At 59.4% G+C, this 86,484-nt stretch carries 73 protein-coding genes and 2 pseudogenes; 36 read left to right on the forward strand and 39 right to left on the reverse strand.

The features are described 5' to 3' along the window. Positions 1 to 410: 410 nt before the first annotated feature. Positions 411 to 1,415: a nucleoid-associated protein YejK gene (gene yejK, locus ACIOWA_RS05030; protein ID WP_339432095.1), complete on the forward strand. Its 1,005-nt coding sequence runs from the start codon at positions 411 to 413 to the stop codon at positions 1,413 to 1,415. Then, entirely contained in the window at positions 1,415 to 1,765 is a 351-nt protein-coding gene (locus ACIOWA_RS05035) for a glutaredoxin family protein (protein WP_339432094.1), read from the forward strand. The genes yejK and ACIOWA_RS05035 overlap by 1 nt, the downstream gene beginning before the upstream one ends. A gap of 48 nt (positions 1,766 to 1,813) precedes the next feature. On the opposite strand, the gene ACIOWA_RS05040 is transcribed toward ACIOWA_RS05035, so the two are convergent. The 5 genes from ACIOWA_RS05040 to ACIOWA_RS05060 all read right to left on the reverse strand — a co-directional run bounded on the left by ACIOWA_RS05040 (position 1,814) and on the right by ACIOWA_RS05060 (position 5,725). Further along, complete coding sequence (locus tag ACIOWA_RS05040) at positions 1,814 to 2,749, reverse strand: glutathione S-transferase family protein (RefSeq protein WP_401158545.1); 936 nt, start codon at positions 2,747 to 2,749, stop codon at positions 1,814 to 1,816. Positions 2,750 to 2,833: 84 nt separating this feature from the next. Next, positions 2,834 to 3,136 (reverse strand): GIY-YIG nuclease family protein, encoded by a 303-nt coding sequence (locus tag ACIOWA_RS05045; protein WP_401158547.1) that lies wholly within the window; start codon positions 3,134 to 3,136, stop codon positions 2,834 to 2,836. Between the two features lie 39 nt (positions 3,137 to 3,175). After that, a complete protein-coding gene (locus ACIOWA_RS05050) occupies positions 3,176 to 3,646 on the reverse strand; it encodes a nuclear transport factor 2 family protein (RefSeq protein WP_339432090.1) in 471 nt (156 codons plus the stop codon). 143 nt (positions 3,647 to 3,789) lie between these two features. After that, a complete protein-coding gene (locus ACIOWA_RS05055; protein WP_401158549.1) occupies positions 3,790 to 5,076 on the reverse strand; it encodes a CynX/NimT family MFS transporter in 1,287 nt (428 codons plus the stop codon). Next, positions 5,066 to 5,725 carry a FadR/GntR family transcriptional regulator gene (locus ACIOWA_RS05060; RefSeq protein ID WP_339432088.1) on the reverse strand — a complete coding sequence of 220 codons (660 nt, stop codon included), beginning with the start codon at positions 5,723 to 5,725 and terminating at the stop codon, positions 5,066 to 5,068. Before ACIOWA_RS05060 ends, ACIOWA_RS05055 begins: the two co-directional genes overlap by 11 nt. A gap of 166 nt (positions 5,726 to 5,891) precedes the next feature. Here ACIOWA_RS05060 and ACIOWA_RS05065 point away from each other — a divergent pair, with 166 nt between their 5' ends. Beyond that, positions 5,892 to 6,197, forward strand: a complete 306-nt coding sequence (locus ACIOWA_RS05065; protein ID WP_339432087.1) for a type II toxin-antitoxin system MqsR family toxin — start codon at positions 5,892 to 5,894, stop codon at positions 6,195 to 6,197. Next, positions 6,194 to 6,682, forward strand: coding sequence for a type II toxin-antitoxin system MqsA family antitoxin (locus ACIOWA_RS05070; RefSeq protein ID WP_401158552.1), 489 nt, complete (start codon positions 6,194 to 6,196; stop codon positions 6,680 to 6,682). Before ACIOWA_RS05065 ends, ACIOWA_RS05070 begins: the two co-directional genes overlap by 4 nt. Positions 6,683 to 6,739: 57 nt before the next feature. On the opposite strand, the gene ACIOWA_RS05075 is transcribed toward ACIOWA_RS05070, so the two are convergent. The 4 genes from ACIOWA_RS05075 to ACIOWA_RS05090 all read right to left on the reverse strand — a co-directional run bounded on the left by ACIOWA_RS05075 (position 6,740) and on the right by ACIOWA_RS05090 (position 10,901). Further along, complete coding sequence (locus ACIOWA_RS05075) at positions 6,740 to 7,504, reverse strand: amino acid ABC transporter ATP-binding protein (protein WP_401158554.1); 765 nt, start codon at positions 7,502 to 7,504, stop codon at positions 6,740 to 6,742. A gap of 10 nt (positions 7,505 to 7,514) precedes the next feature. Continuing rightward, positions 7,515 to 8,612, reverse strand: coding sequence for an amino acid ABC transporter permease (locus ACIOWA_RS05080; protein ID WP_339432085.1), 1,098 nt, complete (start codon positions 8,610 to 8,612; stop codon positions 7,515 to 7,517). Positions 8,613 to 8,622: 10 nt separating this feature from the next. Then, positions 8,623 to 9,804 carry an amino acid ABC transporter permease gene (locus ACIOWA_RS05085; protein ID WP_339432084.1) on the reverse strand — a complete coding sequence of 394 codons (1,182 nt, stop codon included), beginning with the start codon at positions 9,802 to 9,804 and terminating at the stop codon, positions 8,623 to 8,625. Between the two features lie 65 nt (positions 9,805 to 9,869). Continuing rightward, positions 9,870 to 10,901: an amino acid ABC transporter substrate-binding protein gene (locus ACIOWA_RS05090; protein WP_221729935.1), complete on the reverse strand. Its 1,032-nt coding sequence runs from the start codon at positions 10,899 to 10,901 to the stop codon at positions 9,870 to 9,872. A 466-nt stretch (positions 10,902 to 11,367) separates the two neighbouring features. On the opposite strand from ACIOWA_RS05090, the gene ACIOWA_RS05095 reads away from it, so the two are divergent. From ACIOWA_RS05095 to ACIOWA_RS05115, 5 genes are all read left to right on the forward strand, one after another. Beyond that, positions 11,368 to 12,024 (forward strand): alpha/beta fold hydrolase, encoded by a 657-nt coding sequence (locus tag ACIOWA_RS05095; protein ID WP_339432083.1) that lies wholly within the window; start codon positions 11,368 to 11,370, stop codon positions 12,022 to 12,024. A 96-nt stretch (positions 12,025 to 12,120) separates the two neighbouring features. Then, the gene (gene rhlB, locus ACIOWA_RS05100; protein WP_339465861.1) at positions 12,121 to 13,599 is read left to right on the forward strand and encodes an ATP-dependent RNA helicase RhlB; all 1,479 of its coding nucleotides are present in this window, start codon (positions 12,121 to 12,123) and stop codon (positions 13,597 to 13,599) included. Positions 13,600 to 13,736: 137 nt separating this feature from the next. Next, positions 13,737 to 14,681: an ornithine cyclodeaminase family protein gene (locus ACIOWA_RS05105; RefSeq protein WP_339465860.1), complete on the forward strand. Its 945-nt coding sequence runs from the start codon at positions 13,737 to 13,739 to the stop codon at positions 14,679 to 14,681. A 149-nt stretch (positions 14,682 to 14,830) separates the two neighbouring features. After that, positions 14,831 to 15,973: an FAD-binding oxidoreductase gene (locus ACIOWA_RS05110; protein ID WP_339465859.1), complete on the forward strand. Its 1,143-nt coding sequence runs from the start codon at positions 14,831 to 14,833 to the stop codon at positions 15,971 to 15,973. A gap of 77 nt (positions 15,974 to 16,050) precedes the next feature. Continuing rightward, on the forward strand, positions 16,051 to 16,677 hold the full coding sequence (locus tag ACIOWA_RS05115; RefSeq protein WP_339432079.1) for a PAS domain-containing protein: 627 nt from the start codon (positions 16,051 to 16,053) through the stop codon (positions 16,675 to 16,677). Positions 16,678 to 16,801: 124 nt separating this feature from the next. On the opposite strand, the gene ACIOWA_RS05120 is transcribed toward ACIOWA_RS05115, so the two are convergent. The 6 genes from ACIOWA_RS05120 to ACIOWA_RS05145 all read right to left on the reverse strand — a co-directional run bounded on the left by ACIOWA_RS05120 (position 16,802) and on the right by ACIOWA_RS05145 (position 22,128). After that, positions 16,802 to 17,578 (reverse strand): ABC transporter substrate-binding protein, encoded by a 777-nt coding sequence (locus ACIOWA_RS05120; RefSeq protein WP_339432078.1) that lies wholly within the window; start codon positions 17,576 to 17,578, stop codon positions 16,802 to 16,804. A gap of 278 nt (positions 17,579 to 17,856) precedes the next feature. Next, positions 17,857 to 18,309, reverse strand: a complete 453-nt coding sequence (gene moaE / locus ACIOWA_RS05125; protein ID WP_339432077.1) for a molybdopterin synthase catalytic subunit MoaE — start codon at positions 18,307 to 18,309, stop codon at positions 17,857 to 17,859. 3 nt (positions 18,310 to 18,312) lie between these two features. Continuing rightward, positions 18,313 to 18,555, reverse strand: a complete 243-nt coding sequence (locus ACIOWA_RS05130; protein ID WP_339432076.1) for a MoaD/ThiS family protein — start codon at positions 18,553 to 18,555, stop codon at positions 18,313 to 18,315. After that, on the reverse strand, positions 18,552 to 19,025 hold the full coding sequence (gene moaC / locus ACIOWA_RS05135; protein WP_221729944.1) for a cyclic pyranopterin monophosphate synthase MoaC: 474 nt from the start codon (positions 19,023 to 19,025) through the stop codon (positions 18,552 to 18,554). Before moaC ends, ACIOWA_RS05130 begins: the two co-directional genes overlap by 4 nt. Positions 19,026 to 19,260: 235 nt before the next feature. Further along, positions 19,261 to 20,655 carry a PhoH family protein gene (locus tag ACIOWA_RS05140; protein ID WP_339432075.1) on the reverse strand — a complete coding sequence of 465 codons (1,395 nt, stop codon included), beginning with the start codon at positions 20,653 to 20,655 and terminating at the stop codon, positions 19,261 to 19,263. A gap of 348 nt (positions 20,656 to 21,003) precedes the next feature. Next, the gene (locus tag ACIOWA_RS05145) at positions 21,004 to 22,128 is read right to left on the reverse strand and encodes a polysaccharide deacetylase family protein (protein ID WP_339432074.1); all 1,125 of its coding nucleotides are present in this window, start codon (positions 22,126 to 22,128) and stop codon (positions 21,004 to 21,006) included. Between the two features lie 198 nt (positions 22,129 to 22,326). On the opposite strand from ACIOWA_RS05145, the gene yaaA reads away from it, so the two are divergent. From yaaA to ACIOWA_RS05210, 13 genes are all read left to right on the forward strand, one after another. Further along, a complete protein-coding gene (gene yaaA, locus ACIOWA_RS05150; protein WP_339432073.1) occupies positions 22,327 to 23,106 on the forward strand; it encodes a peroxide stress protein YaaA in 780 nt (259 codons plus the stop codon). An 811-nt stretch (positions 23,107 to 23,917) separates the two neighbouring features. Further along, positions 23,918 to 25,234: a UDP-glucose/GDP-mannose dehydrogenase family protein gene (locus ACIOWA_RS05155; protein WP_339432072.1), complete on the forward strand. Its 1,317-nt coding sequence runs from the start codon at positions 23,918 to 23,920 to the stop codon at positions 25,232 to 25,234. Positions 25,235 to 25,360: 126 nt separating this feature from the next. Continuing rightward, on the forward strand, positions 25,361 to 26,842 hold the full coding sequence (alg8, locus tag ACIOWA_RS05160; RefSeq protein WP_339432071.1) for a mannuronan synthase: 1,482 nt from the start codon (positions 25,361 to 25,363) through the stop codon (positions 26,840 to 26,842). A 35-nt stretch (positions 26,843 to 26,877) separates the two neighbouring features. Beyond that, positions 26,878 to 28,047: a PilZ domain-containing protein gene (locus ACIOWA_RS05165; protein WP_401158561.1), complete on the forward strand. Its 1,170-nt coding sequence runs from the start codon at positions 26,878 to 26,880 to the stop codon at positions 28,045 to 28,047. A gap of 15 nt (positions 28,048 to 28,062) precedes the next feature. Next, on the forward strand, positions 28,063 to 29,568 hold the full coding sequence (gene algK, locus ACIOWA_RS05170; RefSeq protein WP_401158563.1) for an alginate biosynthesis TPR repeat lipoprotein AlgK: 1,506 nt from the start codon (positions 28,063 to 28,065) through the stop codon (positions 29,566 to 29,568). Beyond that, complete coding sequence (locus tag ACIOWA_RS05175) at positions 29,565 to 31,052, forward strand: alginate export family protein (protein WP_339494793.1); 1,488 nt, start codon at positions 29,565 to 29,567, stop codon at positions 31,050 to 31,052. Before algK ends, ACIOWA_RS05175 begins: the two co-directional genes overlap by 4 nt. 26 nt (positions 31,053 to 31,078) lie before the next feature. Further along, positions 31,079 to 32,650 carry a mannuronan 5-epimerase AlgG gene (algG, locus tag ACIOWA_RS05180; protein ID WP_339432067.1) on the forward strand — a complete coding sequence of 524 codons (1,572 nt, stop codon included), beginning with the start codon at positions 31,079 to 31,081 and terminating at the stop codon, positions 32,648 to 32,650. A 10-nt stretch (positions 32,651 to 32,660) separates the two neighbouring features. Continuing rightward, the gene (locus tag ACIOWA_RS05185) at positions 32,661 to 34,121 is read left to right on the forward strand and encodes an alginate O-acetyltransferase (protein WP_401158566.1); all 1,461 of its coding nucleotides are present in this window, start codon (positions 32,661 to 32,663) and stop codon (positions 34,119 to 34,121) included. An 8-nt stretch (positions 34,122 to 34,129) separates the two neighbouring features. Then, on the forward strand, positions 34,130 to 35,254 hold the full coding sequence (locus tag ACIOWA_RS05190) for a mannuronate-specific alginate lyase (RefSeq protein WP_401158568.1): 1,125 nt from the start codon (positions 34,130 to 34,132) through the stop codon (positions 35,252 to 35,254). Positions 35,255 to 35,386: 132 nt separating this feature from the next. Beyond that, complete coding sequence (locus tag ACIOWA_RS05195; RefSeq protein ID WP_221729956.1) at positions 35,387 to 36,952, forward strand: MBOAT family protein; 1,566 nt, start codon at positions 35,387 to 35,389, stop codon at positions 36,950 to 36,952. A gap of 10 nt (positions 36,953 to 36,962) precedes the next feature. Beyond that, positions 36,963 to 38,138: an alginate O-acetyltransferase gene (locus ACIOWA_RS05200; protein ID WP_401158570.1), complete on the forward strand. Its 1,176-nt coding sequence runs from the start codon at positions 36,963 to 36,965 to the stop codon at positions 38,136 to 38,138. Positions 38,139 to 38,152: 14 nt separating this feature from the next. Then, positions 38,153 to 38,809, forward strand: a complete 657-nt coding sequence (locus ACIOWA_RS05205) for an alginate O-acetyltransferase AlgF (RefSeq protein WP_339432063.1) — start codon at positions 38,153 to 38,155, stop codon at positions 38,807 to 38,809. 215 nt (positions 38,810 to 39,024) lie between these two features. Continuing rightward, complete coding sequence (locus ACIOWA_RS05210; RefSeq protein ID WP_401158572.1) at positions 39,025 to 40,476, forward strand: mannose-1-phosphate guanylyltransferase/mannose-6-phosphate isomerase; 1,452 nt, start codon at positions 39,025 to 39,027, stop codon at positions 40,474 to 40,476. A gap of 100 nt (positions 40,477 to 40,576) precedes the next feature. Here the strand turns inward: ACIOWA_RS05210 and ACIOWA_RS05215 are convergent, their stop codons facing one another. Both ACIOWA_RS05215 and ACIOWA_RS05220 read right to left on the reverse strand, forming a co-directional pair. Continuing rightward, positions 40,577 to 43,294, reverse strand: a complete 2,718-nt coding sequence (locus tag ACIOWA_RS05215; RefSeq protein WP_401158574.1) for an RHS repeat-associated core domain-containing protein — start codon at positions 43,292 to 43,294, stop codon at positions 40,577 to 40,579. Positions 43,295 to 43,319: 25 nt separating this feature from the next. Further along, positions 43,320 to 46,052 carry an RHS repeat domain-containing protein gene (locus ACIOWA_RS05220; RefSeq protein WP_401158576.1) on the reverse strand — a complete coding sequence of 911 codons (2,733 nt, stop codon included), beginning with the start codon at positions 46,050 to 46,052 and terminating at the stop codon, positions 43,320 to 43,322. Positions 46,053 to 46,230: 178 nt separating this feature from the next. Here ACIOWA_RS05220 and ACIOWA_RS05225 point away from each other — a divergent pair, with 178 nt between their 5' ends. The 3 genes from ACIOWA_RS05225 to ACIOWA_RS05235 all read left to right on the forward strand — a co-directional run bounded on the left by ACIOWA_RS05225 (position 46,231) and on the right by ACIOWA_RS05235 (position 48,804). Beyond that, the gene (locus ACIOWA_RS05225; protein WP_339432061.1) at positions 46,231 to 46,695 is read left to right on the forward strand and encodes a multidrug transporter; all 465 of its coding nucleotides are present in this window, start codon (positions 46,231 to 46,233) and stop codon (positions 46,693 to 46,695) included. A gap of 35 nt (positions 46,696 to 46,730) precedes the next feature. Next, positions 46,731 to 47,555 (forward strand): SDR family oxidoreductase, encoded by an 825-nt coding sequence (locus ACIOWA_RS05230; RefSeq protein ID WP_401158578.1) that lies wholly within the window; start codon positions 46,731 to 46,733, stop codon positions 47,553 to 47,555. Between the two features lie 247 nt (positions 47,556 to 47,802). Then, on the forward strand, positions 47,803 to 48,804 hold the full coding sequence (locus tag ACIOWA_RS05235) for a sel1 repeat family protein (RefSeq protein WP_339432059.1): 1,002 nt from the start codon (positions 47,803 to 47,805) through the stop codon (positions 48,802 to 48,804). A 90-nt stretch (positions 48,805 to 48,894) separates the two neighbouring features. On the opposite strand, the gene ACIOWA_RS05240 is transcribed toward ACIOWA_RS05235, so the two are convergent. From ACIOWA_RS05240 to ACIOWA_RS05255, 4 genes are all read right to left on the reverse strand, one after another. After that, positions 48,895 to 49,764, reverse strand: a complete 870-nt coding sequence (locus ACIOWA_RS05240; RefSeq protein ID WP_401158580.1) for an efflux RND transporter periplasmic adaptor subunit — start codon at positions 49,762 to 49,764, stop codon at positions 48,895 to 48,897. 10 nt (positions 49,765 to 49,774) lie between these two features. After that, on the reverse strand, positions 49,775 to 49,975 hold the full coding sequence (locus ACIOWA_RS05245; protein ID WP_007896379.1) for a DUF1656 domain-containing protein: 201 nt from the start codon (positions 49,973 to 49,975) through the stop codon (positions 49,775 to 49,777). Further along, entirely contained in the window at positions 49,965 to 52,157 is a 2,193-nt protein-coding gene (locus tag ACIOWA_RS05250; protein WP_401158583.1) for an FUSC family protein, read from the reverse strand. Before ACIOWA_RS05250 ends, ACIOWA_RS05245 begins: the two co-directional genes overlap by 11 nt. 138 nt (positions 52,158 to 52,295) lie before the next feature. Beyond that, a complete protein-coding gene (locus ACIOWA_RS05255; RefSeq protein WP_339465850.1) occupies positions 52,296 to 53,795 on the reverse strand; it encodes an efflux transporter outer membrane subunit in 1,500 nt (499 codons plus the stop codon). 194 nt (positions 53,796 to 53,989) lie between these two features. Between ACIOWA_RS05255 and ACIOWA_RS05260 the strand changes: the two genes are divergently transcribed. The 4 genes from ACIOWA_RS05260 (at position 53,990) to ACIOWA_RS05275 (ending at position 57,804) form a co-directional block, all read left to right on the forward strand. Continuing rightward, positions 53,990 to 54,958 carry a LysR family transcriptional regulator gene (locus ACIOWA_RS05260; protein ID WP_339432055.1) on the forward strand — a complete coding sequence of 323 codons (969 nt, stop codon included), beginning with the start codon at positions 53,990 to 53,992 and terminating at the stop codon, positions 54,956 to 54,958. Between the two features lie 380 nt (positions 54,959 to 55,338). Continuing rightward, positions 55,339 to 55,707 carry a DUF6124 family protein gene (locus tag ACIOWA_RS05265; protein ID WP_401158586.1) on the forward strand — a complete coding sequence of 123 codons (369 nt, stop codon included), beginning with the start codon at positions 55,339 to 55,341 and terminating at the stop codon, positions 55,705 to 55,707. A gap of 468 nt (positions 55,708 to 56,175) precedes the next feature. After that, complete coding sequence (locus ACIOWA_RS05270) at positions 56,176 to 57,150, forward strand: 2-hydroxyacid dehydrogenase (protein ID WP_401158588.1); 975 nt, start codon at positions 56,176 to 56,178, stop codon at positions 57,148 to 57,150. A 144-nt stretch (positions 57,151 to 57,294) separates the two neighbouring features. Continuing rightward, on the forward strand, positions 57,295 to 57,804 hold the full coding sequence (locus tag ACIOWA_RS05275; protein WP_401158590.1) for a DUF2165 family protein: 510 nt from the start codon (positions 57,295 to 57,297) through the stop codon (positions 57,802 to 57,804). A 20-nt stretch (positions 57,805 to 57,824) separates the two neighbouring features. Here ACIOWA_RS05275 and ACIOWA_RS05280 read toward each other — a convergent pair whose 3' ends face one another. Continuing rightward, positions 57,825 to 58,727 carry a DMT family transporter gene (locus tag ACIOWA_RS05280; protein WP_339465843.1) on the reverse strand — a complete coding sequence of 301 codons (903 nt, stop codon included), beginning with the start codon at positions 58,725 to 58,727 and terminating at the stop codon, positions 57,825 to 57,827. Positions 58,728 to 58,866: 139 nt separating this feature from the next. Here ACIOWA_RS05280 and ACIOWA_RS05285 point away from each other — a divergent pair, with 139 nt between their 5' ends. Beyond that, a complete protein-coding gene (locus ACIOWA_RS05285) occupies positions 58,867 to 59,742 on the forward strand; it encodes an AraC family transcriptional regulator (protein ID WP_339432050.1) in 876 nt (291 codons plus the stop codon). Positions 59,743 to 59,862: 120 nt separating this feature from the next. Here ACIOWA_RS05285 and ACIOWA_RS05290 read toward each other — a convergent pair whose 3' ends face one another. The 8 genes from ACIOWA_RS05290 to ACIOWA_RS05325 form a co-directional block, all read right to left on the reverse strand. Next, positions 59,863 to 62,292: a TonB-dependent siderophore receptor gene (locus ACIOWA_RS05290; RefSeq protein WP_401158593.1), complete on the reverse strand. Its 2,430-nt coding sequence runs from the start codon at positions 62,290 to 62,292 to the stop codon at positions 59,863 to 59,865. A gap of 202 nt (positions 62,293 to 62,494) precedes the next feature. Continuing rightward, complete coding sequence (locus ACIOWA_RS05295) at positions 62,495 to 63,484, reverse strand: FecR family protein (protein WP_401158595.1); 990 nt, start codon at positions 63,482 to 63,484, stop codon at positions 62,495 to 62,497. Further along, positions 63,481 to 64,047 carry an RNA polymerase sigma factor gene (locus ACIOWA_RS05300; protein WP_401158597.1) on the reverse strand — a complete coding sequence of 189 codons (567 nt, stop codon included), beginning with the start codon at positions 64,045 to 64,047 and terminating at the stop codon, positions 63,481 to 63,483. The genes ACIOWA_RS05295 and ACIOWA_RS05300 overlap by 4 nt, the downstream gene beginning before the upstream one ends. A gap of 1 nt (position 64,048) precedes the next feature. Further along, the gene (locus tag ACIOWA_RS05305; RefSeq protein ID WP_401158599.1) at positions 64,049 to 64,375 is read right to left on the reverse strand and encodes a DUF3325 domain-containing protein; all 327 of its coding nucleotides are present in this window, start codon (positions 64,373 to 64,375) and stop codon (positions 64,049 to 64,051) included. Continuing rightward, positions 64,375 to 65,961 (reverse strand): PepSY-associated TM helix domain-containing protein, encoded by a 1,587-nt coding sequence (locus tag ACIOWA_RS05310; RefSeq protein WP_401158601.1) that lies wholly within the window; start codon positions 65,959 to 65,961, stop codon positions 64,375 to 64,377. The genes ACIOWA_RS05305 and ACIOWA_RS05310 overlap by 1 nt, the downstream gene beginning before the upstream one ends. Then, complete coding sequence (locus tag ACIOWA_RS05315; RefSeq protein WP_401158603.1) at positions 65,958 to 66,263, reverse strand: DUF3649 domain-containing protein; 306 nt, start codon at positions 66,261 to 66,263, stop codon at positions 65,958 to 65,960. Before ACIOWA_RS05315 ends, ACIOWA_RS05310 begins: the two co-directional genes overlap by 4 nt. A gap of 226 nt (positions 66,264 to 66,489) precedes the next feature. After that, complete coding sequence (locus ACIOWA_RS05320; protein WP_401158605.1) at positions 66,490 to 66,897, reverse strand: HPF/RaiA family ribosome-associated protein; 408 nt, start codon at positions 66,895 to 66,897, stop codon at positions 66,490 to 66,492. A gap of 196 nt (positions 66,898 to 67,093) precedes the next feature. Then, positions 67,094 to 68,044 carry a LysR substrate-binding domain-containing protein gene (locus tag ACIOWA_RS05325; protein ID WP_401158607.1) on the reverse strand — a complete coding sequence of 317 codons (951 nt, stop codon included), beginning with the start codon at positions 68,042 to 68,044 and terminating at the stop codon, positions 67,094 to 67,096. Positions 68,045 to 68,179: 135 nt separating this feature from the next. On the opposite strand from ACIOWA_RS05325, the gene ACIOWA_RS05330 reads away from it, so the two are divergent. Next, positions 68,180 to 69,556, forward strand: a complete 1,377-nt coding sequence (locus ACIOWA_RS05330; RefSeq protein ID WP_339432044.1) for an L-serine ammonia-lyase — start codon at positions 68,180 to 68,182, stop codon at positions 69,554 to 69,556. A gap of 258 nt (positions 69,557 to 69,814) precedes the next feature. Continuing rightward, positions 69,815 to 70,132, forward strand: coding sequence for a DUF3509 domain-containing protein (locus ACIOWA_RS05335; protein ID WP_221729982.1), 318 nt, complete (start codon positions 69,815 to 69,817; stop codon positions 70,130 to 70,132). Here the strand turns inward: ACIOWA_RS05335 and ACIOWA_RS05340 are convergent. Beyond that, a complete protein-coding gene (locus ACIOWA_RS05340; protein ID WP_339432043.1) occupies positions 70,129 to 70,629 on the reverse strand; it encodes a phosphate-starvation-inducible PsiE family protein in 501 nt (166 codons plus the stop codon). The two genes, ACIOWA_RS05335 and ACIOWA_RS05340, sit on opposite strands and share 4 nt — an antisense overlap. A 286-nt stretch (positions 70,630 to 70,915) precedes the next feature. Between ACIOWA_RS05340 and ACIOWA_RS05345 the strand changes: the two are divergent. After that, positions 70,916 to 71,170, forward strand: a pseudogene (locus ACIOWA_RS05345) (YebG family protein); the annotation flags it as partial. Positions 71,171 to 71,315: 145 nt separating this feature from the next. Here ACIOWA_RS05345 and ACIOWA_RS05350 read toward each other — a convergent pair. Continuing rightward, positions 71,316 to 72,335 carry a Glu/Leu/Phe/Val dehydrogenase dimerization domain-containing protein gene (locus ACIOWA_RS05350; RefSeq protein WP_401158610.1) on the reverse strand — a complete coding sequence of 340 codons (1,020 nt, stop codon included), beginning with the start codon at positions 72,333 to 72,335 and terminating at the stop codon, positions 71,316 to 71,318. A 185-nt stretch (positions 72,336 to 72,520) separates the two neighbouring features. Between ACIOWA_RS05350 and ACIOWA_RS05355 the strand changes: the two genes are divergently transcribed. Further along, complete coding sequence (locus tag ACIOWA_RS05355) at positions 72,521 to 73,324, forward strand: SirB1 family protein (protein ID WP_401158612.1); 804 nt, start codon at positions 72,521 to 72,523, stop codon at positions 73,322 to 73,324. Between the two features lie 99 nt (positions 73,325 to 73,423). Here the strand turns inward: ACIOWA_RS05355 and maiA are convergent, their stop codons facing one another. Genes maiA through hmgA form a run of 3 tightly spaced genes read right to left on the reverse strand, consistent with a single transcriptional unit; the run spans position 73,424 to position 76,684 of the window. Beyond that, complete coding sequence (gene maiA, locus ACIOWA_RS05360) at positions 73,424 to 74,059, reverse strand: maleylacetoacetate isomerase (protein ID WP_339432040.1); 636 nt, start codon at positions 74,057 to 74,059, stop codon at positions 73,424 to 73,426. A 12-nt stretch (positions 74,060 to 74,071) separates the two neighbouring features. After that, positions 74,072 to 75,376 (reverse strand): fumarylacetoacetase, encoded by a 1,305-nt coding sequence (gene fahA / locus ACIOWA_RS05365; protein ID WP_339507927.1) that lies wholly within the window; start codon positions 75,374 to 75,376, stop codon positions 74,072 to 74,074. A 3-nt stretch (positions 75,377 to 75,379) separates the two neighbouring features. Next, positions 75,380 to 76,684 (reverse strand): homogentisate 1,2-dioxygenase, encoded by a 1,305-nt coding sequence (gene hmgA, locus ACIOWA_RS05370; protein ID WP_401158616.1) that lies wholly within the window; start codon positions 76,682 to 76,684, stop codon positions 75,380 to 75,382. 163 nt (positions 76,685 to 76,847) lie between these two features. On the opposite strand from hmgA, the gene ACIOWA_RS05375 reads away from it, so the two are divergent. Next, complete coding sequence (locus tag ACIOWA_RS05375; protein ID WP_339432037.1) at positions 76,848 to 77,645, forward strand: IclR family transcriptional regulator; 798 nt, start codon at positions 76,848 to 76,850, stop codon at positions 77,643 to 77,645. A 7-nt stretch (positions 77,646 to 77,652) separates the two neighbouring features. On the opposite strand, the gene ACIOWA_RS05380 is transcribed toward ACIOWA_RS05375, so the two are convergent. The 4 genes from ACIOWA_RS05380 to ACIOWA_RS05395 form a co-directional block, all read right to left on the reverse strand. Continuing rightward, positions 77,653 to 80,046 carry a dermonecrotic toxin domain-containing protein gene (locus ACIOWA_RS05380; RefSeq protein ID WP_401158618.1) on the reverse strand — a complete coding sequence of 798 codons (2,394 nt, stop codon included), beginning with the start codon at positions 80,044 to 80,046 and terminating at the stop codon, positions 77,653 to 77,655. Positions 80,047 to 80,221: 175 nt separating this feature from the next. Then, positions 80,222 to 82,780 carry a LuxR C-terminal-related transcriptional regulator gene (locus ACIOWA_RS05385; RefSeq protein ID WP_401158620.1) on the reverse strand — a complete coding sequence of 853 codons (2,559 nt, stop codon included), beginning with the start codon at positions 82,778 to 82,780 and terminating at the stop codon, positions 80,222 to 80,224. A 139-nt stretch (positions 82,781 to 82,919) separates the two neighbouring features. Then, positions 82,920 to 84,287 (reverse strand): DUF1329 domain-containing protein, encoded by a 1,368-nt coding sequence (locus ACIOWA_RS05390; protein WP_339494763.1) that lies wholly within the window; start codon positions 84,285 to 84,287, stop codon positions 82,920 to 82,922. A gap of 23 nt (positions 84,288 to 84,310) precedes the next feature. Next, positions 84,311 to 86,104 carry a DUF1302 domain-containing protein gene (locus ACIOWA_RS05395; RefSeq protein WP_339465826.1) on the reverse strand — a complete coding sequence of 598 codons (1,794 nt, stop codon included), beginning with the start codon at positions 86,102 to 86,104 and terminating at the stop codon, positions 84,311 to 84,313. Between the two features lie 246 nt (positions 86,105 to 86,350). On the opposite strand from ACIOWA_RS05395, the pseudogene ACIOWA_RS05400 reads away from it, so the two are divergent. Next, positions 86,351 to 86,484, forward strand: a pseudogene (locus ACIOWA_RS05400) (IS256 family transposase); the annotation flags it as partial.

Here is an 86,484-nt window from a genome sequence, read left to right on the forward strand (position 1 = left end):
TAAGAAAGAGCCATGTACTGTTCCATCCCGATCAAATTCATATGGATTGCAGAGTGCAGTGTCAGCCATCGAGCCCGATCTTCTGGATCTGGCACCCTCGGCGATAACCACGACGAGTCGGGGTTATAGATACCGAAATCAGGGTTTGGTTCGACCTGACAAATGCTGAATGCACGCTTAACGCAGTGACTTCGCGTAAGACCGGGCAAAACTAGCACAGAGGCGGGGAAATATCCGCTTCTAGCTACCCATTTGGTCAGCTTTATTGCTCTAAATCGGCAAAAAACTGCATAACCACCTTCGAGCCCCCCGGTTTTGCCCTTCAGCCCGCGCCAAAACCAGTGGTTGCGGTACACTGGGCGCTTTTTCGGGGGAGCCTGCCCTCCTCCCTTCCAACAGCCGAGAAGCCCATGCCGATCCGTCATTGCATCGTCCACCTGATCGACAAAAAACCCGACGGCACGCCCGCAGTTCTGCACGCCCGTGACTCTGAACTGGCTGAGTCCGCGGCCATCGAGAACATGCTCGCCGACCTCAACGAGAGCTATAACGCCAAACAGGGCAAAGCCTGGGGCCTGTTCCATCCGGAATCCGGTGCATTCCCGTTCAGCGGCTGGCTGAAGGAATACATGGAGGGCGCTCACGACTTCACCGCGTTCAGCAAAGTCGCGGTCGAACATCTGCAAAAGCTGATGGAAGAGTCGAACCTGTCAGTCGGCGGCCACGTGCTGTTCGCCCACTACCAGCAAGGCATGACCGACTACCTGGCCATCGCCCTGCTGCACCACAGCGAAGGCGTGGCGGTGACCGATGAGCTGGACGTGACGCCGTCGCGCCACCTCGACCTCGGTCAACTGCACCTGGCGGCGCGGATCAACGTCTCCGAGTGGCAGAACAACAAACAGTCCAAGCAGTACATCTCGTTCATCAAAGGCAAAAACGGCAAGAAGGTCTCGGAATACTTCCGCGACTTCATTGGCTGCCAGGAGGGCGTCGATGGCCCGGGCGAAACCCGCACCCTGCTCAAGGCGTTCAGCGACTTCGTCGAGAGCGAAGACCTGCCGGAAGATTCGGCCCGAGAGAAAACCAAGACACTAGTGGATTACGCCAGCAGCCAGGCCAAGCTCGGCGAACCGATGGGCCTGGAAGAGCTGTCGGAGTTGATCGACGAAGAACGTCCGAAGGCCTTCTACGATCACATCCGCAACAAGGACTACGGCCTCTCGCCGGAGATTCCGGCAGACAAACGCACCTTGAATCAATTCCGCCGTTTCACCGGCCGCGCCGAGGGCCTGTCGATCAGTTTCGAAGCGCACTTGCTGGGCTCCAAGATCGAGTACGACGAAGAGGCCGGCACCCTGGTCATCAAGGGCCTGCCGACGTCGCTCACCGATCAGCTCAAGCGCCGCAACTGATGCTCGCCAATGTACTGAAGAAGGTCGCGCTGGTTCTGCTCGTGGTGGTGGTCTATCAGAACTGGGGCAAGATCGAGCGGGTTTTCAATCCGTCACAAATGGTTTCCGAGCAGACCCGTGCCAGTGCCCATGTCGTGCTGTATGCGACCGACTGGTGCGGCTACTGCAAGCAGACCAAACGCTTTCTCGACAGCAAGGGCATTGCGTTCAAGGAATTCGATATCGAGAAGGATGCCGAGGCGCGCAAGGCGTATGAGGCATTGGGTGGGCGCGGGATTCCGCTGATTGATGTGAACGGCACGTTGATTCGCGGATTCGACCCGGACGAAATCCTCGCCGCCCTGAAATGAATGTGGGAGCAAACGCACTCCCACGGGGTTGGCAGATGACGGGGTGAATCAGCGCGCTTCGATACGGAAACCCAAGCGTGGGAAGTGCACATGCACCACACCAGCGCGTGGGTCTTCGCGACGAAGGATCAACTCTTCACTGCCTGCAAACAACAACTCCCCAACCACCGGATCAACCCCGTAATCCGTCGCGGCAATTGCCACTGGCTGCCCGGCCTTGAAGCCGTTCGGGTCTTCGAATTGCTCACTTGGCAGCGCTTGTGGCGTCGAGTTACGTGCCACCTCCAGCGCCTCCTCGGCCGTCATCTCGCTCGCGGCGCCATGGCCAAAGCCCAAGACGCGGCCCACCCATGCTGACACCGCCGGATACTCATCCACCAGCGGCGCGGTGACAGGCGTCGCCTTGAGGAACCACATCGGGTGCACCAGGGCGAAGTCAGCAATCGATGGCTCACCAAACAGATAGTCACCCTGCTCGCGCAGCAACTGCTGCTCCAGGCGCGCCATGATCGTCGGCCATTGGTGTTTGGCCAGTTCGGTAGACAAACGCGTAGCGCTGCCACCGCTGAACAACCCGGCACGGTCTGCCAGAAAGGCCTTGATGGCTTCCGGCGGCAGTTTGCCGAAACGCACCGCCACCGATTCAGGTTGAAACACCAGGCTGACCGCATGTTGGAATACCACCGAATCCGCCCATGCAGCGAAACTGGCGGTAATCATTTCCTGACCTTCAGGGAAAAATGCCGGCAGGGCTTTCTCCTGCTCCAGACGACGGGCGATCAGCGAAGTGTCGCAGTAGATGTCAGCGCCAATCTGCAGCACCGGCGTTTTACGGTAACCACCGGTCAGGGCCGTCAGGTCAGGCTTGGGCATCACCGGCGAAATATGCACCGAGCGCCACGACAAGCCTTTGAACCCCAACAGCAGGCGGGCCTTTTCGGCAAATGGGGAGGTCGGGTAATGATGCAGAATCAACTCGGGCATGCTCGGCTCCGCCGCTCAGATAGTGAGTCGGCAGCTTAGCGCGCATTGGCTTGGCAGCCTACAGGTCTGGCTGATGGGAACCAATCAGTCGGATTGATAAGACGCCACCAGGCATTCCTTGGCGCTTTTTTTGAGCTTTTTGATCAACCGCTCCTGGCGCAACGCATCGCTTTTATCGCGGCACAGCTCGGTATAAACCAGCGCCATGGCCGGGCTGGAGAGGAAGAATCGCGCGCCTTTGCCACTCTGATGCTTGGCAAAACGGCGCACGGGATCATCGCTGATCCCGCAATACAACGAACCGTTGGCGGCGCGCACGAGGTAGACGAACCAGGACTTGCTCACCGGCTCGCCAACATCGACAGATTTTTCGCTAAGGCTGGTCACTTTGGGATTTAGGCGTGTAGAAAACAGGCGGCGATCTTATCAGCGACCAGCCTGAAATGCCTTCAGTCCCTTCAGCGCCTGGGCGCGCACGGCGTTGCGCACCAGCGGCGTCCAGCCCAGCAGCAAGCCTTTGAAGCCCAGCGCCTGACGTGACCAGCGCCACAGGTCGAAGTGGTCGTGGTGTTCGCAGATCTTGCCGTCGCGAAATACGAAGCGCGCCTGGATATCGTTGACCACGACATTGCCGGTCTGGCTGAACAGGTAGGTCGCGACCCAGTGCGCGCCACCGCTGCGCTCATCGGCGCGAACGTTGTCGAAGGTCAGGGAGAAGTCTTTGGCCCGCGTGGTGAGCATGCGCCACATGTCGCCGGCATCGCGCCCGCGCAGTTCGCCGAAGGCCGGATCGCTGAACACGACGTCATCGGTGTAACACGCGGCCATGGCGTCGGCATCGAGGTTCTCAAAGGCCTGGTAGAACCGGGTGATCAGCGCGGCGTGGGCTTCACTCATGGGCAAACTCCAAAATATGGACAGATTGCCAGTACGATAATCCGCAAAGTGCGCAAACACTATCGGCATTCGTAAACCGAATACCCGCAGCACACAAAACCTATGTGCGAGCCTGCTCGGTTCCACATTTGAAATCAGCGCATTCAGATTTTTTCGCTTGTGACCTGAACGTACAACGCACGACCGGCCCCCAGGCCGGCGAGGATCGCGCCACAGCCAATGATGCCGAAGATCCAGCCCAACGCATTCCAGCCGCCGGTCCAGTCATGCACCACACCGACCGCGAACGGCCCCATCGACGCCAGCGTGTAGCCGAAGCCCTGGGACATGCTCGACAGATTCGCCGCTACATGAGCATCCCGCGAGCGCAACACAATCAACGTCAACGCCAGACTGAACGTACCGCCCTGCCCCAGCCCCAGTAGAATCGCCCAGCCCCACAGGCCTTCGATCGGTGCATACAGGCAACCGAACAAACCGCCGAGGGTCAGCGCCATCACCACCACGATGGCCAGACGCTGATCCTTGCCACGGGTCGCCAGCCAGGGCGCGGCCAGCGAACTGGCGAGCTGGATGATCACCGAGCCGGACAGCACCAAGCCGGCCTGAGTCGGTGTCAGCCCACGACCGATGAGGATCGAGGGCAACCAGCCGAAAACGATGTAGGCCAGCGACGATTGCAGGCCCATGTACAAAGTCACCTGCCAGGCCAGCGGGTCACGCAGCAAACCACGCACGCGGTAGGCGACGTTATGCGCACCGTGTTTGCGCCCGACTTGCGGCAACCAGAAGACCGCGGCGACCAGCGTCGGAATGACCCAAAAACCCAGGCCCATGGTCCAGCTGTGACCGAAGTGTTCGCTCAGCGGCACGCTCGAACCTGCCGCCATTGCTGCGCCCAGGCACAAGGCCATGGTGTAGACACCGGTCATGGTGCCGGCGTGTTTGGCGAAGTCGCGTTTGACGATGCCCGGCAGCAAAACACCGATGATGCCGATGCTGGCGCCGCCCAATACGCTGCCGGCGAACAAGCCGATCTCGCCAAAGTTGCTGCGCAAAATGATCCCGCCAGCCAGTGTCAGCAGAATCCCCAGCACAACCCGTTCAGCACCAAAACGCCGCGCCAGAATCGGTGCCAGCGGTGCAAACAATCCGAGGCAGAGCACCGGCAACGTGGTCAGCAAACCCGCCTGCGCCGCCGACAGCCCGAGGCTTTTGGAAACATCGCTGAGCAACGGTGCCATGCTCGACAGCGCCGGACGCAGGTTCAGCGCGACCAGAATCAAGCCCAGCAGCAACAGCCACGGCCGACGTACCAGGGGGTGGCTTTGTTGCACCTGCTCGTCATCGGCCTCGGCGTCGATCAACAGCTCTTCAAGTTCGGCTGTTCGCTTTGGAGCGGACAGGTTTATTTCGCTTTCAAGATTCATTGATCAACTGCCTCGATATGGCTTTGGCCCGCTCCGGGTCACGTCGCTCGACCGCATCGAGCAATTCGATGTGCAGATCGAACACTTCCTGACGACGCGGGGAGATGTTCAGGGTCTGGCGCAATTGCGCGCCGACGATGCTGGAAAAATAGCGATACAGCTCGCTGAGGGTCGGGTTGTGCGCGGCGTCCACCAGCCGACGATGGAACACCAGATCGCAGGCAATGTAGGTATCGAGATCGCCGTGGTAATGGCTGCCGCTGGTGCCAAGCGCCTCGCGCAATGCGACGAGGTCTTCGTCGCTGCGGCGCAACGCCGCCAGACCAATGGCCTCGACCTCAAGGATGTGCCGGGTTTCCCGGGCCTGCTCCAGTGAGCAGCGCGACAGCGCCTTGAGCGTGTCCATCGGGTCGACCACCGCGCGCAAATAACTGCCGTCGCCCTGACGGATTTCGATCAGCCCGGAAAACGCCAGCACGCGCATGGCTTCACGCACGGTGTTACGACTGATGCCCAGTTCGGCGCACAGCTCAGGTTCGGTGGGCAGACGCTCACCGACCTGCCAGACGCCGCTATTGATGCGCTGACGCAACTGATCCAAGGCCTGATCAACCAGGGATCGTTTAATGAGTGGAGAAATGTCTGACATAGGATTCGCCCTTTCATCCAATCATGGGATGAATTTTCTGACATGTTAGTCAGACTCATGTAGGACGGCAACCGCCTAGGGTCAATCGGAGACACATGAAGCGGTATTTTCGATTGGTGAAAATTACCCTTTAAGGGTAATTTTAGGGACAGGGTTTTGCTTTCTTATGGAAAAGAACACACCCCATTACGACGTGGCGGTGATTAAGGCGGATGTCGTGCGACGCGGCAAAGAAGCCTTCACCCGACGCGCGCTGGAGACTGGCAGGGAAATGGGCATGTCATATGAATCAATGACGCATATCGTCTGCTCGCTTGAGCGGCGCATGCTTTACAAATCCATGACGTCCTACGCCAACCATCGCAACTGGCACGATCACACCTCGTTTCGTGGTTTGGAGATTTACATCAAAGTGACTTACTGCTCTGGCGGTGGGCCCCCGGGAATCTCCTTCAAGGAGAAAAACACATGAGCAAAAGACCGTGCATCAGTTGCGGCACCGAAGACGGAATGAGTCATTTTCGAAATCGCAGTCTCACCGTCAATTACAAACAGTTTTCGCGGCTCGTGCACACTCTTGCCGGTTGGGAGTGCAGGGCTTGCGGTGAAGTCATTTTTGACAACGACACCGACAGCGCTGAACGCTACGTGGATGCCGGGGATCGTTTGCTCGAAGACTCCCTTCGACTTATTGGCGCCGAGATGAAACGCATCCGACTTAAGCTTCATCTCACCCAAAGGAACGCGGTGAAGTTGTTATCGGGTGGAGGACACAATGCATTTTCACGCTACGAGCGGGGCGAGCTTTCTCCTCCTCAACCGCTGCTCACCTTGATGCAACTACTGGATCGCCACCCGCATTTGTTGGCCGACGTACAGGCAGTCAATCAAGGTAACGATCTCAAGCAGCTAATGGCTGCGCGTTACCCAGAACACGAACCTGTATTGACCTCCTGACCCCGGACAAAATAAACCCGGAACTCAATCCGGGTTTAATTCAATGCCTGGACTCGATCAATGCAAAATCTGACTCAAGAACAGCTTCGTCCGCTCATTCTGCGGATTACCGAAGAAGTCGTTCGGCGCAGCCTGCTCTACGATCTCGCCCTTGTCCATGAAGATCACGCGATTGGCCACGGTACGGGCGAAGCCCATTTCATGGGTCACGCAGAGCATGGTCATGCCGTCTTCGGCGAGGCCGATCATGGTATCCAGAACTTCTTTCACCATCTCTGGATCGAGCGCCGAGGTCGGTTCGTCGAACAGCATGATTTTCGGCTTCATGCACAGGGCGCGGGCGATCGCCACACGCTGCTGCTGACCGCCGGACAATTGCCCCGGAAATTTATGCGCCTGTTCCGGAATGCGTACGCGCTCCAGATAATGCATGGCGATTTCTTCGGCCTTGCGCTTGGGCATCTTGCGTACCCACATCGGCGCCAGGGTGCAGTTCTGCAAAATGGTCAGGTGCGGGAACAGGTTGAAGTGCTGAAACACCATGCCGACTTCACGGCGGATCGCTTCGATTTGCTTGAGGTCGTTGGTCAGCTCTACGCCATCGACAACAATGCGGCCCTGCTGGTGTTCTTCCAGGCGATTGAGGCAACGAATGGTGGTCGACTTGCCGGAACCCGACGGGCCGCACAGGACGATACGCTCGCCCTGCTTGACGTTGAGGTTGATGTCCTTGAGCACGTGGAACTGGCCGTACCACTTGTTGACGCCCTGCATCTGAATGATGCCTTCAGGGCTCACAGGCTTTTTGCTTGCTTCAGTCATTACACAACTCCTAACGCTTGTGGCCAGTGTCGAGCTTGCGTTCCAGGTGCATGGAATAGCGCGACATACCAAAACAGAAAATCCAGAACACCAGGGCGGCGAACACGTAGCCTTCGGTGGCCATGCCCAGCCATTTTGGATCGGCAGCGGCTTGCTTGACGCTGTTGAGCAGGTCAAAGAGGCCGATGATGATCACAAGGCTGGTGTCCTTGAACAGCGCGATGAAGGTGTTGACGATCCCGGGAATCACCATTTTCAGGGCTTGGGGCAGGATCACCAGGCCCATCGCTCGCCAATAACCGAGGCCCATCGCCGAAGCGGCTTCGTACTGACCTTTGGGGATCGCTTGCAGACCGCCGCGCACCACTTCAGCGACATAGGCTGACTGGAACAGGATCACGCCGATCAGCGCCCGCAGCAGCTTGTCGAAGTTCATGCCTTCAGGCAGGAACAGCGGCAGCATCACCGAAGACATGAACAGCACCGTGATCAACGGCACGCCGCGCCAGAACTCGATGAAGGTCACGCAGACCACACGAATCGCCGGCATGTTCGAACGACGGCCCAGTGCCAGAATGATCCCCAGCGGCAACGCACCGGCAATACCGACGGTGGCGATCACCAACGTCAGCATCAGACCACCCCATTTAGGCGTCGGGACGTTGATCAGGCCGAAGAGTCCGCCGTGCAGCAGAAAGTAGGCAATGATCGGGTACAACACCAGAAAGCTCAGCCCGTACACCGCTTTACGCGGAAAACGCGAGATGAACAGCGGTGCCGCGCCAATGACCGCCAGCCATACGGTCAGATCCACCCGCCAGCGCAAGGCCGTCGGGTAATAGCCATACATGAACTGGCCAAAACGCTGCTGAATGAACACCCAGCAGGCGCCGTCCTTGGTGCAATCGGCGCGAGTGGTGCCGACCCAATTGGCATCGAGAATCGCCCAACTGAGAATCGGAGGAACCACCAGATAGATCAGATAGAACGCAAACAGGGTCAGCAGGGTGTTGAGCCAGCTGGAGAACATGTTCGCGCGCATCCATGCAATCACACCGATGCTACTGCTCGGTGGAGGCATGTCGGGTTTGAAAGTATGAGTACTCATGCGCTTTTCCTTACCGCTCGATCAGCGCAATGCGCTTGTTGTACCAGTTCATCAGCAGGGAAATGCTGATACTGATCGCCAGGTACACGCTCATGGTGATGGCAATGACTTCGATCGCCTGACCGGTCTGGTTGAGCACGGTGCCGGCGAACAGCGAAACCATTTCCGGATAACCGATACCGGCCGCCAGCGAGGAGTTCTTCGCCAGGTTCAGGTATTGGCTGGTCAGCGGTGGAATGATCACGCGCAAAGCCTGCGGGATAATCACCTTGCGCAGGGTTGGGCCGTTTCGCAAACCCAGAGAGTGCGCCGCTTCGGTTTGCCCGTGGCTGACAGACGCGATACCCGACCGCACGATCTCGGCAATAAAGGCCGCCGTGTAGACCGTCAGGGCCAGGGTCAAGGCCAGCAGTTCCGGAATAAGCACCCAGCCATCGACAAAGTTGAAACCTTGCAGGTGGGGGAATTCCCAACGCAGCGGCGCGCCGAAGATCAGTGCACACAACGCAGGAATCACAAAGAACAGCGCCACCCCGGCCCAGAACTTGTGGAACGGCACACCGGTTGCTTCAAAGCGCTTGTTGGCCCAGCGGCACATCAGCACAACAGCAACGATGGCCACGACGACGCTGACCACAAACGGCCAGAACCCGTCCGCCGCCAACGCCGCGGGCATATTCAAGCCGCGACTGCTGACAAAGAAGGTGTCACCGAAGTTATGACTGTTGCGCGGCCCTGGCATGGTCAGAAACACCGCGAAGTACCAGAACAGGATTTGCAGCAGCGGTGGGATGTTACGGAAAACCTCAACGTAAACTGTCGCCAGCTTGTTGATGATCCAGTTCTTGGACAGCCGCGACACACCGATGATGAAGCCCAGGATTGTCGCCAGGATCACGCCGATGATGGTCACCAGCAAGGTGTTGAGCAGGCCGATGACAAAGACCCGGGCATAGCTGTCCGATTCTGTGTAGTCAATCAGGTGTTGTGCGATGCCGAACCCGGCACTGCGTTCCAGAAAGCTGAAACCGGAAGTAATGCCCCGGTGTTGAAGGTTGGTTTGCGTGTTATCGAACAGATACCAACCCATACTGACCACCGCGATAACCGTGATGATCTGAAACAGCCACGCACGCACACGTGGATCGCTGAGGCTGAACCTCTGCTTTGGTGCGCCGATTGAATTTTGCATGAAGTGCCCCGCAAAGAATGGAACAGAACATCACCCGGTGGTTGGCCCACCGGGTGATAGAACCATCAGCGCACTGGTGGTGCGTATTGAATGCCGCCGTTGGTCCACAGGGCGTTCAGGCCGCGGTCGATTTCCAGCGGAGTGCTCTTGCCGAGGTTTTTCTCGAAGATCTCGCCGTAGTTACCGACTTGCTTGACGATTTGCACGACCCAGTCTTTGGGCAGTTTCAGGTCTTTGCCGTATTCACCGTCAGCGCCCAGCAGACGGGCAACGTCCGGGTTCTTGGTGGATTTGGCTTCGGCTTCAACGTTTTTCGAAGTGATGCCGGCCTCTTCAGCGTTGAGCATTGCATAGCCAACCCAACGAACGATGGCCAGCCACTCGTCGTCGCCGTTACGCACGACCGGACCCAGAGGCTCTTTGGAAATGGTTTCCGGCAGAACTACGTAATCCTTCGGCGAGGCCAGCTTGGTGCGTTGTGCATACAGCTGCGACTTGTCGGAAGTCAGCACGTCGCAACGACCGGATTCCAGCGATTTGGCGCTTTCATCGGAGGTGTCGAAAGTGATCGGGGTGTACTTCAGGCCATTGCCACGGAAGTAATCGGAAACGTTCAATTCGGTGGTGGTACCGGCTTGAATACAGATGGTCGCACCGTCCAGTTCCTTGGCACTTTTCACGCCCAGCTTCTTGTTAACCAGGAAGCCGACACCGTCGTAATAAGTGATGAAACCAGGAAACTTCAAGCCCATGCCGGCATCACGCGAGCTGGTCATGGTGGTGTTGCGCGACAGAACGTCGATCTCGCCGGATTGCAGCGCGGTGAAGCGCTCCTTGGCATTCAACTGGCTGAACTTGACCTTGGTCGCGTCGCCGAAAACAGCAGCGGCCACAGCGCGGCAGACGTCAGCGTCGATCCCGAGGATCTTGCCGGTAGAGTCCGGCACCGAGAAGCCCGGCAGACCGTCACTCACGCCACACTGCACGAAACCTTTCTTCTGCACGGCATCCAGCGTTGCACCCGCCTGAGCGAACCCGCTGACGCCGAGAACCGTTGCTGCAGTCACGATCGCCAGAGTGGATTTCAACATCTTCATTCAAACCTCCAGTTTTGCTCTTGTTGTGTCGGAGCTTGAGTCCTGTCGCACCCTTTTGAGGCGTTGTTGACCCGTGTTGGCTTTTTTGGGGTCAACCGACGTATGACCTTCGCTATGAGTCTAGTAGGAGAAAATCCACATCATGGACAACTCACTTCTCACCAGTCGGCCGAACGGGCTGTAGCCCTTTCACGTTCGCTAAGCCCGAAGCGGCCATTGGCGAACATCCATCACCGGATTCTTTGCTATCCCGTCATCAGGCGTTCACTGATAGTGTTACCGCCAGGCGCGAGATCGATTGCACGACTACCTCAAAGCAAAGCCCGTACCACACCGGCCGCTGAAGCGATTGAGCGACAGGTCAATAGCAAAACTTGCAGCCTTGCGACATATTCTTAACAGATAAACCGGGCGCGCACGCAAATCGCGCACTCAATGAGAGCGCCCGCACACAATTGGAGCAGCCATGACCGAGCCCTTGATTCTTCAGCCTGTTAAGCCCGCAGACGCCTGCGTGATCTGGCTGCACGGCCTCGGCGCCGATCGCTATGACTTCCTGCCGGTGGCTGAAGCGTTGCAGGAAAGCCTCTTGAGCACGCGTTTCGTGCTGCCTCAGGCGCCGACCCGGCCCGTTACCATTAATGGTGGATATGCCATGCCGAGCTGGTACGACATCAAAGCCATGAGCCCGGCGCGAGCGATCGACCGCGATGAACTGGAAGCCTCTGCCGAAGACATTATCGAGTTGATAGAAAGCGAGCGAGCCAGCGGAATAGACGCCTCGCGAATTTTTCTTGCCGGTTTTTCCCAGGGCGGCGCCGTGGTTTTACACACCGCGTTTTTGAAATGGCAGGGCCCATTGGGCGGGGTGCTGGCGCTGTCGACGTATGCGCCAACGTTCAGCGATGCACTGGAGTTGTCCGCCAGCCAGCAGCGCATCCCGGCGCTTTGCCTGCACGGTCAATTCGACGGTGTGGTGCAGAACTCGATGGGGCGTAGCGCATTTGAGTATTTAAAGCAGCATGGTGTCACCGTGACATGGCAGGAATACCCAATGGAGCACGAAGTGTTACCCGAAGAAATTCGCGACATCGGCGTCTGGTTGAGCGAACGCCTGCGCTGATTTTGCGCGCAAGCCCTGCCCTTTGATCATCCCGCTACGCCGCGCCCGATTCTTGCATTACACTGGCCGGCGTACATTCCTTAACCAATTGATGAGATGACCGTGCTCAAAGCACTCAAGAAAATGTTCGGTAAAAGCGAGGCTGAGCAGCTCGCGCCAGTTCCTAGTGCGCCCTCGAGCGCCCCCGGTCATCGCACCGATGTGCCTGCGGTCGACCGCCAGGCTTTTGTAGCGCCACCCAAGCAAGTGCCAAAACCTGCCCCGACCGTACCCGTTGTCGCAACGCCGGCAATGAGCGAAGCGCCAAAACCGGCCAGAGCGCGTCGCGAGCCCAAGCCCAAGGCACCGGTCATCCCTTGGAAACTCGAAGACTTCGTCGTCGAGCCTCAGGAAGGCAAAACCCGCTTCCACGATTTCAAGCTGTCCCCGGAACTGATGCACGCCATCCAGGACCTGGGCTTCCCGTATTGCACGCCGATCCAGGCGCAAGTGCTGGGCTTCACCCTCGCCGGCAAAGACGCCATCGGTCGCGCGCAGACCGGCACTGGCAAGACGGCCGCGTTTTTGATCTCGATCATCACTCAACTGTTGCAGACGCCGCCGCCCAAAGAGCGCTACATGGGCGAACCCCGCGCGCTGATCATCGCGCCGACCCGCGAACTGGTGGTGCAGATCGCCAAGGACGCCGCCGACCTGACCAAGTACACCGGCCTGAACGTGATGACGTTTGTGGGCGGCATGGATTTCGACAAGCAACTCAAACACCTCGAAGCACGCCATTGCGACATCCTCGTCGCCACACCGGGCCGTCTGCTTGACTTCAACCAGCGCGGCGACGTGCATCTGGACATGGTCGAAGTGATGGTGCTGGACGAAGCCGACCGCATGCTCGACATGGGCTTCATCCCGCAAGTACGCCAGATCATTCGCCAGACGCCACCGAAAAGCGAACGCCAGACGCTGCTGTTCTCCGCGACCTTCACCGAAGACGTGATGAACCTGGCCAAGCAGTGGACCACCGACCCGTCCATCGTCGAGATCGAGTCGCAGAACGTCGCCAACGAAAACGTCGAACAGCACATTTATGCCGTGGCCGGCGCCGACAAGTACAAACTGCTCTTCAACCTGGTCAACGATAACGGCTGGGAACGCGTGATCGTGTTCGCCAACCGCAAGGACGAAGTACGCCGCATCGAAGAACGCCTGGTGCGTGATGGCATCAACGCCGCGCAACTGTCCGGCGACGTGCCGCAGCACAAACGCATCAAGACGCTGGAAGGCTTTCGCGAAGGCAAGATTCGCGTGCTGGTGGCCACCGATGTTGCCGGTCGCGGCATCCACATCGACGGTATCAGCCATGTGATCAACTTCACCCTGCCGGAAGTGCCGGACGACTACGTGCACCGCATCGGCCGTACCGGTCGTGCTGGCGCCGATGGTGTGTCGATCAGCTTCGCCGGCGAGGACGACTCCTATCAATTGCCGTCCATCGAAGAAAAACTGGGCCGCAAGATCAGTTGTGAAACGCCGCCAACGCATCTGTTGCGCGCCGTTGAGCGCAAGCGTCCACAGTAAGCGACGCCATAAAAGAAGCGCAGCCGGTAACGGACTGCGCTTTTTTTTCGCCTGATTTTTTTCAACAGGCGCTTGCTAGGCAGAACTAAAAGTCCATAATGGACAAATTAGTTTAACTCTTGTCTCCGGAGCCAGATATGTCCAGTACGCCTTACGTGATCGACCAAGCCCAGGCTCAGGAACTGCTGGCCCGCATCGATGTACCGCAGATTCTGCGCAAGCTGTTCCGCGATCTCGCTGCTGGCCATGCGGTGCAACCGGCCCAGCAACGGGTGGAATTCGCGCAGGGCGCCGGAGACTTCATCAACTATCTGGGCGTGCTGGCCGAGGACGGTGTGTACGGCGTGAAGACGTCGCCGTACATCGTCCACGAGCAAGGGCCGCTGGTCACGGCGTGGACGCTGCTGATGTCGATGAAAACCGGTCAACCGTTGCTGCTTTGCGATGCCGGTCAACTGACCACCGCACGCACGGCCGCGACCACCGCTGTCGCCGTCGATGCGCTCGCCCCGCTGGATGCGCGGCGTCTGGCGATTATCGGCAGCGGTAAGGTCGCCCAGGCGCATCTGCATGACGTCAAATCGTTGCGCGACTGGCAGAGTATCAGCCTTTACTCGCCGAGCCTGCGTGAAGATCCTGAAACACAGGCCGTGTTGAAAGCCCTTGCCCCAAGCCTGAAGATCGCCGACAACCGTGAAGCCGCCATCGCCGATGCGGACGTGATCATGCTGTGCACCTCGTCCGCAGGCCCCGTGATCGACCCGGCAACCTTGAGCAAACCGGCGCTGATCACCTCGATCAGCACCAACGCCCCGCGCGCCCATGAAATACCGCCGCAGAGCCTCAACGACATGCAGGTGTTCTGCGACTATCGACTGACCACGCCAGACTCGGCGGGTGAGATGTTGATTGCCGCTGAACAGCATGGCTGGGACAAGGATTCGATCATCGGCGATCTGGCAGATCTGCTGAGTGGAAAAGTGCAGCGCCCCGGTTACGAACGTCACGTATTTTTCCGTTCAATCGGCCTGGGTCTGGAAGATATCGCCGTGGCCAATGCGGTTTACCACCTGCAGCACTGACACCTCGCCTCTCCGTGGGAGCGGGCTTGCTCGCGAAGAGGGAGTGTCAGGCACCGTTGGTGTCGTCTGACACACCGCTTTCGCGAGCAAGCCCGCGCCCACAGGGAAATCGTCGAACTTCCCGATATTGCGCCTTACTGGAGACATTCATGAGCCAGGCAGATTTCATCATCATCGGCGGCGGGATTGCCGGCGCCTCCACCGGTTTCTGGCTATCGCCGCATGCCAAAGTGATTGTGCTGGAACGTGAATCGCACCCGGCCTATCACTCCACCGGACGCTCCGCGGCGCTGTTCACCGCCGCTTACGGCACGCCGCAAGTACGCGCTCTGACGCAAGCCAGCCGCGCATTCTTCGACCACCCGCCCGCCGGTTTCTGCGAGCACCCATTGCTCACGCCACGCGGCGAAATGACCGTGGATTTCACCGGTGACGCCGCCGAACTGAGCAACCAGTACCTGAGCGCAAAAGCGACAGTGCCGCAGATGCAACTGCTCAGCGCCGACGAAGCGTGTGCACGGCTGCCGATCCTGCGCCGAGAAAAAGTCCACGGCGCGATCTACGATCCGAGCGCCAGCGACATTGATACTGACGCATTGCATCAGGGCTATCTGCGCGGTATCCGCCGGAACAATGGCGAAGTGCACACCGATTGCGAAGTGCTCAGTCTGAACCGCGATGCCGATGGCCTCTGGCAAGTGCAAACCCAGGATCAGACGTTCAGTGCGCCAGTGATCATCAACGCCGCCGGTGCCTGGGCCGACAAGATCGGCGAACTGGCCGGGGCAAAACCGCTGGGCCTGCAACCGAAGCGCCGCGCCGCGTTCATCTTTGCCGGTCCCGAAGGCGTCGACATTCATCACTGGCCCATGCTGGTCAGCCTCGACGAATCCTTCTACATGAAACCCGACGCCGGGATGTTTCTCGGCTCGCCAGCCAATGCCGACCCGGTCGAACCCCACGATGTACAGCCGGAAGAACTGGACATTGCCATGGGCATCTACCAGATCGAAGAAGCGACCACCCTGACCATCCGCCGACCGACCCGCACCTGGGCCGGACTGCGCAGCTTCGTCGCCGACGGCGACCTGATCAGTGGCTTCGATCAGCAAGTACCGGGGCTGTTCTGGGTCGCGGCGCAAGGCGGTTACGGCATTCAGACTTCACCGGCGATGGGTCAGGCCAGTGCGGCGCTGGTGCGCGGTCAGCCACTGCCTGAGCATCTGCACCAGTTCGGTCTGAGCAGCGCCATGCTCTCCCCTGCCCGGCTGTCTGAGCAACACCCCGGATGACGCGCTCCACCGATTGCGGCAAACTCGCAGCGCCTCCTGTTTACGGGGGCGCTGACGCTGCCTGGAGCTCCACTGTCATGACCGCCAACGAACTCGATCCGGCACTGGATAACTTCCGCGCCATCGCCGACGCCATCGCCACCCTGTTCTTCCCGCACGCCGAAGTGGTGCTGCACGACCTGCGCACGCAGAAAGTCGACTACATCGCCAACAACCTGTCGAAACGGGAAATCGGCGACGATTCATCACTGGAGGACATGCTCAGCGAGGAGGTCAGCGAGCGCAATATCGGCCCGTACGAAAAGTTGAATTGGGACGGTCAGAAAATTCGCAGCCTGAGTACCGTGCTGCGTGACAGCGAAGGCCATCCGCAGGCGGTGCTGTGCATCAATCTGAATATTTCGTTGTTCGAGAACGCCAAGGCCGCGCTGGACCTGTTTCTGTCGCCGAGCAAACTGATCCCGCAACCAGACTCATTGTTTCGCGATGACTGGCAGGAGCGCATCAACACCTTCCTGCACGCCTGGCTGCGCGAACGGCAACTGAGCCTGAATCTGCTGACCCGCGATCACAAGCGAGAACTGGTGCTGGCACTGCACGCCGAAGGCGCGTTCAAGGGCAAGAGCGCCTCGAACTACGTGGCCAATGTGCTGAACATGGGGCGGGCGACGGTGTACAAGCATTTGAAGGAATTGAAGGGCTAAAGATTTGCAGAGACCGTAGCGGCCTTTTCGCGAGCAAGCTTGCCCCCACAGTGACCGAGCCGTACACAGGTTTCATGTACGACGCCATCACTGTGGGAGGCGGCTTGCTCCCGAAGGCGGATGATCAGTCGCCGTAGATATCGGACTTGAAATACTTCTCGGAAATCTTCTGATATTCGCCACTGGCGCGAATCCCGTCGATCGCGCTGTTCAACTCGCTGACCAATTCCTTATTGCCCTTGCGCACCGCAATCCCCGCGCCTTCGCCGACGTACTTCGGATCCTTCAACTCAGGCCCGACAAACGCATACCCCTTGCCACGCGGCATCGACAGAAAGTCATTCAGTGGAATGGTGTCAGCAAAAATCGCATCGAGGCGCCCGGCCGCCAGGTCCATGTAGATTTCTTCGTTGTTGCTGTAGCGCTTGACGTTGATGCCCTTGGGTTCAAACACCTCGGTCGCGTAACGGTCGGTGGTGGTTGCGCGCTGCACGCCGACGTTTTTGCCCTTGAGGCTGGCGTACTGGTCATCGACCGTGGCGCCTTCCTTCATCACCAGACGCGATGACGTGAAGTAGTACTTGTGGCTGAAATCCACCGATTTTTTGCGATCTTCGTTAATGGTCATGGACGACAGCGCCATGTCGATTTTCTTCACCTTCAGGGAAGGAATCAGACCGTCGAACTCACCTTCGACCCACACGCACTTGGCCTTCATCTGCGCACACAGGGCGTTACCGATGTCGTAGTCGAAACCAACGATTTCACCTTTGTCGGTTTTCGAGGCGAAGGGCGGGTAAGCGGCTTCGATGCCGATGCGCAGGGTTTTCTCGGCAGCGAATACGTTGCTGCACGCCAGCAGGCTGAACGCCAGACCGGTGATGAGGGGGAGCTTCTTCATATTCGTTCTCTCGCGGGTTGTTGTTGGTTTGGCAAGACAGAAGAAAGAATTGAAACAGGGGAATGCCTTTTTTGTACTTATAATTCCATACTGGACTTTAATGTATACATCGTCAATCGGGTGTGCGCAGATCGTAGCGGCCGGTGGTCGGGTGATTCAGGATGTTTATACGGTGAGACTGAGGGCCTTTTCGCGAGCAAGCCCGCTCCCACAAAGGAACGCATTCCAATGTGGGAGCGGGCTTGCTCGCGAAGACTGACTTGAGGGTGACGCCGGTTTTAAACCTTCCAGCGATCTGCGGCGGCATGATCGCTGTCACGCCCCTCAACCCAACGTGGTCCGTCGCTGGTGTTTTCTTTCTTCCAGAACGGCGCACGGGTTTTGAGGTAGTCCATGACAAAGGCGCAAGCATCGAACGCGGCTTCACGGTGGGCGCTGGCGGCGCCGACGAACACAATCGGTTCACCCGGCTCCAGAGCACCAATGCGGTGCAGCACCTCCAGCTTCAACAACGGCCAGCGCTGTTCGGCTTCGACGGCAATTTTGCCAAGGGCCTTTTCGGTCATGCCCGGATAGTGTTCGAGGAACATCCCCGCTACATCCAGCCCATCATTGAAGTCGCGCACGTAGCCGACAAAACTCACCACGGCGCCGACCCCGACATTGGCCGCGTGCATCGCATTGACTTCAGCGCCCGGATCGAACGGCGTGGCCTGCACGCGAATCGCCATGGTTCAGCCTCCGGTCACGGTGGGAAAGAACGCCACTTCGTCACCCTCGGCCACCGGTTCGTCGAGCTGGCAGAGGTCTTCGTTGCGCGCACACATGAGGTTCTGCTCGCCCAGCACGTCGGCACCGTCACGCTGGACCAACAACGCACGCACGTCATCGACCGTGGCGAAATCACCTTCGACCTGCAGTGAGTCCATACCCAGCGCTTCACGGTATCGGGCAAAAAATTTTACGGTCAGGTTCATGGCTGCTCCGCCTGGAAATGCCCGCTCTTGCCGCCGACTTTCTCCAGCAAGCGCACGCTTTCGATGGTCATGCCGCGATCCACGGCTTTGCACATGTCGTAGATGGTCAGGGCGGCGACGCTGGCAGCGGTCAGCGCTTCCATCTCCACACCGGTCTGGCCCGAGAGCTTGCATCGGGCAACGATACGCACGGCGTCATCGCCCTCAGCGCTGAGCTCGACTTTGACGCCGGTCAGCATCAGCGGGTGGCAAAGGGGAATCAGATCGCTGGTCTTCTTCGCTGCCTGAATGCCGGCAATACGCGCCACGGCGAACACATCACCCTTGGGATGGCCGCCGCTGACGATCATTTGCAGGGTTTCGGGGAGCATGCGCACCAGCGCCTGGGCCGTCGCTTCACGGAACGTCACGGCTTTTTCGGTGACGTCGACCATGTTGGCGCGACCTTGGGAATCGAGATGAGTCAGCACGGGATTACTCCTGATCAGGAGCGGGGATTGTAAACCTGCGAGTCAAATTTCCGCGAGTTTGATTACAGCCACACCGCAAATCTACTGAGGGAGCGGGCTTGCTCGCGAAAGCGCAGTGTCAGTCACCAGTAATATGGCCTGAGACACTGCCTTCGCGAGCAAGCCCCACATTTGGTTTTGTGTTTACCCATAAAAAACCGGGCGGCTGTTGGGCCGCCCGGTTTTGTTTGCGGGGTTACAGGTGCGATTCGGCGTATTCGGCCAGGATCGAGCGAGGCACCCCTTGCAGGGTGATGTGCACTCCGTTGGGGAAGTCTTTGAAGCGTTCGGTCAGGTACGTCAGCCCGGAGCTGGTCGCGGACAGGTAAGGGGTGTCGATCTGCGCCAGGTTGCCCAGGCACACCACTTTGGAGCCGGCGCCAGCCCGGGTGATGATGGTTTTCATCTGGTGCGGCGTGAGGTTCTGGCATTCGTCGATCAGGATCAGGCTTTGCTGGAAGCTGCGACCGCGAATGTAGTTAAGCGATTTGAATTGCAGCGGCACTTTGCTGAGGATGTAGTCGACGCTGCCATGGGTGTTTTCGTCATCCATGTGCAAGGCTTCGAGGTTGTCGGTGATGGCACCCAGCCAAGGCTCCATTTTTTCCGCTTCGGTGCCGGGCAGGAAGCCGATTTCCTGATCCAGCCCTTGTACGCTGCGGGTCGCGATAATGCGGCGATAGCGCTTGCTGACCATGGTCTGCTCGATCGCAGCCGCCAGCGCCAGAATGGTTTTACCCGAACCGGCAGCCCCGGACAGGTTGACCAGATGGATGTCCGGGTCCAGCAGCGCGTACAGCGCCAGACTCTGATAGATGTCCCGTGGCTTGAGCCCCCAAGCCTCTTGATGGAGCAGCGGTTCCTGATGCAGGTCGAGGATCAGCAGCTTGTCTTCTTCGATCTCCTTGATCCAGCCGACAAAGCCCTGTTCGTCAATGATGAACTCGTTGATGTGGACCGCCGGCAGGTTGTCGATCAGTTGCACCTGGTGCCAGGTGCGGCCGTGGTCCTGGCGGGTGTCGACCTTGCTCACGCGGTCCCAGAAAGAGCCGGTCATGTTGTGATAGCCGTTGGGCAGCAGGGAGACGTCATCGACCAGTTGGTCGGTGCTGTAGTCTTCGGCGGCAATCCCGCAGGCGCGCGCCTTGAGGCGCATGTTGATGTCTTTGGTGACCAGCACCACAGGTTTTTTCGGATCGCGCGCGTGCAGGTCGATCAACTGGTTGATGATTTTGTTGTCGTTCAGGTGCTCGGGCAGAATCAGATGCGGCTCGGCGTGCTTGCTCATCAAAATTGACAGCAAGCCCTTCGGCCCGCCCTTGCCGCGCTGGATCGGCACACCCAGTTCAACGTCTTCAGGGGACGCATCGCCCAAGGTCTTGTCGATCAGCCGGATGGCCTGACGGCATTCGGCGGCCACGCTGTGATGCCCGCTCTTGAGCTTGTCGAGCTCTTCCAGCACGGTCATCGGGATGGCGACGTGATGTTCTTCAAAGTTAAGCAGGGCGTTTGGATCGTGAATCAATACGTTGGTATCGAGTACATAAAGGATTGGCTGGTTGGAAGAAGGGCTACGTCCGTGATCATCCATACTCGGTCACCTTTGTGGGAGCCATTCGACGCAATACCTGGGCGGTGCTGCGCCTCGAAGTGACTACCGAATTCACCTGCGAAGCTCTCGGTGAGGAGCAGATGAACTGCACACAAAATGGGTCTTGGAAGACGCCACCTGTGTTGCAGGTTTCGGCGGTCTGTCTTCGTAATACTCCAAAACCCATGACATAAAAAAGCACTTTGACGGTTTTTTTAAGTTTATTTTGCAAAGTGACGAAAAGCCCTTGGCGGACTCTGTCGACACCGTTAGAGTCGGAAGTCCGCCTGCATCGATTCCTCGAAAAAAACCACCTCTAGCCCAATGTTTCCGGGCTTTTTCCGTTTTTCAGCGAAACCCGTCCTGGCAGTCTTCCCAACCAATGCCGCTTTGCGCGGTTTGCGTGATCAGCCACGGTAGCGAGGTCTTCACCGCATCCTGTTTCATGTTGAAATTGATCACCCCGTGCCGCCACAACAACATCAGGGTCAGCACTCGCTGCGCGCTTGGGTTGCCCTTGAGCTTGCCCGCACCGTCCTGGGCATCGATGTCCCACAGCGCCACGTGCAGGCCCTGGGTATTGAAGAACCCTTGTGCATCGCTGCGGCGCTGACCTTCCGGTGGACGGAACAGCGGCACGTAGTTTTCCGGCAACTTGTTCCTCACCAGATCGGCGCTGCGGCGCACCGAATCCTGCCAGTCCTGCCAGTAGCTATGGGAGCGGAACTCCCAACCCTGCACGCCTACGCACTGTTGAGAGAACGCCGCTTGCAGGCTGCTCACCGAACGATCGGCCAGCCGCGCCTGGATATCCTTGCCGAGCATGAAGAAAGTACCGCTCAAGTTTGCCTTGCGCAGGTACTCGGTGAGCCAGTCGGTGTTGTCCGGTTGCACATTGGCAGCGCTGTCGAACGTCAGCAGAAACAGCCGGTCGTGCATCTCGTCGCCATTACGCTCGTAGTCGCCAAAACGATCGAATTCATTGCTGGTCTGCGGTGACAGCGCAGCCTTGCGCATCAGCTCGTCCAGATACTGCAAATGGAAGATCCGGCTCGGCTCTGCCCACTGGGTGTAAAAACTGTCGTCACTGACCACAAACTTGGCGGCCTGCTCGCGCAACGTCGGCAAGTCCTCAACGAGGAAGCAGAACGAGGCATCCTGATCGCAGCTTTGCTGGGCGTAGTTATAGCTGCTCAGCAAGCGCTGCCAGAGACGCTGGCGCAGGCTGTTGATCGCGTCGATATTGACTGTACGCAGCCCCAGGCGCTGAGCCAGTGCAGCTTCGCCCATGGACTCGGTGCCGAGCAAACCGCGAGCGAACATAAGGATTTCCGCACGCGAAGCGACATCGAACAGGGTCGGGCTGGTCAGTTGCTCAGGCCAAGTGCTGCGATCCAGCGTCGCCACATCGCCCGGCGCCGCGACGGCACCGAAGCTCAATAGCCACGCGGTGAATAAAAGAACAATGCGCAAAGAGGTGTCTCCATAACAAAACCCGCGCGGCACTATAGCTGATCCCGCCCGACTTCCCGCACTCCCCCATCCCCTTCGCAAGCAAGCCCGCTCCCACCGGGGTTACGCAGCAGGCCGTCGATCACCTATGGACTTGATAGCTGGAGTCATCCGCTCCAACCCCCTAGAATCGCCCCCACGATTAAAGGAGACGACTTCATGCTGATGGTGATTTCCCCCGCCAAGACCCTCGACTACGAAACACCGCCGGCGACCCAGCGCTTTACCCAGCCGCAATACCTCGACCACTCCCAGGAGCTGATCCAGCAGTTGCGCGAACTGAGCCCGGCGCAGATCAGCGAACTGATGCACGTTTCCGACAAGATCGGCGGCCTCAACGCCGCGCGTTTCGGCAGCTGGACGCCCGCCTTCACGGCGGAAAACGCCAAGCAAGCCCTGCTCGCGTTCAAGGGTGACGTGTACACCGGTCTCGACGCGCAGTCCTTCAGCGAAGCCCAGTTCGACTACGCGCAAAAGCACCTGCGCATGCTCTCCGGCCTTTATGGCCTGCTGCGTCCACTGGACCTGATGCAACCGTATCGCCTGGAAATGGGCACCAAACTGGCCAACGCCCGTGGCAAGGATCTGTACGCCTTTTGGGGCACGCGCATCAGCGAATGGCTGAACCAGGCGCTCGCAGATCAGGGCGACGACGTGCTGCTCAACCTGGCCTCCAACGAGTACTTCTCGGCGGTCAAACGCAGCGCCCTGAACGCGCGGATCATCAACACCGAGTTCAAGGACCAGAAGAACGGCCAGTACAAGATCATCAGTTTCTACGCGAAAAAGGCCCGAGGCCTGATGAGCCGTTTCGTGATCCAGGAAAAAATCAACGACCCAGCCCTGCTCAAGCAATTCGATGTGCAGGGTTATCGCTACAGTACCGAGCAATCGAAACCGGACACGCTGGTGTTCTTGCGCGACCACGCCCCCGAATAAAGCATGCTCAATGCACGACGCTTTCTATAAAGAGTCGTGCATTGAGCACGATGTCAAAAATCCCTCCCTCCATATCGCCATTTTAATGGCGCCATAAAATCAACACCCTCTTTTCTAATATTAGTTTCACTCGACACTCTTCATTTTTTTCAGTAGTGGCACCTGAATTTCTTCACGGTAGTGGCACAAAACTATCTAACGTGATTATTCGCCTGTTAATAAAGGTCGAAAACGAAAGTGCTATCAAATTGAGATTAGTGCCATCTTTGACAATATTTCAAGAAATTTCAGATTTCGCGATGAGCGGGCTGGAACTATGTCCAAATGCATAGCTCATACCACCGGTAACGATTCTCGCCGAGTTTGTACGAGATAACTTACGCTAGGCAGATAGCCATGTAACCAAGTTGTCACAGCAACTTGCCTAGATGACTAACTAGTCTGAAAGCAACTTGATGGACAGGAGATAAGCACCATTAACATCCCCTGCAAGGCCATGGCCGCGCCCCTGTAAACGTGCTCGTCTGAGCACCCAACCGCTTGATACGCAAGGCTTAAACCTGAGATCAAGCGCGTAAAAACGACTGTACCAAGATCTTCAAACATGAAGATTGGCTGCAAAACAGGGCACGTCATAACAACAAGGCCTGGTTGCGCACATCTTGAGTGCACTTATTTAGACACTCGAAACTTAGTATGCCTGCACACGGCATTGTGGCGCCTGTATGCCGCACTTTCGAGTGCACTAATGAACGCTGAACACCATTAACTCCGGCCCTCTAACGGCCTGATATATACAGAGGTAATTGCGATGCGCATCAGCATATTTGGTTTGGGTTACGTTGGCGCAGTGTGTGCCGGTTGCCTGTCTGCACGGGGCCATGACGTGGTTGGCGTCGATGTTGCCAAAGACAAGATCGACATGATCAACGCCGGCAAATCGCCGATTGTTGAACCGGGCCTGGGCGAACTTCTGGCACAGGGTGTCCAGACCGGTCGTCTGCGTGGCACGACCAACTTCGCCGAGGCGATTCGTGACACCGATCTGTCGATGATTTGCGTCGGCACGCCGAGCAAGAAGAACGGCGATCTGGAACTGAACTACATCGAAGCGGTGTGCCGCGAGATCGGTTTTGTCCTGCGAGAAAAAACCACCCGCCACACCATCGTCGTTCGCAGCACCGTACTGCCGGGCACCGTTGCCAACGTGGTGATCCCGATCCTGGAAGACTGCTCCGGCAAGAAGGCCGGCGTTGATTTCGGCGTCGCGGTCAACCCGGAATTCCTGCGTGAATCCACCGCCATCGCCGACTACGACCTGCCACCGATGACCGTCATCGGCGAGTTCGACAAGGCTTCGGGCGACGTTCTGCAAGCGCTGTATGAAGAACTCGACGCGCCAATCATCCGCAAGGACATCGCCGTCGCCGAGATGATCAAGTACACCTGCAACGTCTGGCACGCGACCAAAGTGACCTTCGCCAACGAGATCGGCAACATCGCCAAAGCCGTCGGCGTCGATGGCCGTGAAGTGATGGAGGTGGTCTGCCAGGACAAGACCCTCAACCTGTCCCAGTACTACATGCGTCCGGGCTTCGCGTTCGGCGGCTCGTGCCTGCCCAAAGACGTGCGTGCCCTGACCTACCGCGCCGGCTCCCTGGACGTCGAAGCGCCGCTGCTCAACTCGCTGATGCGCAGCAACGAATCGCAAGTGCAGAACGCCTTCGACATCGTTGAAAGCCATGACAAACGCAAAGTCGCTCTCCTCGGTTTGAGCTTCAAGGCCGGCACCGACGACCTGCGCGAAAGCCCGCTGGTTGAGCTGGCTGAAATGCTGATCGGCAAGGGTTACGACCTGAGCATCTACGACAGCAACGTCGAGTACGCCCGTGTTCACGGCGCGAACAAGGACTACATCGAATCGAAGATTCCGCATGTGTCGTCCCTGCTCAACGCGGACTTCGACTCGGTCATCGATAACTCCGACGTGATCATCCTCGGCAACCGCGACGAGAAATTCCGTTCGCTGGCCCAGCAAGCACCGCACGGCAAACAGGTCATCGACCTGGTCGGCTTCATGGCCAAAGCCACCGACGCCGGTACGCGCACCGAAGGCATTTGCTGGTAACGCAGCCCTAAGCGAAAAGCCTCGAGCTGCGGCTTACAGCTCGAGGCTTGCAGCTCGAAGCCTCGAGCTGCGGCTTACAGCTCGAGGCTTGCAGCTCGAAGCCTCCAATACCTTCGGATGACGTTGATGACCAAGCTCAAACATTTTTTTCTGCAATCCGCCGGCTGGCTTTTCTATTTGAGTCTGCTGATGGGCCTGGCCTTGATGCTGCCCGCGTCCACATTCGACTCCGAGTCGAAGGACTTCATTTTCCTGATTGGCGCCGTGGGTATCTGGCGCTACTCGATGGGTGCAACGCACTTTGTGCGCGGCATGATTTTTCTCTACATCGTCTATCCGCACCTGCGCCGTAAAGTGCGCAAGCTGGGTAAAGCAGCGGACCCCTCGCATGTGTTTCTGATGGTCACCAGTTTCCGTATCGACGCGCTCACCACCGCGCAGGTCTACAGCTCGGTGATCCGCGAAGCCATCGACTGCGAACTGCCGACCACTGTGGTCTGCTCGATCGTCGAAATGTCCGATGAGCTGTTGGTGAAAGCGTTGTGGGCGCGGATGAATCCGCCCGAACGCGTCAAGCTCGACTTCGTGCGCATTCCCGGCACCGGCAAACGTGATGGCCTGGCCTATGGTTTCCGCGCGATCTCCCGTCACCTGCCGGACGACCGCGCCGTGGTCGCCGTGATCGATGGCGACACCGTGCTCGGCGAAGGCACCGTGCGCAAGACCGTGCCGTGGTTCCAGTTGTTCGGCAACGTCGGCGGCCTGACCACCAACGAGTTCTGCGAAGTGCGCGGCGGCTACATCATGAGCGAATGGCACAAGCTGCGCTTCGCCCAGCGTCACATCAACATGTGCTCGATGGCCCTGTCCAAGCGCGTGCTGACCATGACCGGGCGCATGTCGGTGTTCCGCGCCACCGTGGTGACCAACCCGGAATTCATCGCCGACGTGGAGAGCGACTCGCTGCAGCACTGGCGCCTGGGTCGTTTCAAGTTTTTGACCGGCGACGACAAGTCGAGCTGGTTCAGCCTGATGCGTCTGGGTTACGACACCTTTTACGTGCCTGACGCGGCGATCAACACCGTTGAACATCCGCCGGAAAAGAGCTTCATCAAGGCCAGCCGCAAACTCATGTTCCGCTGGTACGGCAACAACCTGCGGCAGAACTCCCGCGCGTTGGGTCTGGGTGTGAAACGCCTCGGCGCCTTCACCTCGGTGGTGCTGTTTGATCAGCGCGTATCGATGTGGACGTCCTTGCTCGGCCTGACCGTGGCGATCATCGCCAGCTTCAAGTACGGCACCGCATTCATTCTGGTTTACCTGCTGTGGATCGGCATCACCCGCCTGATTCTGACCTTGCTGTTGTCCTGCTCCGGTCACCGGATCGGCCCGGCTTATCCGGCGATTCTCTATTACAACCAGATCGTCGGTGCGCTGGTGAAGATCTACGTGTTCTTCCGCCTCGACCAACAGTCCTGGACTCGCCAGCCCACGTCCCTGACCCGTGATCTCGCCAGCTTTCAACGTTGGTTCAACACCTGGTCGTCTCGGACCATGACCTTCTCCGCCGGCAGCATTTTCGTCGCCGTGCTGCTGATGATGGTCTGACCCGCCCCTCTTGAATTAACAAGGAAATCGCCCCTATGAATACCGCCGTCAACGCCAATGTAGTGCATGAATCCGAAGCCCAGCGTCAGCACGCCCGCGTGAAAATCCCGGCCAAACTGCGTTTCTTCGGCCCTGACCGGGCGCCCGTTGAAACGCGGGTCCTGGACCTCTCGGCCGGCGGCCTGGCGTTCAACGCCGGGCAACTGCCGCTGACTATCGGCGAGGTGTACAAGGCCCGCCTGCAATTTGTCATCGACAACCTCGGCCTGGCCATGGACGTTGAACTGCAGGTTCGCTCTTACGACCGCCCGAGCGGTCGCGTTGGCTGCCAGTTTCAGAACCTTGAGCCGCAGGATATCTCCACCCTGCGCCACTTGATCACCTCGCACCTGGCTGGCGACATCGTCAGCATGGGTGAAGTGCTGGCGACCCTGCAGCGCGACAACTTCACCAAGGCCCGCAAGGTCAAGGACAGCGGCTCTGGCATGACGCCGTTCGGCCGTTTGAAGGCCGTGACGTTCAGCGCCGGTGTTTTTGTCGTCGGCCTGGTCGCCGCCGGTTTCATTTTCAAATCGGTGTACGGCATGTACTTCGTCAGCCACGCGCAGGCTGGCCTGGTCAGCGTGCCGGGGATGAACATCACCATGCCGCGTGACGGCACCGTGCAGAGCCTGGTCAAGTCCGACGGCGTCGCCGCCAAAGGTGCACCACTGGCGACGTTCAGCACCAGCATGCTTGACGTGCTCAAGGGCCACCTGGAAGAAGACCAGTTGACCCCGGCCAAGGTCGAGGAACTGTTCGGCAAGCAAATGACCGGCACCCTGACTTCGCCGTGCGACTGCACCGTGGCTCAGCAACTGGTGGCCGACGGTCAATACGCGAGCAAGGGCGACGTGATCTTCCAACTGGTGCCGCGCAACACCCAGGCCACCGTTGATGCGCGGTTCTCCTATCGCCAGTTCGGCGACGTGCGTCCGGGTACGCCTGTGAGCTTCCAGATCGCCGGCGAAGACAAGACCCGCACCGGCAAGATCGTCAGCAGCACCAGCCTGAAAAGCGCTGACCTGTCCTCCGACATCCGCGTGCAGATCCAGCCTGACGAGCCGCTCGACAGCCGCTTCGCCGGCCGCCCGGTGGAAGTGAACAGCGACCGTGGCCCGAACCTGAACTGGCTGATCGACAAAGCCATGGCTGCCGGTCTTTAAGTCGAGGACATGCCTGTGACGATTCCTGTTTTGTTGAACACGCCGCAGCCCTTGTGGGAGCGGGCTTGCTCGCGAATGCGGTTGAACATTCAAAATCAATGTGGGCTGGCACACCGCTTTCGCGAGCAAGCCCGCTCCCACATGGGGCCGCTGTGTGCAGTGGCATTGGCGGTCAGTCTGGCCGGTTGCGCCGGCCTGCCCGACCAGCGCCTGGCCAACGAAGCACTCAAGCGTGGCGACACCGCCACCGCTGCGCAGAACTATCAGCAACTGGCCGATCTGGGTTACAGCGAAGCGCAAGTGGGTCTGGCTGATATTCAGGTCGACAGCCACGACCCCGAGCAAATGAAACAGGCCGAAGCGACTTACCGCGCAGCGGCCAGTGTTTCATCGCGAGCCCAGGCGCGGCTCGGCCGCTTGCTGGTGGCCAAACCCGGTTCCACCGAAGCCGAGCGTCAGGAGGCCGAAAGCCTGCTGAAAAAGGCGGCCGCCCAAGGCGAAGGCAACACGTTGATCCCACTGGCGATGCTGTACCTGCAATACCCGCACAGTTTTCCGAACATCAACGCTCAGCAGCAGATCGATCAGTGGCGCCAATCCGGTTACCCGGAGGCGGGTCTGGCCCAAGTGCTGCTCTATCGCACCCAAGGCACTTACGACCAGCATCTGGATGACGTGGAAAGGATCTGCAAAGCCGTGCTCAACACCACCGACATCTGCTACGTCGAACTGGCCACGGTCTATCAGAAACGTGCCCAGCCTGAACAACAGGCCGAGCTGATCAAGCAGATGCAGGCCGGTTACAGCCGTGGCACCGTCACCGCTCAACGCGTCGATTCGGTCGCCCGTGTGCTGGCCGATTCGACCCTGGGCACGACCGACGAAAAAACCGCGCAGTCGTTGCTCGAACCGATTGCTCCGGGCTACCCGGCATCGTGGGTGACGCTTGCGCAATTGCTCTACGACTTCCCGGAACTGGGCGACATCGATCAGATGATGCAGTACCTGGATAACGGCCGCGCCGCCGACCAGCCGCGTGCCGAACTGTTGCTGGGCAAGCTCTACTACGAAGGCAAAATGGTCCCGCCCGATGCGAAAGTCGCCGAGGAACATTTCCAGAAAGCCGTCGGCCGCGAAGTCGCCGCCGATTACTACCTCGGCCAGATCTATCGCCGTGGTTACCTGGGCAAGGTCTATCCGCAGAAGGCTCTCGACCACTTGCTGACCGCTGCGCGCAACGGCCAGAACAGCGCCGACTTCGCCATCGCCCAACTGTTCTCCCAAGGCAAAGGCACCCAGCCCGACCCGGTCAACGCCTATGTGTTCAGCCAATTGGCCAAGGCGCAAAACACCCCGCAAGCCAATGAACTGGCAGCCACCCTCGAGGCGCAATTGCCGCCCGAGCGTCTGGCCCAAGCCCAGCGCCTGCTGCAGCAAGAGCAGGCCAGTCGTGGTGCCCTGAACCCGAACACGCTGCAACTGCACGCCCTGCAAGAAGAAGACGGCGAGGAAAAACTATGAAGCTCAATCCATTCGTGAAGGCCGGCATTGGCCTCACTTTCGCGCTGATCTGGTCTTGCCCGACACTGGCTGCGATGACTGAAAGCAAAAACTTCGGCCTGGAAGTGAAAATCACCGGCCAGTCCGAAGACGACCGCGACCTCGGCACCGCCGGTGGCGGCGACGTCAACGGCCTCGGGCTCGACCTGCGTCCGTGGGTCTACGGCGAAAGCGGCGCGTGGAGCGCCTACGCCATGGGTCAGGCCGTGACCTCGACCGACATCATCGAGACCGACACCCTGCAGCAGTCCGACAGCGAAGGTACGCAGACCACCGACAACGGTGACCGCAAGACCAAGAAAAACTACTTGGCAATGCGCGAGTTCTGGGTCGGCTACAGCGGCCTCACCCCTTACCCGGGCGAGATGCTCAAGTTCGGTCGCCAGCGCCTGCGCAATGACGACGGCCAATGGCGCGACACCAACATCGAAGCGCTGAACTGGACCTTCGACACCACCCTGTTGCGCGCCAACGCCGGTGTTGCCGAACGCTTCAGCGAATACCGCACCGACCTCAAAGAGCTGGCACCCAAAGACAAGGATCGCCTGCACGCCTACGCCGATGCCGCTTACCAGTGGACACCGGGGCAATGGGTCGGCATTCGCGGTCACCACACCCACGACGACGGCAAGCTCGATTACGCCGAACCGGGCGTGCCCCGCGACTCGCTGGACAAGACCGAGAACGGCGACATCAGTTGGCTCGGCCTGACCGCCGACAGCGACGCCTACAACTGGCGCAACACCAACACCGTCAACTACTGGGGCAGCATCACCGGCATGAGCGGCGAGCGCGACACGGTCAACGCCCTCAACGCCGATGGCTCACGCCCGGCGCAAGCCAAACGCAGCGATGACGTCAATGGCTGGGCCACAGACATTGGTGTGCGTCTGCGCCTCGATCCGCAATGGCAGGTCGGTGCCGCGTATGCCCGCGCCAGCGCCGATTACGAACAGAACGGCCTGGAAAGCAACCGCTCGAACTACACCGGTACGCGTTCGCGCGTTCACCGTTTCGGCGAAGCCTTCCGTGGCGAAATGAACAACATGCAGACCGCCACCCTGTTCGGTTCGTGGATGCTCAACGACGAGTACGACGCCAGCCTGATCTACCACAAGTTCTGGCGTGTCGACGGTAGCAAACCGGTCGGCAGCAACGGCATCAACGCCGTGCAAAACAACACCGACGACGTCACTGGCGCGATCCTTTCCAGCACCTCTTTGCCACTTGAAGACGGCAACAAGGATCTGGGTCAGGAGATGGATCTGGTGGTCACCAAGTACTTCAAACAAGGCCTGTTGCCGGCGGCGTTGAGCCAGTCGATCGACGAACCTTCGGCGCTGGTGCGTTTGCGTGGTGGCGTGTTCAAGCCGGGCGACGCCTACGGCAAGCAAGTTGATTCGTACATGCACCGCGCGTTCATCGACGTGATCTGGCGCTTCTGATGCAAACCGCGAAGGGAGTGCCCGACATGAATAACGCAAGGAAAGGCTCGCTCAGCCTGTTGGCCGGCGCCCTGCTGCTGGCCTCCGCTGGCGCCTTCGCCACCGGTGCGCCGGTCAAGCCTGTCACCGTTGCCAAAGAGTTGCAGCAAGCCAAGACCTATACCGTCAGCAGCGCGCCGACCGAGGAACTGGAACTGGCCAGGCCGACACTGCCCGACCTCTCCGGCTACACCGCCGAAGCCGCCGCCGCGAAAATCGTCCGTAGCCAACCGGGCAAGATCAGCGTGCGCCGGATGATGCAGGAAGACGCCCTGAAGGACTTCATCGGCGGCGACAACAAAATGGCTGAATGGGTGGTGCGTCAGCACGGCATCCCGCAGGCGATCTTCGTCGACGACGGCTACATGAACCTCAAAGAGTTGGCGCAGAAGCTGCCCAAGCAATACTTCAGCGAAACCTCACCGGGCGTGTACCTGGCCAAATTGCCGATCGTGGTTGGCCGTAAAGGCATCCTCGAAATCGACGGCCAGACCCAGGAGCTGCGCCTGTCACAAGAGGCCGGTTCGTTCCTGGTCAACGACGGCCAGTTGTTTGTGCGTGACACCAAAGTCACGGGCTGGCGCGAGAAGGACAACGGCCCGGCGACCTTCCGTTCGCCGAAGGAATTCCGGCCGTTCCTGCTCGCCTGGGGTGGCACCGAGACCTACATCGTCAACAGCAAAATGGCCAGTTTCGGCTACGCCAACAGTAAGTCGTACGGGGTGAGCATTTCCCAGTACACGCCGAACATGGCCAAGGTACTCAAGCGTCCCGAGCCCACCGGCTGGATCGTCGGTTCCGAGTTCTCGGACATGTGGTACGGCTTCTACTGCTACGAGACCCGCGACTTCGTGGTCAAGGGCAACACCTACAAAGACAACATCGTCTACGGCATCGACCCGCATGACCGCTCGCACGGCCTGATCATTGCCCAGAACACCGTTCACGGCACGAAGAAGAAGCACGGGATCATCATTTCCCGTGAGGTCAACGACAGCTTCATCTTCAACAACAAAAGCTACGACAACCACCTCTCGGGCCTGGTGATCGACCGTAACAGCGTCAACAACATCGTGGCCTACAACGAGATCTACAAGAACCACACCGACGGCATCACCCTCTACGAGTCCGCCGACAACCTGCTGTGGGGCAACAAGGTCATCAGCAACAAGCGCCACGGCATCCGCATTCGTAACAGCGTGAACATCCGCCTCTACGAGAACATCGCCATGGCCAACGGCCTGACCGGCGTCTACGGCCACATCAAAGACCTGACCGACACCGACCGTGACATCAAGCTCGACCCGTTCGACGCCCAGGTCTCGCTGATCGTGGTGGGCGGTGAACTCGCGGCCAACGGCAGCGGCCCGCTGTCGATCGATTCGCCCTTGAGTGTCGAGCTGTATCGCGTGTCGATGCTGGCGCCGACCAAATCCAGCGGCATCAGCTTCAACGGCATCCTCGGCGAGCGCCAGGATGAAATTCTCGACCTGCTGGTGCGCCAGCAGAAAGCCGTGCTGATCGACCCTGTCGAACGCCAGACCGAACTGCAGGACTGAGGATAATTTTATGCACCCACACTTGATCAGATTACTCAGCCTGTCGGCCCTGACCGTGGGCATTCTGGCCGCCAGCAATGGCGCTCGCGCCGACGAGGCTGCCGGTGTCACCCCGCCCAGGTTCACCGCCGAGCCGTGCTGCAACCTGTGCCCGGCCGCCCATGACGCGAAGAACTACACCACGCGTTATCAGCAGAACTTCACCACCCTGGTGCAGGCGCAAGGCGACTGGCTGTTCCGGACTCAGGAAGACCTGCGCACCGAATTCAACACCACCCCGGCCGGCTACAAGCGCCTGCAACAGTTGCACGATGCGTTCAAGAGCAAAGGCGTGGAACTGGTGATCGTTTATCAACCGACCCGGGGCCTGGTGAACCGCAACAAACTCAACCCGCAGGAAAAAGCCGCGTTCGATTACGAGAAGGCTTTGGGCAACTACAAGACCATGCTCGGCCGTTTTGCGCAGATGGGCTACGTGGTGCCGGACCTGTCGCCGCTGACCAACGAATCGCTGCCGGACACCCTGCCCGCCCACGATTTCTATTTCCGTGGCGACCAGCACTGGACGCCATACGGCGCGCAGCGCACGGCAAAAATCGTCGCCGAGAAGGTCAAGCAGATCCCGGCCTTCGCCGACATTCCCAAGCGTGAGTTCGAGACCAAGCGGTCTGGTCGTATGGGCAAAACCGGCACTTTGCATAACATGGCCGGGCAACTGTGCGGCACCAGTTACGCGATCCAGTACATGGATCAGTTCACCACCGAGCCGAAAGGCGAGGCCGCTGACGGCGATCTGTTCGGCGATTCCGGCAACCCGCAAATCACCCTGGTCGGTACGTCCCACAGCGGCAAGAACTACAACTTCGCCGGTTTCCTGCAAGAAGACATCGGTGCCGACATTCTCAACGTTGCCTTCCCCGGCGGCGGTCTGGAAGGTTCGATGTTGCAGTACCTGGGCAGCGACGAATTCCAGAAGAGCCCGCCGAAAATTCTCATCTGGGAGTTCTCGCCGCTGTATCGCCTCGATCAGGAAACCATCTACCGCCAGATGATGGCGCTGCTGGATAACGGCTGCGAAGGCAAAGACGCTCAGATGAGCGCCAGCACCACGCTGAAACCGGGCAGCAAACAAGAACTGCTGGTCAACAGCAAGAACATGAACCTGCAAAACAGCAGTCATCAGGTTGACATCCGTTTCGCCGACACCTCGGTGAAAACCCTGCAAGCCACCCTCTGGTACATGAACGGTCGCCACGAGGACATCAAGATCGAGAAACCGGAAACCTCCGACACCGACGGTCGTTTCGCCTTTGAGTTGCGCACCGACGAAGACTGGGGCTCGCAAAACCTGCTGGCAGTCGAAGTTCAGGGCCCGGAAGCGGGCACCGCGCCACAGAAAGTCGAAGCGAAAATCTGCAAACGCAACGTATTCCCGAGCGCTGGGCAACACACCGCTCAGGTCGGGCAATGAGGTCTGCTATGCGAAATCGAACGATCAAACACCTGCTTGCGCCATCCCTGCTCACCCTGGCGATGTTCGCCGGGGCGACTCAGGCCGCGGCGCCACTGCGTCCACCTCAGGGCTACTTCGCCCCTGTGGATAAATTCAAGACCAGCGACAAAAGCGAAGGCTGCGACGCAATGCCGACGCCGTACACCGGCCCGCTGCAATTTCGCAGCAAATACGAAGGCTCGGACAAGGCCCGCGCGACGCTCAATGTGCAATCGGAAAAAGCCTTCCGCGACACCACCAAAGACATCACCACGCTGGAACGCGGCACCGCCAAACGCGTCATGCAGTTCATGCGTGATGGTCGCCCGGAGCAGCTCGATTGCACGCTGGACTGGCTGGCCGCGTGGGCCAAGTCCGACGCCTTGATGTCGAAAGACTTCAACCACACCGGCAAATCGATGCGCAAATGGGCGCTGGGCAGCATGGCCTCTTCGTACATTCGCCTGAAATTCTCCGACTCGCATCCACTGGCGGAGCATCAGCAGCAAGCGCAGGTGATCGAAGCCTGGTTCAGCAAAATGGCCGATCAGGTGGTCAGCGACTGGGACAATCTGCCGCTGGAAAAAACCAACAACCATTCGTACTGGGCGGCGTGGTCGGTGATGGCGACGTCGGTCGCGACCAACCGCCGCGACCTGTTCGATTGGGCAGTGAAGGAATACAAGGTCGGCGCCAATCAGATCGACGCCGACGGCTACCTGCCGAACGAACTCAAGCGCCAGCAACGCGCCCTCGCCTATCACAACTACGCCCTGCCGCCGCTGGCGATGATCGCCAGTTTCGCCCAGGTCAACGGTGTCGATCTGCGCCAGGAAAACAATGGCGCACTGATACGCTTGGCTGATCGCGTGCTGTCCGGGGTGAAAAACCCGGATGAATTCGAGAAGAAGAACGGCAAAAAACAGGACATGACCGACCTGAAAGAGGACATGAAATTCGCTTGGCTCGAACCGTTCTGCACCCTCTACACCTGCTCGGCGGATGTGCTGGAGAAGAAGCACGGGATGCAACCGTTCAAGACCTTCCGCCTGGGTGGCGACCTGACCAAGGTCTACGACCCGGCGCATGAGAAGGGCAACAAGGGTTCGTAAGAATGAATGCAATCCCCTGTGGGAGCGGGCTTGCTCGCTCTCACAGTGAAGTGATGTCGCCCCCTGAATTTTCACGGGGGGTTTGGGGGGGCTTTGGCCCTTGACTGTTGGTTCAAACATGGAGAGATCGGGATGGTATTTTCATCCAACGTGTTCCTGTTTCTGTTCTTGCCGATCTTTCTCGGCTTGTACTACCTGAGCGGGCAACGCTATCGCAACCTGCTGCTGCTGATCGCCAGCTACGTGTTCTATGCCTGGTGGCGCGTGGACTTCCTCGCCCTGTTTGCAGCGGTGACGCTGTGGAACTACTGGATCGGCCTCAAAGTCGGTGCCGCCGGCGTGCGTACCAAACCGGCCCAGCGCTGGCTGCTGGCCGGCGTCGCGGTGGATCTGTGCATCCTGGGCTACTTCAAATACGCCAACTTCGGCGTCGACAGCATCAACGCGATGATGACCTCGGTGGGTCTTGAGCCGTTCATCCTCACCCATGTACTGCTGCCGATCGGTATCTCGTTCTACATCTTCGAGTCGATCAGCTACATCATCGACGTGTATCGCGGCGACACCCCGGCCACCCGCAACCTGATCGACTTTGCGGCATTCGTGGCGATCTTCCCGCACCTGATTGCCGGCCCGGTGTTGCGTTTTCGTGACCTGGCCGACCAGTTCAACAACCGCACCCACACCCTCGACAAATTCTCCGAAGGCTGCACGCGGTTCATGCAGGGTTTCATCAAGAAGGTCTTCATCGCCGACACCCTCGCGGTGGTGGCCGACCATTGCTTCGCCCTGCAAAACCCGACCACGGGCGATGCCTGGCTCGGCGCGCTGGCCTACACCGCGCAGCTGTATTTCGACTTCTCCGGTTACAGCGACATGGCCATCGGCCTGGGTTTGATGATGGGTTTCCGCTTCATGGAAAACTTCAAACAGCCGTACATCAGCCAGTCGATCACCGAGTTCTGGCGCCGCTGGCACATCAGCCTGTCGACCTGGTTGCGTGACTACCTCTACATCACCCTCGGCGGTAACCGCAAAGGCACGCTGATGACCTATCGCAACCTGTTCCTGACCATGCTTTTGGGCGGTCTGTGGCACGGCGCGAACATCACTTACATCGTTTGGGGCGCCTGGCACGGCATGTGGCTGGCGATTGAAAAAGCGCTGGGCCTGAATACCTCGCCGCGCAGCCTCAACCCGATCCGCTGGGCGCTGACCTTCCTGCTGGTGGTCATGGGCTGGGTGATCTTCCGTGCCGAGAACCTGCACGTTGCCGGGCGCATGTACGGCGCGATGTTCAGCTTCGGCGACTGGTCGCTGTCGGAACTCAATCAGGCCAGCCTCACCGGCCTGCAAGTGGCGACGCTGGTGGTGGCTTACGTGACGCTGGCGTTCTTCGGTCTGCGTGATCTGTACACCAACCAGCCTCCGGTCAAAACCAAGCCAGCGGTCAACGTCGAAACCGACGGCCCGGCCGCTGCGACCCCAGGAATGATCAAGGCTGCCCCCGGCGAAAACCCGGCGAGCATCCACGAGCCTGGCTACACCGTCGGCGTTGAAGCCCAGGTGCAAGCGGCCTACTGGACGGCGGACTGGTCACGCTACGTGATGCGCGGCTTGATCCTGCTGCTGTTCATCGCCTCGATTCTCAAACTCTCGGCGCAAAGCTTCTCGCCGTTCCTTTACTTCCAGTTCTGAGGGATCTGCCATGACCCGCTCATTACGCATTTTCTACATCGCCCTGTTCCTGGTGACTCTGCTGGTCTTGGGTCTGTGGTCAGTGCGCAGCTTTTTCGGTTTCAGCACCAACGCCGACGCGACAGTGCTCAACGGCCGCTGGACCAAGGCTGTGGAAACCCATTACGACGATGAATTCCCGATCAAGCGTCTGGGCACCAATCTCTGGGCCGCGCTGGATTTCAAACTGTTCAACGAAGGCCGTCCGGGCGTGGTGCTCGGTCGCGATCAGTGGTTGTACAGCGACGAGGAATTCAACCCGATCGTCAACGAAGAGTTGAACCTGCAAGGCAACTACGCGCTGGTCGAAGGCGTGCGCCAGACCTTGAAAGCCAAAGGCGTGAAACTGGTGATGGCGATCGTGCCGGCCAAGGTTCGCCTGTACCCGGAGCACCTGGGTGAAGTGAAACCGGCGAGCATCCACGAAAACCTCTATCAGGATTTCCACGCCCGCGTGGCGGCGGACAAGATCCTCGCCCCCGACCTGCTCAAGCCATTGCAACAGGCCAAGCAGAACGGTCAGCAAGTGTTCCTGCGCACCGACACGCACTGGACGCCTGAGGGCGCCGAGGTTGCGGCCAACACCCTGGCGAAAACCATCACTGACAAGTTCCCGCTCAGCGGCGAGCCGCAGCGCTTTGTCACCACGCCGGCCGAGAAGGTCACGCACAAGGGCGACCTGCGTCTGTTCCTGCCGCTGGACCCGCTGTTCGAAAACCTGATGCCGGCGCAAGAGCCACTGCAAAAGCGCAACACCGTGGCCGCGGGTGATCAGCCGGCCGGTGACGACGCCCTGTTCGCCAACAACGAAGTACCGGTGACACTGGTCGGTACCAGCTACAGCGCCAACCCCAACTGGAACTTCGTCGGCGCACTCAAACAAGCGCTGCACAGCGACGTGGTGAGCTACGCCGAGGACGGCCACGGCCCGATTCGACCGATGCTCAGCTACCTCAAAAGCGATGACTTCAAGAACAGCCCGCCACAGGTGCTGATCTGGGAGTTTCCTGAACGTTATCTGCCTGTGAACAACGAAATCGGCGACGCCGACCCGCAGTGGGTCGCAGAGCTTAAACAAGCCGGCGCCCGCCAACAAAACGTCGCTGTAAACACTCAATCCGAGACGCCCGACCGGGCGCAAAACTGAAAGAGAGGTACACCATGACTTTCACTACCAATCATCAAAGTCTCGTGAAACGCATTGCACTGGTTGCAGGTCTGAGCGTGCTGTCGGTCCAGGCCTTTGCCGGTGGCGACGCCGCGCTCTACGGCCCGACCGCACCGAAAGGCTCGACCTTCGTGCGGGTCTACAACGCCAGCAACGCCGAAGTCAGCGCCACTGTCGGCAGCACCAGCCTGAGCGATATCGCACCACTGGCCAGCAGCGACTTCAGCTTCATGCCGGGCGGCGATTACAGCGCCAAGGTCGGCAGCCAGAGCCTGGCGGTGAAACTCGCCGGTGACCACTACTACACCCTGGTCAACAACGCCTCCGGCGCGCCGCAACTGATCGAAGAGCCGCCGTTCAAGAACAAGCAGAAATCCCTGGTGCGCGTGCAGAACCTCAGCGACAAACCGCTGACCCTGAAAACCGCCGACGGCAAGACCGAAGTGGTCAAGAGCGTCGCCGCCAAGGGCCGTGGCGAACGTGAAATCAACCCGGTGAAAGTCAGCCTGGCGCTGTTTGAGGGCGACAAAAAAGTCAGCGACGTGAAACCGGTCGCGCTGGAACGCGGTGAAGCCGCGGTGCTGTACGTCACCGGTAACGGCAGCAATCTGTCGCCGGTCTGGGTGAAACGCCCGGTGTCGACGCGCTAACAATTTTTCCTGCCTGACCCCGTCCCCACTGTGGGAGGGGGCTTGCTCCCGAAAGCGGTTTGACATTCAACCGATATGTCGACTGATACACCGCCTTCGGGAGCAAGCCCCCTCCCCCACTTGATCGGGTTGTCAGTTCGGATACGAGACAAAAACAAGAGTGAAACGACACAGGTTCGTGGCTCTAACCCAATCGATTTTATGGAGTAAACAATATGATTCCGGTGATCTTGTCAGGTGGTAGCGGTTCACGTCTTTGGCCGCTTTCGCGTAAACAGTTCCCCAAGCAATTCCTCGCCCTGACCGGCGAACACACGCTGTTCCAGCAAACCCTGGAACGCCTGGTGTTCGAAGGCATGGACACGCCCATCGTGGTCTGCAACAAGGATCACCGCTTCATCGTCAACGAGCAGTTGAGCAACCGTAACCTGGAATGCCAGCGCATCCTGATGGAACCGTTCGGCCGCAACACCGCGCCGGCTGTGGCGTTGACGGCGATGATGCTGGTCAATGAAGGTCGCGACGAACTGATGCTGGTGCTGCCGGCCGATCACGTTCTGGAAGATCAGAAAGCCCTGCAACGCGCACTGGCTCTGGCCACCGTCGCCGCCGAAAACGGTGAAATGGTGTTGTTCGGCGTACCCGCAACGAAACCGGAAACCGGTTACGGCTACATCAAGTCCAGCAACGATTCGTTGTTGCCAGAAGGCGTCAGCCGCGTTTCGCACTTTGTCGAAAAACCCGATGTGAAACGCGCTACCGAGTACGTCGAGTCCGGCGGCTACTATTGGAACAGCGGCATGTTCCTGTTCCGCGCCAGCCGCTTCCTCGAAGAACTGAAAAAGCACGACCCGGACATCTACGACACCTGCCTGCTGACCCTTGAGCGCAGCGAGCAAGACGCAGACACCGTCACGCTGGACGAAGCCACCTTCGCCTGCTGCCCGGACAACTCCATCGACTACTCCGTGATGGAGAAAACCCAGCGCGCCTGCGTGGTGCCGCTGACCGCCGGCTGGAGCGATGTCGGTTGCTGGTCGTCGCTGTGGGAAGTCAACGAGAAGGACGCCAACGGCAACGTCACCAAGGGCGACGTGGTCATTCAGGACAGCAAGAACTGCATGATCCACGGCAACGGCAAACTGGTGTCGGTGATCGGTCTGGAAAACATCGTCGTGGTCGAAACCAAGGACGCGATGATGATCGCCCACAAGGACAAGGTCCAAGGCGTCAAGCAGATGGTCAACACGCTCAACGAGCAGGGCCGCAGCGAAACCCAGAACCACTGCGAGGTCTATCGTCCGTGGGGTTCTTACGACTCGGTGGACATGGGCGGGCGTTTCCAGGTCAAGCACATCTCGGTCAAACCGGGTGCGTGCCTGTCGCTGCAGATGCACCACCACCGCGCCGAGCACTGGATCGTGGTCAGCGGCACCGCCGAAGTGACCTGCGATGAAAACGTGTTCCTGCTCTGCGAAAACCAGTCGACCTACATCCCGATTGCCTCGGTGCACCGCCTGCGCAACCCGGGCAAGATCCCGCTGGAAATCATCGAAGTGCAATCGGGCAGCTACCTGGGTGAAGACGACATCGAGCGTTTCGAAGATATCTACGGTCGCTCGCCCCCGATCGAACGCGGCGTGTCGGTGAAAACCATCGCGCAGTGATCGACCTGCAATAAAAAGCCCTCGTCCAGCCCACTGCGTCCCCTATCCGCAGTGGGTTGGGCGGGGGCTTTTTTGCAGGTTTCTACATTCAGGCAGCCTTTCACCCAGAGGACTGGGCAGTCTTGACCGCTTGCTCTTCCCGCGCGGGTCTATAACGTTCCCACCCTGCACGATCGCTTCGCCAAGGAGCGTCCACAAGCGTGTTGTTTCGATAGAACAACACTTTATCTGCAAGTTTTTCGCGGTTTCTGAAGAGATAACGCAACTCCGATGAGGTTGCGGAGGGTCGCGTCTTCATCACGACTTGATCCATATCCAGTTCATCCAGCATGAAGTGAATGACGTCAGTGCTTTCAGAATTCAGTAGGGTTGCCAGTCCGGCTTTACTGGCTCGACTGATCAGCTTGTGAGGAAACTTGTCGTCTGCATCAAGGTACTTTTCAAACGTTTTGCGTACCGAGTAGCGACCGCCAGCCAGTTCAGTGGCATAGCGCTCTGAAAAACGCCTGTTAGCGGCCGTGGACTTCCAACCCGAATACCTGTTTCTTATTTTCTGGTAATAGGCCTCTTCCCTCATGAACACCAATTGCGCAATGGATGAGTACTGCCCTTCCCAGAATGTCGGTCGACTACCGGTGTTACCTGCCGGCAGGACGGGGTTCATGAATCGGCTTGCGTCACGAATAGAGCTGTAGCTTTGGCGCCTGACATCCAAGTCATTTTCCAGTTCAGCAATATCATCACCATTCAAATATTTTGCGAGGTAGTCTCCGCGATTGCTCAACACCGCCCACCAACCCAAATAGCCTTTTTCAAGGACCTTCGCCAAGCCGAAAATCAAGTCGCCCTGCTCAGGTTTGAACAAATCCTTGAAGTTGCTTTGTCTGCCGTCGCCATCCGTCAAACTCATGGGCCTGTTTCGGACCATGCCATATAAATTCAGACCATCGGCTGCGCCTGCCGGGTCAGGGTTCAACCACCGCTGCCATTCGGGTAAGTAGTAACGCAATCCATAGTAGTAAAACCCTGTCGCATCTCGCTCCTTGCCCGAATACCTGATCGTTTTATAACTGACCTGCACCGCATCGCCATCCGTCCATGCGGTGCCACCAAACGGGTAATAACATTCCCGGGTGATAACGCTGGCATCCTGATCCAGCTCCAGCGTGCTTGAACCCAGATGATCGCTCAGGCTGTAGCGCTGTTGATTGTTGGCAATGTCCTGCGGCCGACCTGCCTCCCAGTGCAATACCCGCACACTGGCGCGCCCGGTCTGGACGTCAATCACATGCAGTACTTCCCGCGTGCCGCTGTGGGTACGGATCTCCAGGCCTGGCAGATAACGGGTTTCGATGAGGTTGGTTTGCGCACGGGTTTGCAGCGAGCGGATCTTGCGCACACGCCTGCCATCGGCCCCGTAGACGTAGCACTCACTGTCCGCAGGCCCTTCGACGCGTTCGACAGGTCGCACCTCGCTCAGTTGATTGCGTAGATCCCAACTCAACAAACACCCGGGCTGCAGGCACCGCAGATTGCCATTGGCGTCGAAGCCTTTGCGAAAGTCCGCTTCGCCCGGCTCCACGCCTTCGCGCACGGATAGGCAGCGATTGCTACCGGCATCCGCGACCAGTCGGTGGCCAGGGTTCTCCACACCGACATGGGTCATTTCGAGCAAATTATTGCCGGCATCAAAACGATAGGTCTGACGATAGTTGGAGAGGGTTTTCAAACGTTCGGATGAAGGCGCATGCCTGATTGATCCTGACTCCCAACCCGTCGCCTCAGTCAGTTGCGACTGACTGTCATAGCGATAGCGGCTGATCGGCTCGATACGTTGATTGGCGAAATAGCGAATTGGCAGCGCCGCGTCTTCAATGCTCAATACGTTGCCGAGTGGATCGTAGGCATATTGCAAATCCTGCACTGGCGCCTGCTGCCCGAGGCGGGAAAACAAACGGCTCAGACGTCCATCTTCAACGTCGTACTCAAGCGTGGTAACCACACCATTGCCCGCTACTTCTTCTTCGATCTGACCTTGCGCGTTGTAACGGATGGCGCTGACCATCGGCAGCCATTGCGCGGTGCCGCTCAGACATAAATCCACGGCGCGCAGCCGTCCTTCAAGGGTGTGGCTGAAGCGCTGCACGTTAGCCCCGGCATCCGTGCGCGATTGCAGATCGCCTAGCGGCGTCAATCGTGATCGGGTGACGTGACCTGGAACCGGCTCACCGCTGAACCGTCGTTCTTCCTCCAGCACCGCGCCGGCCATACTGTAGTCGTTGAACAGGAGAATGCCCGCTGGATCATCATGACGAATCAATCGCCCACATTGATTGTGCTTGCTGGAGGCCTCGTTGCCATACGCAAGCTGCTCGATAGACGCCTCGTTCTCGATAATTTCCACCGGCCGCAGTTGATCGTCGTAACGGATCTGCCGCCGAGTGCCGCGGCCATCCCACTGCTCCAGCAACTGTTCGCCCTCACCCGACAGACTGACCCGCCATCCGGCATCGACACTTTTCGTGCCGATGACCCTGGCGGACAACGAATACGCCGTCACCAGATTCGCCTGCGCCGTATGCCACAAACGCGGGTCCCGTTGCGCGACCATTCGCCCCGCTGAATCATGGCTCATACGGTTGATCCGTGGCTGCGCAGGCTGGCTTCCATCACGCCAGTAACCCACGGTACGAACCGTCAGCCCACGCGGATCGAAAGCGGTCAGGCCTGGAGTATGAGCATGGACAGACAGTTCATCTGACGTCATTTTTCCCTCCTTGTTTGAAGTCCGGTTACTGCCCCACAGCAGGCTGGACAACAGCGTGTTTTCTCTAGACCTGGCTTCAACCTCGACGAGACCAATTCAACTCCTGGTCTTCGGTCTCCAGATAGTCTGACGCCTGTGCAACTTGCGTAGGTGCCTGCACGAAGCCGGCATGAAACGCCTGCTGGACGAAAGAACTGGGCGCTGCCGACTGCTCTGTGAACAGTGAGCGCTGCACGCTGGCAGGGGTCTGCAGGAACGGCTGGAAAGACATCCTTGGTGTATTCGCAGCGGCTGACACTGGCACATTGACGGGCGCACTCAACAACTTGTATTGCACACGCGTCTGCGCCTCCGACGTTCGCATCACAGTGCCCATCGCCACCCCCACGGCCCCGACAATCTGTGCCGCTGGATGCGAGGCATGCATCAGGAGTTGCCCTCCGGTTTTAATCGACCAGGCCACGGCATCCCGGCGAGCCTCCAGCACCTTCGGGTCTTCGACAGGGCTGTTGAAGACATCCGACATCGGGCCCATGACCCGACTCGCAACCTTTTCGCCAAGAACCGTACTGAGTCCCGCTGAAAGCACTTCGCCGCCGTGATACATCACGGGGCCCGACGGCGGAGAAGTTTCGGTTATCACGGCGGCCCTGACGTGGGCCTCATGGGTATTGAGCAGCGCGCCGCTTTTGGCCCCCAGCTTTGCCAGTTCAACGGGAATTTGCCGTCGGTAGTCCTGCACTTTCGGGTCCGGATTGCTCTCAAAATAATTGCGCACCGGTTGCATGCCGGCAGCCTGGATCGGGTTGACCAGTTTTTTCTCGGCCAGAATGTGATAGACCCGATCATCGAGTTTCTTCTCTGGTTTGCGTCCGTCGCTGTCTCGATAGACCACAGGACTGTTGCGCATCGCCCGGTAGCGGTTATGGCCATCGATGGCCCCGGCAGGGTCCGGATTCAACCAGCGCTGCAACCACGGGATGTAATAGCGATGGCCGAAGTCATACAAACCGGTGGCATCGCGCTCCTTGCCCGAATAGCGAATGTTCTTGTAACGGGTCTCACCCTCTTCACACCAGGCCGTTTCACCGAAGGGATAAAAATGTTCGCGACTGATAATCCCACCGTCAGCGGCCAACTCCAGACCAACCGAGCGCAGATGATCAGTGAAGCTGTAGCGATATTGGTCGTTGATACCGGCAGGCGGCGCGCTCTGCCAATGCAAAACGCGCACACGGTTGAGTCCGGTCTGCACCGTGATGATCTGCAATTGCTCGCCGGTGCCGCTGTCGCTGCGTAACTCCAGCCCCGGTAAATAACGCACCTCGGCGACCACCGTGCGAGCGTTGGTTTGCAACGAGCGCAACTTGCGCACCCGCCGGGCATTGCCGTCGCAGACATACACTTCCTGATCATTCAGCCCGGATGCACGCTGCACCGGGGTCACCGAGTGCAACTGATCACGCAGATTCCACATCAGCCGACGGCCCGGCTCCAGCTCCAACAAATTGCCTCTGGTATCGAATACCAAGGCGATTTGCGCCTCATCGGGCGGCACGCCATTGCGCCAGGGCAGACAGCGATTGCTGTAGAGGGCGGCTTGCAAGTCATGGCCCGGGTTTTGTGCACCTACGTGAATCAATTTGAGCAGATTGCCGCCAGCGTCATACCGATAGTTTTGTGAGTAATTGGCGATCGCTGTCGGCCCGCCCTCCGCAGCGCCGGCCTCCCAGCCGCGGGCTTCACTCAACTGGTTCAGGCTGTCGTAGCTGAAACGGCTGATCGGCTCGATACGCTGGTTGGCGAAGTAACGCACGGGCAACGCCTGATCTTCGATGCTCAGCACGTTGCCCATCGGGTCATAGTCGTAGAGCAGACGCTGCAGGATCGTCGCGTCGGCCTTCTCGCTGTGGCGCAACCTCAGGCGATTGTCTTGCGGTCGATAGGCCAGTGTCGTGCGGACGCCGTTGCCCGCCAGTTCATGTTCGACCTGATCCGCGGCGTTGTAGCGAATTTCACTGACCAGTGTCTGTGCGGCGGTTTGATTTTCCAGTTGCAAGCAAGCCATGCGCAGGCGGCCATGAAGCGTCAACTCGAAGGTCTGTCGATTACCCCGTGCATCAACCTGTTCGAGCAAGGACTGCAACGCCGAGAAGCGCCATCGGGTCGTGGCGCCCGCTCCGGGCTCAAGCAGCACTTCGCGCTCCTCAAACGGCTCGGGCCAGTCAGGGTCGACGAGCGCCCGCAGGAAGCGCCGAGTGCCTGCGGTACATTGGCCACCGAGCGCGAATTCGTCGAACAACTCGCTGCCCGCCTGGTCATCGTGACGGATCAACTGGCCGAACTGATTGAGCGCCGGGTCCCCGCTGTCGGGCTGGCCATAGGTCAAACGCTCGACACACTGCCGAGGCTGCGTCGCACCTGTTTCAAATAGCGCCACCGGGCGCAGCAGCAGGTCATAGGCCACCTCGCGAGACGTGCCGCGACCATCCCAGCCGCAGAGCACTTGCCCACCCAGACCGAGCAGCTCGATCTGCATTCCGGCATCGACACTGTCCGAGCGCAGTACGTTGTCGTTCAACGAATACACCGTGGTCAGATTGGCCGGCGCCAACGGATCAGTCATCTGCAGCGCCCACAGGCGCGGATCCCACTGCCTGACCGCGCGCCCGGCGGCGTCAAGCACGGTTCGTGTGATGCGGGGCTCGGCGGGGCGGGCTGTTTCGGCGCGCCAATACTCCACCGCACGAATCGCCAGCCCCCGCGAATCGGTGACCGAAAGCCTAGGTGTTTTACTGTGCATCCCCATCATTGAGCCCCGCGCCGCGACGGCATCCCTTTGCCTCGAACATCAGAGCAGCGGCGAGCGGCCCTGCCAACTGTCAGAAATTACAGTCCCGACCGACGGTGCCCGGTTTAACAGCCGAATGTCCATTCCCGCGCCCCTTCGGTAGGATGGTGGGCACGTGTTCAAGGAGCGTTCAAACATGTTCATCGGCATCTTGCTGATCATCACCTGGTTGATCCTGTTGTTGCGCTATCCGGCCAAGGCCCTGCCTGTCTCCGTAGCGGCGGCTATCGGCTTGGGGTTGGTGGCGATGTGGGTCGTTTGGCTGGACAACCGCGAGGTCAAGCAATTGGCTCGCCTGGAGATGCGCATCAGCTACGCACCGGAACAATGCCCCGCGGATCGGCCGTTGCAACTGAAGATGAACAACGGCAACGATGTGCCACTGACCGAACTGCGCTGGCGCATCGGTGCCTACGCACCCGGCGACACCGTGAATCTGGCCGATAACCAATACACCGCCCCGCGTTATCGCGGCCCCGGCGAGTTACAGGCCGGCGCTGATTGGGAAGACTGCCTGCCCATGCCGCCCCTGCGCCCCGGTTATCGCCCGCAAACCCTGGAGTTTCGCGCCGAGCGATTGCAGGGCAGTTTCTCCGACTGATCCCCTTCCCCACTTTTTTGCACAAGGAATGCGCCATGCCCGTTGCGTTGATTACCGGTTGTTCCAGCGGCATTGGCCGTGCGCTGGCCGATGCGTTCAAAAGCGCCGGTTTTGAAGTCTGGGCCACTGCACGCAAGCCTGAAGACATCGCCGCGCTCAGCGTCGCCGGGTTTACCGCGATTCAACTGGACGTCAACGACGGCGCGGCACTGGAACAACTCGGCGAACGGATCAACCAGCAACACGGCAGCCTCGACGTGCTCATTAACAACGCCGGTTACGGCGCCATGGGCCCGTTGCTCGACGGCGGTGTGCCCGCCATGCAGCGCCAGTTCGAAACCAATGTTTTCTCCATTATCGGTGTCACCCGCGCACTGTTCCCCGCCCTGCGCCGGGGCAAAGGGCTGGTGGTGAATATCGGCAGCGTTTCCGGCGTTTTGGTCACGCCGTTCGCCGGTGCCTACTGCGCCTCGAAAGCGGCGGTGCATGCCCTGAGCGATGTGCTGCGCATGGAGTTGGCGCCGTTGGGCATTCGCGTGATGGAAGTGCAACCGGGGGCGATTCAATCGAGCTTCGCCAAAAACGCCGGGCATGAGGCTGAGCAGTTGATCAACGAGCAATCGCCATGGTTTCCCCTGCGTGAAGGCATTCGCGCGCGGGCCAAGGCCTCGCAGGACAAGCCGACACCGGCCAGTGAGTTTGCCGCCGGGGTCCTCAAGGCCGTGCAGCAGCGCAAGCCGCCACGCCTGATCCGTCTCGGCAATGGCAGCCGGGCGTTACCGTTGCTGGCAACGTTGTTGCCCAAGGGGTTGCTGGAATCGGCGTTGATGAAGCGGTTCGGCTTGCGCGGAAACTTTTGATTACAACTGATGAAATGGCCAAACCGGTCGATCTACGTAGAATGCGCCGCGCATGAAGTGCCCGACGCTTCATGTGAACCCGAAACCCGATAGCGCATGGAGTCGCTGGGGCGGCATCGAAGCAAGGGAATTGCTGAACACTGATCTCCCCCTCCCCGACTGTTTCCGCCCGAAGCGGTCGCTGCTTTGTTGACCTGCCTGACGCGAGCTCTGCTCACACGCTTCAATTCAGATCAGGAAACATCCCTTGAAACTCTTCAACGTATTGCCTCTGGCATTGCTCACGGTGCTGGCAGGCTGCGCGACCAAAGAACTGCCCCTCAATGACACGCTGCCCAAACTGACCCTGCAAAACGTGCTGCCGGTCGTGACCGCCAACGAGCATTGCAACGCGCAGATGGACAGCGACATTCTGTATGGCGTCGGCTACCGGTTGTACGAAAACGGAGAGTACAAGGACGCAAAAACCTGCATGGTCATGGCCGCCCCCAAGCACACTCGCGCGTTTTGCTACCTGTCGATGACCACCCGCTATGACTCAACCCTGACCGCCGACCAACGTAACACCGAAGCCTTCAACTACATGGCTTACGCAGCGACGCAGAACGACTGGTGCGCGGAATACGGTATGTACGAGAGCTACAAATACGGCAAAGTCGGGACCCGGCAAGATGCTGCGCTCGCCACTCGCTGGCTGGAGCGTTCCTCGCTGCATGGCTATGCCGAATCCCAGCAGATATTGATCGAGCAATACGAGGAACTGGGTAACCTGAGCGCCGCCTACGCCTGGACCAGGATCATGGCCAAAGCCGAAGACACCACGGCGGGCGCTGACCTGAAAGCCAAGATGAACGCCGCTCAGATCGCCGAAGGCGACAAGCTTTACAGCGAACTTGTCACCCAGGTCACCAGCAAGAAAACATTGTTCGCTGAAGCACGCGAAGAAGACGTCGGACGTTACTCCGCCGATATCTATCAGAACTATCCGGACACCTTCAAGGGCATGTCATCTGTCGAGCGTTACGACTATGTGAAGCAAACCATGCGCACTGCTATCGAGCAGCCCTTCACCAAAAACCGTGGCGACGTTGTGGCCTACATCGTACTGAACCGCGCCGCTCAGTTGAAAAAGCCTGACGCGAATATCGCAACAGACCCGCGGATCGTCGCCCTCATGGAAGATCAAGCATTGTCGGTGGACGAAGCCATCGAGTCTGGACTGCGGGTAGTCAACACGTTCTACCGATAAGCTCAGTCGCGAGCAGGCTCACTCACACACAGGTCTGTGTCACACCGAAGAACCTCTGTGGGAGCCTGCTAGCGCTGGCAGCCACGCGGTCTATCCGTTATCCACAGCGTCCTGCTTCACCACCACCGTACAAGTCATCCCCGCTGCCAACAGCACCCCCGCCGGCACTTCATCAATGTGAATGCGTACCGGCACGCGCTGGGCCAGTCGCACCCAGTTGAAGGTCGGGTTCACATCGGCAATCAGCTCGCGACTTTGCGGGTTGTCGCGGTCGTAGATGCCGCGCGAGATACTTTCCACATGCCCCTTCAAGACTTCGCCGCTCATCAGTTGCATGTCGGCCTGATCACCGACGCGTACATGGGGCAGTTTGGTCTCTTCAAAGAAGCCGTAAACCCAGAACGAGTTCATGTCGACCACGGCCATTTTCGCCTCGCCGATGCGTGCGTAGTCGCCGCGATGGACGTTGAGGTTGGTCACATAGCCGTCCACCGCTGCGCGCACTTCGGTGCGTTTGAGGTTGAGTTCAGCGGCTTCCAGTTGCGCTTGGGCGTGCTGGTAGTCAGCCAGTGCAGCGTCGGCAATGTTGCTCGCGTCGTCGCGGTTTTCCTTGGAGATCACCAGGTTGTCCAGATCGGCGCGGCGGTGGGCGTTGACCTTGCGCATCTGCCAGGTCGACTTGCGTGAAGCCACCAGCGACTGCGCCTGTTTCACCGCAATGCGGTAGTGCTCGGGATCGATCTGCATCAGCAAATCACCCTTCTTCACTAACTGGTTATCGCGCACCGGTACGTCGATCACTTCACCGGTGACATCGGCGGCGACGTTGATGATGTCCGCACGAACCCGCCCATCCCGCGTCCACGGCGTGTTCATGTAATGCACCCACAACGTGCGGCCGATCCACAGCGCGAGGGCCAGCACCAACAGAGTCGCGAGCAGGCTGAAAAACTTTTTCATCAGTACGTTCTCAACGGTAGACAGTCAGCGCCAAGGCGCCGAACAGACAAGTAAACAGACTCAGGCGCAGCAGCGCCGGGTGCCAGAAGAAGCGGTACAGATCGAACCCTGAGAGAAACCGGTCCAGCGCCCAGGCCAGCGCTGCAGCGATGAAAAACATCAGGGTCATGGTCGGCATGTACACGCCGTGGAAAGCGATTTCACGGGGCATGGGCAAGTCCTTCAGGCTTGGCTTGCGTGAGCGCAGCAAGCGGTGATTGCGGGTCGAGCAATGAGGTGCGAATGAAGTGCAGATAGCTCTTCACCCGGCGCAGCGCGGAGGTGTCGAAGTGCGGTGCGAACGGCTCATCGGTGGCCGCGACCCGGCTGATCGCGTGATCGACCGCCACCAGTGCGCGCTCCAGATTGCTTTGATTGGGCTGCAAGAACAGCCGCACCAACGCCCGGCCCATCACGCGGATCGCCTGACGCCACGGCTGCGATTCGGCATAGGCCGGGTGCACCGGCAAGATCGCCTGTTCCTTGCGCAACTCAATGATCGCGTGACCGACTTCGAGCACCACGAACATCCAGCGCAACAGGTTCTTTTGCACGGTCGGCTGGCCCGTCGCCAGACCGTAGGCCTGATGCAACAAGTCGCGGGTACGGCTCTCGAAACTCGACGCCTGGCCTTTGAGCTTGCCACTGATCGCATAGACCACCTGGCCACGCAGATCCTGCTCCAGACGCTGCCACAACCAACGGCTGTTGGGCGGCAGGATAATCGCGCCAGCCGCCGCACAGACCAGCATGCCCATGACCATGGCGATGTAGTCGTTGATGAAGGCGTACGGGTTGTAGACAGTCAGATTGTCCGGTACCGAACCGGTGCTGAAGAAGATCAACAGACCGAGGCCGACACCGGCGTACTGCGGCCGCGAGGTCAGGAACGAGCCCAGCACGATCACCGGCGCGAGCATCACGCACAGCAACGGGAAACCGTCGATCCACGGGAAGATGAAAAACATTTCGACGAAGCCGATCAGTGCGCCGAGGAAGGTGCCGCAAGCCATTTGAAAGGCCATGCGTTTCGGGTTTGGCGTGGCGGCGGACAGGCCCACGGTGGCCGCGGCGATCAGCGTCATCGTCGCACCACTCGGCCATGCCGTCGCGACCCAATAACTGCCCAGCACGATCAAAATAAACGAGGCGCGAATGCCCGACGCCGCGGCTGCCCACCAGTTGGTTTGCGAGGTGAACGACTCGTCCCAGCGCTCGCGTTCGTGGCGGTGATCGGCGAGCGAGGCGTGGGTCTGTGCATAACTGTGCAGGTCATCGACGAAGCGATAGAGCAACTCGTACGCGGTGTGAAAATCCAGTTGCTCGGCGTCGCTCGGCTCGCACTCCTGAAAGATTGCCCGCAAGCTGCGCACCCGCGCCGGCAAGCCTTCTTTGTAGGTCGCCAGCGCCGCGACCAGCCGTGCCGCATCGGGGCTGGTCAAGGCACGGCCACTGAAGCCATCGAGCACTTCGGCCAGATCCTGCAAACCGGGTCTGATCGCCACCACGACGTGTTCTTCGTCATAGCCACGCAAGCGTTCGAGCAACTGATGCAGCGCATTGAAACGGGTGGTGATGCCCATGAACTCACTGTTCAAACGACTCAGCCGACCGTTGCGCCGACGCATGTGCGGGTCTTCGAACACGGTCACGCTGCGCAGCCCTTCCAGGCCCACGGCTTCGGCGATGAACCGTACGTTGCTGGCTTCAAAGTCTTGCGCTTTGCTTCGCCCGCGCAGGCCATTGGTGACGAACAAGGCGAACACACCAAAGCGCTGATACAACGCGTTGCGCATAGCGGCGCTGGCGGTCTGCGGCACAATCGCGGCGCTGATCACGGTCGAGCAGACAATCCCCAGGGAGATTTCCAGCACCCGCCATACCGCCGCCATGAACGCGCCATCCGGGTGCGCCAACGCTGGCAAACCGACCATCGCAGCGGTGTAGCCGGCCAGCACAAAACCGTAAGCACGGAAGTTACGGCAGCGTGCGGCACCGGCCGAGCAGATGCCCACCCAGATTGCCAGCGAGCCGAGAAACAACTCGGTGTTCTGCGCAAACAACGCAATCAGCGTGACCATCATCGCCGACCCGGCGAGGGTGCCGAGAAAGCGATAGAAACTCTTGGCAAATACATGACCGCTCTGCGGCTGCATGACGATGAACACCGTGATCATCGCCGTGCGCGGCTGCGGCAGTTCCAGACGCATCGCCAGCCACAGGGTCAGGAAAGCGGCGAACAGCACCTTGAAGATGTAGACCCAGGTCACGCCATCGCTGCGCGCCCAGTCGAACACACCCCGGCGCCATTCCAGGGAGTAGAGCCAGCGCAGCGGGGCGGGCAAGGGAGTCATTTGATTGTGCTCAATGAAGTTCAGTCAGGTCGCAAAACATGTGGGCGCTAGCGTGCGAGTGACAGCGGTGTGTCAGTCGACGAAAAAGCCAACTGACGCGCCCTCATCGCGAGCAGGCTCGCACAACAGGTTTTGGGTTCACCGTAAAAGGGCCGGGGTTTTCGGGGCTTGGGTTTGTTCGGCAGTCGGCACGTCGTTGCCGGCACCGAGCCCGCCGCCGAGCGCGGTCACCAACTCGGCATGCGCACTCAGCCGCGCCGCCTGCACCTGCTGTTGCACCTGCTGCTGCTTGAACAGCAACGTTTGCGCGTTCAGCACGTTGAGGTAATCGGTGAGGCCCCGTTGATAGGCGATCATCGCGATGTCGTACGTTTTCTGCGCAGCGGCCACCGACTCGGCGGCGAACCCTTGTTGCTTGTCCATCGACTCGCGGCGGATCAATTGATCGGAGATGTTTTTCAGCGCATTGACCAGGGTCTGGTTGTAGTGCGCCACGGCGATGTCGTAACCGGCCGACGCTTCTCCCAATTCGGCACGCAGTCGTCCACCGTCGAAGATCGGTAACGAGATTGCCGGGCCAACGTTGTAGTTGAGCTTCTTGCCGGTCAAAAACTCCAGCGCGCCACCGCCGGTGGCCATGTAACCAAGGCTGCCGACCAGGTCGACGTTGGGATAAAACCCGGCGTGCGCCACATCGATCCCCCGCGCCTGCGCCGCCACTTGCCAGCGACTGGCAACCACGTCCGGACGCTGGCCGAGCAATTGGGCGGGCAGCGCGCCGGGCAATTTCAATGCAGCGCCGAGAGACAAGGTCGGACGCTGCAACTGCGCACCCTCGCCCGGCCCCTTGCCCGCCAATGCGGCCAGTTGATTGCGGCTCAGGGCAATTTCCTCGTCCAGCGCATCGAGTTGTCGATGGGTTTCCGGCAACGGCGTTTGGGCCTGACTGACTTCGAAGTGCGTGCCGATCCCGCCGTCCAGACGCTTGTGCGCCAGATCGAGAATCTGCTGTTGCTGTTTGAGCGTGGCGGCGACGATGTCGCGCTGGGCGTACTGCAGCGACATCTGGATGTAGGCGCGCACGATGTTGTTCTGCAACTCCAACTGCGCCAGCCGCGCCTCGGCGGCGCTCATGTGCGCCAGATCCACAGCACGCTCGCTGGCGTTGCTCTCGCGGCCCCAGAGGTCGAGCGCGTAGCTCAAACCCAGCGCAGCGTTGTTGTCCCAAGTGGTGGAATTGGCCAGATCACCGGGACCGTAGAACGGATCGGTTGGCCAGTTGTGACGCTTGAGGGTCGACTCGCCATTGATCTGCAACGACTCGGCCGCTTGCGCGACGCCTGCCAGGGCTTTGGCCTGACGCACCCGCGCAGCGGCCATGGCCATGCTCGGGCTGCCTTGCACGGCGAGGTCGATCCAGCGATTGAGCTGCGGGTCGCCGTAGGCTTGCCACCATTGTGCGGTGGGCCAGTGGGCGTCACGGGCGGCGTGGGCGATGGCCTCGTCGGTGGCCAGCGCATTGGCCTCCAACGCTTTGCCCTGTGGGGCAATTCCTTCGGTACCGATGCAGCCGCCGAGAGCCAGGGAAAAAGCCAGAACACTGAGCGGCAAAAGCGCTCTGTTGATGCGACGCGGCACAGCTGCGAATTCCTGAGAAAGGGGTATGGCGGGGAGGTGTATAGGGAACGGCGCAATTCTAGGGGGGCGACCTGGCGGCGATAAGCTGGGATTCCTGTGAATCTTTGTTACCGTTAACGAGATAATCCGTTGGTCGGGGGTCTCAGCCCCCGAAACTTCGTGTCACAATTTGCCATCTCCCTTGAGAGCACCCCATGGACACTTTGCAAAACATGCGCGCCTTCAGTTGTGTGGCCGAAGCAGGCAGCTTCACCGCCGCCGCCGTGCAACTCGACACCACCACGGCCAACGTCTCGCGCGCGGTCTCCAACCTGGAAGCCCACCTGCAAACCCGCCTGCTCAACCGCACGACACGGCGCATCGCCCTGACCGAAGCCGGCAAGCGTTACTTGCTGCGCTGCGAGCAGATTCTGGCCTACGTCGAAGAGGCAGAGGCCGAAGCCAGCGAAGCCCACGCGCGCCCTGCCGGGCAGTTGAAAGTGCACACCATGACCGGCATCGGCCAGCACTTCGTCATCGACGCCATCGCCCGCTATCGCAAGACCCACCCGGACGTCACCTTCGACCTGACCATGGCCAACCGCGTGCCGGACCTGCTCGATGAAGGCTACGACGTCTCCATCGTGCTGGCCCGCGAACTGCCGGACTCCGGCTTCGTCTCGCAACGCCTGGGCATCACCTACAGCATCGTCTGTGCCTCACCGGCCTACGTGAAAGCCAACGGCTGCGCACAAAAGCCCAGCGACCTGCTCAACCACGCCTGTCTGCGCCTGGTCAGCCCGGTAATCCCTCTGGAAAAATGGGCCTTCGACGGCCCCGAAGGCCAGGAAATGGTCACCATCAACAGCTCCCCGTTCCTGGTGAACTCCGCCGACGCCATGAAAACCGCGATCATCAGCGGCATGGGCCTGGGTGTTCTACCGGTGTACGCCGCCATCGAAGGCTTGCGCAATGGCACGCTGGTACGGGTGATGCCCAACTACCGCTCGCAGGAACTGAACCTGTACGCGATCTACCCATCGCGGCAATACCTTGATGCAAAGATCAAGACGTGGGTCGAGTACCTGCGCGGCTCGTTGCCGGAAATCCTTGCTGCACACCAGGCAGAACTGGCCGCCTACGAACTCAGCGGCAGCCTCGCCGGAGCACGCGTCGCCAACTGATTTTCAACACACCGTGAAACCTGCAGGAGCTGCCGCAGGCTGCGATCTTTTGACCTTGATGTTTAAAAATCAAAAGATCGCAGCCTACGGCAGCTCCTACATTTCGGGCTTTTCGCGGAACTTTCCGACGTGTTTTGCAGGTTGTCCGTCGGAAGTGCGGTGGATAGGCTTTGGGTGTCGCTGACGAATCAGCGACCGGACTTGGTCGTCCGGGTTTAGAATGGCGCACTTTTCAAGTTTGCTTAATGGCGAGCTGTGCGTGGGAGGGCTTCGGCCCTGCCGGGTTTCCATTCCCTGGTCGACCAACCTGCGTACGGTTCGCCACCCTTCTGCTTGGTCGCAACGTCTGGCGAACTTCACATCCCGAATGGAGTTTCATGATGAAAAAGCCAACACCAAATCCGCCAGAAGCCGACAACACCTCTCCCTACGAATCACCTGATTCGAAGAAATTCCACGACGCCGCCGTACGTGCGCTCGACCACTACCTCAAACCCAACGCCACCACGCTGAGGTTCCACAAACCCAGCACCATGTTCCAGGTCGCGCCGGGCCAAGACAACGAAAGCCTCCTCGTCCACGCCTGCGAATCACTGGCGCAAGCCAGCCTCATGTCCAGCGACATCGCCGCCTACGTCGACTTGCCGCAGCGGCGCACGATTCTCGCGATTCAGCAAATCATCATGCTAGCGGAACTGGCAGAGAATCGAGTGCTGGACACCATCGAACAACCTGCCGCCAACACCTGAGCCCGCTCCCACAGTTTGAACCGAGTACACCCGCCACATCGCCACCCAACCGCCCCCAGAAAAAAGGCAACCCCCACCACCACTCAACAGGATGAGCGCAAGCTCGGCTGCAGCTCTTGATCTTGATCTCAAGGCCCATCGGCAGGCTTCGTTCCGGGGTTCATCCGGGGGAAAACATCGAGAGGAGGTGCAGCGAAGCAAACCGAAGGCGATGCCCCGGATGAACCCCGGAACGAAGGAACCCCGAGCCCCAGCGAGCGGGCCGAACGTCAGGGCACAGACCTTTGCTTCCTTTGGGGCGTTTGCCAAAGGGAGTCGCCGTCAGGGCGAAACCGCCAGCCGCCACACCCCAAAAAACGGATATACACCCCAAACCCAAAGAGCATGGTCGGCCCAGAGGCCGCCAAGACAACCCAAAACAGAAATGTTAGCGTGCTTGGCAATAAAGCCCGACGACGAGCCCCAAGCATGAAAAAAACAGTCCTGGCCTTCAGCCGCATCACCCCAGCCATGATCGAACGCCTGCAACAAGAGTTCGACGTCATCGTCCCCAACCCGAAGGCCGGTGACATCAACGCCCAATTCAACGAAGCCCTGCCCCACGCCCATGGCCTCATCGGCGTCGGCCGCAAACTCGGCAAAACCCAACTCGAAAACGCGACAAAACTCGAAGTGGTCTCCAGCGTCTCCGTCGGCTACGACAACTACGACCTCGACTACTTCAACGAACGCGGGATCATGCTCACCAACACCCCGGACGTGCTCACTGAAAGCACCGCCGACCTCGCCTTCGCGTTGATCATGAGCAGCGCCCGCCGCGTCGCCGAACTCGACGCCTGGACCAAGGCCGGGCAATGGCAAGCCAGCGTCGGCGCCCCGCTGTTTGGCTGCGACGTGCATGGCAAAACCCTCGGCATCGTCGGCATGGGCAACATCGGGGCCGCTATCGCCCGCCGTGGCCGCTTCGGTTTCAACATGCCGATCCTCTACAGCGGCAACAGCCGCAAGAGCGAACTTGAACAAGCACTCGGCGCACAATTTCGCAGCCTCGATCAACTGCTGGCCGAAGCCGATTTCGTCTGCCTGGTCGTTCCGCTCAGTGACAAGACCCGCCACCTGATCAGCCATCGCGAACTGGGCCTGATGAAGCCAAGCGCGATTCTGGTCAACATCTCCCGTGGCCCGGTAGTCGACGAACCGGCGCTGATTGAAGCCCTGCAAAACAACCGGATTCGCGGTGCCGGCCTGGACGTGTACGAGAAAGAACCGCTGACCGAGTCGCCCCTGTTCCAATTGAAAAATGCCGTGACCCTGCCGCACATCGGCTCGGCAACGAATGAAACCCGCGAAGCCATGGCCAATCGCGCCTTGGCCAACTTGCGCAGCGCGTTGCTCGGCGAACGCCCGCAAGACCTGGTAAACCCGCAAGTTTGGCGTGGCTGAAAAAACGGGCAAGTGCGCCATGGCACTTGCCCGTTAGTTGGTTTAATACACAACTTGAAATTGAACAACAAACCTAATTAAACAACAAAATTATAAGCTCTCCGAATTGTCGAATAATCGACAATTCAATGGAGAGCTAAAACCTTGAACGCCCTGACCACCGACAGACTTATCCGTTACAGCAAAGTTATATTGATGGCTTACATCAGTTTCTTTGGCCTACTGGTGATGATTCACAACTTCACCGACTATGATTCAAACTACACTTACGTGGCGCACATCCTGAGCATGGACACCACCACTGCCAGTGACACCATCAAGTATCGAGCCATCGAGTCGCCGATGATTCATCACCGGATCTACTGGTTCATTATCACCCTGGAAGTCACGTATACAGTGTTGTGCCTGATAGGTACCTATCAGCTCTATCGCAACATCAACGCCTCCGCCGAAATATTCCACGAGGCAAAAAAGTTCTCGATCATGGGCATCCTCGCGGCAATATTCATTTATTACGTGTGCCTGCAAACCGTGGGGGTGGAATGGTTTGACATGGACACTTCGCAATCATGGAATGCCAAGGACTGGGCACGGCATATCGTTGACTTCATCTTCCCTGTCATGATTTACATCACCTTGAAAGTCGAGCGCTGAAGTTCAGCGCTCGTTTTATTTCAAACCAACTTTCCCGACATCGGCGGCGCCACCGCTTTCGGTTTGCGAAACACCAGCACGTTGCCCAGCATCACTAACACCAGTCCGAACAGCGCCGGCGCCGTCCACTGATACCCTTCGGCAAACGCGGAGACGTTCAACGCCACCACCGGGAACAGCACCGTACAGTACGCGGCGCGCTCCGGCCCCATGCGCCCGACCAGCGTCAGATACGCGGTGAAACCGATGACCGAACCCGGTATCACCAGATACAGCAGCGCCCCCACATAACGCGGCGACCCGTCCATGTTGAATGGAATGCCTTTGACCAGGCACCACACCGACAACATCGCCGCGCCATAGGCCATGCCCCAGGCGTTGGTGGTCAGCGGCTTGAGACCCGCCTTTTGTTGCAGGCTCGACAGCATGTTGCCCGCCGAGAAACACAAGGTGCCGCACAGCGCCAGCCCCAAGCCGAGCAAGGTTTGCGGACTGGCTTGATGACCGGCCAACTCCGGCCAGAACAACATGCCCAACCCGAACAGGCCCAGCGCACCGCCCATCAGCACGTTTGGGGCAATACGCTGACCGAAAAACACCCTTGCATTGAGCGCGTTCCATAGCGTGGCGGTAGAAAACACCACCGCCACCAAGCCGCTGGGAATCCACTGACTGGCGGTGAGAAAGCACATGAAATTGATGCAAAACAGACACAAGCCCTGGGCCACGCAGATCAAATGGCCGCGCCGGTTCATGGGTTGCAGTCGACGACTCAACAGCAACAGCACGAACAACACCAGCGCGGCGAGTCCAAAGCGGTAGACGATCGACACCGGGATCGCCACCACACCCAATTGCCATTTCAAGGCAATCCATGTGGTGCCCCAGATCAGCACCGTCAGCAGATACAACGACAGGTTCATGGCAAACACTCCTAGATAGGCCTTGAGTGTCAGTTGCGGCAGGTGACAAGCGCTTGCATAAACTTGCGCTTTTGTCGGGCGGCCGGCTGGCAGCGGGACGGCTACGGAGTACGATGCAAGGCGTTGAAGAGAACCGATCATGTCCGCCATCGATAACCTGCAAGTCTTCCAGGCGCTTAACCGCTCGCCGAACTCTCGCCTGCTGCACAGCGCCGAGCTCGGCGACGGTTTGTCTGCGGCCCTGTGGACCAACCACCACGACGCCCAGGAATACGAAGCACCGAGTCATCACACCCTGTCGTGCTACATCGCCGGTGGCACCGGCACGTTTCGCCGCGGTCAGCCGGGGCACAAGGGTGGCCCGGACAAGTTGTGCATCCTGCCGGCCGATCACGAATCGGGCTGGGTCATCAACGGCGATATCCGCCTGGCACACTTGTATTTCAGCGCTGAACAATTTGCCCTTGGTTGCATCACCTTGCTTGATCGCGAACCGCGACAGATGCAGTTGCGCGAGCAGACCTTTCTTGAAGACCCACACCAGGCGCAACGTTTCCGACAGTTACTGACGCTGAACTGGGACGAACCCGCCGAACGTTTGCTGACCAGTAGCCTTGCTCATGAATTGATCAGCCATACCTTGCTCAGTCAGGTTGGTGTTCGTCAGGGCTTGCGCCTCAAGGGCGGGCTGGCGCCGCACCAGCGCCGACAATTGGTGGAGTTCATTGATGCGCAGTTGGCCGAGCCCATCAGCCTTGGGCAATTGGCCGGGTTGTGTGCCCTGTCGGAGTACCACTTTGCACGGATGTTTCGCGTGAGTTTCGGACTGCCACCGCATCAGTACGTGTTGGCGCGACGTCTGAGCCGGGCGCGGGAATGGCTGCGCAATACAACGTTGCCGTTGGGTGAGATTGCGCTGGCGTGCGGGTTTGCCAGCGCCAGTCACTTCGCCAATAGGTTCCGGCAGATTTCGGGCGGGACGCCCGGGGAGTATCGGCAGGCGTTTTTGCGTTAGTGCCAAAGTCTTTATCGCCTGTCATGGCCCCTTCGCGAGCAAGCCCGCTCCCACACTTGGAAATGTATTCCCTCCTGTGAAATCTGGTTTGCTCGCGAAGAACGATGACGCGGTTTCAGGTCAGAACTCCAGGGTGCTCGACAACGATACCTGCCGCGAATCCCCCATGGACACAAAGAACCGGCTCGCCGACGAGGTGTAATACGTGCGATCAAACAGGTTCTTCACATTGAGCTGGAACTTGACCTTCTGCCCTTCCACTTTGGTGTCGTAAGTCGCAAAGGCATCGGCCACGGTGTAGCTCGGCAGGTCGAAATCATTCACCGCGTTACCCGCTCGCTCGCCGACATACCGCGCCCCGGCACCCACGCGCAATTGATCGCCACCGATCACACTGCCGAAGTCATACACCGCCGAGAATGAGCCGCTGTTTTTCGCCACGTTCTGCAGACGTTTGCCCTTGTAGGTCGGGTCTTGCGTGACTTCGGCATCGGTGTAGGCGTAGCTGCCGATCAGGCTCCAACGGTCGCTGAGTTGACCGGTCAGGTCCAGTTCCAACCCGCGCGAACGCACTTCGCCAGCCGCGCTGTAAATCGTCGTTGGGCCTTCGGCGTTGGCCACCAGCACGTTGCGCTTCTTGATGTCGAACAGCGCGATGTTGCCGGTGACGCGACCCGGCATGTCCAGCCGTGCCCCCAGCTCCCACGACTTGGCCTCTTCCGGCGCAATGCTGCCGTCGAGCACGGTGCTGCTGCCGCTCAGCGGGGCGATGGTCGAGTTGGGCTTGAACGATTCGGTGTAGCTGCCATAGAACGACAGCTCATCGGTGTAGCGATACACCAGACCTGCGCGCGGCACCCATTTCTGGCCATTGCTGTCGGTGTTGGCCTTGAATGGCACGCCTTTGCCAGCGTACTGGTCGTACGCCTGAAAACGAGCACCGGCGACCAGAATCCACTGGTCATCAAGGTGGATCGAGTCCTGCAAAAACACCGAGTCGCTGCGCAGCAGATCGGTCTGCGCGCTGTCCGCCGCGCTGACCGTGGTGCCTTCGACTTCACGGCCATACACCGGGTTGACGTAGCTGAAGGTGCTCAGGCTTTTCTGGCGGATCAGGTCAGCACGGTAGATCTTGCGGTACTCGTCGTCGACGCCAAACACCAGGTCATGCTGCATGCCCAGCACGTTGACCTTGCCTTCGAGGCTGGCCGTGGTGAAACGGTCGGTGGTGATCGCGTTGCGCGTGCCATCCATGTTGCGGGTCAGCGTGCCTTTGTTGGTGTCGATCGCTGTGACACGGACTTGGCTGGCGTCGTAGGTTTCGCGGTTCCAGCTGTAGCCAAAGTGGGCTTTCCAGTCGTCGTTGAGTTCGTGATCGGCTTCGAAGTGATACAAGTCCGAACGCCCTTCCATATCGTTGAACGGCTCGTCGAGACGCTCCTTGCGCGAGATGTTCAGCGGGTGGTTGGTGCGTGGATCAATGACCGTGCCACGATCGAACGGCGTGAGAAATTCACGATGCTCGTAGCCGAAGGACAGCTTGGTCCGCTCGCCGAACCAGGCCAGCGACGGGGCGATCAGGGTTTCGCGGTGAGTGCCGAAGTTGCGCCAGTAATCCTCGTCTTCGTGATCGATCACCAGACGATACGCCAGCCCGGATTCGCCCAGCGCACCCGTGCTGTCGAAGGTGCCGCCGCTGCCATTCTTGCCTTCGCCGTAGGTCGAGCCGCGCAAGGTCAGGGCGTTGTACTGAGTCAGCTCAGGCTTCTTGCTGACCATGTTGACCACGCCGCCCGGGTCCTGAATTCCGTAAAGCAATGACGCCGGCCCCTTGAGCACTTCGACCCGGTCCACGGTGGCGTTCATGCCCCGCCCCTGCACCAATGGCATGCCGTCGCGCATGATCGAGCCGTTGCGGTTATCACCGAAACCGCGGGTCATCACTGAGTCCTGAGTGCTGCCCAAGGTGTTGCCCTGGGTGATGCCACTGACGTTGGCCAGCGCATCGTCGAGATTGCGCGGCGCCTGATCGCGAATGACCTGGGCCGGGATGACGTTGACGGTCTGCGGGATTTCCTGAAGCGACGCCGAAGAACGCATCACCGAACTGGTGTGCGGTGGCTGGTAGCTCATCGACTCGTCGCGCACCGACGTGATGGTGGTGGCACCGAGGTTCAACGCACCGCCAGCGGGTTGCGGTTCAAGCACCAGGGTGTGGCTGTCGGTGCGGCGCCCGTTCAAGCCGGAACCGGTGAGCAGGCGCCGCAAGGCTTGCTCGGCACTCATCTGGCCGTTGACCGCCGGAGCGTTCAGGCCGTAGGGCGCTTCATCGGTGTAAACCACACTCTGCCCGGTGACACGGCTGAAATCGCTCAGGGCTTGCGGCAGCGGTTGGGCGGCCAGGGAGAAACTGAACTGCTTTTGCGCCTGACTGCTGGTGGTTTCAGCGGCGAGCGCCACGCTCATCGGCAACAACGCCAATGCCGATAAACTCAACGCCGACGCACCGAACCACTGTTTGACCGAACCCGACTTTGCCCTGGACTTCATTGCTCAATGACCTGTGTAGAACCGCAACGGATGCGAATGACTCGCAGTTTCAGTCACTACACGGATGGGGCTCGGGTTTACCTCACCACAATTTTGAAAATATTTTTGGAGGATGTGCCGACGCCTTCGGAAGCCCCCTCCCCCAAGTGCACCACATTTCAAATTGTGGGAAGGGGGCTTGCTCCCGAAGAGGCCAGTGACCTCAACGCACAATGATCAGCTGCCCGAGCACCTGATGCTGCTCAAACCCCAACACCGATTGCAGCGAACTCAGCACAGCCTGCGCATCCCTGCTCGGAAAACTGCCACTGACCTTGCGCGCCGCCAGTTCATCGTTGAGCAACACAATTCGTCCGGGGTAATAGCGACGCAGATCCGCCACCACATCGCCCAGCGTCGACTTGTAATAAGTCAGCCAGCCCTGACGCCAGGCAAGCTGCGCCTCGCTGTCGACGGCGTGGAGTTTTTGCGCAGCACCTTCACCGTAGGCCACTTGCTGGCCGGCCGTAAGAATCTGCTGCTCGCCATCGCGATCTGCCGTCACCCCGACCCGCCCGGACAACACCGTGACCTGCGCGCCATGGGGTTGCAGACGCACTTCAAATTGCGTGCCGAGCACCCGCGCCTCGCCCTTGCGGGCCTCGACCACAAACGGCTCGCCAGTGTGCGTGACGCTGAAAAAACCGGCACCGCGACGCAATTGCACATGACGCTCGCCATGGCTGAAGTCCACCGCGATGGCGCTGTCGGCATCGAGGGTCACTTGAGATTGATCGGCCAGGGTCACGGTGCGAATCTCACCGGGCGCCGAGACATAGTCAGCGCCCAGATCATCGAACCAGCGCTGCGGCTGCCACCCCGTACCGAGGCTGACCATCAACAGCAGGCACGCGGCCATCGCCAAAGCCCCGCCCCCACGCAAAAGCAGCGAACGGCGCGGGCGATCCATCGCATTGAGGTAGCCCTGTAGCGCCAACGCCTGCTCATCGGCCAATGTTCGCGCGGGGCCTTCGCTCAATTCCCAGACCACTTGCGCCTGCGCATAGGCCTCGGCGTGGGCGGGATCAGCGCGCAGCCATTGGCTGAACGTGAGTTGATCGCCAGCGCTAGGCCGATCATGCAACAGGCTCAGCCAGGCAAACGCTGCCTGTTCCTGCGCAAGGGTCGGGATGACGGGGTCTGAAGGATTCACGGTGCTTTCCCTGGCAGGCGTGGCGCGGGTTCGCGCAGGCTGGCCTTGCAGGCCTCGAGGGCGCGCATCATATGTTTTTCGACGGCACTTTGGGACAGGCCCATGGCTTTGGCGATTTGCGCGTACTTGCGCCCGTGAATGCGATTGAGCAAAAAGATTTGCCGGGTGCGCTCGGGCAAGGCGCGCAACGCCGCTTCGACATGGCGCAGATCATTGCCCGCTTCTAGCGCGGCTTGCGGTTCGCTGCCACGGCTGTCCGGCTCTTCAGGTTGCCAGCCCTCGTTGACGCGCACCCGCGTGCCTTCACTGCGCAGATGGTCAATGGCAATGTTGCCGGCGCAGCGCAACAGGTAGGTGCTGAGTTCTTCCACCTGCACCAGCGGACGCCGCCAGAAACGCAGAAACAGATCCTGAACCAGGTCGGCCGCCGTCGCCCGGCAACCGACACGGCGAGTGACCAGCGCTTCCATTTGCGGGCGCTGGGAGAGGAACACCTGAAGAAAATGTGCACGCGCCCCACGCGGCTCGTCGTCGCGCGATTCCGGGGGCAGACCGATCAGCACGTCAGCCCTGCGTCCATGCGGCAACCGGACTGGCCAACAGGCTCATCCCGGCCAGCGCCATTGCCAGTCGCGGTCGATACGGCAGCAACAGGACCAGCGTCAACGCACTGATCATCAACACCGCGACCCAGTCGACCAGACCGAAACTCCAGCCGTTGGCCGTCACCGCCGCCCAGAACGATACACACAACAGCAACCCTCCCGCCAGCAGCAGGCCACGACGGCGTCGGGCAGAGGGTTTGTGGCCGAGCAGTTCATCGTGATGTCGAGGCATCGACAGGCAAAGCGCCGTGAACCCGGCGTAACACAGCAACAGCGCCAGCAGCATCAGTTCGCCCCTTGTTCAAGCGTGATCGGTCGAAGCGTTTCGCGGCGCGTTTTTTTAACGCTGGCGGTGTTGCCGGCGCGCTGCATTTTCCATGCGGCCCAAGCCAGGAAGAAACCGGCGGCGAGACACGTCAGATCAAACCCGGCCATTGCCCAATCGCCCTGCCTCAGCGTTACGCCGAGATTCCACGGCGTGGTCAGCGCATTGATCAGCGGCACCGCCATAAACAGTGCAGCCCCCAGCACGAGCTGATCGATCCATGCCTTGCGCCCGACACGCAATAGCGCATGCGCCACGCTCAACCCCCAAGCGATGAAAAACGCATTCACTTCCCAATCTGCCCGCCCGGTCAGTGCCACTGGCAACAGCCGATTGGCCAGAAAGTACACCGCAACCGCCGTCAGCAACCCGGCCATGCTGGCAACGTTCAGCACTTCAACCAGCCGCAACTCGAACGGCATTACACCGCTTTTGGCGTGTTTGAGCTGGCGCTTGCCGAGCCAGATCACCAGCCCAGTGCCGATCATCGCCGTGCCGGCCAAACCACAAATGAAATACAGCCAGCGCAGCACCGGCCCGGCAAAATGGCCCATGTGCAAACCATAGAAAGTGCCGCTCACCGCCATCGCCACGGGTTGCGCCGGTGTGCGCCCGAGCATTTTTCCGGTAACGCCATTGAAGGTCACTGCGCTGCCGAAATCGTGCACCACTCGGTCACCGGCGCGCGACAGCACCACCGAGGCATGTTCATCACCGGGATGATTCACCGTTAGCCGCGTGGTGTGGCCACCGGACCATTGCGCATTGGCCTTGGCCAACAAGGGTGCCAGCGGTGCCAGTGCAGCAGGGACATTGGCCCGTTCCGGCGCCTTCGAGGCGGGAAACACCTCATCGTAAAACGACCGCACGTCGCCGCCGTAAGAAGCCAGAATGCTCGCCGGCATGACCATCGACATGAAAATCACCAGGCTGCTGTAAGTGATCATCAAGTGAAACGGCAACACCAGCACGCCCACGGCGTTATGCCCGTCGAGCCAGGAACGCTGGCCCTTGCGCGGGCGAAAGGTGAAGAAGTCTTTGAAGATTTTCTTGTGGGTGATGATCCCGGTGACCAACGCGACCAACATCACCATCGCGGCGATCGTCGCCAGCCAGCGGCCCCACGGGTATGGCATGTGTAGCTGGAAGTGGAAACGGTAGAAGAACTCGCCGCCCATGCTTTCGCGGCCCAGCACTTCGGTGCCGGTTTGCGCGTCGAGGGTTTTGGATTCGAAGCGGCCGCGCTCGCCAGGCTTCGCAGGTGCCTGCTGCCAGCGCACGGTCAGGCCGGGATCGCGAGCATCGGGCAAGTCGATCAACCAACGTGAGGCGCCCGCGGCGTGTTGTTGCAGATATTCCTGGGCCAGGCTCAGGCTGGCCTCGGCATTGATTGGCCGCGCGGGGATTTCCGGCTGCATCCAGTGACTGATTTCATCTTTGAAATAAGCCAGGCTTCCCGTCAGAAAAATCGCGAACAACAGCCAGCCGAACAGCAGTCCGGCCCACGTGTGCAGCCAGGCCATGGCCTGACGAAAACCCTCTTTCATGCAAAACCCAACCCACGTGCCGCGCCGCAAATGGTCGCCAGAATCACGCTCGGCACCAGCAAGCCAACCCACGCCGACCACGCCGTGCGACAGGCAAAACACCAGAGCACAGCGACCAGATACACCAGAAACGAGAGGGTCATGCCGGTGACCACGGCTTCAGCACGGCCCAGTGGCAGCCACATCGTCAAGGTCACGCTGGCCAGCGCCGCAACCAGATAGCCGCCGAACACCGCCGCCAACACCCGTGAGGTAACGGCCAGACGATAGGACATGGGGAGAGTGGCAAGTTTGCCTTTCATGTTTCGACCCTGAAACGGAAAACGCTCGGCCGACAAGCCGAACCAACAGGCGAGCAATACTAATGATAAATATTCTCATACGCAAAAGCATCTGATTGCCGGCGCAGGGTTTTACCCGTTCAATTGGCAAGCCGGGCCGTGGCTTGCCTTGGCAAAATGCGCTGAAAACAAAACGGGCCTGCTTTCGCAGGCCCGTCTTCTGGGGATGGCTTAAAAAATCAGCGTATCAACTGTTGATCGCTGCCTGTTCATTCTCAAGAAATTCTTCCTCCAGCAACCGGTCATTCGCCTTGCCTTCAAAGGGCAAGATGGCGGCGCGTGGTTTGCCCCGCAGTTTGCCGAAAAGGTGGTCCAGCGCATGCTCCAGTTTTTCGGCTGCACCATCGATCGCTTGGTCCAGCGTATCGGCTTTGTGGGTGACGGAAATCGGTTGATGGCCTTTTGGCCGCGCCTCCAGTTGGCAGCGCATGTCATGGGGACCAGGTTTGTCACCGTTCTCGTCGCTCAGATGGACTTCGACACGGGTCAGGTCTTCTTCATAACGGTCGAGCGTGCTCTCAATGGTTGTACGTACCCACTCCTCCAGTCGTTTACTGCTTTGAATATGGTTATCGCTGTTGACTTGGATTTGCATAGTTCATCCCTTATTTCAGCTAGCTCGCAAGAGGCCTTGATCAGGATTTCGTGCCCCCTTGATTACAACAATCGGCCCGACTGACGAACATTTCAACCCCTGAAAAAAGATAAATATTCATTCGCAAAAAAAGCCGGACAACCGAGCAAGTCACTGGTAATGTCGGGAGTTGGGTCGACTCGTCATCCTGCAAGATTTACTCACAATTGCCCTCGTTCAACGGGTGCAAACTGCGAAAAATCCCCGCCTCCTCCACCAGCCAATCGTGCACTGCACGCACGCCAGGATGGCTCAACGCCCCCGGCGCATACAGCAACATGTAACGTTTGTGATTGGGCACCGACAGCCCGAACGGCACCATCAACGTGCCCCGCTCCAGCTCATCGTTGAGCAGCGTGCGCCGGGCAATCGCCACCCCCATACCGGCGATGGCCGCTTCGATGGTCAGGTGGTTGCGATTGAAGGTATGCCCTCGTCGCACGTCAGCGCCCTCGAAGCCGATCGCGTTCAAATAAAACTCCCATTCCGCATATTCATAACTGCCGCGCCAGGCGGTGATGTCGTGCAGCAATGGAAAATGCACCAGATCCGCCGGCCCATGCAGCGGCGGACGCCCGCGCAGCAGGCTCGGCGCGCACACCGGGAAAATCTGCTCATCGAGCAAGGCTGTGGATAACAATCCCGGGTAACTGCCGTCGTTCAGATCGATCGCCAGATCGAAATCGCCCTCGTGCAGCGGCACACTGCTGTCTTCAGCCACCAGCCGCAACTGGATGTCCGGGTATCGTTGCTGCAAGCGTGGCAGGCGCGGCGTCAGCCATTTGCTGAGGAACGACGGAATCGAACGCAGCCGCAAAACCCCACTGATCATCCCCGCATCCAGGCGCCGCAATTCGGCGTCGATGCTGCCGTAGGCCTCGTTGACCGTCATCGCCAACCGCTGCCCTTCGGCGCTCAGTTCCACCCCTCGCGCACGACGATGAAACAAACGCAAACCAAGACGCTCCTCCAGTTGACGAATCTGCTGGCTGACCGCCCCCGGCGTGATGTGCAGTTCTTCTGCACAGCGAGTGAAGGACAGGTGCCGCGCGGCACAGGAAAACACCTGCAGCCAGACGTAAGTCTGGGCATGCAATTGACGACTCATCGTTTAGTCCTGCTAAAGGCTGTCTTAGGAAATTTCGTTGGTCACACAAGACCGAGGTAGGCAGTATCGCCGACCTTGCGCTTGGCCTACAAAAAATGGCAGCGATTCCTACACCATTGCTTGTAAGGCTTTAGCATGGCTATCAGTGTTTTCGATCTATTCAAAGTCGGCATCGGCCCGTCCAGTTCCCACACCGTCGGCCCGATGCGCGCTGCTGCAACCTTCACTCAGGCACTGATCGACGAGCATTGGCTCAACGATGTGCAACGCGTGGAAATCCGCTTGTACGGTTCGTTGTCCGCCACAGGCGTCGGCCACGCCACCGACCGCGCCACGGTCATGGGCCTGATGGGCGAGTGGCCAGACAGCATCGATCCGTCGACCATCGACCCGCGCATCCAGCAACTGCGCGAGACCGGCCAACTGTCCCTCGCCGGCCAGCGGTCAATTGCCTTCAACTGGCAACGCGATCTCCTGCTGCTCGACGAGAGCCTGCCCTACCATCCCAACGCCATGTCCCTGACAGCCTTTGGCGAAAGCGCTGCACTGTTTACGCAAACGTACTACTCGGTCGGTGGCGGTTTCATCATCGAAGCGGCAGAAGCCGAATCCGGCGTGGCGCCGGCCAGCGACGTGGTATTGCCGTACGACTTTTCCAGCGCCGCCGAACTGTTGTCGCTGTGCAAGCAGCACAACCTGCGGGTTTTCGAGCTGATGATGGCCAATGAACGGGCCTGGCGCAGCGACACCGAAATTCGTCAGGGCCTGCTGCACATCTGGTCGGTGATGCGCGAATGCGTCGAACAAGGCCTGCGCCACGAAGGCCTGTTGCCCGGCGGTCTCAATGTGCCGCGCCGCGCGGCAAAACTGCACCGTAGTCTGTTGGAAATCGGCAAACCGAATGTCATCAGCTCGACGCTGTCGGCGATGGAGTGGGTCAACCTGTTCGCCCTCGCCGTCAACGAAGAAAACGCCGCGGGCGGGCGCATGGTTACCGCACCGACCAACGGCGCCGCCGGGATCATTCCTGCGGTTCTGCACTACTACATGAAATTCAACCCGGACGCGTCCGACGATGACGTCGTCGTTTTCTTCCTGAGCGCCGCCGCTGTCGGCATTTTGTGTAAAAAAAACGCCTCGATTTCCGGCGCCGAAGTCGGCTGTCAGGGCGAGGTCGGTTCCGCCTGCGCGATGGCCGCTGCCGGCCTGGCCGACGTGCTCGGCGCCACCCCGGAGCAACTGGAGAACGCCGCCGAGATCGGCCTCGAACACAACCTGGGCCTGACCTGCGATCCGGTCGGCGGGCTGGTGCAAGTGCCCTGTATCGAGCGCAACGCCATCGCCGCAGTCAAGGCGATCAACGCCACGCAAATGGCCCTGCGCGGTGACGGCAACCACTTCATTTCCCTCGACCGGGTGATCCGCACCATGCGCGATACCGGCGCCGACATGCACGACAAATACAAAGAGACTTCACGGGGTGGCCTGGCGGTGAACTGGGTGGAATGCTGATCAGCCTGACTGCACTGTCAGCGATCATCGACGCGTTCCTGCCCTGAAACAGGACGTCAATGAACAAGGCGAGCCCATGGCTCGCCTTGTTTTTGTCCGTGTTCATTGTTCGACAATTATTCCGGCATAGCCCTTGCTACAGCACTTGCATAAAGCGATATGGCGAAATGGCCACGGAATGGCCGGTGGTCTGGATGGGCGAACCAACCCGATCGCGGCCGGTCAACAACTGCACGTTCAATCAGGCGGTGACGCATCATGGACAATCCTTTTCAGATCATTACCGATGCCTTCGCGCCGGACTATCAGATCAACCTGAGCATTCAGGGCCTGGATGGCAGCATCATGCTGACCCTGTCCAACAGCGGCCGCATCGTGGCCAAACGCATGATCAGCACCGAACAACGCAACGACCCCAAGCGCCTCAAGCGTCTGGTGCAAAGCATCCAGTTCGGCATCGCCATCGAACAAGGCCACAGTGCCATGGCGATCCTTGAAGCGATGACCAGCGGCGACGGCCTGACCCCGCCACCGCAGCGAATCAGCGGTGAGCCTCGGCAGGCTGCCGGGCTTTAAAGCTCGCCCTTCTCGATCTCAGGGTGTTCACCGGAACCTGCTCCGAGCTTGCGTTGCGGCTTGTCGATTTTCACCGAAGGAAATTGCGACGAGGCGTAACGCACCACCAGAATCGAAAACGCCAGCAGGAGAATCCCGCCGCACAGGTAGATGATGCCCATGTCCGGAGGGTTGTGGTGCGAGACGTTGGAGATCAGCAGACGGGTCAGTGCGGTGATCGCCACGTAGATCAGAAAGCGCACCGGCATGTGGTTGGTCTTGAAGTAAATCCCGACCATCGCGCCCAGTTCCAGATAGATGAACAGCAACAGAATGTCATCAATCTTGATATGCCCCTCTTCGAGCATCCCGAGAAACTCCATCACCGCCGCCCACGCCGTCACCGCCCCGATGGCGAACAGCGCCAGGTAGTGGAAAGTTTCGACGAACAGGTTGCCCAGGGACTCGGCCAGTTGATGCACGTTTTGCCGCAGTTTCTCGGCCCAGTTGATTTTCACGATGATGTTCCTTAGCCCGATTCGAGCGGATGATGCGTGTTGGACATGACGTTTTTCTGCATGCTTTGGGTTTCATGCAGAAAAGAGGCCACGCCATCATGGCGAGGTGCCACGAAGCGCGCGCCGTGGCGTTTCGTCGCAGTGCCTGCGCAAGGCTGACAAACCCTGAATTCGGTCTACATTGAAAAGCCACTACCCATGGCGCAGGGATTCGCTTATCCTTTTCGCTGTATATGGATACAGTAGTCGTGAAGACAACTTAACGTGAAGGCATGTGAGGTGGTGAATGGCCGTCGAAGTGGTATACCGCAGCAGCCGAGATCTGGAGCGTTTGTTCATGGATAAAGCCGAAGCTGACCGTCATGACAAAATGCTCGAACTGGCCGAATATCTGGCCGATGTGTTGCAAAAAGCCGTTCCGTCCATGACTGAGCAGCAAGTGGAAGAAGCCGGGATCTACATGGCGAAGAACCGCGATGTGTTCGCCCGGGCGTTCAAGAACCAGCCTGATGCACTCTCGGAGCTGATCAATGCACCGGCTGAGCCGGTCGAGAAGGCCGAGGCAGAGGAATCTGCCGAAGCGCCGTTGAAACCGGCAAAAGCGGTGAAAGCTGCGAAGTAATCAATGCCCGAATTGAATAGGCCCTGAGTCGAATGGCTCAGGGCCTTTTTCATGCCGATGAAACTCAGCGATACAACACTTTCTCCGCCAACTCATCGGCCACCCTCGCCGGTGAGCGTTTTTCCGCCTGGGCATGGGCAAACACTTCAGTCAGCCGCGAGCTGATCTTCGACAGATGCGCAGTGATCGTCGGCAACTCTTCGCCGCGATGCTTCAGTGAAACGTAGATCAGGCCGCCGGCATTGATCACGTAATCGGGGGCATACAGAATCCCGCGCCGCTCCAGTTGATCGGCCACGTCCAGATGCGTCAGCTGATTATTCGCCGATCCCGCCACTGCCGAGCAACGCAGTTGCGTGACCGTGTGACTGTTGAGCACACCGCCCAGCCCACACGGCGCCAGAATGTCGCAAGGCGTGCAGAGCAGCGCATCGTTGGCGATTGGATGGGCGTTGAGTTGCTCCATCGCCAGTTGCACCTTGCCGTGGTCGATGTCGCTGACCAGCAGTTCGGCGCCCGCCGCGTGAAGTTGCTCGGCCAGTGCGTAACCGACATTGCCCAAGCCCTGAATCGCAACGCGCAGACCTTCGAGGTTATCGCAGCCCAATCGCGCCATGGCGGTGGCACGAATCCCGGCGAACACGCCCATTGCCGCGTGTGGGGCCGGGTCGCCGGCCGAGGTGGTGCTGGTGACGTGTTGGGTCTGCTGGGCGATGCAATCCATGTCCGCCACGCAAGTGCCACTGTCGATGGCGGTGATGTAGCGACCGTCGAGTTGATCAATGCAGCGGCCGAAGGCTTCAAATAACGTCCCGCGATTTTCCACATGCACCGGGCGCACGATCACCGCCACGCCTCCGCCCTGCGGCAGCCCGGCCAGCGCAGCTTTGTAGCTCATGCCCTGAGCGAGACGAATGGCGTCCTCAACGGCTGATTCGTCATTGGGATAGGCAAGATAACGACATCCGCCAAGGGCTGGCCCGAGGCGACTGTTATGGATGGCAATGACCGCCTTCAACCCGGAGACCGGATCAACGCTCAGGTGCAGCGATTCCAGGCGAGTGCTTTGCATGAGCGCAAACATCGTTGGGCTCCCGAATCACTTCTTGTAGAACGCCAGTATAGGCTTGCGCCCGAAAATTGCTGCAGCGCACCGGAATAAGCACCCACGCTGACACTGGATTTGCGGCATAACCCCAGATTGGCGCAGCCAGGCACTGGACGAATGGCATGGACGGGGCTAAAACGGGGCATTACCCGGAGATCCTGATGAGTGCGCGCCAACGTTTTTTCGAGTGTCTGCAACGTTCACCGCCTGCCCTGTTCGAGGCCGCGCTGTGGATCGCGGCCGAACACGATAAAACGGTCAATCCCGAGGCGCTTATGCAGGACTTCAAGGAGTTGCAGCAGCGGGTCAGCTATGGCTTGCCGATGCTGCCGGTCAGCGAACTGGCACAGCCGCTATTACGGCGGATGACAGAGCTAGGCTTCGCTCAGGACGACTTCCTCCCGCTGCGCCCACAAGCCGCGTTGTTGCACAAAGTGCTGCAAACCCGACGCGGCCAGCCTTTGGTGTTGGCGTTGATTGCCCTGGAACTGGCGCGCGCGCTGGAAATTCCACTGGCCGGGGTCAACTTTCCCGGGCACTTCCTGCTCCGGGTACCCGGGGCCGACCACTTGCTTGACCCCTGCGGGGGGCGACGCCTGTACCCCAACGACTGTCGAGAACTGTTGCAGCGCCAATACGGCCCGAACATGAAGCTCAACGCAGACCATCTGCTGACTGCAACGCCGGTGCAGATGCTTCAACGCCTGTCACGTAACCTGCGCCAGTTGTACCTGTCTCACGATGACTTTATCGCGGCCCTGATCGACGCCGAACGCGTGCTTGAACTGGGCGACGCCAACGCCGCCGATTACCTGGCCCGCGCCAGTCTCTATCAGCGGCTCGACTGCCCGAATGCCGAACGCTTCGATCTGGAGCATGCGCTACTGCTCAGTGATGACCCGATTCAGCGCTTGCGCCTGACCGAACGGCTCGGGCATCTCCCGCCCAATTCCATAGTCCACTGATCCCTTGTGCGAGCGGGCTTGCTCGCGAATGCGCTGTATCAGTCAAAATCTCTGTGTCTGACACGGTGCTTTCGCGAGCAAGCCCGCTCCCACAGGAATTTACGGTGTATCTGGCTGGTTGGCGGGATGCGCCTTGATGAACGCCGGATGTTCAGCGGCCAATGCCGCCACGCGGCGAATCCGCGGATAAGCCTGCAGCGAAACATTGAACCGCTGCGCGGCATACAACTGCGGGATCAGGTAGACGTCCGCCAAGCATGGCCACTCACCGAAACAGAAACCGCTGTCACCGATCAACTGTTCCACCGTCGCCAGCCCCTGCCCGATCCAGTGACTGATCCACTCCACCACCTGCGGCTCATCGTGCCCCAACTGACGCAGACGATTGAGCACGCTGACGTTGTGCAGCGGGTGCACATCGCACCCGATCACCGCCGCCACGCCGCGCACATGCGCACGGGTAGCAAGGTCTTCGGGCAGCAGAGGCATCTGTGGATAACGCTCTTCCAGATACTCGATGATCGCCGGCGACTGAATCAGCAGTTCGCCTTCGTCAGTACGCAACGCCGGCACCCGCCCCTGCGGATTGATCGCCAGATACGCCGCTTGCCGATGTTCGCCACCGGACGGTGCAATCAGGTTGACCGGCAGTGCCTGATAATCAAGCCCCTTGAGCGCGAGCGCGATCCGCACCCGATACGACGAGGTCGAACGGTAATAGGTATAGAGATCCATGAGCCGCTCCTGTCAGCGCGCCGCCAGCACTTTGCCGCGGCACTCGCCAAAACCGATGGAAGCAAAACCGTCACGGGCACAACGCGCACGCAGGATGATTTCGTCGCCATCCTCAAGAAATTTGCGCACTTCGCCGGACGCCAGTTCTATCGGCTTTTTGCCGCCCTCGGTGATTTCCAGCAGGCTGCCGAACTGACCGTTTTCCGGCCCGGACAAGGTGCCCGAACCGAACAGATCACCGGCCTGCAACTGGCAGCCGTTGACGCTGTGGTGCGCGACCATTTGCGCGACGGTCCAGTACATGTAGCGTGTGTTGCTCAGGGTCAGGCGATGGGCTGGCAGATTCTGCTCGCGCATTTTCTCGGTGAGCAGCAGCACTTCCAGTTCGATGTCGAAGGCGCCTCCCTCCTGATCACGCTTGTCCAACAGGTACGGCAGCGGCTGCGGATCACCTTCAGGACGCGCCGGTTGCGCAGTACGGAATGGCGCCAGCGCTTCGGCCGTCACCACCCACGGCGAGACGCTGGTGATGAAGCTCTTGGACAGGAAAGGGCCCAGCGGCTGATATTCCCAGGCCTGAATGTCACGCGCCGACCAGTCATTGAGCAGACAGAAACCGGCGATGTGCTCAGCGGCATCACCGATGGCAATCGAGTCGCCCATCTCATTGCCCTGACCGACCCAGATACCCAGTTCCAGTTCATAGTCCAGGCGAGCGCACGGGCCAAAAGTCGGTTCGGTCTGACCGGCGGGCAGCGTCTGGCCTTTGGGGCGACGCACGTCGGTGCCGGAGGCGCGCACCGTCGAGGCGCGACCGTGGTAGCCGATCGGTACGTGCTTGTAGTTGGGCAGCAGAGGGTTGTCGGGGCGGAACAGTTTGCCGACGTTCTGCGCGTGTTCGATGCCGACGTAGAAGTCGGTGTAGTCGCTGATGCGCGCCGGCAGATGCATCTGGCAGTCCACGGCCAAAGGCAGCAGTGTTGCCCCTTGGGCTTCGATGTTGCCGCGCTCGGTGCTGCCCTCTGCAAACAATTCAAGCAGACGCTGGCGCAGCGCAGTGCGAGCCGGGCGACCGAGTTCGAAGAACGCATTGAGCAAACCGCCCTTCATGGCTTCGACGGCACTGCGCGCTGCGCCGTCGAACAGACCGGCTTCAAGCGCCACTTGCAGATCGAAGACGTGATCGCCAATCGCTACGCCAGCGCGCGGCGCCGAACCGTCGACACTGAACACGCCGAGCGGCAGGTTCTGCAGAGGAAAATCAGCGTGGTCGTTGGCCGACGCCACCCAACTGCGGGTGATGGAATTCTGAGTCATGGGTTATCTCCGGGTCGGGTCGAACGTGGCGGGCAGTGTGGCCCAGCAGGCGTCGTAATGGGGTTGCAGTTGTGGGCAGTCGAGGGCGAAGCGGCTTGGGCGAAGCACCTGACTGGTCTCGAACATGAAGGCCATGGTGTTGTCGATTTTCGCCGGTTTGAGGTCGGCGTTGATGGCCTTGGTGCAGGTCTCACCGTCCGGGCCGTGGGCGCTCATGCAGCTGTGCAGCGAGGCGCCGCCAGGCACAAAGCCTTCAGCCTTGGCGTCGTATTCGCCCTGGATCAGGCCCATGAATTCATTCATCAGGTTGCGGTGAAACCACGGCGGACGGAAGGTGTTCTCGGCCACCATCCAGCGCGGCGGGAAGATCACGAAGTCGAGGTTGGCCAGACCGTGCACGCTGGTCGGCGAGGTCAGTACGGTGAAGATCGACGGATCCGGGTGATCGAAACTGACCGTGCCGATGGTGTTGAAGCGGCGCAGATCATATTTGTACGGCACGTTGTTGCCATGCCAGGCGACCACATTCAACGGCGAATGATTGAGCTCGGTGGCCCACAACTGCCCTAGGAACTTCTGCACCAGGGTGGTCGGTTGTTGAAGGTTTTCGTAAGCGGCGACCGGGGTCAGGAAATCCCGCGGGTTGGCCAGGCCATTGCTACCGATCGGCCCCAGATCCGGCAGGCGCAGCGGCGCGCCGTGGTTCTCGGCGATGTAGCCGCGTGCTTGCGGATCGAGCAGTTCGACGCGAAATTTCAAACCGCGTGGCAGCACGGCGATTTCCAGCGGTGCCACTTCCAGCACACCCAGTTCGGTGGCTATGCGCAGACGACCGAGTTGCGGCACCAGCAGCAGTTCGCCGTCGGCGTTGAAGAACACACGCTCCATCGAGCGGTTGGCGGTGTAGTGGTAGATGCTGATGCCAGCGGGTTTATCGGCGCCGGCGTTGGCGGCCATGTTCACCTGACCGTCGATGAAATCGGTCGGCTCGCTGGGGATATCCAGCGGGTTCCAGCGCAGACGATTGGGGGTCACCTCGCCCAACGGCCCGCCAGCCAGTTGCCGTTCAAGTTTGACGAACGCCGGGTGATTGGCCGATGGCTGAATTCGGTACATCCAGGTACGCCGGGCTTCACTGCGGGTCATGGTGAACGCGGTACCGGAAAACAATTCGGTGTAGAGACCGTACGGGGCTTTTTGCGGGGAGTTCTGGCCGACGGGCAGCGCATCGGGCAACGCTTGAGTGCTGAATTCGTTGCCGAAACCGGACTGATAAGCCAGCGTCGACACGGTTGAATCGAGGTTCATGGAGCCTCCTGAACAGGGAGTCGGCATGGCCCATCGCTCTGGCTCAGAGGTTTCGGCACGCCGGGGTTGTTTTTATCGTAATTCGATTACGCATAACGTAATTTGCTCGCTATCCAGCGTCAAGCTATAAAGACGCCCATTCGTTCCGGAACCCGGCAGCATCATGGAAAAAACCAGCGACAGTCACGGCAAACAGAAAGTCCGCTCCGCCGAAGTCGGCACCGACATCCTCAAGGCCCTGGCCGAGTTGTCGCCCGCCACTTCCTTGTCGCGCCTGGCCGAGCACGTACAAATGCCCGCAAGCAAGGTGCACCGCTACCTGCAAGCGTTGATCGCCTCGGGATTTGCCGAACAGAACCCCGCCACCAACCATTACGGCCTCGGCCGCGAAGCGCTGCGCGTGGGTCTGGCCGCACTCAACAGTATGGACGTGCTGAAAGTTGCGGCCCTGCCATTGGCCCAATTGCGCGACGAACTCAACGAAACCTGTTTCCTCGCGGTGTGGGGTAATCAGGGGGCCACTGTGGTGCACATCGAGCCGGCGGTGCGTGCGGTGACGGTGGTGACGCAATTGGGTTCAGTGCTGCCGCTGCTCAGCTCTTCGACGGGGTTGGTGTTCAGCGCCTACTTGCCCCATCGGGAAGTTGACGAATTGCGCGAGCAGGAAATCGCCGTCGCCGATCATCCTTTAAAAGACGAGCACGCCTACACGACGTTGTGTGAGCAGATCCGCGAACGTGGTTTGCATCATGTGCATGGCTTGCTGATGCCGGGGGTGGATGCCTTGTCGGCCCCGGTATTCAACGCTGTCGGACAGATCGCCGCCGTGATCACCATCGTCGGCCCGACCTCACTGTTTCACGCCGACGAAAACGGCCCGGCGGCGCAGCGCTTGCTGGCTGCGACGCGGGCCGTGAGTTGGCGAATGGGGTTCGACGCAGCGGCGCCGCCGGTTCGCTAACAGGGGGTTACAGCAATACGGTTTTGCTGTCCCCCGCTGGCTCCTCCTGGAGAATTTCTTCAATTATCGCCAAAAGACGTTCATGGCCGAGGGTCTGGCCGGTCGCCGATCCAATCAGGCCGACGATTGCCTTGCCGTCACCCATGAGTTGAATCAGCGTCTTCTGCGCCTTGGTTGCTTCCTTGCCTCCAGGAATCAAAGACGCCAGGTCCAGTAGAGCTTCCTTGAAACTGTTGAAGGCCGTTTCTCGATCGCCATATCGGTAGGACTCGGCGCCTTCCAGTACGTTTTTGGTGATTTGCACCACGGACAGCGCGAATCCAACGGGCGGTATTACCAAACTGACGACACTCGCAGCCAACGCCACCGAGTCATAGGCCAATTTGCCAATGATTTCGTTCAGGCTGGTGGTTTGCGCGTCAATATCAGCAATGATCCGTTCAATACGTTCGTTATAACTCGCGCGCAACGACAGCACGCGGCTGTTGAGCTCAAGCACGGGAAGTTTTTCAGAAACATTGTTGAATTCAATGTTATTGATGAACGTCCCCATGATCCGTTGATCGACGTACTTGACCCTGTCGTAGAAATACTGACCCAGCCCGTGTTCCTTGATCGCCTCGAAAAAACCGCTCAACGGTCGCAAGTAGACGCCGTCCGGCGCGTCAGGCGTATAAAGAATTTCACTGACTTTGCCGCCCTGTACCAGCCTGAAAACATACACGCCCTCAACCAGACACCGTTTTACGTGAAACTTGAAGACTGCACTGAACTGCACGGTCGAAGGCACTTCTCCGAAAGGCGGAAAAGAGGCAGGCGTTCCTTTATCGAAGTTCAGGATCAACGTGCGCAATTGCTCAGCCAACGTGAGGGTGATAGCACCGGCATAAAAACTCGACAACACCGAGCGTTGCATTTCAACCTGTCGAGACTTGAAGTGAACGTCTTTCTTGAATTCATAATCGGGGTGTTGTCTGTTTAAATAATCGGCACGCAACATGGCGATGTACTTCTCTCCCGGACGCAACGTTCTCGACCAACTGGCCAGTTGACGTATGTCCAGGTCGGGCAGTGCTGGATGCTTCGCGCCTACACGAAAGCGCGGATAAATCCCAATCACTTCGCCGCCACGATCATGGGCATAAAACTGCGTTTCCTTGATGATCAACCGGGTGAGCGTAATCGTCTCGTTTTCACTCAGATCAAGGAGGATCTCGTCCGGGTTTACCTGCACCGTTTTTCCAAAGGTCTTTAAAAGATCTTCGATCCGTTGCTTGATCAAGTCGTAACAGAAGCGCTCATAGGTCAGGATGCCCGCTTCGCGAGTGCCGATGGTGTAGAGCGCTTTCAACTCCGTATTCAAGCGGGCAAACGACTGGCGCATTTCATCAGGGGCGCTTCGATAGGCGGCAGGATGGGCGAGCGTTTCCTGTGCCAGGTCCCAGGCGATCTGATGGAAGATTACCTCGACAAGAATGCCTTCCGGTGCGTCCGGCCATTCGGAAAACGTTACCCCTTTCCAGGCACTCGGTAGCTGCCGCAGCGTGGCCACGTATTTGGCCAGTGGCGCCCTTTCCGCAGGTTGAGTTTGCGCCGCCAGATAGCTCTGCCCTTCGGCTGTTCTCACCCAGCCAGCCACATGAAATTCAAGTTCACGACTGTTGGGAAATTGATACCAGTCACGCTCGTCCGGCGAACCTGGGGCGTACAAGACGCAGTTGCCGTGGGGATTGGCCTTTTGCTGGAAAACCATCAGATCGCGGAAACCGAACCGGAAGCCATTCATCACGAAGGCCGATGCCGAAATACTCCGGTCTCCTTGCATAAAGCGTTCGACCATTGCCATGTTTGGCTGATTGAGATGCCCCTGCACGGCAGCGCAAAAAGTGCTGTAGGCGATGCGCGCCCCCAAGACCTGCAGAAGTGCCATCTGCACGTCGTAATCGTTAAAGGCTTTACGGCGCGTGTCCCAGAAATCCGAGCGGATGTTGACAGACGCCAGCCAGTTTTCTACGCGCACAGGTGTCAAGCCGGAAGGAACCGGCCCTTCAAAAGCCATCTCGAAGCGTTGATTGCGATCATGTACGCCGAACAGCGCCAGTTCCACAAACGTGCGCTTGTCTTCCTGAACCAGGGTGCGCGCTCCGACCTTGATGGTATAGCGACAGGTGACCTTGATAGTTTCAGGATCAACCGAAACACCCAATGCACTATTGATCCACTCTTTACTTCGCGCAGCAGCATAGGCTTTCAGCGATGCTGCCTTATCCAGAAACTGGTCACGCCGGGTTTCCTCAGCGCGCACTTGCTGTAGCAAATGGTCATGACGCTGCTTATTTTGTTCACTGGCACCTGACAGCCATGCGGGTCGAACTTCTGAAAAGCCATTGATAACGCTCATACCTAACTCCTTGGTCCACGATCAAGAAATGACATTGCGCCACTTCGATTGCGAGCAAGTTATCGAATATAAACAGCGAACAAAATCCAACAGCCGTTACTGCAAGTTTTCAAACGTCATAAAACATCTCAGACAAACGCCAAAATAAATAATCCTCCATTTGACTGTCACAAATTCAACTTAGATCGAGACCCAACAGCTTTGCACTTGCCACCGCTTGAGTTCTTCGTTCGACACCCAACTTTCCGTGTATACGCCTGGCATGAGTCTTTACGGTATGTAGCGAAATAAACAGTTCATCTGCAATCTGTTGATTGGAATAGCCTTTGGCGATCAGTCGTAAAACTTCAAGTTCTCGCTGGCTCAGCACGCCGTAGTTGCTTAATGTCTGCGCGGCTGCATCTTCAGCGATCTTGTTATTCAGTGCCTGCAACACGTTCGGCTGGCGCAATTCCAGTTCACGCAACGCCTGGTGCAGGCCGTGATGAGCAACCAATTCAAGGCCCTGCTGCAAATAGTGTTGCGCGCCGGCCTGATCGCACTGCAGAAAGGCAACTTCGGCCAACGCCAGGAGCAAGTCAGTTTCGAGGGCGACCATTCTGCACTGCTTCGCGTCCGCCAATAACTGCTGAAGGCGGATGATCGGATTATTGGCGATGCGCAGACCCGTTTGCGCCAGGATCAGCAGGTATTCAACCCGTGGAATCAACTCGATGGTCGCCGGCGGTGCCTGCAATGCACCGGCCCCTTGATAGTGACGCAGCAGACGCGCCATCGCCTCGTTGGCCAGTTCGGCACGCCCTTGCTGAAGCCACAACAGACTGCTGATCTGCAACAACACCCCACGATAGACAGTCTCCGGAATCTGCCGCTGCTGCATCAGCCGCTGTGCATCGCGCAACCAGACAAATGCGCCTTCAAAATCCGCCTGATTGGCCGCCAGTTGTGCCTGCCCCAGATAGCCATACAAGACCCGCTTGTCATGGTTGCGCTTGCAATCGTCGAGGCCGGACTGAAAAAAAGCGGCCGCCAGGGCATCCTGCCCCTGACTGAGAGCCAGACGCCCCCGACGCAGTGCAATCCTGCCCAATAGCGGGGTCGGTCGATCCGGTCGTCTGCCGAGCAGAGCGTGCACTGCGGCCAACAGACATTCGGCCCGCGCCGCCGCGCCACGCTGCTCCAGTATTTGTGCATGATCGAGCTCAAGCAGCGCCTCGAAAACCAGCGAATTTTGCGCCCGCGCCAGACACAGCGCCTGCCGATTGTGGGCGTAGGCCACATCCAGCGCCCCTCTCAAGAGCGCCTGTTGCGTCACCCCCGACAAACACATCACCCGCGCCATCCAGTGGTCGTCGTCGAGCGAATCCAGCGCCTCGGAAAAATGACCCTGAGCGCAAGTCATCTGCCCTTCCAGATGCAGCAGCCAGCCATTCAAGGTTTGCCAGCGCGCAATCAGTTGCCGCTCGAGCGTGGCCGAAGGCTGTGGCATGAACCTCGCCAGGTGCGCGATGCACTGCGTGGCCTGTTCGAACCGGCCGGCAAACAACAGCGCTGCGCTGATCAGCCCGACCAACTGCGGTGATCCCAAGGTCAATCCTTCGCCCTGAGATTCATGCAGGCGCAACAACAGCACCACCGTTTGCTCTTCAAAAAGATGCTCGAAGTTGAAATGCTGCAACAGGCTCACTGCCGTTTCGAATTCCTCGGCAAGCAACGCCTGCTCGAAAGCCGAACGCCAATCACCGGTAGCGGCGAACCATTGGCACGCCCGACGATGCCATGAACGAGACGCGGGCCAATGTTCATCGCGCATCACCTGCGCCAAAGGCGCGAATATCTGTAGCCACTGCGACGATTCATTCCATGGCTCGATAAAGCAACCCAGCGTTTGCAGCGTTCGCAGGTAATCAGCCCCCTCACCGGCACCGAACAAGTGTTCACACAGTTCAGCGTTGAAACGCGGCAAATTCGCCAGTACCCGCCAGACTTCCGCCAGCTCCGGCGTCAAACCGCTGAACAGTTCGTGCTGCAGATAATCAAGCAAGGTTTCCACACGTTGCTGCGGTTGGGTGCTTTGCGACCAGTCGCATTTTTGCAGCAACGTCATTCGCACTCCGGCGCACCAGCCACCGGTGCGATGAACAATCCGTCCAGCCACATTGGCGGCCTGCTCGGCTGACAAGTGTTTCAGTGCCTGGGCGATCTCGTCCTGGGTCAGCGCCAGCGTCGGGCTTTCGCATTCATACAATTCGTCGTCCAGCAACAGCCGCGGCCAGTTGCATTGCGGACGCCGGCGAGAGCCGATCCACCAGGTCAATGCGGGGCTGCTGATTGTCAGCAAACGGTCGAGCAAGGCATCGAGTGACGGATCCGGCAAACGGCTGTAATCGTCGATGAACAGCCAGGTTGGTGCCTCCCAATGAGTCAATGCCGCGATCAGACCAGCCTCATCCGTGTCGGTCAGGCCCAGCGCTGCAGTCAATCGATGGCACATCTCGCCGTTGCTCAATTGCGCACCTGCCAGTGGCAACCAGAGCACCTTATACGTCGCGGGCGCCTGAAGCAGGCATTCGGTAAGCAGCGCACTTTTTCCGCTACCGGGGGGCGCACAGATCAGCCTGACCCGCGCCATCGACTCAAGCAGTGGTTCGCTCAATCGCAAACGTGGCTGGTGATGGGAAGACAGTCTGGGCAGGAAACCGGGGCGTTCCAGACACGGCGTCATGGCGGTCATCGGGTGAGCCTTCTTATTGTTTTGCAGCCACCCTAGCCCTCTGCTGTCAGCTTGTTGATAAATATTCAGCGCGCTGATTGGCAGCCATAAAAAAGGCGACCGTGCGGTCGCCTTTTGTACAGCCGTTGTATCACAAACGTTACCGCACACCCGCTGCGCGCAGGGCCGATGGTGTGTAGTCGGCAGCCTTGGCCTCGAAGCCGAATTCGAAGCTGTGTTTCTCTTCGTTCTTCATCCCCAGGGCAATGTACCGGCCGGCAATGATGTCGTAGAGCGCTTCCAGAGTGTAGGCCTGCGTCTGGTGATCGTAGTAGTACTGAGCGTGACCTTCGGCGACCCGCCACAGTTGGCCGCGACCGTCGTAATGGTCAGCGAGCGCCACCTGCCAACTGTCCTCATCGATGTACATGTGGCGCTTGGCGTAGATGTGCCGCTCGTTCGGTTTGACCGTACCGATCACCTCCCACACGCGATGCAGTTCATAGCGGGTCAGATCCTGATTGATGTGGCCAGCCTTGACGATGTCGTCGTACTTGAGTTTCGGCGAATCGAGCTTGTAGCTGTTGTACGGAATGTACATTTCCTTCTTGCCCACCAGTTTCCAGTCGTAACGATCCGGAGCGCCGGAGAACATGTCGAAGTTGTCCGAGGTGCGCAGACCGTCCGCGGCGGTGCCCGGCCCGTCATAGGCCACTTGCGGCGCGCGGCGTACCCGACGCTGACCGGCGTTGTAGACCCACGCCAGACGCGGCTCCTTCACCTGATCGAGCGTCTCGTGAACCAGCAGCACGTTGCCGGCCAGACGTGCCGGCGCGGTGACTGACTGCTTGAAAAAGGTCAGGACGTTGGCGGCTTTTTCCGGGTCGAGATCTTTCATCAGTTGCGGCACGGCGATCTCTTCTTCGAAGCGGATCGGCGTGTAGCTGCCGTTGGTCTGTGGTGTGACCTGAGTGATGATCCGGCGCAGATTCCCGCCGTGGTAACGGGTGATGTGGTTCCACAACACTTCAACGCCGTTCTTCGGAATCGGGAAGGCGTAGTAGCGGTTGCCGGTGAAATTGGCCAGGCCGTTGCCGTCATTGATCGTGGTCACGTTCAGCGCACTGCGTTTGGCCGACTCATAGATCTCAGGCGGTACGGCGACGGTACGGTGGGTGGGGTAAACCGGGATCTTGTAGGTTTGCGGGTAACGCTTGAACATCGCCACCTGACCGTCCGAGAGCTTGTCCTTGTACTGGTCGACATTGGCGGCGGTGATGGTGAACAACGGTTTTTCATTGGCAAACGGGTCAGCCAGGAACCCTTTGCTGTCGACCGCCCCGGCGTTTTTCGGGATGCCACCGGTCCATGCCGGAATCGAGCCATCGGCGTTACCGGCCTTCTCGGCGCCCAGCGGCGTGAGGCTGGTGCCAAGCTTGTTGGCTTCTTGCGGTGACACTGCCGCCATCACGTTGGCCGCCAGCAGGCTCAGGGCCAGGACACCACATTGCAGAATCATTTTGCGCATTGCATTCATCCTTCTCGGGCAGATCAGAAGTTCACGCCGAAACTCAGGGCGACGAAGTCACGGTCTTCGAGGACGTTGTAATCGCCGCCGAAGAAATCGGTGTAACTGAGGCTCGCGGTGTAGGTGTTGCGGTAGTCGGCATCGACGCCGACGCTGATCGCTTTGGCGCCTTCGTTGAACAGGCCATTGGGGCCGTAACCGGCGACGTCATGCGACCACGACAGGTTCGGCTTGAGGTTGACCCCGCCAATCACGTTGGCGTAATCGAGGATGGCCCGGGCGCGGTAGCCCCACGAAGTCGACGTGACGAAGCCATCGGTGTCACCGCCGAAACCGTATTGGCCGTACACCGAGTCGCGGCCGTAACGCAGCTTGCTGCGCGACTCCAGACCGCCGACCCGCACCACCGCTGCTTCACCGACGACGGTCAGGCGCTGGGCCCCTAATACCTGATCGAAGAAGTGCGTGAGGGTGCTCTGGATCTGGGTGATTTCCTTGCGACGATAGCCCTTGTTGTCAGCACCGGGCGAAGTCGCCAGTGGCGAAGCAGCGCCCCCGGCAATCGGGTTGAGCAACGCCAGGGTCAGGTCGTTGGTGTTGACCTGCACCGGCGCGTTTGGCCGGTAGCTGATCTCGCCGGTCCACGCGGTGCCGGTGGGCAGTGTGGTAGAGAAACTGGCGCCGTACAGACGAATGTCTTCCGGATATTCGAGGTAATACTGACCGCGTCCCAACATCACGCTTTGCGCCAGTCCCGAGCCGCTGCCGGGGGCCAGACCATTGGCGATGCCGACCATGCCCGGCAACGCGGCAAGCGTCGAACGCCCGGCCGTGGTGGTGCCCACCGTCGGCGTGCGGCTGTGGTAGTTCATGAAATAGAGACCGTATTCGGTGTCGTCGCCGAGCCAGCGCAACGCCGTGCCCCACTGCCCCGAATCCCGTGCATCGCGGTCGCCGCCCCGGGGCACCACGACGCCTTCGCGAGTCACCTCAATGCCTTGACCGAAGGCCGTGGTCAACGGCACAAACGGCGCAATCGCCGGGCTGCCGACGGTATACCCGTTGTTGCAACCGTCCGCCGCCACATCGACGCCGAAGAACGTACCGCAGTTGTCGAGAACGGTCTGGTCCCATTCCAGTTGGTAGAAACCTTCGACAGAGAGCTTGTCCGTCAGGCTTTGCGAGCCGAACAGCATGTTCACCGGGATCAGACCTTCCTTGATCTCGGCGCCAGGACGCCGAAACGCCGACACGTCGATCGGGTTGATGCTGTTGATCGAGTTGCCGATGAAGGTACTTTCGCCCCAGCTCACCACTTGCTTGCCTGCACGCACGGTGCCCGGCAAGTCAGCGATGGCGTAGTTGTGATAGACGAACGCATCGAGAATCTGCGCGCCGGAAGACTTCGCGCCCTCCTTGCGCCCCTTGTCGCTGATCTGTTTGAACTCGCGGTCTTCATCCTTGAGTTCGAAGTCGTACCAGTATTTGCCACGCACAAACACCCCGGTGTCGCCGTACTTCAGTTCGAGGTCGTGAATGCCTTTGAAGATTTTCGAAAAGGTTTCGCCCTTTTTGAAATTCAGGCGTCCGTCATCACCCGTCGAAGATTGCCCGGTACCACCATTGACCGTGCCGACCAGCGACTTGTCGGCATCGCGCATGCCCCAGCTCGCACCGACCGACAGTGACGAGTCGAAGGTGCCCTCGATTTCCCCGATGTTGAATGAAACCGCGTGCGCCTGGGCGCAGCAGCCCATAGCCACCGCGGCTGCCAGCGCCTGCGGTGTGAAGATGGCGCGCATTGTTCTTGTTTTCATGCGTCTTCCCCGGTGAGTGACAGAAGGCCCCACCCTACTGCCGGTTGACCGGGTCGATAAGCGCACCAAGGAGGTATTCGCGTTGTCGCTCGAAAGGATGAATGCCCCGGTGGGATGCGCCTTTGCGCGGGCCATGAGTGCGCTGGATAGTCGAACATCATTGCAGCGCATGGTGCATGTGGTACGGGGCAGACGAGATTGTCAGAAATTTTGTGTTCGGGCATAACATGTTGAAAAGGAGCATGTATGCCGACCAAAAAGAAACCGGCCTCGGAGGCCAAACCCCAGTTTCCTTCGATCCCGAAAGAGCTGATTGATCAGTTCGTTAAAGGCCCAATGAGCGCCGAAGCGATTCAGGATGCGTCGATGGCGTTCAAAAA

It is taken from the genome of Pseudomonas sp. NPDC087614 (assembly GCF_044743485.1).
Taxonomy (GTDB): Bacteria; Pseudomonadota; Gammaproteobacteria; order Pseudomonadales; family Pseudomonadaceae; genus Aquipseudomonas; species Aquipseudomonas baetica_A.

What these genes read in the sequence shown, in the direction of transcription:
- yejK (WP_339432095.1), top strand. Translation starts at nt 411, where the DNA reads ATGCCGATCCGTCATTGCATCGTCCACCTGATCGACAAAAAACCCGAC.
- ACIOWA_RS05035 (WP_339432094.1), top strand. Translation starts at nt 1,415, where the DNA reads ATGCTCGCCAATGTACTGAAGAAGGTCGCGCTGGTTCTGCTCGTGGTG.
- ACIOWA_RS05040 (WP_401158545.1), bottom strand. Translation starts at nt 2,749, where the DNA reads ATGCCCGAGTTGATTCTGCATCATTACCCGACCTCCCCATTTGCCGAA.
- ACIOWA_RS05050 (WP_339432090.1), bottom strand. Translation starts at nt 3,646, where the DNA reads ATGAGTGAAGCCCACGCCGCGCTGATCACCCGGTTCTACCAGGCCTTT.
- ACIOWA_RS05055 (WP_401158549.1), bottom strand. Translation starts at nt 5,076, where the DNA reads ATGAATCTTGAAAGCGAAATAAACCTGTCCGCTCCAAAGCGAACAGCC.
- ACIOWA_RS05060 (WP_339432088.1), bottom strand. Translation starts at nt 5,725, where the DNA reads ATGTCAGACATTTCTCCACTCATTAAACGATCCCTGGTTGATCAGGCC.
- ACIOWA_RS05065 (WP_339432087.1), top strand. Translation starts at nt 5,892, where the DNA reads ATGGAAAAGAACACACCCCATTACGACGTGGCGGTGATTAAGGCGGAT.
- ACIOWA_RS05070 (WP_401158552.1), top strand. Translation starts at nt 6,194, where the DNA reads ATGAGCAAAAGACCGTGCATCAGTTGCGGCACCGAAGACGGAATGAGT.
- ACIOWA_RS05075 (WP_401158554.1), bottom strand. Translation starts at nt 7,504, where the DNA reads ATGACTGAAGCAAGCAAAAAGCCTGTGAGCCCTGAAGGCATCATTCAG.
- ACIOWA_RS05080 (WP_339432085.1), bottom strand. Translation starts at nt 8,612, where the DNA reads ATGAGTACTCATACTTTCAAACCCGACATGCCTCCACCGAGCAGTAGC.
- ACIOWA_RS05085 (WP_339432084.1), bottom strand. Translation starts at nt 9,804, where the DNA reads ATGCAAAATTCAATCGGCGCACCAAAGCAGAGGTTCAGCCTCAGCGAT.
- ACIOWA_RS05090 (WP_221729935.1), bottom strand. Translation starts at nt 10,901, where the DNA reads ATGAAGATGTTGAAATCCACTCTGGCGATCGTGACTGCAGCAACGGTT.
- ACIOWA_RS05095 (WP_339432083.1), top strand. Translation starts at nt 11,368, where the DNA reads ATGACCGAGCCCTTGATTCTTCAGCCTGTTAAGCCCGCAGACGCCTGC.
- rhlB (WP_339465861.1), top strand. Translation starts at nt 12,121, where the DNA reads ATGACCGTGCTCAAAGCACTCAAGAAAATGTTCGGTAAAAGCGAGGCT.
- ACIOWA_RS05105 (WP_339465860.1), top strand. Translation starts at nt 13,737, where the DNA reads ATGTCCAGTACGCCTTACGTGATCGACCAAGCCCAGGCTCAGGAACTG.
- ACIOWA_RS05110 (WP_339465859.1), top strand. Translation starts at nt 14,831, where the DNA reads ATGAGCCAGGCAGATTTCATCATCATCGGCGGCGGGATTGCCGGCGCC.
- ACIOWA_RS05115 (WP_339432079.1), top strand. Translation starts at nt 16,051, where the DNA reads ATGACCGCCAACGAACTCGATCCGGCACTGGATAACTTCCGCGCCATC.
- ACIOWA_RS05120 (WP_339432078.1), bottom strand. Translation starts at nt 17,578, where the DNA reads ATGAAGAAGCTCCCCCTCATCACCGGTCTGGCGTTCAGCCTGCTGGCG.
- moaE (WP_339432077.1), bottom strand. Translation starts at nt 18,309, where the DNA reads ATGGCGATTCGCGTGCAGGCCACGCCGTTCGATCCGGGCGCTGAAGTC.
- ACIOWA_RS05130 (WP_339432076.1), bottom strand. Translation starts at nt 18,555, where the DNA reads ATGAACCTGACCGTAAAATTTTTTGCCCGATACCGTGAAGCGCTGGGT.
- ACIOWA_RS05140 (WP_339432075.1), bottom strand. Translation starts at nt 20,655, where the DNA reads ATGGATGATCACGGACGTAGCCCTTCTTCCAACCAGCCAATCCTTTAT.
- yaaA (WP_339432073.1), top strand. Translation starts at nt 22,327, where the DNA reads ATGCTGATGGTGATTTCCCCCGCCAAGACCCTCGACTACGAAACACCG.
- ACIOWA_RS05155 (WP_339432072.1), top strand. Translation starts at nt 23,918, where the DNA reads ATGCGCATCAGCATATTTGGTTTGGGTTACGTTGGCGCAGTGTGTGCC.
- alg8 (WP_339432071.1), top strand. Translation starts at nt 25,361, where the DNA reads ATGACCAAGCTCAAACATTTTTTTCTGCAATCCGCCGGCTGGCTTTTC.
- ACIOWA_RS05165 (WP_401158561.1), top strand. Translation starts at nt 26,878, where the DNA reads ATGAATACCGCCGTCAACGCCAATGTAGTGCATGAATCCGAAGCCCAG.
- ACIOWA_RS05175 (WP_339494793.1), top strand. Translation starts at nt 29,565, where the DNA reads ATGAAGCTCAATCCATTCGTGAAGGCCGGCATTGGCCTCACTTTCGCG.
- algG (WP_339432067.1), top strand. Translation starts at nt 31,079, where the DNA reads ATGAATAACGCAAGGAAAGGCTCGCTCAGCCTGTTGGCCGGCGCCCTG.
- ACIOWA_RS05185 (WP_401158566.1), top strand. Translation starts at nt 32,661, where the DNA reads ATGCACCCACACTTGATCAGATTACTCAGCCTGTCGGCCCTGACCGTG.
- ACIOWA_RS05190 (WP_401158568.1), top strand. Translation starts at nt 34,130, where the DNA reads ATGCGAAATCGAACGATCAAACACCTGCTTGCGCCATCCCTGCTCACC.
- ACIOWA_RS05195 (WP_221729956.1), top strand. Translation starts at nt 35,387, where the DNA reads ATGGTATTTTCATCCAACGTGTTCCTGTTTCTGTTCTTGCCGATCTTT.
- ACIOWA_RS05200 (WP_401158570.1), top strand. Translation starts at nt 36,963, where the DNA reads ATGACCCGCTCATTACGCATTTTCTACATCGCCCTGTTCCTGGTGACT.
- ACIOWA_RS05205 (WP_339432063.1), top strand. Translation starts at nt 38,153, where the DNA reads ATGACTTTCACTACCAATCATCAAAGTCTCGTGAAACGCATTGCACTG.
- ACIOWA_RS05210 (WP_401158572.1), top strand. Translation starts at nt 39,025, where the DNA reads ATGATTCCGGTGATCTTGTCAGGTGGTAGCGGTTCACGTCTTTGGCCG.
- ACIOWA_RS05220 (WP_401158576.1), bottom strand. Translation starts at nt 46,052, where the DNA reads ATGGGGATGCACAGTAAAACACCTAGGCTTTCGGTCACCGATTCGCGG.
- ACIOWA_RS05225 (WP_339432061.1), top strand. Translation starts at nt 46,231, where the DNA reads ATGTTCATCGGCATCTTGCTGATCATCACCTGGTTGATCCTGTTGTTG.
- ACIOWA_RS05230 (WP_401158578.1), top strand. Translation starts at nt 46,731, where the DNA reads ATGCCCGTTGCGTTGATTACCGGTTGTTCCAGCGGCATTGGCCGTGCG.
- ACIOWA_RS05240 (WP_401158580.1), bottom strand. Translation starts at nt 49,764, where the DNA reads ATGAAAAAGTTTTTCAGCCTGCTCGCGACTCTGTTGGTGCTGGCCCTC.
- ACIOWA_RS05245 (WP_007896379.1), bottom strand. Translation starts at nt 49,975, where the DNA reads ATGCCCCGTGAAATCGCTTTCCACGGCGTGTACATGCCGACCATGACC.
- ACIOWA_RS05250 (WP_401158583.1), bottom strand. Translation starts at nt 52,157, where the DNA reads ATGACTCCCTTGCCCGCCCCGCTGCGCTGGCTCTACTCCCTGGAATGG.
- ACIOWA_RS05260 (WP_339432055.1), top strand. Translation starts at nt 53,990, where the DNA reads ATGGACACTTTGCAAAACATGCGCGCCTTCAGTTGTGTGGCCGAAGCA.
- ACIOWA_RS05265 (WP_401158586.1), top strand. Translation starts at nt 55,339, where the DNA reads ATGAAAAAGCCAACACCAAATCCGCCAGAAGCCGACAACACCTCTCCC.
- ACIOWA_RS05270 (WP_401158588.1), top strand. Translation starts at nt 56,176, where the DNA reads ATGAAAAAAACAGTCCTGGCCTTCAGCCGCATCACCCCAGCCATGATC.
- ACIOWA_RS05280 (WP_339465843.1), bottom strand. Translation starts at nt 58,727, where the DNA reads ATGAACCTGTCGTTGTATCTGCTGACGGTGCTGATCTGGGGCACCACA.
- ACIOWA_RS05285 (WP_339432050.1), top strand. Translation starts at nt 58,867, where the DNA reads ATGTCCGCCATCGATAACCTGCAAGTCTTCCAGGCGCTTAACCGCTCG.
- ACIOWA_RS05290 (WP_401158593.1), bottom strand. Translation starts at nt 62,292, where the DNA reads ATGAAGTCCAGGGCAAAGTCGGGTTCGGTCAAACAGTGGTTCGGTGCG.
- ACIOWA_RS05305 (WP_401158599.1), bottom strand. Translation starts at nt 64,375, where the DNA reads ATGCTGCTGGCGCTGTTGCTGTGTTACGCCGGGTTCACGGCGCTTTGC.
- ACIOWA_RS05310 (WP_401158601.1), bottom strand. Translation starts at nt 65,961, where the DNA reads ATGAAAGAGGGTTTTCGTCAGGCCATGGCCTGGCTGCACACGTGGGCC.
- ACIOWA_RS05315 (WP_401158603.1), bottom strand. Translation starts at nt 66,263, where the DNA reads ATGAAAGGCAAACTTGCCACTCTCCCCATGTCCTATCGTCTGGCCGTT.
- ACIOWA_RS05320 (WP_401158605.1), bottom strand. Translation starts at nt 66,897, where the DNA reads ATGCAAATCCAAGTCAACAGCGATAACCATATTCAAAGCAGTAAACGA.
- ACIOWA_RS05325 (WP_401158607.1), bottom strand. Translation starts at nt 68,044, where the DNA reads ATGAGTCGTCAATTGCATGCCCAGACTTACGTCTGGCTGCAGGTGTTT.
- ACIOWA_RS05330 (WP_339432044.1), top strand. Translation starts at nt 68,180, where the DNA reads ATGGCTATCAGTGTTTTCGATCTATTCAAAGTCGGCATCGGCCCGTCC.
- ACIOWA_RS05335 (WP_221729982.1), top strand. Translation starts at nt 69,815, where the DNA reads ATGGACAATCCTTTTCAGATCATTACCGATGCCTTCGCGCCGGACTAT.
- ACIOWA_RS05350 (WP_401158610.1), bottom strand. Translation starts at nt 72,335, where the DNA reads ATGTTTGCGCTCATGCAAAGCACTCGCCTGGAATCGCTGCACCTGAGC.
- ACIOWA_RS05355 (WP_401158612.1), top strand. Translation starts at nt 72,521, where the DNA reads ATGAGTGCGCGCCAACGTTTTTTCGAGTGTCTGCAACGTTCACCGCCT.
- maiA (WP_339432040.1), bottom strand. Translation starts at nt 74,059, where the DNA reads ATGGATCTCTATACCTATTACCGTTCGACCTCGTCGTATCGGGTGCGG.
- fahA (WP_339507927.1), bottom strand. Translation starts at nt 75,376, where the DNA reads ATGACTCAGAATTCCATCACCCGCAGTTGGGTGGCGTCGGCCAACGAC.
- hmgA (WP_401158616.1), bottom strand. Translation starts at nt 76,684, where the DNA reads ATGAACCTCGATTCAACCGTGTCGACGCTGGCTTATCAGTCCGGTTTC.
- ACIOWA_RS05375 (WP_339432037.1), top strand. Translation starts at nt 76,848, where the DNA reads ATGGAAAAAACCAGCGACAGTCACGGCAAACAGAAAGTCCGCTCCGCC.
- ACIOWA_RS05380 (WP_401158618.1), bottom strand. Translation starts at nt 80,046, where the DNA reads ATGAGCGTTATCAATGGCTTTTCAGAAGTTCGACCCGCATGGCTGTCA.
- ACIOWA_RS05385 (WP_401158620.1), bottom strand. Translation starts at nt 82,780, where the DNA reads ATGACCGCCATGACGCCGTGTCTGGAACGCCCCGGTTTCCTGCCCAGA.
- ACIOWA_RS05390 (WP_339494763.1), bottom strand. Translation starts at nt 84,287, where the DNA reads ATGCGCAAAATGATTCTGCAATGTGGTGTCCTGGCCCTGAGCCTGCTG.
- ACIOWA_RS05395 (WP_339465826.1), bottom strand. Translation starts at nt 86,104, where the DNA reads ATGAAAACAAGAACAATGCGCGCCATCTTCACACCGCAGGCGCTGGCA.